General features: G+C 60.3%; 99 protein-coding genes and 5 pseudogenes (1 of these 104 cut by a window edge). 70 read left to right on the top strand and 34 right to left on the bottom strand.

Annotation, left to right across the window (positions count from 1 at the left end; translation table 11 throughout):
- The 4 genes from gcvA to G7025_RS12515 all read left to right on the top strand — a co-directional run.
- Window positions 1-773: the 3' portion of a transcriptional regulator GcvA gene (gene gcvA / locus G7025_RS12530; RefSeq protein WP_181079519.1), read on the top strand. It extends 178 nt beyond the left edge of the window; the window shows 773 of its 951 coding nt (coding positions 179-951); its start codon lies off the left edge, out of view; its stop codon occupies window positions 771-773.
- Between the two features lie 29 nt (window positions 774-802).
- On the top strand, window positions 803-1,630 hold the full coding sequence (locus tag G7025_RS12525; protein ID WP_181079518.1) for a DMT family transporter: 828 nt from the start codon (window positions 803-805) through the stop codon (window positions 1,628-1,630).
- Between the two features lie 29 nt (window positions 1,631-1,659).
- On the top strand, window positions 1,660-2,421 hold the full coding sequence (locus G7025_RS12520) for an SDR family oxidoreductase (RefSeq protein WP_181079517.1): 762 nt from the start codon (window positions 1,660-1,662) through the stop codon (window positions 2,419-2,421).
- A 154-nt stretch (window positions 2,422-2,575) separates the two neighbouring features.
- Entirely contained in the window at window positions 2,576-3,160 is a 585-nt protein-coding gene (locus tag G7025_RS12515) for a DedA family protein (RefSeq protein ID WP_181079516.1), read from the top strand.
- A gap of 160 nt (window positions 3,161-3,320) precedes the next feature.
- Here the strand turns inward: G7025_RS12515 and G7025_RS12510 are convergent, their stop codons facing one another.
- Entirely contained in the window at window positions 3,321-3,539 is a 219-nt protein-coding gene (locus tag G7025_RS12510; protein ID WP_181079515.1) for a hypothetical protein, read from the bottom strand.
- Between the two features lie 108 nt (window positions 3,540-3,647).
- On the opposite strand from G7025_RS12510, the gene G7025_RS12505 reads away from it, so the two are divergent.
- The 12 genes and pseudogenes from G7025_RS12505 (at window position 3,648) to G7025_RS12455 (ending at window position 14,054) form a co-directional block, all read left to right on the top strand.
- Window positions 3,648-4,592 (top strand): fatty acid desaturase, encoded by a 945-nt coding sequence (locus tag G7025_RS12505; protein ID WP_181079514.1) that lies wholly within the window; start codon window positions 3,648-3,650, stop codon window positions 4,590-4,592.
- A gap of 30 nt (window positions 4,593-4,622) precedes the next feature.
- The gene (locus G7025_RS12500) at window positions 4,623-5,657 is read left to right on the top strand and encodes an ABC transporter ATP-binding protein (RefSeq protein WP_181079513.1); all 1,035 of its coding nucleotides are present in this window, start codon (window positions 4,623-4,625) and stop codon (window positions 5,655-5,657) included.
- Entirely contained in the window at window positions 5,650-6,279 is a 630-nt protein-coding gene (locus G7025_RS12495) for an ABC transporter permease (protein WP_181079512.1), read from the top strand. Before G7025_RS12500 ends, G7025_RS12495 begins: the two co-directional genes overlap by 8 nt.
- Window positions 6,279-6,962, top strand: coding sequence for an ABC transporter permease (locus G7025_RS12490; RefSeq protein WP_181079511.1), 684 nt, complete (start codon window positions 6,279-6,281; stop codon window positions 6,960-6,962). The genes G7025_RS12495 and G7025_RS12490 overlap by 1 nt, the downstream gene beginning before the upstream one ends.
- A complete protein-coding gene (locus G7025_RS12485) occupies window positions 6,940-7,917 on the top strand; it encodes an ABC transporter substrate-binding protein (protein ID WP_258197672.1) in 978 nt (325 codons plus the stop codon). The genes G7025_RS12490 and G7025_RS12485 overlap by 23 nt, the downstream gene beginning before the upstream one ends.
- A gap of 36 nt (window positions 7,918-7,953) precedes the next feature.
- A complete protein-coding gene (locus G7025_RS12480) occupies window positions 7,954-9,282 on the top strand; it encodes an LLM class flavin-dependent oxidoreductase (RefSeq protein WP_181079510.1) in 1,329 nt (442 codons plus the stop codon).
- A gap of 34 nt (window positions 9,283-9,316) precedes the next feature.
- The gene (locus G7025_RS12475) at window positions 9,317-10,099 is read left to right on the top strand and encodes a phosphate/phosphite/phosphonate ABC transporter substrate-binding protein (protein ID WP_181079509.1); all 783 of its coding nucleotides are present in this window, start codon (window positions 9,317-9,319) and stop codon (window positions 10,097-10,099) included.
- Window positions 10,100-10,368: 269 nt separating this feature from the next.
- Window positions 10,369-10,878, top strand: a pseudogene (locus tag G7025_RS27065) (MCP four helix bundle domain-containing protein); the annotation flags it as partial.
- A 609-nt stretch (window positions 10,879-11,487) separates the two neighbouring features.
- Window positions 11,488-12,009: pseudogene (locus tag G7025_RS27060) on the top strand (methyl-accepting chemotaxis protein); the annotation flags it as partial.
- Between the two features lie 167 nt (window positions 12,010-12,176).
- Complete coding sequence (locus G7025_RS12465; protein ID WP_181079507.1) at window positions 12,177-12,404, top strand: PLD nuclease N-terminal domain-containing protein; 228 nt, start codon at window positions 12,177-12,179, stop codon at window positions 12,402-12,404.
- A 77-nt stretch (window positions 12,405-12,481) separates the two neighbouring features.
- Complete coding sequence (locus tag G7025_RS12460) at window positions 12,482-13,597, top strand: M28 family peptidase (RefSeq protein WP_181079506.1); 1,116 nt, start codon at window positions 12,482-12,484, stop codon at window positions 13,595-13,597.
- A gap of 214 nt (window positions 13,598-13,811) precedes the next feature.
- Entirely contained in the window at window positions 13,812-14,054 is a 243-nt protein-coding gene (locus tag G7025_RS12455) for a hypothetical protein (protein ID WP_181079505.1), read from the top strand.
- Window positions 14,055-14,185: 131 nt separating this feature from the next.
- Here the strand turns inward: G7025_RS12455 and G7025_RS12450 are convergent, their stop codons facing one another.
- The 4 genes from G7025_RS12450 to ligD all read right to left on the bottom strand — a co-directional run bounded on the left by G7025_RS12450 (window position 14,186) and on the right by ligD (window position 16,229).
- Window positions 14,186-14,815: a DUF1349 domain-containing protein gene (locus G7025_RS12450; RefSeq protein ID WP_181079504.1), complete on the bottom strand. Its 630-nt coding sequence runs from the start codon at window positions 14,813-14,815 to the stop codon at window positions 14,186-14,188.
- A gap of 100 nt (window positions 14,816-14,915) precedes the next feature.
- Window positions 14,916-15,617: a hypothetical protein gene (locus G7025_RS12445; RefSeq protein WP_181079503.1), complete on the bottom strand. Its 702-nt coding sequence runs from the start codon at window positions 15,615-15,617 to the stop codon at window positions 14,916-14,918.
- 38 nt (window positions 15,618-15,655) lie between these two features.
- Window positions 15,656-15,880 (bottom strand): DUF2188 domain-containing protein, encoded by a 225-nt coding sequence (locus tag G7025_RS12440; RefSeq protein ID WP_181079502.1) that lies wholly within the window; start codon window positions 15,878-15,880, stop codon window positions 15,656-15,658.
- Window positions 15,881-15,902: 22 nt separating this feature from the next.
- Window positions 15,903-16,229 carry a non-homologous end-joining DNA ligase LigD gene (ligD, locus tag G7025_RS27055; protein ID WP_375139332.1) on the bottom strand — a complete coding sequence of 109 codons (327 nt, stop codon included), beginning with the start codon at window positions 16,227-16,229 and terminating at the stop codon, window positions 15,903-15,905.
- Window positions 16,230-16,274: 45 nt separating this feature from the next.
- On the opposite strand from ligD, the gene G7025_RS12435 reads away from it, so the two are divergent.
- Window positions 16,275-16,829 carry a hypothetical protein gene (locus G7025_RS12435; protein ID WP_181079501.1) on the top strand — a complete coding sequence of 185 codons (555 nt, stop codon included), beginning with the start codon at window positions 16,275-16,277 and terminating at the stop codon, window positions 16,827-16,829.
- Window positions 16,830-17,548: 719 nt separating this feature from the next.
- On the opposite strand, the gene G7025_RS12430 is transcribed toward G7025_RS12435, so the two are convergent.
- A complete protein-coding gene (locus tag G7025_RS12430; RefSeq protein WP_181079500.1) occupies window positions 17,549-18,151 on the bottom strand; it encodes a cysteine hydrolase in 603 nt (200 codons plus the stop codon).
- 453 nt (window positions 18,152-18,604) lie between these two features.
- On the bottom strand, window positions 18,605-18,922 hold the full coding sequence (locus G7025_RS12425) for a hypothetical protein (protein WP_181079499.1): 318 nt from the start codon (window positions 18,920-18,922) through the stop codon (window positions 18,605-18,607).
- Window positions 18,923-19,169: 247 nt separating this feature from the next.
- On the opposite strand from G7025_RS12425, the gene G7025_RS12420 reads away from it, so the two are divergent.
- Genes G7025_RS12420 through G7025_RS12410 form a run of 3 tightly spaced genes read left to right on the top strand, consistent with a single transcriptional unit; the run spans window position 19,170 to window position 26,345 of the window.
- A complete protein-coding gene (locus G7025_RS12420) occupies window positions 19,170-24,311 on the top strand; it encodes an AAA domain-containing protein (RefSeq protein WP_181079498.1) in 5,142 nt (1,713 codons plus the stop codon).
- A complete protein-coding gene (locus G7025_RS12415; protein WP_181079497.1) occupies window positions 24,304-25,326 on the top strand; it encodes a hypothetical protein in 1,023 nt (340 codons plus the stop codon). Before G7025_RS12420 ends, G7025_RS12415 begins: the two co-directional genes overlap by 8 nt.
- Entirely contained in the window at window positions 25,323-26,345 is a 1,023-nt protein-coding gene (locus tag G7025_RS12410; protein WP_181079496.1) for a hypothetical protein, read from the top strand. Before G7025_RS12415 ends, G7025_RS12410 begins: the two co-directional genes overlap by 4 nt.
- A 392-nt stretch (window positions 26,346-26,737) precedes the next feature.
- Here the strand turns inward: G7025_RS12410 and G7025_RS12405 are convergent, their stop codons facing one another.
- The gene (locus G7025_RS12405) at window positions 26,738-27,652 is read right to left on the bottom strand and encodes a LysR substrate-binding domain-containing protein (RefSeq protein WP_253507548.1); all 915 of its coding nucleotides are present in this window, start codon (window positions 27,650-27,652) and stop codon (window positions 26,738-26,740) included.
- A 267-nt stretch (window positions 27,653-27,919) separates the two neighbouring features.
- Here G7025_RS12405 and G7025_RS12400 point away from each other — a divergent pair, with 267 nt between their 5' ends.
- The 4 genes from G7025_RS12400 to pgm all read left to right on the top strand — a co-directional run bounded on the left by G7025_RS12400 (window position 27,920) and on the right by pgm (window position 34,219).
- A complete protein-coding gene (locus G7025_RS12400) occupies window positions 27,920-28,942 on the top strand; it encodes a zinc-dependent alcohol dehydrogenase family protein (protein WP_181079495.1) in 1,023 nt (340 codons plus the stop codon).
- Between the two features lie 708 nt (window positions 28,943-29,650).
- Window positions 29,651-31,075 carry a hypothetical protein gene (locus G7025_RS12395; protein ID WP_181079494.1) on the top strand — a complete coding sequence of 475 codons (1,425 nt, stop codon included), beginning with the start codon at window positions 29,651-29,653 and terminating at the stop codon, window positions 31,073-31,075.
- On the top strand, window positions 31,072-32,478 hold the full coding sequence (locus tag G7025_RS12390) for an aminotransferase-like domain-containing protein (protein WP_181079493.1): 1,407 nt from the start codon (window positions 31,072-31,074) through the stop codon (window positions 32,476-32,478). Before G7025_RS12395 ends, G7025_RS12390 begins: the two co-directional genes overlap by 4 nt.
- A 97-nt stretch (window positions 32,479-32,575) precedes the next feature.
- Window positions 32,576-34,219, top strand: a complete 1,644-nt coding sequence (gene pgm / locus G7025_RS12385) for a phosphoglucomutase (alpha-D-glucose-1,6-bisphosphate-dependent) (RefSeq protein ID WP_181079492.1) — start codon at window positions 32,576-32,578, stop codon at window positions 34,217-34,219.
- Window positions 34,220-34,285: 66 nt separating this feature from the next.
- Here the strand turns inward: pgm and G7025_RS12380 are convergent, their stop codons facing one another.
- Window positions 34,286-34,981 (bottom strand): pirin family protein, encoded by a 696-nt coding sequence (locus tag G7025_RS12380; protein WP_181079491.1) that lies wholly within the window; start codon window positions 34,979-34,981, stop codon window positions 34,286-34,288.
- A 219-nt stretch (window positions 34,982-35,200) separates the two neighbouring features.
- Here G7025_RS12380 and G7025_RS12375 point away from each other — a divergent pair, with 219 nt between their 5' ends.
- Window positions 35,201-37,651 (top strand): UvrD-helicase domain-containing protein, encoded by a 2,451-nt coding sequence (locus G7025_RS12375; protein WP_181079490.1) that lies wholly within the window; start codon window positions 35,201-35,203, stop codon window positions 37,649-37,651.
- A 37-nt stretch (window positions 37,652-37,688) separates the two neighbouring features.
- Here G7025_RS12375 and G7025_RS12370 read toward each other — a convergent pair whose 3' ends face one another.
- Complete coding sequence (locus tag G7025_RS12370) at window positions 37,689-37,961, bottom strand: DUF1652 domain-containing protein (protein WP_181079489.1); 273 nt, start codon at window positions 37,959-37,961, stop codon at window positions 37,689-37,691.
- 256 nt (window positions 37,962-38,217) lie between these two features.
- Between G7025_RS12370 and G7025_RS12365 the strand changes: the two genes are divergently transcribed.
- The 12 genes from G7025_RS12365 to G7025_RS12310 all read left to right on the top strand — a co-directional run bounded on the left by G7025_RS12365 (window position 38,218) and on the right by G7025_RS12310 (window position 56,376).
- Window positions 38,218-39,027 carry a helix-turn-helix transcriptional regulator gene (locus G7025_RS12365; protein ID WP_181079488.1) on the top strand — a complete coding sequence of 270 codons (810 nt, stop codon included), beginning with the start codon at window positions 38,218-38,220 and terminating at the stop codon, window positions 39,025-39,027.
- Between the two features lie 51 nt (window positions 39,028-39,078).
- Window positions 39,079-40,485 carry an NAD(P)/FAD-dependent oxidoreductase gene (locus G7025_RS12360; RefSeq protein WP_181079487.1) on the top strand — a complete coding sequence of 469 codons (1,407 nt, stop codon included), beginning with the start codon at window positions 39,079-39,081 and terminating at the stop codon, window positions 40,483-40,485.
- Window positions 40,486-40,510: 25 nt separating this feature from the next.
- Entirely contained in the window at window positions 40,511-40,852 is a 342-nt protein-coding gene (locus G7025_RS12355) for a cupin domain-containing protein (protein ID WP_181079486.1), read from the top strand.
- 60 nt (window positions 40,853-40,912) lie between these two features.
- Complete coding sequence (locus G7025_RS12350; protein WP_181079485.1) at window positions 40,913-41,992, top strand: polyamine ABC transporter substrate-binding protein; 1,080 nt, start codon at window positions 40,913-40,915, stop codon at window positions 41,990-41,992.
- Between the two features lie 442 nt (window positions 41,993-42,434).
- Window positions 42,435-43,868, top strand: coding sequence for a serralysin family metalloprotease (locus G7025_RS12345; RefSeq protein WP_181079484.1), 1,434 nt, complete (start codon window positions 42,435-42,437; stop codon window positions 43,866-43,868).
- Window positions 43,869-43,916: 48 nt separating this feature from the next.
- On the top strand, window positions 43,917-44,285 hold the full coding sequence (locus G7025_RS12340; RefSeq protein WP_181079483.1) for a protease inhibitor Inh/omp19 family protein: 369 nt from the start codon (window positions 43,917-43,919) through the stop codon (window positions 44,283-44,285).
- Between the two features lie 104 nt (window positions 44,286-44,389).
- Window positions 44,390-46,141: a type I secretion system permease/ATPase gene (locus G7025_RS12335; RefSeq protein WP_181079482.1), complete on the top strand. Its 1,752-nt coding sequence runs from the start codon at window positions 44,390-44,392 to the stop codon at window positions 46,139-46,141.
- On the top strand, window positions 46,138-47,439 hold the full coding sequence (locus tag G7025_RS12330) for an HlyD family type I secretion periplasmic adaptor subunit (protein WP_181079481.1): 1,302 nt from the start codon (window positions 46,138-46,140) through the stop codon (window positions 47,437-47,439). Before G7025_RS12335 ends, G7025_RS12330 begins: the two co-directional genes overlap by 4 nt.
- Window positions 47,440-47,441: 2 nt before the next feature.
- Window positions 47,442-48,785, top strand: a complete 1,344-nt coding sequence (locus G7025_RS12325) for a TolC family outer membrane protein (protein ID WP_181079480.1) — start codon at window positions 47,442-47,444, stop codon at window positions 48,783-48,785.
- An 18-nt stretch (window positions 48,786-48,803) separates the two neighbouring features.
- Window positions 48,804-51,761, top strand: a complete 2,958-nt coding sequence (gene eprS / locus G7025_RS12320) for an autotransporter serine peptidase EprS (protein ID WP_181079479.1) — start codon at window positions 48,804-48,806, stop codon at window positions 51,759-51,761.
- 43 nt (window positions 51,762-51,804) lie between these two features.
- Window positions 51,805-54,849: an autotransporter domain-containing protein gene (locus G7025_RS12315; RefSeq protein WP_308811971.1), complete on the top strand. Its 3,045-nt coding sequence runs from the start codon at window positions 51,805-51,807 to the stop codon at window positions 54,847-54,849.
- 102 nt (window positions 54,850-54,951) lie between these two features.
- Window positions 54,952-56,376, top strand: coding sequence for a polyurethane esterase (locus tag G7025_RS12310; RefSeq protein ID WP_181079478.1), 1,425 nt, complete (start codon window positions 54,952-54,954; stop codon window positions 56,374-56,376).
- A gap of 89 nt (window positions 56,377-56,465) precedes the next feature.
- Here G7025_RS12310 and G7025_RS12305 read toward each other — a convergent pair whose 3' ends face one another.
- Window positions 56,466-56,690, bottom strand: coding sequence for a YgdI/YgdR family lipoprotein (locus G7025_RS12305; protein ID WP_181079477.1), 225 nt, complete (start codon window positions 56,688-56,690; stop codon window positions 56,466-56,468).
- Window positions 56,691-56,877: 187 nt separating this feature from the next.
- On the opposite strand from G7025_RS12305, the gene G7025_RS12300 reads away from it, so the two are divergent.
- On the top strand, window positions 56,878-58,527 hold the full coding sequence (locus G7025_RS12300; RefSeq protein WP_181079476.1) for a VRR-NUC domain-containing protein: 1,650 nt from the start codon (window positions 56,878-56,880) through the stop codon (window positions 58,525-58,527).
- Window positions 58,524-60,782 (top strand): ATP-dependent DNA helicase, encoded by a 2,259-nt coding sequence (locus tag G7025_RS12295; RefSeq protein ID WP_181079475.1) that lies wholly within the window; start codon window positions 58,524-58,526, stop codon window positions 60,780-60,782. The genes G7025_RS12300 and G7025_RS12295 overlap by 4 nt, the downstream gene beginning before the upstream one ends.
- A gap of 82 nt (window positions 60,783-60,864) precedes the next feature.
- Here the strand turns inward: G7025_RS12295 and G7025_RS12290 are convergent, their stop codons facing one another.
- Both G7025_RS12290 and G7025_RS12285 read right to left on the bottom strand, forming a co-directional pair.
- The gene (locus G7025_RS12290; RefSeq protein ID WP_181079474.1) at window positions 60,865-61,815 is read right to left on the bottom strand and encodes an alpha-E domain-containing protein; all 951 of its coding nucleotides are present in this window, start codon (window positions 61,813-61,815) and stop codon (window positions 60,865-60,867) included.
- A gap of 3 nt (window positions 61,816-61,818) precedes the next feature.
- The gene (locus G7025_RS12285) at window positions 61,819-63,228 is read right to left on the bottom strand and encodes a circularly permuted type 2 ATP-grasp protein (RefSeq protein WP_181079473.1); all 1,410 of its coding nucleotides are present in this window, start codon (window positions 63,226-63,228) and stop codon (window positions 61,819-61,821) included.
- Between the two features lie 394 nt (window positions 63,229-63,622).
- On the opposite strand from G7025_RS12285, the gene G7025_RS12280 reads away from it, so the two are divergent.
- The 3 genes from G7025_RS12280 to G7025_RS12270 all read left to right on the top strand — a co-directional run bounded on the left by G7025_RS12280 (window position 63,623) and on the right by G7025_RS12270 (window position 64,618).
- Window positions 63,623-64,168 (top strand): hypothetical protein, encoded by a 546-nt coding sequence (locus G7025_RS12280; RefSeq protein WP_181079472.1) that lies wholly within the window; start codon window positions 63,623-63,625, stop codon window positions 64,166-64,168.
- A gap of 82 nt (window positions 64,169-64,250) precedes the next feature.
- Window positions 64,251-64,463 carry a hypothetical protein gene (locus tag G7025_RS12275; RefSeq protein ID WP_181079471.1) on the top strand — a complete coding sequence of 71 codons (213 nt, stop codon included), beginning with the start codon at window positions 64,251-64,253 and terminating at the stop codon, window positions 64,461-64,463.
- Between the two features lie 11 nt (window positions 64,464-64,474).
- On the top strand, window positions 64,475-64,618 hold the full coding sequence (locus G7025_RS12270) for a hypothetical protein (RefSeq protein WP_181079470.1): 144 nt from the start codon (window positions 64,475-64,477) through the stop codon (window positions 64,616-64,618).
- Here G7025_RS12270 and G7025_RS12265 read toward each other — a convergent pair.
- On the bottom strand, window positions 64,615-65,961 hold the full coding sequence (locus G7025_RS12265; RefSeq protein WP_181079469.1) for a cation:proton antiporter: 1,347 nt from the start codon (window positions 65,959-65,961) through the stop codon (window positions 64,615-64,617). The two genes, G7025_RS12270 and G7025_RS12265, sit on opposite strands and share 4 nt — an antisense overlap.
- Window positions 65,962-66,046: 85 nt before the next feature.
- Window positions 66,047-66,898: an AraC family transcriptional regulator gene (locus G7025_RS12260; RefSeq protein ID WP_181079468.1), complete on the bottom strand. Its 852-nt coding sequence runs from the start codon at window positions 66,896-66,898 to the stop codon at window positions 66,047-66,049.
- 142 nt (window positions 66,899-67,040) lie between these two features.
- Here G7025_RS12260 and G7025_RS12255 point away from each other — a divergent pair, with 142 nt between their 5' ends.
- From G7025_RS12255 to xylB, 6 genes and pseudogenes are all read left to right on the top strand, one after another.
- On the top strand, window positions 67,041-67,841 hold the full coding sequence (locus tag G7025_RS12255) for an alpha/beta fold hydrolase (RefSeq protein WP_181079467.1): 801 nt from the start codon (window positions 67,041-67,043) through the stop codon (window positions 67,839-67,841).
- Window positions 67,842-68,081: 240 nt separating this feature from the next.
- Window positions 68,082-69,614: a sugar ABC transporter ATP-binding protein gene (locus tag G7025_RS12250; RefSeq protein ID WP_181079466.1), complete on the top strand. Its 1,533-nt coding sequence runs from the start codon at window positions 68,082-68,084 to the stop codon at window positions 69,612-69,614.
- Between the two features lie 13 nt (window positions 69,615-69,627).
- A complete protein-coding gene (locus tag G7025_RS12245; RefSeq protein ID WP_181079546.1) occupies window positions 69,628-70,596 on the top strand; it encodes an ABC transporter permease subunit in 969 nt (322 codons plus the stop codon).
- Between the two features lie 34 nt (window positions 70,597-70,630).
- Window positions 70,631-71,563: an ABC transporter substrate-binding protein gene (locus G7025_RS12240; protein ID WP_181079465.1), complete on the top strand. Its 933-nt coding sequence runs from the start codon at window positions 70,631-70,633 to the stop codon at window positions 71,561-71,563.
- Between the two features lie 18 nt (window positions 71,564-71,581).
- Window positions 71,582-72,577, top strand: a pseudogene (locus tag G7025_RS12235) (LacI family DNA-binding transcriptional regulator); the annotation flags it as partial.
- A 16-nt stretch (window positions 72,578-72,593) separates the two neighbouring features.
- Complete coding sequence (gene xylB / locus G7025_RS12230) at window positions 72,594-74,141, top strand: xylulokinase (protein ID WP_181079463.1); 1,548 nt, start codon at window positions 72,594-72,596, stop codon at window positions 74,139-74,141.
- Here the strand turns inward: xylB and G7025_RS12225 are convergent.
- Complete coding sequence (locus tag G7025_RS12225; RefSeq protein WP_181079462.1) at window positions 74,107-74,550, bottom strand: Lrp/AsnC family transcriptional regulator; 444 nt, start codon at window positions 74,548-74,550, stop codon at window positions 74,107-74,109. The genes xylB and G7025_RS12225 overlap by 35 nt on opposite strands.
- Before the next feature lie 109 nt (window positions 74,551-74,659).
- On the opposite strand from G7025_RS12225, the gene G7025_RS12220 reads away from it, so the two are divergent.
- Window positions 74,660-75,562, top strand: a complete 903-nt coding sequence (locus G7025_RS12220) for a DMT family transporter (protein ID WP_181079461.1) — start codon at window positions 74,660-74,662, stop codon at window positions 75,560-75,562.
- On the opposite strand, the gene G7025_RS12215 is transcribed toward G7025_RS12220, so the two are convergent.
- The 3 genes from G7025_RS12215 to fabF form a co-directional block, all read right to left on the bottom strand.
- Entirely contained in the window at window positions 75,540-77,519 is a 1,980-nt protein-coding gene (locus G7025_RS12215) for a peptidase U32 family protein (RefSeq protein WP_181079460.1), read from the bottom strand. The two genes, G7025_RS12220 and G7025_RS12215, sit on opposite strands and share 23 nt — an antisense overlap.
- A 70-nt stretch (window positions 77,520-77,589) precedes the next feature.
- The gene (locus G7025_RS12210; protein WP_034097850.1) at window positions 77,590-77,970 is read right to left on the bottom strand and encodes a RidA family protein; all 381 of its coding nucleotides are present in this window, start codon (window positions 77,968-77,970) and stop codon (window positions 77,590-77,592) included.
- Window positions 77,971-78,042: 72 nt separating this feature from the next.
- A complete protein-coding gene (gene fabF / locus G7025_RS12205) occupies window positions 78,043-79,311 on the bottom strand; it encodes a beta-ketoacyl-ACP synthase II (protein ID WP_181079459.1) in 1,269 nt (422 codons plus the stop codon).
- Between the two features lie 109 nt (window positions 79,312-79,420).
- Between fabF and G7025_RS12200 the strand changes: the two genes are divergently transcribed.
- Both G7025_RS12200 and G7025_RS12195 read left to right on the top strand, forming a co-directional pair.
- Window positions 79,421-79,933 (top strand): winged helix-turn-helix transcriptional regulator, encoded by a 513-nt coding sequence (locus G7025_RS12200; RefSeq protein WP_181079458.1) that lies wholly within the window; start codon window positions 79,421-79,423, stop codon window positions 79,931-79,933.
- A gap of 119 nt (window positions 79,934-80,052) precedes the next feature.
- A complete protein-coding gene (locus G7025_RS12195; protein WP_181079457.1) occupies window positions 80,053-81,408 on the top strand; it encodes a methyl-accepting chemotaxis protein in 1,356 nt (451 codons plus the stop codon).
- 62 nt (window positions 81,409-81,470) lie between these two features.
- Here the strand turns inward: G7025_RS12195 and G7025_RS12190 are convergent, their stop codons facing one another.
- Window positions 81,471-82,340, bottom strand: coding sequence for an isocitrate lyase/PEP mutase family protein (locus G7025_RS12190; RefSeq protein WP_181079456.1), 870 nt, complete (start codon window positions 82,338-82,340; stop codon window positions 81,471-81,473).
- A 154-nt stretch (window positions 82,341-82,494) separates the two neighbouring features.
- Window positions 82,495-83,400: a membrane dipeptidase gene (locus G7025_RS12185; RefSeq protein ID WP_375139331.1), complete on the bottom strand. Its 906-nt coding sequence runs from the start codon at window positions 83,398-83,400 to the stop codon at window positions 82,495-82,497.
- Window positions 83,401-83,666: 266 nt separating this feature from the next.
- On the opposite strand from G7025_RS12185, the gene G7025_RS12180 reads away from it, so the two are divergent.
- Entirely contained in the window at window positions 83,667-84,092 is a 426-nt protein-coding gene (locus tag G7025_RS12180) for a cupin domain-containing protein (RefSeq protein ID WP_181079454.1), read from the top strand.
- Window positions 84,093-84,110: 18 nt separating this feature from the next.
- Here G7025_RS12180 and G7025_RS12175 read toward each other — a convergent pair whose 3' ends face one another.
- From G7025_RS12175 to cyoA, 7 genes and pseudogenes are all read right to left on the bottom strand, one after another.
- Complete coding sequence (locus G7025_RS12175) at window positions 84,111-84,662, bottom strand: ATP-dependent Clp protease proteolytic subunit (RefSeq protein ID WP_181079453.1); 552 nt, start codon at window positions 84,660-84,662, stop codon at window positions 84,111-84,113.
- Between the two features lie 84 nt (window positions 84,663-84,746).
- Complete coding sequence (locus G7025_RS12170) at window positions 84,747-85,007, bottom strand: hypothetical protein (RefSeq protein WP_181079452.1); 261 nt, start codon at window positions 85,005-85,007, stop codon at window positions 84,747-84,749.
- A gap of 58 nt (window positions 85,008-85,065) precedes the next feature.
- Window positions 85,066-85,236, bottom strand: a pseudogene (locus G7025_RS12165) (general stress protein); the annotation flags it as partial.
- Between the two features lie 229 nt (window positions 85,237-85,465).
- The gene (gene cyoD, locus G7025_RS12160; protein WP_094065694.1) at window positions 85,466-85,804 is read right to left on the bottom strand and encodes a cytochrome o ubiquinol oxidase subunit IV; all 339 of its coding nucleotides are present in this window, start codon (window positions 85,802-85,804) and stop codon (window positions 85,466-85,468) included.
- A 1-nt stretch (window position 85,805) separates the two neighbouring features.
- On the bottom strand, window positions 85,806-86,420 hold the full coding sequence (cyoC, locus tag G7025_RS12155) for a cytochrome o ubiquinol oxidase subunit III (RefSeq protein WP_181079451.1): 615 nt from the start codon (window positions 86,418-86,420) through the stop codon (window positions 85,806-85,808).
- A gap of 2 nt (window positions 86,421-86,422) precedes the next feature.
- Window positions 86,423-88,396, bottom strand: a complete 1,974-nt coding sequence (gene cyoB, locus G7025_RS12150) for a cytochrome o ubiquinol oxidase subunit I (RefSeq protein ID WP_181079450.1) — start codon at window positions 88,394-88,396, stop codon at window positions 86,423-86,425.
- A 2-nt stretch (window positions 88,397-88,398) separates the two neighbouring features.
- Entirely contained in the window at window positions 88,399-89,328 is a 930-nt protein-coding gene (cyoA, locus tag G7025_RS12145; RefSeq protein WP_181079449.1) for a ubiquinol oxidase subunit II, read from the bottom strand.
- Between the two features lie 313 nt (window positions 89,329-89,641).
- On the opposite strand from cyoA, the gene G7025_RS12140 reads away from it, so the two are divergent.
- Complete coding sequence (locus G7025_RS12140) at window positions 89,642-89,956, top strand: hypothetical protein (RefSeq protein ID WP_094065698.1); 315 nt, start codon at window positions 89,642-89,644, stop codon at window positions 89,954-89,956.
- Between the two features lie 54 nt (window positions 89,957-90,010).
- On the opposite strand, the gene G7025_RS12135 is transcribed toward G7025_RS12140, so the two are convergent.
- Both G7025_RS12135 and G7025_RS12130 read right to left on the bottom strand, forming a co-directional pair.
- Window positions 90,011-91,180 (bottom strand): zinc-dependent alcohol dehydrogenase, encoded by a 1,170-nt coding sequence (locus G7025_RS12135; protein ID WP_181079448.1) that lies wholly within the window; start codon window positions 91,178-91,180, stop codon window positions 90,011-90,013.
- The gene (locus G7025_RS12130; protein ID WP_181079447.1) at window positions 91,180-92,013 is read right to left on the bottom strand and encodes an SRPBCC family protein; all 834 of its coding nucleotides are present in this window, start codon (window positions 92,011-92,013) and stop codon (window positions 91,180-91,182) included. The genes G7025_RS12135 and G7025_RS12130 overlap by 1 nt, the downstream gene beginning before the upstream one ends.
- A 363-nt stretch (window positions 92,014-92,376) precedes the next feature.
- Between G7025_RS12130 and G7025_RS12125 the strand changes: the two genes are divergently transcribed.
- The 3 genes from G7025_RS12125 (at window position 92,377) to G7025_RS12115 (ending at window position 95,682) form a co-directional block, all read left to right on the top strand.
- Window positions 92,377-94,560: a PAS domain-containing sensor histidine kinase gene (locus tag G7025_RS12125; protein ID WP_181079446.1), complete on the top strand. Its 2,184-nt coding sequence runs from the start codon at window positions 92,377-92,379 to the stop codon at window positions 94,558-94,560.
- Window positions 94,557-94,919, top strand: a complete 363-nt coding sequence (locus tag G7025_RS12120) for a response regulator (protein WP_181079445.1) — start codon at window positions 94,557-94,559, stop codon at window positions 94,917-94,919. Before G7025_RS12125 ends, G7025_RS12120 begins: the two co-directional genes overlap by 4 nt.
- Before the next feature lie 208 nt (window positions 94,920-95,127).
- A complete protein-coding gene (locus tag G7025_RS12115; RefSeq protein WP_084376724.1) occupies window positions 95,128-95,682 on the top strand; it encodes a hypothetical protein in 555 nt (184 codons plus the stop codon).
- A 91-nt stretch (window positions 95,683-95,773) separates the two neighbouring features.
- On the opposite strand, the gene G7025_RS27050 is transcribed toward G7025_RS12115, so the two are convergent.
- Complete coding sequence (locus G7025_RS27050; RefSeq protein WP_375139333.1) at window positions 95,774-96,499, bottom strand: methyl-accepting chemotaxis protein; 726 nt, start codon at window positions 96,497-96,499, stop codon at window positions 95,774-95,776.
- 132 nt (window positions 96,500-96,631) lie between these two features.
- Window positions 96,632-97,387: pseudogene (locus G7025_RS27045) on the bottom strand (MCP four helix bundle domain-containing protein); the annotation flags it as partial.
- Between the two features lie 158 nt (window positions 97,388-97,545).
- Here G7025_RS27045 and G7025_RS12105 point away from each other — a divergent pair.
- Both G7025_RS12105 and G7025_RS12100 read left to right on the top strand, forming a co-directional pair.
- On the top strand, window positions 97,546-98,754 hold the full coding sequence (locus G7025_RS12105) for a multidrug effflux MFS transporter (RefSeq protein ID WP_181079442.1): 1,209 nt from the start codon (window positions 97,546-97,548) through the stop codon (window positions 98,752-98,754).
- Window positions 98,755-98,854: 100 nt separating this feature from the next.
- On the top strand, window positions 98,855-99,712 hold the full coding sequence (locus G7025_RS12100) for an SDR family oxidoreductase (RefSeq protein ID WP_181079440.1): 858 nt from the start codon (window positions 98,855-98,857) through the stop codon (window positions 99,710-99,712).
- An 8-nt stretch (window positions 99,713-99,720) separates the two neighbouring features.
- On the opposite strand, the gene G7025_RS12095 is transcribed toward G7025_RS12100, so the two are convergent.
- Together G7025_RS12095 and G7025_RS12090 are read right to left on the bottom strand one after the other, a co-directional pair.
- Window positions 99,721-100,635, bottom strand: coding sequence for a site-specific integrase (locus tag G7025_RS12095; protein WP_181079439.1), 915 nt, complete (start codon window positions 100,633-100,635; stop codon window positions 99,721-99,723).
- A 108-nt stretch (window positions 100,636-100,743) separates the two neighbouring features.
- Complete coding sequence (locus G7025_RS12090; RefSeq protein ID WP_181079437.1) at window positions 100,744-101,556, bottom strand: M949_RS01915 family surface polysaccharide biosynthesis protein; 813 nt, start codon at window positions 101,554-101,556, stop codon at window positions 100,744-100,746.
- A 309-nt stretch (window positions 101,557-101,865) separates the two neighbouring features.
- Between G7025_RS12090 and arnC the strand changes: the two genes are divergently transcribed.
- The 12 genes from arnC to G7025_RS12030 all read left to right on the top strand — a co-directional run bounded on the left by arnC (window position 101,866) and on the right by G7025_RS12030 (window position 114,910).
- Entirely contained in the window at window positions 101,866-102,897 is a 1,032-nt protein-coding gene (gene arnC, locus G7025_RS12085) for an undecaprenyl-phosphate 4-deoxy-4-formamido-L-arabinose transferase (RefSeq protein WP_181079435.1), read from the top strand.
- Window positions 102,894-104,885, top strand: coding sequence for a bifunctional UDP-4-amino-4-deoxy-L-arabinose formyltransferase/UDP-glucuronic acid oxidase ArnA (arnA, locus tag G7025_RS12080; RefSeq protein WP_181079434.1), 1,992 nt, complete (start codon window positions 102,894-102,896; stop codon window positions 104,883-104,885). The genes arnC and arnA overlap by 4 nt, the downstream gene beginning before the upstream one ends.
- Window positions 104,885-105,769, top strand: a complete 885-nt coding sequence (gene arnD / locus G7025_RS12075) for a 4-deoxy-4-formamido-L-arabinose-phosphoundecaprenol deformylase (RefSeq protein ID WP_181079432.1) — start codon at window positions 104,885-104,887, stop codon at window positions 105,767-105,769. Before arnA ends, arnD begins: the two co-directional genes overlap by 1 nt.
- Window positions 105,766-107,421, top strand: a complete 1,656-nt coding sequence (gene arnT / locus G7025_RS12070; RefSeq protein WP_181079431.1) for a lipid IV(A) 4-amino-4-deoxy-L-arabinosyltransferase — start codon at window positions 105,766-105,768, stop codon at window positions 107,419-107,421. The genes arnD and arnT overlap by 4 nt, the downstream gene beginning before the upstream one ends.
- Window positions 107,418-107,765, top strand: a complete 348-nt coding sequence (gene arnE, locus G7025_RS12065; protein WP_181079429.1) for a 4-amino-4-deoxy-L-arabinose-phosphoundecaprenol flippase subunit ArnE — start codon at window positions 107,418-107,420, stop codon at window positions 107,763-107,765. The genes arnT and arnE overlap by 4 nt, the downstream gene beginning before the upstream one ends.
- Complete coding sequence (arnF, locus tag G7025_RS12060; RefSeq protein WP_181079428.1) at window positions 107,762-108,163, top strand: 4-amino-4-deoxy-L-arabinose-phosphoundecaprenol flippase subunit ArnF; 402 nt, start codon at window positions 107,762-107,764, stop codon at window positions 108,161-108,163. Before arnE ends, arnF begins: the two co-directional genes overlap by 4 nt.
- Window positions 108,160-109,539, top strand: coding sequence for a UDP-glucose dehydrogenase family protein (locus tag G7025_RS12055; RefSeq protein WP_181079426.1), 1,380 nt, complete (start codon window positions 108,160-108,162; stop codon window positions 109,537-109,539). The genes arnF and G7025_RS12055 overlap by 4 nt, the downstream gene beginning before the upstream one ends.
- Before the next feature lie 3 nt (window positions 109,540-109,542).
- On the top strand, window positions 109,543-111,165 hold the full coding sequence (locus G7025_RS12050) for an ArnT family glycosyltransferase (protein WP_181079424.1): 1,623 nt from the start codon (window positions 109,543-109,545) through the stop codon (window positions 111,163-111,165).
- 206 nt (window positions 111,166-111,371) lie between these two features.
- Window positions 111,372-111,605: a type VI secretion system contractile sheath small subunit gene (locus G7025_RS12045; RefSeq protein WP_370694729.1), complete on the top strand. Its 234-nt coding sequence runs from the start codon at window positions 111,372-111,374 to the stop codon at window positions 111,603-111,605.
- A 170-nt stretch (window positions 111,606-111,775) separates the two neighbouring features.
- The gene (locus tag G7025_RS12040; protein ID WP_181079422.1) at window positions 111,776-112,486 is read left to right on the top strand and encodes an HPP family protein; all 711 of its coding nucleotides are present in this window, start codon (window positions 111,776-111,778) and stop codon (window positions 112,484-112,486) included.
- 165 nt (window positions 112,487-112,651) lie between these two features.
- Window positions 112,652-113,755: an enoyl-CoA hydratase/isomerase family protein gene (locus G7025_RS12035; protein ID WP_181079421.1), complete on the top strand. Its 1,104-nt coding sequence runs from the start codon at window positions 112,652-112,654 to the stop codon at window positions 113,753-113,755.
- A gap of 3 nt (window positions 113,756-113,758) precedes the next feature.
- Window positions 113,759-114,910, top strand: a complete 1,152-nt coding sequence (locus G7025_RS12030) for an acyl-CoA dehydrogenase family protein (protein ID WP_181079419.1) — start codon at window positions 113,759-113,761, stop codon at window positions 114,908-114,910.
- The last annotated feature ends 162 nt before the right edge of the window (window positions 114,911-115,072 follow it).

Below are 115,072 nucleotides of genomic sequence, written 5' to 3'. Positions count from 1 at the left end.
TCACGGCCGCGGGGGCTACGCTGGCGCCTATCGTGCGCGAGTTTTTCATCAGCCTGGAGGCGACGTTGTGCGACCTGCGCGAGCAGAAGGGCCGGGTCCGACTCAGCGTGAGCACCACCTATTCGTTTGCCCTGAAGTGGCTGCTTCCCCGCCTGCCGAACCTCGCTCGCCAGCACCCCGAGCTGCTGGTGTCGTTGGACACCACGGACACCATCATTCACTTCTCCAACGCCCAGGCCGATGTCGCGATCAGACTGGGCAAGGGCAGTTACCCCGGCCTGCATTCGGAGTTCCTGTTCGGGGAGCAGGTATTTCCCGTGGCCAGTCCCGACTTGCTGAGGCGCATCGGAACACCGCAAAGCCCCGCCGAGTTGTTGCATTTCCCGCTGCTGGCGCGGGATGGTGCAGAGCTGGCGCCCAAATGGGAGGTGTGGTTCGAGGCCCTGGGGCTGGTGTATCTGCCGCTCAGGGAAAGCGTCAGGTTCGGCGATACCAACATGACGGTCGAGGCGGCATTGCTCGGCCAGGGTGTGGCCTTGGTGCGTAGCGGGCATGTCGAGAAGGAAATCAGCGATGGCCGTCTGGTGCGGCTGTTCGATGTGCATTTTCCATCGCCGCTGGCTTATTACTTTGTTTGCCCCAAGGGCGTCGAAACGCTGCCGCATATCGTCAGCTTTCGCCGCTGGTTGCTCAGTGAGGCGCTGAAAGTGCGAGAGGTAGAGGAGCCAATGATGAGTGTTCATTCATACCGCGATGAGGAGACTTCTCTGTAGTCCCGCCGCCGACGTACCTAGAATGGGGCATGCCTATTCATCTGGTCTGCCTCGTCCTTTTCGCCGCGCTCCTGCATGCCAGTTGGAACGCACTCCTGCGCAGCGGTGCCGATCGGCTGTGGTCGATGACGGTGATGTGCATGGCCATTGCCATCACCTGCACCGTCGCCGCGGCGTTCATGCTGCCGCCTGCGGTTGAAAGTTGGGGCTACGCGCTGCTGTCGGGGTTGCTGCATGTGGGCTACAACCTGTTTCTGGTGCGCAGTTATCGGGTCGGTGACCTGGGGCAGGTCTATCCGATTTCGCGTGGTTCGTCGCCGGTATTGATCACCCTGGGGGCCGCCTTCTTTGCCGGAGAAAGTATCGCGCCTGGCCAACTGCTCGGTATTGCGCTGGTGTCGGGTGGGATTATTTCGCTGGCCTTCAGAGGGCGCAGTCTCTCGGTGCCCAGCCTGCCCTATGCGCTGGGCACGGGCTGCTTTATTGCGGCCTACAGCGTTGTCGATGGCATCGGCGCCAGGCTCTCGGGCGCGCCGCTTGCCTATACGGTGTGGATGAGCGCTTTGTGGGGCGTACTGATGCCGCTGGTCTACATCGGTCTGCGCGACGCTCGCAGCTTATTCTGCGTGCGGCCCGGAACAGTCACCGCGTTGGTCGGCGGCCTGGTCTCTTTGCTTGCCTACGCAATGGTTATCTACGCCATGAACGAAGCGCCTTTGGGCGCGGTGTCCGCATTGCGCGAAACCAGCGTGCTGTTCGCGGCGCTGATCGGCTATGGGTTCCTCGGCGAGCCGCTCACCGCGCGCCGGATTCTGGCGTGCGTCGTGATCGCCAGCGGCGCCATCATCATCGGCTGACAAGGCCAACACTCACAGGGAGATACACCATGATCACTGATTCGCAGGCACCGCTGATTCTGATCACCGGCGGCAGTCGTGGAGTGGGCGCCGCCACCGCTCGGCTGGCGGCCAAAAGAGGGTATGACGTCGCGATCAGCTACGTCAGCAACGAGGCTGCGGCGCTGGCGGTGGTCGCGGATGTCGAAGCAGCGGGACGCAAAGCACTGGCCATACGCGCCGACAGTGCAGACCCGCAACAGGTTGCCGATCTGTTCACGGCCATTGATCGCCGGTTCGGGCGCATCGACGTACTGGTCAACAACGCCGGGGTACTGGCGCTTCAGTCACGCCTGGAAGACCTCGACTTCGCACGCATGCAGCGCATCTTCGCAGTCAATGCCATCGGGCCGATACTGTGTGCCCAGCAAGCGGTGAAACGCATGGCCTACCGTCATAACGGCCCGGGCGGTGTAGTGATCAACGTTTCCTCGGCGTCGGCCCGCCTTGGCAGTCCTAATGAATACGTGGACTACGCGGCGTCAAAGGGCGCCCTGGAAACGTTTACCATCGGGTTTGCAAAGGAGGTGGCCCGTGAAGGCATCCGTGTTAACTGCATTCGCCCCGGGCATATCTATACCGACATGCACGCCAGCGGCGGTGAGCCCGGGCGCGTGGACCGCGTCAAGGATTCGATCCCCATGGGGCGGGGCGGTCAGCCGGAAGAGGTGGCACAGGCCATTCTATGGCTGGCAGGCGCGGAGGCTTCATTCGTTACCGGCACCTTTCTCGATGTGACGGGCGGGAAATAAGTCGCCAGCCACGCGCTGGCGCACCTGGCCAGTAGTCGGTTGCCCAACACCTTTCAAAGGAACCGTCTCGCTGACGTCTGTGTCCATTTGCTGTAGCCACGGATCAGTACTGATGCCCCGAGCTACCTGGCCGTCATGGAGCAAATGAGCGCATATGTTTGAACACCTCGACCTCAACCACCTGCTGGCCACCTATGGTTACTGGGCGATTTTTATCGGTTGTCTGCTAGAAGGCGAAACGATCCTCATCCTGGGCGGCGTGGCCGCGCATCAGCAGGTGCTCAAGCTGCTGCCCGTGATCGGCTACGCCAGTCTGGCCGGCATGCTGGGGGATCAATTGCTGTTCTGGGCCGGACGCTATTTCGGCGACCGCTTACTGCCGCGCCTGCATAAAAAACAGGCCGCCATCGACAAGGTCACTGCCTTGATCCATCGGCACCCCACGGCGTCGATTTTTTCTGTGCGCTTTCTCTACGGCATGCGTTTGCTGGGGCCCATGGTCATTGGCGCGAGCAGGATTGCACCGCTCAAATTCGCCTGCATCAATGCGGTGGGCGCACTGGTTTGGGCCACGCTGTTTGCCGGCGCAGGCTATTGGGCAGGCGAGTTTTTGCAACGTGCCTTGGGCGATCTGAAACCTTATCGCCTGCCGATTGCACTGGGCGTGGTCGGCGTGGTGGTGGCTGTGGCTCTTATACGCCGTTACCGATCTAAGGGCAGACATTCCAGTCAGGGTTGACTCGCTGCCCTGGGACTGGCTGTTGCTTATTCTTTTTATGACTAAGCATAAAAAAATTTATTCCTTGTTCGTATTAGTGATCATGCTACCTTGCTTTCACCGGACCGCCGGATGAGTTCAATCCTATTCTTATGGTACGACTATGTCCGGCGCCCGAATCTTACAAAATAGCCTTGAGGCTTTGTCGCATGACGCAGCCCCAGCAGCGATTTTTCACGTCGGCATTATCCGCTTCAATCATATCTCTTGCTTTGCCGTTCCACTTGTAACCGGCAAACCTCTCCCTTGTCAGGCCAACAGCGAAGCGTGCAGTGCAATCGGCGAAGGCTTGGCATTTCTTCTCCACGCCATGTGAATTGTCGTTATCAGGCACTTGCATACCGATAGTCCAACCCATTCTCTTTAGATAACACCCGCTTTGGGGTGAGCCTTGAAGGCTTAATGGTTGGGCGCCTGTTCCGAACAAGATCTTTCACGACTAACCACTATGCCTAACTATCTGGATGAAGCTCATCGAGCTGAAATCGTTAAACTCAGCACGACTGTAACCAGTAAAACTGAATGGCCTACCTGGCTTTTGTTAGCTGGGTTCTATATAGCCTGGGCGGCGATTATTTTTTCTGGCGAAGTCCTTGGCGAGGGTTTCACCCTAGTCTTGCTGGTTCCATTGGTTGTGCTTTGGATGTCGATTCAACATGAGCTTATTCACGGTCATCCCACGCGCTGGCCTGCCATTAATAAGGCCTTGGGATTTCTACCGTTTGCCGTGTGGTACCCCTACGACATTTATAGGGACACACACTTGGCGCATCACAACGACGACGTTCTTACATTGCCAGGCCTGGATCCGGAAAGTCGTTATGTCACCGCTGCTGTTTGGTTGCGCTCGCCTCGGTATATCAGAATGTTGTTATGGGCAAACAAGACCCTGGGCGGTCGTTTGCTGATGGGCGCGCCGTTGGCGGTAGTAAGTTTGGTGGGCAGTCAGACAGCACAATTGTTTCACCCCGGGCGAATGGCTTGGCGCATGTGGGCCGCTCATATATTGAGTGTTGGCCTAATACTGGCCGTGGTCGAAGAGTACAGCGCGATCAGTGCCATCCAGTACCTATTCCTGGTGTCGCTGCCGGCCTTATCGATCGCGATGATCAGGTCCTTTTACGAACATCGTCCGTCAACGCTTGCGGAACACCGCACGGTGATCAACGAATCGACAGGGTTGTTGAGTTGGCTGTTCCTTAATCTCAATCTTCACTTGGTTCATCACGATCTCCCCGGTTTGCCCTGGTTTTACTTACCCCGGGTGTATAGAGCCAGGCGTGAACAATGGATTGCACGAAACAATGGTTATGTCATTCATGGGTACTTCCGGTTATTGCAGAAGTATCTGATCAGCCCCGTGGATTGTCCCCGCCATCCTGCCGAGCACTAACACTATGCAAGCTAATCTGGGCGTCGGAAAATGATACGTTTTGAAGCCGTCAATAAAACCCATAAAGGCAGCCCGCGTGCGGCCGTCAGCGATCTGACGCTTAACGTCCGTGAGGGTGAGATCTGTGTATTTGTCGGGCCCAGCGGGTGCGGCAAGACCACCATTTTGCGCATGATCAACAGGCTGGATATCCAGGACAGTGGCGGCATCTTTGTCAACGGCGTGGCGACCGATCAGCTCGACGTGGTGACGCTGCGCCGCGGCATTGGCTTCATGATGCAGAGCGCTGCCTTATTTCCCCACCAGACGGTTGCAGAAAATATTGGCGCAGTCCCGCGGCTGCTGGGCTGGAGCAAACAGAAAATCCGCCAGCGCGTGAGCGAGCTCATTTCCCTGGTTGGGCTGCAGCCGGAATTTCTTCAGCGCTACCCTAATCAGCTCTCGGGCGGGCAGCAAAGTCGCGTCGCCCTGGCGCGGGCATTGGCCTCGGATCCACCGGTTGTATTGATGGACGAACCCTTTGCCGCGCTTGATCCGGTGATACGCGAGCGACTGCAGGATGAACTGGTTGCGCTTCAGAGACGTTTGCATAAAACCATTATCCTGGTGACCCATGATATGGAGGAGGCAATCAAGATCGGTGATCGGATTGCTATCTTCGAGGGCGAAGGCAAACTTGTTCAGTTCGATACACCTCACAATGTTCTTGCCCATCCCGCCAGCGCGTTTGTGAGGGACTTTATCGGCAAAGATCCGCTGTTAAAAAGGCTTTCGCTGATGAAGGTTGCTGATCTTCCGGTGGATGAAGTCAGTTGTGAATTCAAACTTCTACTGGATGATAAGTCCAATCCGTTGAAGTGGGTCAGTGAGTCGGACGTGCCTGTTCCGCAACTGACGACGGTGTCGAGTAACGACTCGTTGCATCACGCGCTGGTTAAAATTCTAACGGTTCCTATCGGTGTGGTTGTGCGCGTGGACGAGGCGGGCGCTTACGACGGTTGCCTCTCGATTGCCAGCCTTCACAGCGCACTTAATAAGCCCGTTTTGGAAGTGCACCATGATTGACTGGTCCTGGATCGTTGAAAACTGGCAGCAGATCGGTCAATTGTTAGTTGATCATATTCAACTGGTGACCCTGGGCCTGTGTACAGGGATGCTGTTAGCAGGCGCAATGGTGCTCTTGACGTTATGGCAGCCAGGATTGGCGCGACCGATGATTTATGTCTGCGGCATACTCTTTACCATTCCGTCCCTGGCACTGTTTATTTTAATTATGCCTTTTACCGGCTTATCCAAAACCACGGCGGTCATTGGTTTAAGTCTGTATTCCTTGCTTATTGTGCTGCAGAACACCCTGGCGGGGCTGGCGAGCAACCCTGCGGATGTTTTGGAGGAAGCGCGGGCGCTCGGGTATACGCGCATGCAGCGATTCCTCGGGGTTGAACTTCCACTGGCCCTGCCTGCGTTATTGGCGGGCCTGCGAACAACCTCGGTTACGTTGGTGGGGCTGGTGACGGTAACCGCCTTGATTGGCCAGGGCGGATTAGGCCAGTTGTTTATCACCGGGCTGGCGCAAAGTTTCACTACGCCAGTGGCGGTCAGCCTGGTTCTGACGGTGATATTGGCGTTATGTTTTGATTTGCTTTTTTATTCAATCAATCAATGGCTGGTCCCCTGGGTGCGCTGATGAACATGATCGCAGGTGTTTGCCTTTGGTTTTCTCTTCCTGATAATTGGTTGGGTGATAACGGAATACTGACTCGGCTCACGGAACATATTTATTATGTGTCTCTGAGCCTGATTATTGCCTGTGCAATAGCGTTGCCGCTTGGCGTACTTCTGGCTAACTACCGCAAAGGCGCACAGGTGGCGATAGGCTTGTTCAATATCGGGCGAGCACTGCCTTCTCTGGGTGTCGTAATACTTGCGATTATGCTTATTGGCTATGAAACCAGCACGGTAATTATTGCGTTGGTAACCATGAGCATCCCGCCAATATTAACCAATACTTATGTTGGCATCGATCAGGTGGATTCATCTCTGAAACAAGCGGCCAGATCGATGGGCATGCGCAGATTGCAGATGTTTTTCCAGCTTGAGTTGCCGCTGGCTTTTCCGCTGATCTTCTCTGGATTCCGGTCCGCGCTGGTGCAACTCATCGCCACGGCCACTATCGCTGCTTATGCCGGCTTCGGCGGTCTGGGCAGGTTTCTGATAGATGGATTGGGCCGAAATGATACGCCGCAAATCATTGGTGGCGCCCTGTTGGTATCGGCACTGGCGATTGTCAGTGAGTGGCTTTGTTCAATGATGGAAACACTCATGGTTCGAAAGTGGCAGGCAGGCAATGCTGAACCAAGCGCTGCATGACCCTGAGCTTTTTAAAGTGCGTATTAACTTTGCAGAGGTGCAAACCTACATGAAAAACCAACAACGTTCGAAGGTGCGCTCAGCGCAGGTGGTTTCATTATTGCTCGGGTTAGGCTTGCTGGTTGGCAGCACGTTTGCCAGTGCTCAGTCCATCACCATTGGAGGAGCCAACTTTTCTGAGCAGACGATTCTCGCCAACATTTATGCGTCAGCTTTGAAAAATGAGGGGATAGACGTCAAGACCCGACTCAACCTGGGCAACCGCCAGATCATCGCCCAGGCCCTGGAAAATGGCGATATAGATGTCGTCCCCGAATACCTGGGGTCACTGTTGAGTTTCTATGACGACAAGAGCGCTCTGACCACCCAACAGGACATCCTCAGCGCGTTGCAACAGAAGTTGCCGACAGACCTCCAACTGCTGGAGCCCTCGTCCGCAGGCTCCATTACCGCCTGGGCCGTCACCCAAAAGACCGCAGAAAAGTACAACTTGCGCACCTTGTCCGACCTGGCGCCCATCTCGGGTGATTTCACCCTGGGCGGGCCTCCGGAAGTCGCCACCGCTGCGTTAGGCCTGCCGGGGTTGAAGGCGGTGTACGGCATCAACTTCAAGAGCATCAAGTCGCTGGATATGGGCGGGCCCTTGTCACGGCTGGCGTTGAACTCCGGCGCTATCGACGTGGCGACGGTGGTCTCCACGCAGGGCATCCTGGCGAAAGAACCTTGGGTGGTCCTCGAGGACGACAAGCACCAGCAACCCCCGCAAAACATCACGCCACTGGGGCGCAAGGCCTTGCTGACCCCGGAGGTCGCCAAGGCGCTCAACCAGGTGTCGGCAAAACTGACCGATGACGACCTTAAGCAACTCAATCGCCTGGTTGATATTGATCACAAGGACCCAGCAAAAGTCGCGGCGCAGTGGGTCGCCGAACATACGGTCAAGACGGCCCAGTGAAAATGAAAGCGACGCGGGTCAGGTCGCGGAGGCGTTATGTCGAATAACAGCATGATTTTGAATTTGTTCTTTTTTAACCCCCAGGGCGATCATCGTTTTTCCTGGCGCCACCCGCTGTCACCGACCAGGGAAATATTGACGCTGGGTTACTACGTAAAACTGGTACAGGCGGCCGAAGCGGCGAAGTTCGATGCGGTTTTCGTCGCGGATCACGTCGCGGTCTGGGACTCCGTGGCAAGTGGCTTGCGGCACTATGCCAACGCCCGCCTTGAACCGATTACGCTGTTGTCCGCACTGGCTGCGGTTACCGAGCACATCGGCCTGATGGGCACGGCTTCGACTTCCTATAACGAGCCTTTCAACCTCGCACGCTATTTTGCTTCGCTGGACTACCTCAGCGCAGGGCGCGCCAGCTGGAATATCGTGACGTCCTGGCTGGAAGAGGAGGCTTCGAATTTCGGATTGTCAGGCGTGACGAAACACGGCGATCGTTATCTGCGGGCCGAAGAATTCATTCAGGTCGTCAAGCAGCTTTGGGACTCCTGGGAGGAGGGCGCGCTTGAATTTGACAAGGGCACCGGCGACTTTGCCGACCCATTCAAAATTCACCCGATCCATCACAAAGGCGCACATTTCAGCGTGCGGGGGCCGCTTAACGTGCCGCGTCCACCGCAGGGCCACCCGGTCCTCGCCCAGGCGGGGTCTTCCGAAGCCGGCAAGAACCTGGCCGCCGCCCATGCGGACGTACATTTCTGCTTTATCAATTCGGTCGAAGAGGGACTGGCGTACAGGGCCGATTTGAATCGTCGACTCGCGTTGAAGGGCAGGCACGCCAGTGATCTGAAAATCATCACCGGCGTGCTTCCGGTGGTGCTCGAGGATGAGACTGAAGAGGCGCGGCGTCGGCAACTGGAGGACAGCCTGATTATCGATGCGGTGGCGATTGACCTGGTCTCCAGCTACACCCGTCTGGACTTGACAGGGCTGTCGCCGGACGGCCCATTGCCCGCGTTGCCGGATGAGGCTGAGTTTGATGGTATTCGAACCGAGCTGGCCCTGCTCAAACACTACGACGCTTCCTTGTCCATTCGCGAAATAGGGCGCCGGTTGGTCAAAAGCTCCAGTACCTGGCTGCTGATCGGAACAGCGGAGCATATTGCGGACAAGCTGTCGGCGTTATACGAGTCGAATGCCGTCGATGGCTACAACCTCATGTTTCCGTTTCTACCCACTGACTTTGAAACATTCACCCGTGGCGTGGTGCCTCTGCTGCAAGCCCGAGGGGTGTTTCGCCGGGAATATGAACCGGGGACACTAAGGGATCGCCTGGGGTTGAAGACGCCTGCCAACCGTTTCCTGCTGTGAACGGCGCTGATCGCACCTTCTGAATGGATCTGATATGACCAGCGATCTATCCATGTACCTGGCCCCCGCCAGGGTTTCACAGGCACAGGACGCCTGGCTTGAGCGCATCCTGGCGATTCTCGGCGAGCGCCGAGAGCAAAAACCCGTCGTTGATCTCGCGTCGCACTGGCTTTCCGCCGATCTGTTGTTATCTCAGACCTGCGGCTATCCATTTGTCACGTCACTGCGGGGAAAGGTCCGGCTGATAGGGTGCCCGAGCTATGAGCTTACCCATAGCTCGGCAGGCAGCCATTGCAGTTTGCTGCTCTGCAGGGCCGATTCGGACGTGACTGACCTGGCAGGTTTCCAGGGCAGCCATGGCCTGATCAACGCCCCGGATTCCAACTCTGGAATGAATTTATTGCGCCACACGCTGGCCGGGGTCAGCGCACGTGGTTTTTTTTCGACGCTCACCTTCACCGGATCCCACCGGGAGAGCATGCGACGGCTTAAAGAAGGCGCGGGCGATTTGGCTTCCATCGACAGCGTTACCTACGACTATCTTGCGAGAGATAACAGCGCCGAGATCGAAGGCCTCAGAATCCTGCTGCGCAGTGCGCGCAGCCCCTGCCTGCCTTACATAACCTCGATAGGGCAAACGGCGGCGGATGCCGCTTCAATCAGGAACGCAATGAACGAAGCCTTGAATCAGCTTCCTGAAGTTTCCCGCGACCTCGCGATCAAGGAGGTCCTGCCGGCCAGTGAAGCCGACTATGAGTGTCTGCTGGAATACGAACGCAGTGCGGCCAGCCGCGGCTTTTCGTTTTTAGCGTGCTGAGCGGCGGGCCGTTCGGGGATAGTTTCCTTAAACGAGTAGAACTGAACCGCCCCAACATTCTTCATGCATTAAAAACGGCGGGCTGAACGACCATAGCGAGCGTGTAAGGATGCGTGATAGCGATGCGCTATCAACGCGGTGTGTATTGCTAACTGGATGACTGTTCTGGGTCGACGTATCGTCAAGACATCACACGTGATGGGCTGGTAATAGCGTTCGCGTCTTCCAAATCAACAGAGACTTGTAAAGGTCATATTTCCGAGTTAGCCATGCAGAAAACGCTTTCGTTGGCCACGCGCATAGGGCTTAGTTTTGCAGCCATCCTGGCGCTGCTTGTATTGATAACTGCCATTGGCATTCACCGCGTTGCGTTCATTGACTCCACCTTGGGCGACGTTAGCGAAAATGCCGCCAAGGTGCAGCGCTACGCGATCAATTTCCGAGGCAGCGTGCATAACCGAGCCATTGCCATTCGGGATGCTGTGCTGGTCAAGACTGATACGGATTTGGCAACACATTTATCGGAGGTTACAGCCTTGGAAAAGGCCTACTCCGATTCTGCCGCCCCAATGGATCAGCTGTTCAAGAGCGCAAGCGTAACAAGTGAGGAAGTTCGACTACTGAAAGCGATCAAGGATATCGAGCAACAAACCCTTAGCTCCACCCAAGCGGTAATCTCCTTGCGTAAAGCGGGTGATATACCAGGCGCTCAGGCACTGCTGATGCGCCAAACCTCCCAGGACTACAGTGAGTGGTTGAAACGCGTGAATGCGCTGATCGACTACGAAGAAGCGTCGATCAAGGCGAAGCTTGGTGAAGTTCAGGCAACCGCCAGCCATTTCAGTACGCTGATGATTATCGCGACAGGTATTGCATTGCTGCTGAGCATCACATTGTCGGCTGTCATTATTCGCTTCGTTAAGTCCACGCTGGGTGCGGAGCCCACAGACGTTGCATTGGCCATCGAGCGGCTGGCGGCTGGTGATCTGAATCAAACGATTTCAACAGATTATCCCGGCAGTGTTATGGGCGTCCTTAAAGACACGCAGGGGCATCTCGCAGAAACTATTCGCCAAGTGCGAAGGGCAGCCCAGGAAGTCAACGAGTCGGCCACCCAGTTGTCCGGCGCATCATCGGCTAATAATGAGCAGACCCGCTTGCAAACTCGCGAAGCCGAGCAGGTAGCCGCATCCATGATGCAAATGGCGGCGACGGTTAATGAAGTATCTGGATATGCCGCGCAGGCAGCTGATGCCTCACGGTTGGCTGATACTGACGTAGGAAGCGGGAACATATTGGTTGCAAGCACCACGGTTGCTATCGAACAACTGGCATTAACCCTCGAGCAAACCACTGCTACCGTGAACCAAGTGTCCGAGCATAGTGAAAATATTGCGTCGGTGATCGACGTGATCAACGCCATCGCCTCGCAAACCAATTTGCTAGCTTTGAACGCTGCTATCGAGGCTGCCAGAGCTGGAGAGCACGGGCGTGGATTTGCGGTGGTCGCTGACGAAGTACGCTCTTTGGCCAACCGGACACAGCAATCGACCGAAGAAATTCGAGAGATGATCAGTACGCTGCAATTGGGTACCGAAACAGCCTCTCAAACGATGCGCGATAGTTGTGAGCTGGCGAGCCGAACGGTTACGCAAACCCGCAGTGCGCAGAATGCCTTGGCAAGGATCAGCGAGCAGGTTGCCGCAATCAGTCATATGAACACCCAGATCGCGAGCGCCTCGTTGCAGCAGAGTAGCGTCACTGATGAAGTCGCTGAAAATATCAATCGAATTCATGGCTCGACTGTTGCGTCGGCCACGGCGGCGCACCAAGTGTCGACCGCTAGTATTGAGTTATCAGATTTGGCGGAGCGTCTTACCGCTAAAGTGGCGTTCTTCTCTGCTGCTTAGAGGGATCTGTCCGGTCACCGATCTTTCCGAGTACGGCTGTGAGCACTGGGCGATGTTTTTTCACTCACCAATACTGACTCGCGTGAGCCGATATGTAGTGGCGAGATTACTTGAACACCCCTGGATGCGTGGTGCCTAAGCTTTATCGATCTGAGGAGGGCTTAACCATGGCGCAAGCTACCAGCTATTTCGCAATTGCCGTCGCGGTGATCATTTTGCTTGTTGATCTGTGGGCCATAGTAAGTGTGTTTCGCAGCGACAAGACTGTGGGAGTCAAAGCAGGTTGGGCTATCGGCCTCATCGTCTTCCCGGTGATTGGGTTGATCGTTTGGGGTGTCGCAGGGCCTCGTGGGATCAAAGAAGGGCCCTCATCGCCTGAACACAGTAAAGGGTAACCAGCACCCGTTGGAAGTCAGGTGGCGCTTCGGCGGCGCCGCTTGTCATTTACAAGTTCCTGCGTGAGAGCCCAGAAATGTCTGATATACAACGTGAAGCCCTATCTAGCGCTTCCAGCCAACAAGACACAATTTCCGAATTGCTGGCTAGATTGCTGATGGCGCGTGGGCCAGGGGGGCAAGAGGATGAAGTGCGCGCAATTTGCATGGAAGCTATTACCCCTCTCTGCGACGAAACATGGGTTGATGCTGCAGGCAACCTGATCGGACTCATCAAAGGTCGGCAGGACTGTGTCGAATCGCGGCGAGCTGTGAAGGTCATGGCGCACATGGATGAAATCGCGATGATAGTTAAAAGCGTCAACTCAGATGGCACTTTGAGAGTTACCGCATTGGGCGGCGCGAACCCGGTGAACTTTGGGATGTGCCCGGTAGATATTCTGGGTGATAACGAAATTATTCCAGGCGTTTTGTCGTTCGGTTCAATGCATGCGACGCAGAATGCTCCTCAAGGAGCAGATGTGTTGTCGGGGGACGTGCACTGGGACGATGTTCATGTAATTACGCGATCTTCACTGCAAATCTTGCGTGCACACGGCGTGCGTCCAGGTACACGGGTCGTGTTGAGTCGTCACTGGCGTCAACCGTTTCGAGTGGGTGATGCCATCGCGGCGCACTTTCTGGATGACCGTGCGCCAATGGCGGCTGTAATCGATTCCGCGCGCCAGTTGAGCCATCGTCGAAGTGACCTGACATGCGATGTATATTTTGTATTTACGACGTCAGAAGAAGAATCCAACGCAGGTGCCATGTTTGCATCCACGTCGCTCCCCGGCGATACCACTATCGCTGTAGAGGTCGGCCCAGTGATGGACGAGTACGGAACGAGGCTGTGCATCGATCCAATAATAAATACCGGCGACGAAAAGGGTTATTACACCCGCGAGGTCGTGACCTCTTTGGCCGCTGCAGCAGAGACCTGTGGTTACAGCCCTCAATACGCATTACTGGTCGATTTTGCTTCAGATGCGAGCGCTGTATTAAGTAACGGCTCATCAGCTAAAGCGGGCTGCCTTGCGATACCTACCGAAAACACTCATGGTTATGAACTGATTTTAGACGGTGCTATTCAAGCCTGTTCGGTAACCCTTTGCCAGTTCCTTGTTGCATTTCAGGCAGGCGGGAATGAATAACTACCACATTAAAAAATCTACATGCTTCGGGTTTTGGTCAAAGAAGGTGCACACCGTGCTTCCAAGTCGCTTTCACTAAGGCTGAAATCACCGCGATGGCCAGCAATTTTTAAGGGTAAATGGCTCGCCAAGCGTTTGAGTACGTTAAACGAGTGCCCACCCAAGTGGGCATGCCCTACCGACGCGAGATCGACTCAAGGTTCAGGAGTATCTAATGACTGCAAAAAGCCAGGCGCAGATTGCCGCTATCTTTGATCAACTTCTGGCACTACGAGAGAGTGTAGATCGCCTCCAACACACTGAAGACGAACGAGTCGGTTCACTTCGTGGTCATCAGACTGTGGATATCGACGGTGCCTTTTTACTGATCTTTAAGAAGTTGCACGACCACATTGGCAGTATGGAAGAGGCGCTGACTACGATTGCCGAGGCCACAGGCGATATCGATAAGTGCTAGGTTCATATGACTGCTATCCCGCCTTATCCGGCCAGAACTGATCCACATTCTTCGTGGGGCTCATCACAGGCCGCAGCCCAACCAGCGGCTGCATGCACACTGGTTAAGTCCGAGAACTCTTCTTCATCGGCCTAGCTCAAATCGTGCAGGTCTCGCCCGAGGGGCTCGCTCAAAGACCATTCGGAGAAGTTCACCTTCAACCCCTGTCGCTGCGGTGTGCAGCACATAGGGCCAACCCTATAACGTTCCGCCGTAGGAAATGGTGCAAGCCTGAGCAATGGCCAAATCGCGCCATCCGTTGAATACTGTAAACGCAGCGACCCCTTGGAAACGGTTAGACGAAGCCAAAAATCGTTCGGGTTGCCGAGGAAGCAGCTGGGCGCCCAGTCTGAAAGGCCAAGGGTTAACACGCTACTGATCATTGGCCTGCCGTCATTAATTTCTATGCCGGCCTTTAGCCAAGTCTCCTGATTGAGCCTGAGCATGATTCCTGCCTGATCGTACAAGTCGCGGAAGTCGGCTTTGATTCTGATCTGAGCAGTAAAGTCTCCTGAGGCTGCGAACCCCAAGAAGTGTCCGCTATCGCGTATGAATCCGTAATGGGTTTCACGCCAAAAATCAGTTTTTAAGTCGGTAATCACGTCCAAGGAACCGTCAGTAAATGTTTGGCAATTACTTGGCTTATTCAACCATTCAGCAGTTCTCCAAATCGATGCTTCAAAGTCCTGACCGACTTCAGCTATGAGGTTTTTATCCGTCATGTTACCTCCTAAGCCATCAGCTGAATCTGCATTGCATTCAGTTCTTCTGCTGATGATCTATCGCTATCGAGAAAAATCTAACCGGTAGAGGCCTATGGCTTCATGGGCGCATCAGCGGCTCAATACCGATCCATTTCCTGACAGGGTGATAGCATAGTTTGAGTTGCGGGATTTCCAACCTTTGGCCTTCAACAAGTAAAGAACCTAAGTTGATGCTCCATTTAGAGCTGGCATTGAATTCGCTTGTTTTAAAAATGACATAAGCTGATCCATGGTCGTTTTCATTCGTGATTTTGGGGATCCGGCGCTGAACTTCAGCACTGTTGATATCGTAGGGCGAGGGGCGAACATACTCTGCGCCCTGAAGCGGATAGTCGTAGGTTAACGAACCTAAGTGAATTTCCGGCCTGGCTTTTAGCTGTGCCCCATTATCAAATGTTATATATGCCTCTCGAGCATCGTAAATAATTGGAGTGGTTGATTCTGTAGTTCTAAATAATCCGCTTCTGTTTTTTTCGTAAGCCACTATCTGCACATAGAATTCAGGCTTCGGATATTTCTCACCTACGTATTTCACTGAATATAATTGCTGGAAGGGTTCATCTGACCACTGTGCGTCGTAATCGTACAGGTACGTGCGTAGGACGATAGTTTTTTCAGTGTGTCTGCCGGGTACCTGAAACTCAAATCTAGTTTCGCAAAGGTCTGCATAAGCGGGTCTTTCCCTGCTCCACGGAATGCAGCCTGCAATTAAACTGGACACTATCAACGGCGTAATCGTCAGGATTTTTTTTATTAGCATGCTTCGTCCTACTGGCGCTGCGCAACAAGATATTTTACTTAACCTTTTGTTTTTTTGGGGTCGGCACTTCGAGGATAAGTGCGTTCCTCCTGTATCGAGCCGTCTTCCTTATGGATTTTCAGCGATGCTGTTTTTCCTTCGAGAAACTCACTGGCCAGCTTTATGATTTCGGCCTTCGTGGTTGCCGTTTTCGACGCTCGTTCTGCACCTTCCTTCTTTAAGGCCCAACCGCTGTCTGTTGGGGTGATGTGGTAGTTATCCATGTCATTTCTCCTAGGGTGATTGCTATTTCAGACTGATGCGTTTCCAGATTTGACCCGTAACGGTTTGCTTTGTTTCAGGCATATGAGCCCACGGGGCGACGACCAGCTGTGCTAGACGTTCATAAACGTTTTCGATGTTCCACACGGCAGCGTCTTTGATTTTTTTAAGCTCATCTCGAAAGATTGGCACAGATACTGGCAACCCCTCGCGGGTACGTACCGAATAGTTGTGTTTTGGCGGACGCTTGCCATCAATCCCCCCTGCTGACCGCAAATACGAGCGACACGCCGCAGCGAGTGAGCAACATCCTGGGCAAGTGAGCAGGCAAGTAAGATACGCTGTTCGCACGACAAGCCGTCGGTACTCGATGGCCTGAAAACAAAGGCGTTATCAATGTCGAAGCATTTGCTGTTGGGCTGGACCCGTTCCTTGTGCATGCTTGCTGCCTTGAGCTGCGCGGCCACCATGGCAGTGGCTGCCCCGCCTGAAAAAACCGCTACGGCGGCACCGGACACGCAATCGGTATCCCTGGCAGGCGGCAAGCTGAAGTTCGTGCTGGAAGGCGTCGAGGCCCGTTCCTTGAACAGCGAGAACGGCGGCACGATGTACTTCGAACCGAAAAGCGAGCGGGCCATCATCGTTACCGAAGGCCCGGTGCCGATTGCGGGCACCACTTCGGACACTGCGTTTCTCCTCGCCGTGGATACCCTGAAAGAAAAGCAGCAGGCCGCGTCACCCAACTTTCGCATGACCAGCGAGGAGACCATTCAGGTGAACGCCTTGAAGATGTACCGCCTGGACGGCACCGACGATTTCAACGGCCTGAAATTACTGATGGCCTCGTTGATGACAATAAACGATCAAAAGATCACCGTCATCGAAGTGATGTCCAGCGTAAACGACCCGGCTGGCCATGCCGCTGCGTTGAAGAACATTCTGGGCAAGTAAACCGCAGGTTTCCTGATGATCACGGTATTGTGCTCCAGCATGACCATCGCTGATGGGTTTTTGCCGATGGCGGGCAAGATGTGGTTGTTAAGCGCTCCGCTGAACCCTGAGATTGACTGATTCACCCGTCCGGCAGATTTGAACGGCAATCAGCGCTCGGTTACGTAGTCGAAGGTGTGCTCTTCATTGAGCAACTTATTTAGAGGCATCCTTTTAAGGAACCGAATTTGCACCGGCTGTGCTGGCGACCGTGAATGGCGATTCCTGATAAATACCCGTGTGGCTTTGGCTAGCTTTCAGTGTACGCCCTGAAGTCAGTATTTAATGTTCTTGTGACAGCCCTCATCCTGCCTCGGCGTTGCGTTGCAGTATTTTTATGCTGCAATGCGTCGGCAGCAGCCTTCCATCTGCGTGCAATCGATTTGTTTCTTGTTTCGGATGTGTACCAGGGTCGTGCGGGGCTGCCACCGTTTGTGCTGACGCTGGACAACGCCGAAGGCTACTTCAACCCGTCCTCGGTTATTCGCAACTCCGCCAAGCATGGTGTGAAGGCTTTGTAGGTTACGACCACGGTTTCCGTGTGGTTGTCGTGCGTCCGGAGGATGAGCAATGGGCGCACAAAGTCCTGGAAGCCGTCGCCCGGGTGCAAGTGCAGCTTGCCTGGCAACAGCGACCGCGCCGGTACAAGGTGCCTGCGCCGGTCTATTCGGGTATCCCCCTTAACGGCTGAGGATTTCCAGGAATTGTGTGTGTTGCAGCACCTGGGAAAACATCGGCAGCGTGAATTGCTCGGCGGCCTGCTGCTGTTCGCTGGTGAAGGTTGCCGTGCAGTCGGATAAGGTGACCACGTTGTAGCCCTTTTCGTAGCCTGAACGCACCGTGCCTTCGACGCAGCAATTGGTCAGAAAACCTGCCACCACCAGGTTCAGGATGCCGTTGTTGCGCAGCACCAGGTCCAGCCCCGTCGTCGCAAAACCATCCAGCCCACGCTTGCCCTCCACCAGGATATCGCCGGCCTCGCGGCCCACAGCCTCGGTGATCTCGGCCCCCCAACTGCCGGTGCGAAAAGCACTTCCATCAGCCACACCCTTCAATATTCCATAGTCGCGCGTGGTCAGCTCCGGGTAACCCTCGGCGAACTGGATCGGCAAATGGATGATCTTCACGCCCAGCTTGCGCGCCTGCTGCACCGTGGTTGCAGTGTTGGCCAGTATGTCGCCAATACGCATGACGTCTTTGACCGCATCATGAAACACCCCGCCGGGTGTGGTGAAGTCGTTCTGGAACTCGATCAGGACAAGGGCGGTGCTGTGTGGGTTCATCGTGGACCTCCGATCAGTGGGTAGGTATCTACACAACTTTGAGAGTTACGCCAGACCTGCGGAAGCGGCGGTGCGACTTGCTCGCTAAGGCGGCCCATCATGCTACTAGGTTTTCTTGGGTGTACATCGCTCTCATGTGGGAGCTGGCTTGCCTGTGATAGCTGTATGTATGGCGCTGGAGCTTTTTGGTCGGAGTACATATCCGTTATTTAGGTGATGGCTGATATGGGTTCCGTCCTTACGGCGGCTCACTTTTGAGAAGCGCAAAAGTAAGCAAATGCTCTTGCCCCGCCACTCGGCACCTCGTCTAGCCTCCGTTCGGCCAGCGTAGTTAACGGGGCGCCTAAGATCAAAAGCCAAATCAAAAGCCAGGGCTTCGGGATTGGTCAGGTCCAATTGTTGTGTAGATACCTAAGCCGATCAATGGGCCGATCAATGGGTTAAAACACGTGGCTACCAGCCACCGGGAAACCATTGCCGGGCGAGCTGCACTGTTACGCGCAAGGTGTGCTGGCTTTGTTCGCACGCAAGCGCCTGTTCTTCAGGCGACGCCGGTTTGCTCCACTTTGGCTGGGTTGCCAAGCGCTGTGCATAGCTAGCTTTAAACGCAGGGCTGGCCTCGCCAGTCAGCCGCATCGCTCTAGCATAGTCCGCCTCGAGATCTTCGGGCAGCGAGCCACAGGCCAGTTTGGCTTGCTGATAGCGCACGGCGTACATGAAGCCATCGGTGGGGGCTTCGTCGTAGGTGTAGCGGGAGGGGGCTGCGGCCATGGCGGTACCGGTGAGGAATAGGGTGATGAGGAGGGGACGTCCGTGCATGGGCGGGGAAAGTCTCGGGTGGTTGACGGTGCGTTTGACCTAAACACGAGTTGTATAGCATTGAACAGGGCACTCGTTAACTATACGTGCCCGGCTTGAATTGCAGCGATCAAGGCAATGGGCCATATTGTTGGCCGCTACGAGCCATTCTTCGTATGCAGTTCGGATTTATAGGGTGTAAGAAATGTTTAGGCGTCTCATGGACTTGAGCAAGCGGTTGCGCAAGGATTTTGCTGCTGTAGCGGTTTCCAAGGAACAGCTTCTGCACTCGATGGAGGTGGACGCTCAGGCAGGACCCGTCGGGAGTTTGCCCGCGAATGTGCTGGACTACTGGCACAGAGCGCTGATTGCCGATGACTTGGGTGGCCTGCAAGCCACCGATGTCCGCATCCCGGTGACAAATTTCGCGGGGCTGGCCTGGCCCAACTTCAATCTCGGTTTCGGCAAGCGTAGGGCGCTGGCACTGGGCATTCTCACTGAGCGTGCCGCAGAGGCCCGCCGAAAACAGCAAGCGCAGGCACTTGAGGCCTCAGAGGACGACGCAGAGGGTGCCCAGGAGGCGGACGAGCCGGATGACGATCCGCGTATTCCCATGGCGCTGGTGTTTCATCAAACCACCTCATCAAGCGATGAGGTCCAGGTCACGTGGCCCGACCCGGATAAAGAACCTGCGCCGGGCGCGAAAAAAAAACACCTCAAGCCCGACCGGCTGAATATCGCGTTCTGGTTTCCTTTCGACCTGAACGACAAAAACCAAATATGCCTACCACGCGATCCCAACGATTGCCGACCGCGTGTGGTGCGCCAATGGCTTGAACCGCAGCCATTGATGGCGGCCAATGACCTGCCGCCGGCCATTGGCCACTTCGATTGCTATCGCGACGAGCTCAAGCTATTTTTCGCGACGTTGAGCCAAAGCGCCAATTTGAGCGGTTATGTCGACGCCTGTTTTGCCTTGTTCGCCCACATTCAAGCTGATGGGGTTGAGACGGGAATGGCGCCGATCACGGGGCAATGGGTCGCGGTGCCGCGACAGCCTGGCTATGCAACACGTGCGCTCGCCAACATCTATGAAGCGATCCCCAATGCGCCGTCCATCGGCGCACTGGAGCAGCTCATAGGCGCCGGACGACACCGTTCGGCTGTCCAGGCAGGCGGCATGGCAGCGCCGCAGGTGACGATCCGGCACGTGGCCATGGTTGATAAGGCCACACACCTCGACAAGCCAGACGTCAATCGCGGCGCAGACCCCTTGAACGAATCGCAGCGCCGCGCATTGCACGCCCTCGGCCGGTTGGATGAGCAGGTCGGGGTGGTTGCGGTCAGTGGGCCGCCGGGCACCGGAAAGACAGCCATGCTGCGTGCGATGATCGCCAACCAATGGGTGTTGGCGGCTTACGATAACCGCGAACATTGCCCCGTCACGTTTGTGTGCGGGGCGACCAACCAGAGTGTCGAGAATGTGATGGGCACGTTCAACGGCGCCGTAGGCAGGAAGCATGCCCTGGCACGTCGTTGGTTGGACCCTACGGGCAAGCCACTATTGGGTTTCACCGCCAGCGCACCGTCCAAGGCCAAGGGGAAAATCCATCGCAGCAAGTTCACCACGCTTGAGATCCGGCAAAAGCAGTTGCGCATCTTGGGCGTCGGGTCCTCCAGCCTCAAGCAATCGTACGAAGACAGTGTTGCGGCAGCACTTGCTTTGGCGCGGCACTTTGAAGATGCCTTCCGCGAGCTGCCAGAGCTGTTCAATGCGTTGTTTAGCGTTGAGCAGAAACATCAGGTCAGTGATGCCACGCGTTTTATCTATCTCATGCAGAAGAGTGCTTCGACAACGCCTACGGCGTCGACCCTCTGCGAGCACCTGAACACGCTGACCCAGGTATTGCGCAGTGGGTTGGCCTCGGCAATCGAGCGCCAGGCTGACATCGACGCGTTGATCGAGCCCGGTGAACTGGCTGCGCGTTTTCCCAGTGAGGCATGGGCTTCTTCCTGGGCCATCGACATCCTCGCGGATTGGCGTGTGGCGGCAACCCCCGAGGCGCGCCAGGCGCAGCAGCAGAAATTGCTGGACGTGGTTTGGCGGCCGATTATTTTCCATTTGGCCGCGCGTTACTGGGAGACGCGTTGGCTGGCCAGTGTGATCGCAACCCCCGAGCCTGGCAGCCGAAAGAACGCACTCAGGCGCGCAGCCATGCTGTTTCCGTGCATTGTCGCCACCTTGCACAGCGCCCCACGGTTACTGGGAGAGGGCCGTAGGCCGCTGTTCGCGTTTCTGGATTTGCTGATTATCGATGAGGCGGGGCAAGCTGCGCCGGAGCTGGGTGTGCCGGTGCTTAGCCTGGCTAAAAAAGCCGTGGTGGTCGGCGATATGAAGCAGCTCTCCCCCGTGTCTTCGGTAACACCCGAGGTCGATGCGCGCCAGGTGCAGGACCGTTGGGCCGATCCGTCGTCTTTGGGCGCCTTGCTCGTGCGTGGCGCGGACTCCGCCACGGGTTCAATCATGAAGCTTGCCGCAACCGGGGCATCGTTTGCCGAGGCCATGCCGGACGGACGGCTACGGGACGGGCTGCTCCTGCGGGAGCACTACCGTTGTGCAGAGTCGATCATCAATGTGTGTATCGATTTGCTGTACCACGATCACGACCGTGATGCCGAGGGCGGGTTGCTCAGCAAAGAGTTGGAACCCAAAGTGCCCAACCCGCTGGCAGGGCTGTACGCGGATGCCGAGTTGCCCTTGCTCGAGGGCGAAGCTGAAATGCAGTTGCGCAAACGCATGAAGGCAACGTTTCCGCTACCGCCGCTCGGGTTCTATCAGACCGGTGGCCCGAACGATGAGCCCTGCAAAGGCGACTCATGGTCCAACCTTGGAGAAGCCAAGGCCATCGTGGACTGGCTTAAAGAGCACGGACCGCGCCTGGCGAAGTGGGCCGCCAGGGTCGAAGGCCACCCGGAGCAGCCGATAGGATTGGAAAAACTTGTCGCGGTCGTCACGCCATTTCGAGGCCAGGTCGAAGCGATAAAGCGTCGGGTGCGCGAAGAACTCGACCCAGATGACGCTGACCTGAGTGAGCGTTTGACCATCGGCACGGTTCATACCCTTCAAGGGGCGGAGAAACCTGTGGTGTTGTTCAGTGCCGTGAATCGGGAAAGCCGCGCCAGCCGTCGAACCGATACCAATCATCGTGAGCGGGTGTTTATCGATCGTGACGATGGGCGCCTGCTCAACGTAGCGATCAGTCGTGCGCAGAAAAGCTTCATTATGTTTGGCCATTCCGATCTGTTTTTTTCCCAGCAAGCGATGGATCCGAACAATGATTTGCCTTCGGCTGTGGTAGGACGATGCTTGGCCGGTGTGCGTGAGCCAGAGCATGAGCGGTTCACCTGCGCCCCGCGGGTGCCAGCACGCAAGCTCGGTCCCGCCACGCTGATGGTTGTCGAATCCTTGCACAAGGCGAAAATCATTCAAGAACTGGTACCTGGCGGTACTCAGGTGTTCGGCTGTGGCGGTCATATTCGTGACCTCCCAGGCCCCGGTGCGATCAGTTGGCGTGATGGGCTCAAACCGCACTGGCAATTGAGCGAGCGCGAGGGCAGTGACCTGGCGGCGTCCCTACGCAATACCGGCAGCCGTTTACTGCAATGCACTGAGCTGGTGTTGGGGACGGACGATGATGCCCAAGGTGAAGCGATCGCCTGGCACATGATCCAGGTACTCAAGGAAGCACCGTGGTTCATGCATGTCCAGAGGGTGCGTCGGGTAAGGTTTCATGCATTGACCACCCCCGAAATGGCCCGATCATTTGAGGAGGGTCGGTGTGTACAGGTAGAGGGCGCTACCGCCGACGAGCGAGCTGGCAGCGCTTGCCGGGCCTTGAATATGGGCTTGGCATATGGAGCCATTGCCCAGCGGGTGCTGGACAACCTCATCGGCTCGGTCTACATGCGTCACGGTATTGTCGGGGGCGGACGGGTCAAGGGGCCCTTGCTCAGGGTACTGGCGGGCCATGGTGACTCCCCGGGGTTACCCGGTAAACGGTTGGGTGTCGCGATAAACCTGAAAGTGAACGATACCCTCGTGCCGGCTCGCTTGATGGTGCGGCGCGGAAGTGAAGCCTGGCGCGCGTGGGGCAGTGACCGCACAGAGAGCGTTCAAACCTTGATCGACCAACTGAGCGACGCGGTGGTCTCACCGACACCTTGCCTGCTCGAGCATGAGGACTTGCTGCTGGCACCTGCTCAAAGCCTGGGCACTAACCTGGTCCTGCAAGAAGCGTTCAGGCGATTTGGCTGGATGCCGTCGAGCACCATGAGCACGTTGCAAAAACTGTATGAGATGCGCGAGGGGCAGGACGAGCCCGAGTCAGCACCGAACGATAATGGTTGGGCTGCATTGGATGCGCAGGGGCGCCTGTTCCTGACCGAGTCCGGACGGCGCCAGGCAGATAAGGTGCTGAACAACCCTTGGCTGAACACAATCAGCGCCAATGCGTTGTTGATGGCCTTCGACGATGCGCTGACTCACCTGTCCCAATTGCCGGATGCAGGGGAGGCGGACTACCTTGCGTTTGTGCACACCTGGGCGGCGCAGTTTGATGATCAGTGCGGCGCGCAACCGGTTGCGGGCCCCCATGCACCAACGGTCGATGCGCAAGGCGCTGAGGTCGCGCTGTTTTCCCTGCAGCCCGCCGTCGAGCTGAATACGTGGGGCGCGCCTGCCGGTTCGCCTTCACCCACTGAGGCCGAGCTGCACGATGATGATCCCGCGCCTGGTGCGCAAGCCCACCCGGTTTCGGACGGCGGCCGCAGCGGTGCCCACGGAGCACTGGTGCCTCTGGACATCAGCCTGGAGGGCGACAGCCCCAAGATGGCCGCGCTTACCCCGAGGCAGCGGCAACTTTACGACCTGATGTCCAAACTGATGTTGGCCTCTTCCCTGCGAGATGGACAGTTTCAGACTGTACGCCGGATTTACCCCCTGACGTGGCCGGGTAAACCGGCTGTCCGGCAGGTTGAAATTGGTGTCGAGGTGATAACAGGCAAGCAGGGCAGCTACCCAGGTTGGTTTGCGCTGGACCCCGATGGCCTGCACCAGCACACGCGCAATTGGGCGTCGGCAGAGATGGAGGCAGTGCTCGATGAGCAAAGCCCTCGCTTGCAAGTGATAGTGCAAGACCACTGCATACGCACCCGCTCGCTGCTTGAGCCGACAGTCGATCATTTATTGGCGTGGATGCAAGCGCGTGGACACGGTAGGCCCTCGACGTTCGGCAAGCACATCGATGATCTGGTACGTGGCAATACGTCGAACACGCGCGCCGAGGGCACTGCCGATGAGTAGCAGTTTTGCCACCATGACCCTGATGCGAAACGCCTATGAGGCCGCATTGCGCGACCCCTCGGACGCAGTTGCCCAGGCAGCGTTTGTCGCTGCGCACCAAGCGCAACAGCACACGTTCGTTGACTCATTCGACGTCGCGGGCATTACCTACCCGCGTACTGATGGGCACACACTGAGTGAGCGTGAAGCGCGCGAGGTGATTTCCAGAATCCTGTCCAACCCGGCGTACAGCGTGTCGGACCTGCGGCCCAGCGTCATTGAAGCGGCCTACCCGCTACAGGCAGACGTGCTGCGTGCGGAAATCGAAGCCACGGTCGCGTTGGCCAATAAAATCAATGGGCTCGACTGGCGCACCGACGCGCTCGATGCCAGCACCAAGCAAGCGATGCGTGAACTGCTACGCATGCCCACCTTGGCGGGCGGCTACAAAATCATTTCCCGGGTCAAGTCCGCGGCCAACGCCCAGGTGTTGAATATCTACCGTGGCTACGATGCCGATCACTTGATCCCCGACAAGGCACTGCGAGGGTCACTGCACAGGGAGCAGTCTTTCAGCCTTGACCAGAGCTACGCGACGTTTATGCAGGATTCACAGAACAGAGGATCGCAGCATAAATTTGTGACGGACGCCCAGAACCACACGCGCAAACGGCTGCGCGGCGATCCGACACTGCCCGCGAAAAACCCAACGACTGGCGAGTACCTGGAGCATGTGCTTGAGTGGATGACCCATGTCTATACCACCGCGGATCTGGGTGTGGATGTGGCCCTCAGGGCCAGTGGCCTTGCCAACTCGGATGAATTCAAACGTTTCAACGTCAAAGGTTTTGCCTTGGCGCAGGCAGGGTTCATGACGTGGAATGAACGCGAAAGTGTCGGCCGCGCTGTCGCCATGGTGCTCCTGATTGAGGCGCGTGAGTTCTACACGGCGGCCGGCTGGCCCCTGAATAGGGAGTTGCCTTTGTTCTACGACGTACCTTCTACGGTGACCCAACAACCGGTGCCTGTGACATGAGCGACAACATAAACCCATCAACACCCGCCCATGGCGCCCGGCGCTACCAGCTTGCCGACCTGACAATGGCCGCCGGGGTGCCCTGGTTTGCCGTGCACGTGTCGGACGAAAGCGGTCATACATCGTCCTGGATTATCAGGGGGGAACTGGACGGTGAGCATTTACGCCTGCAACCACAGGTTTGGGTGCCAGATGCCATCCAGGCCATCGTCAGTGATAGCGACGGCCAAGTCTGGGCGATCACTAGCGAAGATGAGCTGATCACCAACACCGACCTTGGACAGGTGGCTGGATGGCGGCAGGTTACGCCCCATCCACAGCTCAACGCGCGCGATGAGTGGTACTCCCGCACACTGGGTTATGTGGCCACGTATGGCCAGAACGTCGAGCTTGCTGAATGCCTGTGTTGGGCGAGCGATGGCTTGTTGATCGGTACGTTCAGCCGCCGGTTGTATCGTTGGACATCGGGCGATGTTGCTCGCCTTGAACACGACGATCACGTTGTCGGAACGCTGGGCGGTGTCAACAACATTGTCCAGACGCAAGACGCAATATACGCGCTGGGGTATGCGGGCCTGATCCTGCATCGGCCGGTGGGCGGGGCCTGGCAGCGAATTGATGGACCATGGCCGACTGAGGCCGGCGCGTTCATCAATATGATTGCCGGCGTCGAAGGTCCGAAAGGGGAATTGTGGGCCATTGCGGCGGGCGGTTCGGTCGTCAGCGTTGCGGGTGACGTGACCCGCACCATTGCACAAGTACCCGGTGAGCCTCTGGGTATCACCCGGTTCCAGCGCCAGTGGTTCGTGTCGACCCTCGACGGTTGCTACGAACTACCGGGGGATGGCGACACGGTCCTGATCAAACGCGATATTTTGATGGGTAAATCGATTGATGCCGGCAATTGCCTGATTGCCGTCGACGCCGAGCCACAACACGCCGATCACGCGCAGGTCCACCTGTGGTTGCGCACCAGAAACCGCGATACTTGGCTGCGCCCAATCATTTGCCGGGCCTGATTGAGGCGTTAAGGCGCAAGCGCGCGGGGATAGGCAGTGTCCTGCCGCCGCTTTGTCACGCGGGTTTGTGAAGTGCGCAAGCTAACGGACACATCCATTGATGGTGCGCCACCATGATTGACGATCACACGACTATCCCCCACTTGTTTTCGTACGGAGGTTCAGCCATTAACTGAGGTCATCGACTAGCGCTCAACGGCGGTTGGGAACAGCGCAGGGGGAGACTGTTCGAGAATGGAACTGTTGGGCCTCAGGCTGGGGGCATCCTTTTCAAACCATCCAAAGCATGCCCACAGACGTGCCCTCAATGTTGCAATCTACCGGAAGTGAATGGAGCTCCATGGTTTGTGGAAAGGCGGAAATGTTCAGTCGAACAGACTGCCCAATAACGCCTAAAGACTCTCAGGGTCCCCGAAAAACATCTGTATCCGCGACCGCAACCACCGTTCACCCGGATCGTTATCCTGCGAACCGCGCCACGCCATGTGCAGTTCAAAACTGCGTACCGGCAACGGCGGGTCTTCCGCGCGCAGCCCACCGGCAGAGGTCAGCGCCTCGGCCGCGTAGTCCGGCACGGTGGCGAGGATGTCGGTGCCGGCGAGCAAGGTGCCCAGGCCGTTGAATTGCGGCACGGCGAGTACGACGTGACGCTTGCGACCGAGTTTTTCCAGCTCTTCATCGATAAAGCCGCTCAGGTCGCCGGCGAAGGATACGAGCGCGTGGGGGCGGGCGCAGAAGTCGTCGAGGCTCAGGGAGCCGGGCACACTGTCGGCGCGCAACAGTTTGGGCAGGCTGCGGCGCAGCACTTTGCGCTTGGCGTTGGCCGGCAGGTCAGCGGTGTAGCTCACGCCGATGGAGATTTCGCCGGAGGCCAGCAGGCCGGGCATCAGGATGTAGTTGACGCGGCGCACCACCAGTACGATCCCGGGAGCTTCGGCGCGCAGGCGTTTGAGCAGTTGCGGCAGCAGGGCGAATTCGACGTCGTCGGACAGGCCGATACGGAACACCGCAGTGCTGGTGGCCGGGTCGAACTCGGCGGCGCGGCTGACCGCGGTGGAAATCGAGTCCAGGGCCGGGGAGAGCAGGGCGAAGATTTCCACCGCGCGGGCGGACGGTTCCATGCTGCGCCCGGTGCGCACGAACAGTGGGTCGTCGAACAAACTGCGTAGGCGCGACAATGCCGCGCTGATGGCCGGCTGGCCGAGGAACAATTTCTCGGCGGCGCGGGTCACACTGCGCTCATGCATCAAGGTTTCGAATACGATCAAGAGGTTCAGGTCGACACGACGCAGGTCGTTACGGTTCATCTTGTGTCCTGGCAGAGTCAGCAAACTTGACGAGATCAGTCATAGGCAAGCCCTTGGGTTGCGTCTGGAAGCATGACCGGCATGAATCTTACGGGGAAAGGCTGGTACTCTGCACCGGCTAATTGAGTTTTCCTACGATACTTAAGGTCTATTCATCAGACGCGGAATCAATGACAGGCATGTCGACTATTAATGGTGACCAATGGCCTTGCCTGGAAAGCCCAGATAGAGTTCATGGCATTAGAGGTTAATTTGGCGAGGTTTGCGATGTCCCGCACGATTCGTTTTCACAAGTTTGGTCCGGCCGAGGTGCTCAAATGCGAAGAGCATGCGGCCGCGCTGCCCGCACCGGGCGAAGTGCAGGTGCGTGTCGAAGCGATCGGGATCAGTTGGTATGACATTTTGTGGCGCCAGAACCTGGCGTCTTCCCACGCACGCTTGCCCTCCGGCCTCGGTCACGAGATGGCGGGGGTGGTTGTCGCCGTCGGCGAAGGCGTGGATGACTTGGCGGTGGGCGACAAGGTTGCCAGTTTTCCGGCCGAGAGCCCCAACGATTATCCGGTGTATGGCGAAATGATCGTCCTGCCCCGTTCGGCCTTGACCCGCTATCCGGACGTCTTGAACCCGGTCCAGGCCAGCGTGCACTACACACCGCTGTTGATTGCCTACTTTGCCTACGTGGATCTGGCACGGGTCAAGCCTGGCCAATTCGCCTTGGTGACCGATGCCAGCCACTGTGCCGGACCGTCCTTCGTACAACTGGGCAAGGCGCTGGGTGTGCGGGTAATCGCCGCGACCAAGGACAGCGCGGAACGCGAGTACCTGCTGTCCCTTGGCGCGGAGAAGGTGATCGTCACCGAAGAGCAGGATTTGCTCATGCAGATCAACAAGTTCACCGACAATCGCGGCGTAGACGTAGTGTTCGATGGCCTGGGTGGTCCGCAGATGTCGTTGCTCGGCGATGTGCTGGCACCGCGCGGCAGCCTGGTTCTGTATGGCCTGCAGGGCGGTAATCAGACGCCGTTCCCGGCCTGTGCGGCGTTTCAGAAGAACATTCAGTTCTTTGTGCACTGCATCGGTAATTTCACCGGTAAGCCGGAACTCGGGATTACCCAGGACCACATTGCCCTGCAGCGTGCCCTGCGTGATATCAATCAGCTGACCGCCGACCGCGTGCTGGTACCGCTGAAAACCACGGTGTTCGCGTTCGATCAATTTGTGGAAGCGCACCGCTATATGGACGAATGCCCGTGCCGTGAACGTGTGGCGCTGCAGGTTGAAGCTGTTTAGCGCGTAGGAAGATTCGTAAACGGCTAGCACTGGCCAACGGCGCATGGGGCAAATGTGCCATTTGTGAGGGCTTAACCCGTGCCTCTCCTGAAGTGACCGCAATAGCGCTTCAGCCCCTGATTCCTGCCCTTGCCCCCCGACGCCGCGCTGATTTCCAGTGCGGCGTTGTCGTATCTGCGCGGTCGACTCGCTGTTTGTAGGCTATCTGCACTGGTTTTCGCCCAGCTTCTGTATCTATTAATCATTGTTCAAGCACTGATAATTGCGACTTCAAATGCATCTCAAGGATTGAGCAATGATTGAATTCATGAAGCGACAAACGAGGGTGGCAGAAACTAGGTGCGTGTTATTGGACGTGACTTTTGCATACGCGAGTTTTGATCAAAAGTCTCAGGCCGCTGCGGGATCAAGTTGCTTTGACTTGTTTGTCGGACGCTTCTTTAAATGTTCGGTTAAACATGCGTAGGACATTGTCAGAGTCTTCCTAAGACGAGCGCGGCCAGGTGGTTTTTCCACTGATTTCATAAGCTTGCAAGCGTGTGGAACAGCGTTAATTGCGCTGGGTGAGTCCTGTCATTTTGTCGCGCGGTGCTAGTGTCTATTCATCGGCGTACGGCGCGAAGTGCGAATTTCCTACACGCGCAGAGGGTCAAGCACACACTGTCGGCAGTTGCTTGAAACTGATATTTCAACTCAGGTAGTAGAACTATGAGCACTATTCACGAACAGGCTATGAATCATGTTTATCAGCAAGTTCTGCAACGATTGATCGGGCACTTTACGCGCTCGGGCAGGACGGCACTTCAGTTATTGGTCCAGCGCATTGTCGTGGCCGCCGGAGGCATGGAGCAGGTCGGTGACTACAAAGTGCTGGTGGCCCATGGAGGGGGTGAAGTCAGCAGTTACACCCTGGCACTGTTACGTGCCGCCCAGCTGACCATTGCCGGCCGCGCGCCGCGCACCTTTCAGTTGCGGGTCGCGACGTTGCGCCATGCTGGAATGACCGAGGGCCAGCTGGAAACCCTCAATCAGGGCTACAGCCGTCTGTTTCTCCACGACGACCCGCGTGTCGAATTGCTGATGGTGGAAAGCCAGGAAGTCCAGCCCTTCAATCACCTGCGCCCGGCGTCAGCCCTGGGCCGTGCGGTCAGCCAGCGCAACATGTTGATGGTGGGGCACTTGAGCTCCGGCGATTGCCGCGCAACCTTGTGCAATGACACCTATCTGGCCCTGGGTGATTTTTACCTGCGCGCTACCACGTGGGGCGGCGGCGTGCACGCGGTAGTCAGCGGCGACTCTCCGCGCAAGCAAAGCCAGTTTCTCGCCTGGCTGAAAAAAACCGCAGAAGGGGCAGGGGTGGCCATGCCCAAAGCCCGCGCGCGCTCGCTCAACGAGTTGTTCGCGCGCATGGACGAGTGGAGCGCCGGCTATTATCGCGACGTGTACGGCGATCACTATGTGGCGCACGAGAACCCCAACCCGCCGGGGCACAGGCACCTGGCCTATATCGGTATCGCCGACCTGCTCAAGGATGTCGACCTGGAGTCGACCACGCTGCTGACTGAATTCATGGCCTACACCCCCGATCCGTTGGGTTTTCATTTCAGTCATCCCAGCTATTCCAACCCGCTGCTGATGGCACATTTGCGCGGCCTGCAGGCCGAGTGCCTGCGCGACCTGCGCTATGAAGACGGCGTCGACGGGTTTATCCAGCAGGCCACCCAATACATGCAGCGTCTGCACATGCCCGAGCAATTGCTCGCCGAGGCCGGCTCCAGCGAAGGGCGCGTGCTGTCGAGCACCTTTGCCCAGCAATTCTTCGGGCTGGATGAAACCCAGCTGATCTGCCTGTTATTTTCGCCGTTTATCCATCACGGACAACGGTTGGAAGGGTATCTGCGCCAATGCCATCCAGGCATGCTGGTCGCACTGCCCGAGCTGCACAAGGCGCTGCAGGGCAAGCCCTGCGCCGAGATGCTGCAACAATGGGTCAGCGACACCAGTGGTTTACCGCTGCCCTTGCTGCAGCACCTGTACCGTAAGCGGCCGTTGACCGACGCCCACGGCCGACAGCGCAACGCGCGAGCCATGGCGCAAGGCGCGATACCGGCCTTTCAACTGTCCGGGCGATGACCCTGCGCAGCGAGCGCCAGGCCGACTTCGCGTACCAGGCGGTCTATCGCTACATGATCAACCTGATTAACGAAGTCAGCACCGACACGCGGGTCAAACTGCCGTCGCTGCGGCAGCTGGCGGCGCGCCTGAACGTATCGATCTCGACCATCCAGTACGCCTACTCGTTGCTGGAGAAGGAAGGACGCGTCTACTCCGTAGCCAAATCCGGCTATTACGCCTGGCCGATGTCGGCCAATCCCATGGCCTGGATGGGTGGCGACCTGCTCGACCGGCTGTACGCCGCCGCCCGGCGTCCGGACATGCTGGTGCTGAGCGGCGATGAGCCGGCTTTGCTGGGTGCTCTGGATGCCACCTTGCTGCGTCTGGAGCGCGAACTGGTGCGCCAGTACCCTGGTCATCTGCAGCCCTGGTCGCAGCCTTGCGGTGTCTGGGAACTGCGCGCGGCGCTGGCGGCACGCTACACCTCATCGCCCACCCATTGCTGGCACGCCGATGATGTCTACATCGGCGCCGATGTGCGCGGGGTGCTGGATATCCTGATCGAAGTGCTGGGCCTCAGAGGCACCGCCGTGGTGGTCGAATCGCCGTGTGACTGGCTGATCCTGCGCCTGCTGCAAGGCGCGGGGGTGCGTGTCATCGAGCTGCCCTGGACCGCGCAAGGGCGCCTTGACAGCGCGGCGCTTGAGCGACTGTTGCGCGAAGAGCCGGTGCACCTGGTAATGCTGTCGTCCACGGTCAGCCTGCCTTCGGGCGTGGCGATGCCGGTGGAAGATCGCCTGGATGTTGCGCAGCGACTGAACCAATACGGCTGCTGGCTGCTGGAGAACGACAGCCTGGGCGAGTTAAGTCTCGATGCAGCACCTGCTCCGTTGCGCGATCTGGTCAACCCGGAGCGGCTGATCGTATTTTCCTCGTTCGAGAAAACCCTCGGCTCGGAAGCCCCCTATGGCTATCTGTTGAGCCGGCGCATGGGTCGCGAATTGCAGCGCCAGTTCCTGCTGCGTTCGTTCCGCTTATCGTCGATCCGCCAGCGCGCCATTGCGCGGCTGTACCACAGCGGCCGTATCGACCAGCACCTGGTGGCCCTGCGCGAACACCTGCGCGCACAAGCCCTGCAGATGAGCCAACGCCTGACGCAGCACTTGGGCGGGCAGGTGACATATCAAATGCCCAGGGCCGGCGCCACGTTCTGGCTGGCGTCCACGCGAGCGGTGGACATGCGCAAAGTATTCCAGCAAATGCTGGTGCGACAGGTCGTCATTGCCCCCGGCGAACTGTTCAGCGTCAGCGGGTTGCATCACCAGCATCTGCGCTTAAGCCATACCTTCCCCGGTCAGCCCAACCTGGACATCGCGTTGATAGCCCTGAGCGAAGCCCTGCGCCAAGCGAAGACTGGTTGAAATTTCTATTGCTGCTGTAGGATCGATCCCGTCGCGCAGTAGTCCAACTCTCAGTAAACTGGCATTTTTTCCGAATTCTTCTATCCGAGGTTTATGCATGACAATCAGTCCTTTTGCGGGCAAACCGGCGCCGGCGCAGTTGCTGGTGGATATCCCGCGACTGGTCACGGCCTATTACACCGGCCAGCCTGATGCAGCAATCTCCACCCAGCGCGTCGCGTTCGGCACCTCCGGGCACCGTGGTAACTCGTTTGAACTGAGCTTCAACGAGTGGCACGTGCTTGCGATCAGTCAGGCCATCTGCCTGTACCGCGAAGCCCAGGGTATCAATGGCCCGCTGTTCGTTGGCCTGGATACCCACGCGCTGTCCACTCCCGCCGGCGCGAGTGCCCTGGAAGTCCTGGCCGCCAACGGCGTGCACGTCATGCTGGCCGAAGGCGATGAATACACGCCGACCCCGGCGATTTCCCACGCCATCATCTGCTACAACCGCGGTCGCACCAGCGGCCTGGCTGACGGCATCGTGATCACGCCGTCCCACAACCCGCCGCAGAGTGGCGGCTACAAATACAACCCGCCCAACGGTGGCCCGGCGGACACCCACGTCACCAAGTGGATCGAGGCCAAGGCCAACGAGCTGTTGGCCAACGGGCTCGCCGGCGTCAAGCGCATCAGCCACGCCCAGGCGCTCAAGGCTGACACCACCCATCGCCATGACTACCTCAACAGCTACGTGGCCGACCTGGTCAATGTGATCGATATGGATGCCATTCGCAGCGCCGATCTGCGTCTGGGCGTCGATCCGCTGGGCGGAGCAGGGGTGCGCTATTGGTCGGCGATCGCCGAGCATTACCGCTTGAATCTGGAGGTGGTGAACACCGAAGTCGACGCCACCTTCCGTTTCATGAGCGTCGACTGGGACGGCCAGATTCGCATGGACCCGTCCTCCAGCTACGCCATGCAAGGCTTGATCGGCCTCAAGGAACGCTTCGACGTGGCCTTCGCCTGCGACCCGGACCACGATCGCCACGGCATCGTCACTCCGTCCGGCGGCCTGTTGGCGCCGAATAACTACCTGGCAGTGTCCATCGATTACCTGTTCCAGAACCGTCCCGGCTGGCGCGCCGATGCGGCCGTAGGCAAGACCGTGGTCAGCAGTGGCCTGATCGACCGCGTGGCCGCGCGTATCGGTCGCCGCCTGTACGAAGTGCCGGTGGGCTTCAAATGGTTTGCCGACGGCCTGTTCGAAGGCTCCCTGGGCTTTGGCGGGGAAGAAAGCGCCGGGGCGTCGTTCCTGCGCAAGGACGGCACGGTCTGGAGCACCGACAAAGACGGCTTGATCCCGGCATTGCTCGCGGCGGAAATGACCTCGCGCAAAGGCCAGGACCCGAGCCAGATCTACCGTGGCCTGACCGACGCCTTGGGCGAACCGTTCGCGATTCGTGTCGATGCCAGGGCCACTCCAGCGCAGAAAGCGCTGCTGGGTAAGCTGTCGCCGGAACAGGTGACCTTCACCGAACTGGCCGGGGAGCGCATCCAGCAAATCCTCAGCCACGCGCCGGGCAACAACCAGGCGATCGGCGGTTTGAAGGTGATGACCGAAAACGGCTGGTTTGCCGCACGGCCATCGGGCACGGAGGATATCTACAAGATCTACGCCGAAAGCTTTGTGGGTGAAGACCATCTCAAGCAACTGGTCGAAGAAGCCCAGGTGCTGGTGGACGGCGCCATCGCCGAATAACAGTGCGCGTCCCTTGTGGAGGGGGCTTGCTGTGGCAAGCCCCTATGGTTACCGGAGGCTCGGTTCTCAAGCCAGATCGACCAGTACGATTTCGCTGTCCTCGACCGCCGTAACCCGCAGCACCTGTTCATCCTCGATCGCCACCCCGTCACGGGCGTGTGCACGCACACGATTGACCTCAATCACCCCGTTGGCCGGCACCAGGTAGGCACGGCGCCCGTGCTCCAGGCGGTACTCGGCGGTTTCTCCGGCTTTCAGGTTCGCCGCTACCAGGCGGGCGTCGGCACGAATGCGCAGGCTTTGGTTATCGCCCGCCTTACCGCTGGCCAAGGTCACGAAACCCTCACGCTCCCCTTTGGGAAACGGCTTGGCGCCCCAGGAAGGCGGCAGCCCGGCTTCATTCGGGATGATCCAGATCTGGAAAATCTTGGTCGGGGTAGCTTCCAGGTTGTATTCGCTGTGGGCGATCCCGGTGCCCGCGCTCATTACCTGCACATCGCCGGCCTCGGTGCGGCCTTTATTGCCCAGGTTGTCGGCATGGCTGATGGCACCCTCGCGCACGTAGGTGATGATTTCCATGTCGCGGTGCGCGTGCTGCGGGAATCCGGTACCGGGCGCGATGATGTCGTCGTTCCACACCCGCAGGTTGCCCCAATGCATGCGCTTGGGGTCGTGGTATTCGGCGAATGAGAAATGGTGATGAGCGTCGAGCCAGCCGTGGTGGGCGCCACCCAGGGCATTGAAAGGTCTGAGTTCAAGCATGATCGTCTCCTGTGGATACGGCCCATGATCCCAATATGGATAATCGATAAAAAGCGTAAAAAGTGCCTTATTCCTATCGGTTTAGTCGATTGAAATGCTGCGACGCAACGTTCATTTCATCGCCTAACTGCCTGACGGCACAGCAATTGGCTGGAACTGTGCGGCGATTCCGGCGACCATGGTGCACTGCTCAAAACCCAGCCCACCGCAGGAGTCCGCGTGTCGCAACAACAGCCTGATCTGCCCCCTGAACTGCTGCCCCTGGCCCAAATGCCCTGGCTGAAACGCCTGGCGGCGCGTCTGTTTGGCCATGGCCTGACCCGTCTGCGCGCCCAGCACCGGTTCTCGTGGTTGCATGGGCAAGCCGACGGGTTTCGCAGCGGGCATGAAGCGGGCGTCGAGTACGGTTACCGCGAAGGCAAGGCCGATGGACTCGAGGAAGGGCGCCAGGTCCTGTTGATTCGCGACTTTCGCACCGATGCTCACCGCGCTCCGGGCATTGACGACAACCTCTTCGATGACTGGCGCCTGCCGTTGACCGCTGACCTGAAAAAACGCATCAAGGCCGACGTGGCCCGCCTGCTGCCGGCGCATGCCCAGCCCAGCGCGGCGCAGTGGAAGATGATCTTCAGCGATACGCCTTCCACCTCAGTGATCGCCGGTGCCGGTGCGGGCAAATCCACGTCGCTGGTGCTGCGCATTCTGCTGCTCACCCATTACCTGGGCTTTGAACTCAGCTCCATCACCGTGGTGACGTTTACCCGTGAATCGCGCAAGGACTTCATCCACAAGCTCGTGGAAATCATGAGTCTGTGGGGCCAACCGCTTGATATCAAAGCGGCCCAGGCGGTGGTGCGCACCTTCCACTCGCGCATCCTGCCGATGGTCCGCAGCCTGCCGGGCTTCGAGCGCCTGCAAGCGTTCGAGAACCTGCATACGGGCTTGGACGACGAGGCCGACACTAACCCCTTCGACCTGCGCATCAACGAGGCCCAGCGTCGGCAACTCAACGCCTGCTATCACCGGCTGTATGGCGAGCATCCACGTTTTCGCGAGCTGATCGCCCCGTTGATGCGCCATGGGTTGCAGCTCAAGGAGCTGGAGCGCGATCACCCTGACGTGCAAAAGCGCGTGGCGGTGACGGAGCTGGCGGCCCAGCGCGACGAAGAGCTGTGTGACCTGATCGAGGATTTGTGGTTTCGCGCCGGCGCCTGGCCGATCAAGGGCGTCGAGCCCGATCGCCGCACGGTGCAGATCAACGGCGCGCACTTTCATTGCCACGGCTATATTCCCGAGCTGGATGCGTGGGTGGTATTGGGTTTTGATTCAAGCGAAAACCCGCGGCTCAGCCGGCCGAATGCGAAGCTGTCGGTGCGCGCCGAATGCGCGGTTAAGCGAACTCTGTTTCAAGCTTTCTGCCGTAAACCGCTGATTTGGCTTGATAATTACCAGGACTCAAAGCGCCTGCTCAGTAGCCTGGCCGGCGACGCCAGCGCCGGCCCTGGGTTTGAGTACAAGGTCAAAGGAGAGCTGGGATCGGCACCGCTGCTCGATTGTTTTGTCACGGCTGCCGGCTTCATCGAAAACCTGGGGCTGGACGTTCCCGACGCCGTGGGCCGCATGAGTTTCACCAAGGATGATCCGGATCGCCTGTTCTTCGAAGCCCTGAGCATTTTCTGGAAAGCCCTGGAAGACCATTTGCTCGACCAGAAGCCGCCGATCATGACCTATAACCGCATGTTCTCGCTGTTCGGCGAAAATACCCCGGAAAACCTCAAGCTGCTCAGCGACCCGTTGCTGCGGCCGATGTCGCACCTGATGATCGATGAGTTCCAGGATGTTTCGCCGCAGATCGTCTCGTGGCTCCGCGCCAGCCTGCGCGAGATCCGCAGCCGTGGCCCGGCCATGCATGTGGGGCGCGGCGCGCAGCATTCTTCGCTGCTGTGCGTGGGCGATGACTGGCAGTCGATTTATGGCTGGCGCGGCAGTTCACCGAAATACTTCATGGCCTTCGACAAAGAGTTCCCATCACCGGCAACCACGCGGGTGATGCTCGGGGAAAACTACCGCAGCCATCAACACATCATCGACGCCGCCGAACACATCGTGCGCGCCGCGCCGGCAATCGCCGGCAAAAAGGCCAAGGCCAGCGGTGCGCCAAAGGCATTGGTGCCAGTCAAGGTGATGGAGCGTGACGACGCCGCGCTGGGGCGGCAGTTGGTCGAGCATTACCAGAAAGGCGATTCGGTGTTAATGCTGTATCGAAAAGGTAGCGATAAGTTATTGATTCAAGAGCATATTCAATCTGCAGTTAATGCGGATTCGAGCTTGCCTCCCGCTACGCGCAGGCTCAAGCAACTGACCTATCACAGTGCCAAGGGCTTGCAAGCCGACGCGGTGTTCCTGCTGGGCGATTGCCAGCACGTCACCAGCTCGCCCTATAAGAACCAGGTGTACCGCATGGCCGGCCTGGGCCAGGACGGCGACAGCGAGCCCTATGACACCGCGCAGAAAGAGGAAGTATTGCGCCTGGCCTACGTAGGGATCACCCGCGCGGTCAGTCATTGCTACTGGTACGTGGAAAAGCCCGAGGGCCAGGCGGTAAATATGCCCAAGGCGTCGGAGCGGGTGGATGGCAGGAAGGCGTTTTTCGACGATCAACGTCACTGATGGCCGAGCGATCGGCCTTCAGCGATGTCGAGCAACATCACGCCCGCAACGATAAGGGCGGCACAAAGGATGCCAGTTCGATTTCCACCGCCTCGATCATGCGCTCCACATCGGCGGCGTTCATCACGGTGGCGCAGGGAATGCCGGCAATGGCAATCAGAGTCTCGCCACTGGCACGGTCGAACAGGCGGGCGACCATACTGCCGGGAGCATCCATGCTGCCTTCAAAACCCATCGGGTGAAAGTGCCAGCGCATCAATTGGCACGCGTTGGGGAATGTCACTTTGTTCATGTTGCCCACCTGGTTCATTGAGCGCTTCCTTTAGCTCGCGGCAGGGTGCCGGGACCGTCACTGGTCGAGGCGTGTAGAGCTTAAAAATAGCATTCGTTCGCAACCGCAACGTGACTTTTTTCCGCCCGTTCGGCGGTTGTTTTCGATTCGATTGACCTGGGTCATCTCCTGTCGGGGAGTTGGCATAGTGCCATTACGCGACCGAAGTGATTGCGCGCATTGAACAGCGTGGCGAATTTCGTCAATCTCCAGGCTTTATCCGCCAGAGCCGCCCATGCCCGACATTGCTCCCGACTCCGACAGCCAGCTCACGCACGCCACTGGCGAGCTGGTGCTGCGCCACCACCTATGTTGGCGCCATCGCGACCTGGACGGGGTTATGGCCTACTACCATCCGGACATTCAGTACCACGATTTCTTTCAGAACCGTGTGATCCGGCATGCCGAGCTGCGTGAGTATCTGCGCGCGAGCATGCCACGCGCGGCGGATGAGGCGATTGAACACACCGATCGCATTCGTGCTGACGGCGACACTGCGTTTATCCAATACCGTATTACTTTGCGCGGTGGTCATGGGTTGGTGTCGTTCCGCACCAGCGAGGCCATCACCGTGCGTGACGGGTTGATCTGGCGCGTCAATGAGTACGCCTCACTGGTGCACGAACAACCCGCGCAAACCCTGCGCCCCACGGTGAGCCGCCTGGGGCTTTCGCCTCAGCAATTGGGGCATATGGCCAACGATCTGCAGCAGTATTTCGAAAGCCGGCAACCGTACCTGGACCCGGAACTGGACCTGCAGCGCGTTGCCAAGGAGTGCGGCTACAGCCGCAATCAGATTTCCTACCTGCTCAACCAGGTGCTGGGGCAAAGCTTCTACCGCTACGTCAACCAGGCCCGGCTCCGGCACCTGCTGGCCGCACTGAATACCGCGGCAGCGCCGATCAAGGTCGACGAACTGGCATTCGCCGCCGGTTTCAATTCGTTGTCGGCGTTCTATAGTGCATTTCGCCAGCACACGGGGCAGTCGCCCAAGGCCTACGTCAAACAAATTTCTCTGCGTGCACGCGCGCAAGACAACCCCTGATACGGCGCTCTAGGATCCCGTCTATCGAAACGCGGTAGAGGGAAACCTGGCATGGCGGCATGGCGCAACATCAGCTTGTGGATGGATCAGTTGGACGACCCGCTGATCGCGCGGCCCTGCCTGGAGCACGACCTGGACGTGGATGTGGCCATCATTGGCGCCGGCTATACCGGGTTGTGGACCGCTTATTACCTTAAACGTCAGGCGCCGCAGCTGAACATCGCCCTTATCGAAGCGCAAACCGCCGGCTTCGGTGCTTCGGGCCGCAACGGCGGCTGGTTGATGGGCAACCTGTTGGGCGAAGACCGCCTGCTCGCCGGGCTGTCTGCCGAACAGCGCCGTGCTTCATTCGATTTACTGCATGGCATTCCGGACGAAGTGGCTCAGGTACTGGCCCGAGAGGGCATCGATTGCGACTATCGCAAGGGCGGCGCGCTGTATTGCGCCGCGCGCTACCCCGAGCAGGAAATCAGCCTGCGCCGCTATCTGAACAAACTCTACGCCCAGGGCCTTAGCGAAGCCGATTATCGTTGGCTGAGCCCGGAACGACTGGCCGAGCAACTGCGTATCGCCAAACCCTACGGCGCGATCTACGCCCCCCATGTGGCAACCATCCAACCCGCCAAACTGGTGCGCGGCCTGGCGCGCGTGGTTGAAGGCATGGGGGTAACGCTCTATGAAAACAGCCCAGTCACACACTGGCAGTCCGGCAGCGTGCGCACCGATAAAGCCTGCGTACGGGCGACGTGGGTGGTGCCGGCGGTGGAAGGCTACGCTACTACCTTGCCCCCGCTGGGGCGCTACCAACTGCCGGTGCAAAGTTTGATCGTCGCGACCGAACCACTGCCGGCCAGCACCTGGGAGCAGATCGGTCTCAGCGAGGGTCAGGCGTTCGGCGAAAGCAGCCGCCAAGTCACCTACGGCCAGCGCTCCGCCGACAACCGCCTGGTATTCGGTGCGCGGGGTGGTTACCAGTTCGCCGGTAGGCTGCGCCATGACTTCGATTTGACCGACAGCGAAGTGCAACTGCGTCGCTACTTGTTCGGCGAACTCTTCCCACAACTCAAGGACGTACGGATCACCCATTCCTGGGGCGGCAACCTGGGGATGTCGCGCCAGTTCCGACCGCACATGCTGTGCGATCGGCGCGCCGGCATCGCGGTGTCCGGCGGTTACGGCGGGGAGGGCGTCGGTGCGACCAACCTGGGCGGGCGCACCTTGGCCGACCTGATCCTGGATCGTGATACCCCGCTGATCCCCCAACCCTGGGTGATCCGCGAGGGGGGCTTGGACGCCCTCAAGGCCTGGGAGCCCGAGCCGTGCCGTTGGCTGGGTTACAACGCGATCATTCGTAGTTTTGTCCATGAAGACCAAGTATTGGCTAACCCCAATACCGCACCCTGGCGTCGCAAGCTCGCCACGGGGTTGGCGGGGTTCATGGAAGGTTTCATGCACTAAGTCGTTCACACATACGGGAGCTCCCATGAGCATCACTCAGTTCAAAGACGCGCTGAATGCGCACTTGCCGGACTCGTCCCCGGTCGCTGCGCCCCTGGGCGAGCCGATCGCGGTGGCGTCCACCTTGAGCGTCGAGCGTAACGACGGCGTCGAGACGGGCATCTGGCAATGCACCCCGGGCCGCTGGCGGCGCCAGATCATCGCACAGGAGTTTTGCCACTTCATCCAGGGGCGCTGCACCTTCACCCCCGACGACGGTGAAACCTTGCACATCCAAGCCGGCGATGCACTGATGTTGCCGGCCAACAGTACCGGTATCTGGGATATCCAGGAGACGGTGCGCAAGACCTACGTCTTGATGCTGTAACGCTTTGATCCTTGATCGCCTGCCATAACAACAGCCCTAAAACCGCCAGGAAATCGAACCATGAAAGCCATCGCCCTGTTGCCATTGCTGTGGGTGGCCTGCGCCAGCCACGCCGCCGAAACGGTGAAAATCTACAACTGGTCGGACTACATCGCACCGAACACCACCAAAGACTTCCAGAAAGAGACCGGCATCGGTTTTACCTACGACGTCTACGACAGCAACGAAACCCTGGACGGTAAGTTGATGACCGGTAAATCCGGCTATGACGTGGTGTTCCCGTCCAACCACTTCATGGCCCGGCAGATCCAGGGCGGGGCGCTGAAAAAACTCGACAAGAGCCAGTTGCCCAACTGGAAAAACCTCAACCCGGTGCTGCTCAAGGCCCTGGAAAACAACGATCCGGGCAATGCCCACGGGTTTCCCTACCTATGGGGCAGTACCGGTATCGGTTACAACATCGATAAGGTCAAGGCCGTGCTCGGAGAGGGCGCTCCCGTGGATTCCTGGGACCTGATCTTCAAGCCCGAAAATATGGCCAAGCTGCAGAAGTGCGGGGTGGCGATCCTCGACAACGGCCCGGAACTGCTGCCGGCGGCGTTGAATTACCTGGGCTTGCCGCACCACAGCAAAAAGCCCGAGGACTACAAACAGGCAGAGGCCCTGTTGATGAAAGTGCGACCGTATGTGGCTTACTTCCATTCCTCGAAGTACACCGCCGACCTGGCCAATGGCGATATCTGCGTGGCCGTCGGCTTCTCCGGCGACATCCTGCAGGCCGAAAGCCGCGCCAAGGAAGCCAGGAACGGCGTGAACATCGGCTACAACATCCCCAAGGAAGGCGCCGCGATCTGGTTCGACATGGTCGCCATGCCCGCCGACGCCCCCAACGAAAAAGCCGGCTACGCGTTCATGAACTACCTGTTGCGCCCTGACGTGATGGCCAGCATCACCAACTACGTTCACTACGCCAACGGCAACCAGGCGGCTGACAGTCTGGTCGAACCGGCGATCAAGGCCGACACCAAGGTTTACCCGAGCGCGGAAATGATGGGCAAGCTGTTTGCGCTTGAAGCGATGCCCCTGAACATCGACCGCGTGCGCACACGGGTCTGGAATACGGTTCGTACGGGTCGTTAAGGACGTGCTGTGGCGAGCGGGCTTGTTGTGGTGAGCAGGCCTGCTGGTTAAACCTGTTAGATCCCTGTCCCGGTAAAGGGGGACATATGAAATTATTTATCTAAGTAGTGGCTGTTTAATGTCGCCAATGACACCATGACAATATATTCCCTCGCCCTCTGAGTGCATGACGCTACTTGGGTGGAGTTAACACTATTTAATATTTAAATAACGCTGTACTGCTTTTTGTCCGACAAAATCCAATGCGGCCAGCAAACACGGCCTTCGACTTGCGCCGATTGTTTGACAGGCACTTATTCACCCGGCAAATAGATGTAGACGGAAGATTTCAAGTTGTGTCAGTTTTCTTACGCCTTCAAAAGAGGCGAGTGATAGGACGATCTCGCCAGCGGGGTTCCTATCGATCAAAGACTGATGCACTTGCAAACAAGGAAGTACGTTTATGTCAAAAGTAAAAGACAAGGCTATCGTGTCAGCGGCGCAAGCCAGCACCGCTTACTCGCAAATCGATAGCTTCAGCCATCTGTATGACCGTGGCGGCAACCTCACGGTCAACGGCAAACCGTCCTACTCCGTTGACCAGGCAGCCAACCAGCTGCTGCGCGACGGTGCCGCGTACCGCGACTTCGATGGTAACGGCAAGATCGATCTGACCTACACCTTCCTCACCTCGGCCTCCTCCAGCACCATGAACAAACATGGCATCTCGGGGTTCAGCCAGTTCAACACCCAGCAGAAAGCACAGGCCGTACTGGCCATGCAATCGTGGGCAGACGTGGCCAACGTCAATTTCACCGAGAAAGCCAGCGGTGGTGACGCCCACATGACCTTCGGCAATTACAGCGGTGGCCAGGACGGCGCGGCGGCCTTCGCCTACCTGCCCGGCACCGGCGCAGGCTACGACGGCACCTCGTGGTACTTGACCAACAGCAGCTACACGCCGAACAAAACCCCGGACCTGAACAACTACGGCCGGCAGACCCTGACCCACGAAATCGGCCACACCCTGGGCCTGGCCCACCCTGGCGACTACAACGCCGGGAACGGCAACCCGAGCTACAACGACGCGTCCTACGGACAGGACACGCGCGGCTACAGCGTCATGAGTTACTGGAGCGAAAGCAACACCAACCAGAACTTCAGCAAAGGCGGGGTAGAAGCCTATGCCTCCGGCCCGCTGATCGACGACATTGCCGCGATCCAGAAGCTCTATGGCGCCAACTACAGCACCCGTGCCGGCGATACCACCTACGGCTTCAACTCCAACACCGGGCGTGATTTCCTCAGCGCCAGTTCCAACGCCGACAAACTGGTGTTCTCGGTATGGGACGGTGGCGGTAACGACACCCTGGACTTCTCCGGTTTTACCCAAAACCAGAAGATCAACCTCAATGAGACCTCGTTCTCCGACGTTGGCGGCCTGGTGGGCAACGTGTCCATCGCCAAGGGCGTGACTGTCGAGAATGCGTTCGGTGGCTCGGGCAACGACCTGATCATCGGCAACAACGCGGCCAACCTCATCAAAGGTGGGGCCGGCAACGACCTGATCTACGGTGGTGGCGGCGCGGACCAGCTGTGGGGCGGCGCAGGCAGCGACACCTTTGTGTTCGGCGCCAGTTCCGATTCCAGGCCTGGCGCTGCGGACAAGATCTTTGACTTCGCCTCCGGCTCGGACAAGATCGACCTCAGCGGCATCACCAAAGGCGCGGGCCTGACCTTTGTCAATGCGTTCACCGGGCATGCCGGCGACGCGGTGCTGAGCTACGCGGCGGGCACCAACCTGGGTACCCTGGCGGTCGACTTCTCCGGGCACGGCGTGGCGGATTTCCTCGTCACCACCGTCGGCCAGGCAGCGGCCAGCGACATCGTGGCGTGATGCACGGGCGCGGCGTTTCGGCGCCGCGCCTCCGGAGGAAGCGTAACGATGCAGCGTTTTGTTACTTTGATCGCCTGCGCTGTGCAGGTGATGTTCGTGTCGGCAGGAGCCCACGCAATGGCGAGCAGTCTTGTTTTACCCACGCATGCCCAGTTGGCCGGCCATTGGCAATTGCGCCAGCAGGACCGGATATGCGCCTTGGACCTGTTGGAACAGGCCGGCGCCCTTGGCGGCGATGTGGCCTGTGTGACGCAGTGGCTGGGGGACAAGCCCCTGAGTTGGTCGCCGACACCGGACGGCATCTGGCTGATGAATGCCGAAGGCACCGGAATTACCCATTTGAACCGCCAGGCAAAAGACCGTTACGAAGGTAAAACGCCAAACGGCTCAGTGGTGATATTGCAACGTATACCTTAGTTGCAGTTATAACGCTATAACCGGAACTTATTAGTTGGCCGTACGCCTGCGCAGGGAGCGGGTCAACTCGTGCATGCAGTTTGATTCAAGGAAGATCAGAAGATATGGCAAAGCCCCATGCCGTCGCGCCGTTATTCAAAGCGCTGGGTGAATATAAGAGCATCCTGATCAGCATCGGCTGTTTTACTGCGTTGATTAACCTGCTGATGCTGGTGCCGTCGATTTATATGCTGCAAGTGTATGACCGCGTGCTGTCCTCCCAGAATGAAACCACTCTGGTGATGTTGACGCTGATGGTCGTCGGCTTCTTCGCGTTTATCGGCACCCTGGAAGTGATCCGCAGTTTTATCGTGATCCGTATCGGCAGCCAATTAGAGCGACGGTTCAACTTGCGCGTATATAAAGCAGCGTTCGAACGCAACCTGCAACGCGGCCAGGGACATGCCGGGCAATCCCTGGCGGATTTGACCCATATCCGCCAATTCATCACCGGACCCGCGCTGTTCGCGTTTTTCGATGCGCCATGGTTTCCCATTTACCTGTTCGTGATTTTCCTGTTCAACGTGTGGCTGGGGGTGCTGGCCAGCGCCGGTGCGCTGCTGTTGATCGGCCTGGCCTGCCTGAACGAATACCTGACCAAAAAACCCTTGGGCGAGGCCAGCGGCTTCTCTCAGCAATCGACCCAACTGGCTACCAGCCATTTGCACAACGCCGAAACCATCCAGGCCATGGGCATGCTGGGCGCGCTGCGGCACCGTTGGTTCGCCGTGCACGCGCAATTCCTGGGCCTGCAGAACAGTGCCAGCGATACCGGTTCGGTGATCACTTCCCTGAGCAAATCCCTGCGCCTGTGCCTGCAATCGCTGGTGCTGGGCCTGGGCGCGCTGTTGGTGATTCGAGGCGACATGACCGCCGGCATGATGATCGCCGGTTCCATTCTGATGGGCCGGGTGCTCAGCCCCATCGACCAGTTGATTGCGGTATGGAAGCAATGGAGTTCGGCCAAGCTGGCGTATCAGCGCCTGGACGAGTTGCTGCGCGAATTTCCGCCTGAGGTCGAGCAGATGGCCTTGCCGGCGCCCAAGGGGCAGGTGAGTTTCGAGCAGGTCAGCGCCGGCCCGCCGGGCAAACGCAATCCGATCCTGCATCACGTCAGTTTCACCCTCGGTGCCGGGGAGGTGCTGGGCGTGCTCGGTGCGTCGGGTTCCGGCAAATCGACCCTGGCCCGCGTGCTGGTGGGCGTGTGGCCGACCCTGGCCGGTACGGTGCGCCTGGACGGTGCGGATATCCATCGCTGGGACCGTGACGACCTTGGCCCGTATATCGGCTACTTGCCCCAGGATATCGAATTGTTCAGCGGCAGCATCGCCGACAACATCGCGCGCTTTCGCGAGGCCGACCCCGAGCAGGTGGTGCGTGCCGCACAACAGGCCGGTGTGCACGAGCTGATCCTGCGCTTGCCCCAGGGCTACGACACCGTGCTGGGCGACAACGGCGGCGGCTTGTCCGGCGGGCAAAAACAGCGCGTGGCCCTGGCGCGTGCCTTGTACGGCGGACCCCGGCTGATCGTGCTGGACGAACCCAATTCCAACCTCGACACCGTCGGCGAAGCGGCGCTGGCCAGCGCCATCATGCAAATGAAGGCACAGGGCAGCAGCGTGGTGCTGGTCACCCATCGCTCATCGGCGTTGGCCCAGGCCGACAAGTTGCTGGTGCTCAACGAAGGGCGCCTGCAGGCGTTCGGCCCGAGCCAGGACGTGCTGCGCGCGTTGTCCGGGCAACAGGAAGCGCCGAAGGAAAAACCCGGCGTCAGTTTCAGTCGTCAATACCAGGCCGGAAGGAATCCAGGCGCATGAGCGGCATCACTCTAGAACAACGCGACGCACGTTTCTTTGTGCGCATGGGCTGGTTGCTGACGGTTGTCGGCGCCGGTGGTTTTTTCCTGTGGGCCAGCCTGGCGCCATTGGACCAGGGCATTCCGGTGCAGGGAACGGTGGTGGTATCCGGTAAACGCAAGGCCGTGCAAACCCTCAGCCCCGGTGTGGTCAGCCGGATCCTGGTGCGCGAGGGCGAGACCGTCAAACAAGGCCAGCCGCTGTTTCGCCTTGACCAGACCCAGAGCCAGGCTGACGTGCAGTCGTTGCAGGCCCAGTACCGAATGGCCTGGGCCAGTGTGGCGCGCTGGCAGAGCGAGCGCGATAACCTGCCAGGCATAACATTCCCGCCCGAGCTGAGCGCCAACCCCGACCCGGCCCTGGCGCTGGTGCTGGAAGGTCAGCGTCAACTGTTCAGCAGCCGCCGCGAAGCGTTTGCCCGCGAGCAGGCCGGCATTCGCGCCAATATCGACGGAGCCGTGGCGCAACTGGGCGGCATGCGCCGCGCGCGCAGCGACCTGACCGCCCAGGCACAGTCCCTGCGCGATCAATTGAGCAACCTGCAACCCCTGGCCGATAACGGCTACATCCCGCGTAACCGCTTGATGGAGTACCAACGACAGTTGTCCCAGGTACAACAGGACCTGGCGCAGAACAGCGGCGAAAGCGGCCGGGTGGAGCAGGGCATTGTTGAGTCGCGCCTCAAGCTGCAACAGCACCGCGAGGAATATCAGAAGGAAGTGCGCAGCCAGCTGGCCGACGCGCAATTGCGCAGCCTCACCCTGGAGCAGCAACTGACGTCCGCCGGTTTTGACCTGCAACACAGTGAAATCATCGCGCCGGCCGATGGCATCGCGGTGAATCTTGGCGTACACACCGAAGGCGCCGTGGTGCGTGCCGGCGAAACGCTGCTGGAAATCGTGCCCCAGGGCACGCGCCTGGAGGTGGAAGGGCACTTGCCCGTGCACCTGGTGGACAAAGTCGGCGCGCACTTGCCGGTGGACATCCTGTTCACCGCCTTCAACCAGAGCCGCACCCCGCGGGTGCCGGGGGAGGTCAGCCTGATCTCGGCCGACCAGATGCTCGATGAAAAAACCGGCGCCCCCTATTACGTGCTGCGCACCAGCGTAAGCGATGCGGCCCTGGAAAAACTCAACGGCCTGGTGATCAAGCCCGGCATGCCCGCCGAGATGTTCGTGCGCACCGGCGAGCGCTCGCTGCTCAACTACCTGTTCAAGCCATTGCTCGATCGTGCGGGCTCGGCGTTGACCGAGGAATGAGCATGAGAACGGTGTTGATCGCTCTGCTCTTGACCTGCGCCAACGCCCAGGCGGCCATGGGTCCATTCGATGTCTACGAGCAGGCTCTGCGCAACGACCCGGTCTTCCTGGGTGCAATCAAGGAGCGTGACGCCGGCCTGGAGAACCGCACCATCGGCCGCGCCGGGCTGCTGCCGCGCCTGTCTTACAACTACAACAAGGGGCGCAACAACTCCCAGGCCACGTTGCCCGACGGGCGCGGCGGCAATTATCACGATGACCGCAACTACAACAGCTACGGCTCGACCTTCAGCCTGCAACAGCCGCTGTTCGACTACGAGGCCTACGCCAACTACCGCAAGGGCGTGGCCCAAGCGCTGTTCGCCGATGAAAATTTCCGCGACAAAAGCCAGGCTTTGCTGGTGCGAGTGCTGACCTACTACACCCAGGCGCTGTTCGCTCAGGACCAGATCGACATCGCGCGAGCCAAGAAGAAGGCCTTCGAACAGCAGTTCCAGCAGAACCAGCACCTGTTCCAGCAAGGCGAAGGCACCCGTACCGACATCCTGGAAGCCGAATCGCGCTATGAGCTGGCCACAGCCGAGGAGATCCAGGCACTGGACGAGCAGGACGCCTCACTGCGCGAGCTGGGCGCGCTGATCGGTGTACAGAGCGTCAACATTCACGATCTGGCGCCGCTGAACCAAGGGTTCGCGGCCTTCACCCTGACGCCGGCCAATTACGACACCTGGCATGAACTGGCGATCAGCAATAACCCGTTGCTGGCGTCCCAGCGCCAGGCGCTGGAAGTGGCGCGTTACGAGGTGGAACGCAACCGCGCCGGGCACCTGCCCAAGATCACGGCCTATGCCAGTTCGCGCCAGCAGGAGTCCGACAGCGGCAACACCTACAACCAACGCTACGACACCAACACCATCGGTGTGGAGGTCAGCGTGCCGTTGTATGCCGGTGGCGCCGTTTCGGCGTCGACGCGCCAGGCCAGTCGCGCAATGGAACAGGCTGAATACGAGCTGGAAGGCAAGACCCGCGAAACCCTGATCGAACTGCGTCGTCAGTTCAGCGCGTGCCTGTCGGGCGTGAGCAAGCTGCGCGCCTACCAGAAGGCCTTGGCGTCGGCCGAGGCCCTGGTGGTGTCGACCAAGCAAAGCATCCTCGGTGGCGAACGGGTCAACCTCGACGCGCTGAACGCCGAGCAGCAGCTCTACAGCACGCGCCGCGACCTGGCCCAGGCGCGCTACGACTACCTGATGGCCTGGACCAAATTGCACTACTACGCGGGCAACTTGCGTGACACCGACCTGGCCAAAGTCGACGAGGCCTTCGGCCCTGTGAACCCACGCCCATAACAATAAGGACACAGTTTGATGAGCACCGATTCCTTGCGTTTCAAACCCTTCACCGCCGGTTCGCTGCTACTGCTGTCCATGACGGCCCAGGCGCAGTACCTGGAGGCCGGCCAGCCCGGCAACCCGGCCAGTTGGCGCTCGGCCGAGTACCTGAGCGACTGGGGCCTGGACCGCATGCGCGCCAACGAAGCCTACGCCGCCGGCATCGATGGCACTGGGGTGCGGATCGGCGCGCTGGACTCGGGCTTCGATGCCAGCCACCCGGAAGCCGACAAAGCGCGATTCCATCCGGTCACCGCCACGGGCAATTACGTCGATGGCAGCCCGTTCAGCACCACCGGCGCGCTGAATCCCAACAACGACTCCCACGGCACCCATGTCACCGGCACCTTGGGCGCGGCGCGCGATGGCGTGGGCATGCACGGCGTGGCGTACAACGCCCAGGTCTATGTGGGCAACACCAACGCCAATGACAGCTTCCTGTTCGGCCCGACGCCCGACCCCAAGTACTTCAAGGCGGTGTACAGCGCCCTGGTGGATTCCGGCGTGCGCGCGATCAATAACAGCTGGGGCAGCCAACCCAAGGATGTCAGCTACCAGACCCTCGGCGACCTGCACGCCGCCTACGCCCAGCACTACAACCGCAGCACTTGGCTGGATGCAGCCGCGGACGTGGCCAAGGCCGGCGTGATCAATGTGTTCAGCGCCGGCAACAGCGGTTACGCGAACGCCAGCGTGCGCTCGGCGCTGCCGTATTTTCAGCCGGAGCTGGAAGGGCACTGGTTGGCCGTCTCGGGGCTGGATAAAGCCAATAACCAGAAATACAACAAGTGCGGAATCGCCAAGTACTGGTGTATTTCCACGCCGGGCGCGCTGATCAACAGCACCATTCCCGACGGTGGCTACGGGGTCAAATCCGGCACATCGATGTCGGCGCCCCATGCCACCGGCGCCCTGGCGCTGGTGATGCAACGCTACCCCTATATGACCAATGAACAGGCGTTGCAGGTGCTGTTGACCACCGCCACCCAGCTCGACGGCTCGATCACCCAGGCGCCCAACACCACGGTCGGCTGGGGCGTGCCGGATCTCGGCCGGGCGATGCACGGACCGGGGCAATTGCTCGGGGTGATGGACGTCAACCTGGCGGCCGGGCAGGCCGATGTGTGGAGTAACGGCATCAGCGACCAGGCGCTGATCCAGCGCCAGGCCGAAGACCGCGCCGAACACGCCGCCTGGCAGCAGACACTGATCGATAAAGGCTGGCAGAACGGCGTGAGTGCCGGCGCCAGCCAGCAGGACCAGACCGACTACGCGGTCGGCAACGCCCGTGATCAGGCCGCCGCGACGCGTATCTATCAGGGCAGCCTGATCAAATCCGGCGCCGGCAGCCTGGTGCTCAGCGGCGACAGCACCTATCGCGGCGCGACCACCGTCAACGGTGGCCTGCTGGCGGTAAACGGCGCACTGGCCTCGGCCGTCAGCGTGAACGACAGCGGCACCCTCGGCGGCTCGGGGCGTATTGGCGCGCTGACGGTCAATCGCGGTGGCCGTGTAGCGCCGGGTAATTCCGTAGGCACCCTGCAGGTGGCCGGCGACGTCACGCTGGGTGCCGGCTCCACCTATGCCGTGGAGCTGACGCCCGGCGGCAGCGACCGCATCGTGGCCGGCGGCAAGGCACGGCTCGACGGCGGCACGGTGACGCTGGCGCTGGAGAACAGCCCGACGCTGCTCAGCGGTGCGCAGGCGCAGAGCTTGATCGGTCGCCAGTACACCATCCTGCAGGCCGCCGGCGGTGTCGAAGGCCAGTTCGGCCAGGTGCTGCCCAATTATCTGTTTTTGGGCGGCAGCCTCGATTACGCCACCGGCGGTGTGCAACTGGCGGTGGTGCGTAACGACGCCACGTTTGCCAGCGTCGGCGCAACGCGCAACCAGCGCAGTGCGGCCAGCGCCGCCGAGCAATTGGGCGCGGGTAACGCGGTGTACGAAAGCCTTGTGCGTGCCGAGTCCCTGACGGCTGCGCAACAGGGGCTGCAGCAGCTGTCGGGCGAGGTCTACCCGGCAATCGGCGCGATGCTGATCAACGACACGCTGCAGTTGCGCGATGCCGTGGGCGAACGCCTGCGCCATGTACCGACCAACGGCGAGCGCAACTTGTGGTTCAAGGCGCTGGGCGCCTGGGGCAAAAGCGACGCGCGCAGCGAAACGGCGGGCGCGACTACCTCCCTTGGCGGGTTGCTGGCCGGTGTGGACGGCGCGCTGGACGAGCAGACCCGTGTCGGCCTGGTCGCCGGCTACAGCGACAGTTCCCTGAGCCTGGGCAGCGGCACGCATTCATCGGCCGCCATCGACAGCTACCACTTCGGCGCCTATATCGGGCGAGAGTGGGGCAACTGGCGAGTAACGGGCGGCGGCGCCTACAGCTGGCATCGCGGCGATGTGAAGCGTGACCTGCAATACGGCGACGTCAGCGGCAGGCAGAAGGCCAAGCTGCAAGCGCGCACGGCCCAGCTGTTCACCGAAGCGGCGTATCGCATTGAGTTGCAACCGCTGGCGCTGGAACCGTTCGCCAATCTGGCCTATGTGCACCTGGACAGCGATGGCGTGCACGAAAAAGGCGATGCCGCCGCCCTGCAACGCGGCAGCGACCGACGTGACGCCGTGCTCGGCACCCTGGGCGCGCGCGTGTCGAAAACCGTCGCGCTCAATGACCATCAGCAGCTGGAACTCTCCGGTTCGCTGGGCTGGCAACACAGCCTTACCGCCGTCGAATCCGAAGAGCACCTGGCGTTTGATGCGGGCGGACCTTCGTTCGCCGTGCGCAGTTCGCCGCTGTTACGCGATGCCGCGCTGGTGGGCGTGCAGGCCAGCCTCGCGCTGAGTGCATCGACGCGGGTCAACCTGGATTACCACGGCCAGTTGGCCGGGCGTGAGAACACCCAGGGCGTGGGCCTGAGTTTGAACTGGCAGTTCTGAAGCGATTTACACACGTGAAATAAAAAAACTAAGGAAGGTCACCGTGAACATACGCAAATCAGGGGTCATCACCGCCGTACTGGCCAGCCTGGGAACGGCCCAGGCCGCGCCCTACGTGGAAACCGGCAAGCTGGGCGACGCCGCCAGTTGGCGCAGCAACGAGTTCAAGGCCGACTGGGGCTTGGGCGCGGTACATGCCGACACCGCCTATGCCGCCGGCTACACGGGCAAAGGCGTCAAACTGGGGATCTTCGACCAGCCGGTGTACGCCCAGCACCCGGAGTTCGCCAGCCCCGGCAAAGTCGTGACGATTGTCACCGAGGGCATTCGCCAATACACCGACCCTTATATCCCGGTCAAAGCCGGCGATGCGTTTCGCTATGACGGCACCCCATCCCTGGGCTCCAACGGCAAACTGGGCAACCACGGCACCCACGTCGGCGGAATTGCCGCCGGCAACCGTGACGGCGGGCCGATGCACGGCGTGGCGTTCAATGCGCAGATCATCAGTGCCGAAAACGGCGACCCGGGGCCGGAGGACGGGATCATCCTGGGCAACGACGGCGCGGTCTACAAGGCCGGCTGGGACGCCCTGGTGGCCAGCGGCGCACGCATTATCAACAACAGTTGGGGCATCGGCATCGGCGACCAATACGCCAAGGGCGGTCGCGATCCGGCGTTCCCCAACTTCACCGTCAACGAAGCGCGGGCGCAGTTCGACACCATCCGGCCGATCCTCGGCACCCTGGGCGGCGGTGCCTATGACGGTGCGATCAATGCCGCGCGCAGCGGGGTGCTGACCATCTTCGCTGCTGGCAACGATTACAACCGCAACAATCCGGACGCGATCTCGGGGCTGGCGTACTTTGTGCCGGACATCGCGCCCAACTGGCTGTCCGTGGCCGCGCTGCAGCAGAACCCGGATACCAGCAGCGCCAACCCGTATGTGATCAGCACGTTTTCGTCGCGCTGCGGTTATGCGGCGAGTTTCTGCGTGTCGGCACCGGGTACCAAAATCTACAGTTCGGTGATCAATGGCACCAGCCTGGAGAACCTCACCACCGACTACGCCAATTTCAACGGCACCTCCATGGCCGCGCCCCACGTGGCCGGCAGCGCGGCGGTGTTGATGGAACGCTTCCCGTACATGAGCGGCGACCAGATCTCCACGCTGTTGAAAACCACCGCCACTGATCTGGGCGCGCCGGGCATCGACTCGCTGTATGGCTGGGGCATGATCAACCTGGGCAAGGCGGTGAACGGGCCGGGGATGTTCGTTACCGCCGAGGATATTCCTGCCGAATTCCGTATCGACGGGGCGTATGGCAACGGTCAATTTGTTGCGGACCTGCCGGGGATCGGCGCGGTGGTGGACCCCGGCAAACCGACCCAGCGCGTATGCACCGACGTGCACTGCGGGCTGGATGTGTGGAGCAACGACATTGCCGGGCATGGTGGCCTGACCAAGCAGGGTATCGGTGCCCTGGTGCTGACCGGCACCAACACGTACAGCGGCCCGACTCTGGTGAATCAGGGACTGCTGGCGATCAACGGTTCGGTGACATCGGCTGTGACCGTTGGCCAGAGCGGCGTGCTCGGCGGCTCCGGTCGTGTCGGTTCGCTGCTGGCGACTCGCGGCGGCACGGTGGCGCCTGGCAATTCCATCGGTACGCTGAATGTGGCCGGTGACGTGACCTTCGAGCCCGGCTCGACCTATGCGGTGGAACTGTCACCTACCAGCAGCGACCGCATCGTGGCCGGCGGTACCGCCACCCTCAACGGCGGCACTGTGACCCTGGCCCTGGAAAACAGCCCGACCTTGCTCAGCGCGGCGCAGGCGCAAAGCCTGATCGGTCGCCAATACAACATCCTGCAGGCCGCCGGCGGTATCAATGGCAGTTTTGCTGCGGTACTGCCCGACTACCTGTTTATCGGCGGCACCCTGGACTATGCGGCCTCGGGCGTGCAACTGGACGTGGTGCGCAACGCCAACAGCTTCGCCAGTGCCGCCGCCACCGATAACCAGCGCGCCGTGGCTTCCGCCGCCGAGCGACTGGGAGCGGGCAATGCGGTGTATGAAAGCCTGCTGACCGCGCCGAATGCCGCTTCGGCGCAGGACGCGTTCCAACAGTTGTCCGGTGAAATCTACCCGGCGTTGCAGACGGCATTGCTCAATGACAGCCGCTACCTGCGCGAAGCCGTGGGCGAGCGCCTGCAGAACGGTGAGATGGGCACCGCCAGCCAGACTGTCGACAGCCGGGGCAATGTGTGGGTCAAGGCATTGGGGGCGTGGGGCAAGACCGACAGCCGCAGCGACACCGCGGGCTACACCACCTCCATCGGCGGCATGCTCGCCGGCGTCGACGGCGCGCTGGATGATGACACTCGCGTGGGTTTGGTCGCCGGCTACAGCGACACCTCGCTCAATATGGGCAGCGGCACCCACTCGCGGGCCGCGGTCGACAGCTACCACTTCGGTGCTTACGCCGGGCATGAAATCGGTGCCTGGCGCCTGAGCGGCGGGGCCACCTACAGCTGGCATCGCGCCGATGTGAAGCGCGACCTGCAATACGGTGAAGTGGCTGGCAAGCAGAAAGCTAAAGTCGATGCGCGCAGCACCCAGGTGTTCGGTGAAGCGGCTTACCGCGTCAACCTGCAACCCCTGGCGCTGGAGCCCTTCGCCAACCTGGCCTATGTGCACCTGGACACCGATGGTGTCACCGAAAAAGGCGACGCCGCCGCGCTGAAAACCCGCGACGACCGTCGTGACGTGGTGCTCAGCACCCTGGGCATGCGTGCCCTGAAAACCTTCAACGTCAATGACCACCAGACACTTGAGGTATCCGGCACCTTGGGCTGGCAGCACAACCTGAGCAGCGTGGATGCCGAACAGCACCTGGCCTTTGCCTCGGGCGGCCCGTCGTTCGCCGTGGAAAGTGCGCCAATGGCCCGTGATGCGGCGTTGGTGGGCGCTCGCGTGAGCCTGGCGTTGAGCAAGGAGGCGCGGGTGAATTTTGACTACAACGGTCTGCTGGCGAGCAAGGACAAAGTGCATGGCGTGGGCTTGAGCCTCGACTGGGCGTTCTGAGCCGAGAGCGGGTTTGCTGTGGCAAGCCCGCTCACTACCGGGACAAGCGTTTAGAGGGTGATGGACGTTCTCGATAAATTTAACAACAAGAGAGGCAATATCATGGGTGTGTTTGATTATAAGAACCTTGGAGCCGAGGGCTCCAAAGCGTTGTTTGCCGATGCCATGGCGATCACGTTGTACACCTACCACAACCTGGATAACGGCTTTGCCGTCGGCTACCAGCACAACGGCCTGGGCGTCGGCTTGCCGGCAACGCTGGTCGGCGCAGTGCTCGGCAGTACCGATTCCCAGGGCGTGATTCCAGGCATTCCCTGGAACCCGGATTCAGAGAAGGCCGCGCTCGAAGCGGTACAGAAAGCCGGCTGGACGCCCATCAGCGCCAGCACCCTTGGGTATGCCGGCAAAGTCGACGCGCGGGGAACGTTCTTCGGCGAAAAGGCCGGTTACACCACGGCGCAGGTCGAGGTCCTGGGTAAGTACGATGGCGCGGGGCAGTTGCAGGAAATCGGCATCGGCTTTCGCGGCACGTCCGGCCCAAGGGAGAAGCTGGTCACCGACTCTATCGGCGACTTGGTCCACGACCTGCTCGCGGCGCTGGGCCCCAGGGACTACGCAAAGAACTACGCGGGAGAGGCATTCGGTGGCCTGCTCAAGAACGTCGCCGAGTACGCGGCGGCCCACGGCCTGAGCGGCAAGGACGTGGTGGTCAGCGGCCATAGCCTCGGTGGCCTGGCAGTCAACAGCATGGCCGATTTGAGCGATGCGAAGTGGTCCGGGTTCTACAAGGATGCCAACTACCTGGCCTACGCCTCACCCACCCAGAGCGCCGGCGATAAAGTGCTCAATGTCGGCTACGAAAACGACCCGGTGTTCCGCGCCCTGGACGGCTCGTCCGCCACCCTGTCGACACTCGGCGTGCACGATAAGCCCCACGAGTCGACCACCGATAACATCGTCAGCTTCAACGACCACTACGCCTCGACCTTATGGAATGTGCTGCCGTTTTCAATCGCCAATCTGCCGACCTGGGTCTCCCACTTACCCACCGGCTACGGCGATGGCATGGGGCGCATTCTTGAGTCCGGGTTCTATGCGCAGATGAATCGGGACTCGACGATTATCGTCGCCAACCTGTCCGACCCGGCACGGGCGACCACATGGGTGCAGGACCTGAACCGCAACGCCGAACCGCATAAGGGCGATACCTTCATCATCGGCAGCCATGGCGATGACCTGATCCAGGGTGGCAAAGGCGCGGACTTTATCGAAGGCGGCAAGGGCAATGACACGATCCGCGACAGCAGCGGGCATAACACCTTTTTGTTCAGCGGGCAGTTTGGCCAGGATCGGATTATCGGTTATCAGGCCACGGACAAGCTGGTGTTCCAGAACGTGGCGAGCAGTGGGGATTACCGTGATCACGCCAAGGTGGTAGGTGCCGATACGGTGATCAGCTTTGGTGGGGACTCGGTGACGTTGGTGGGGGTTAGCGGGATGTTGGGGGAGGGGGTTGTGATCGGGTAAAGGGGCAGGGAGGGGGATGTTGTCGGTTGGCCGCTATCGCAGGCTAGCCGAACCGTCGCACCGCCCCTCCCGCAGGTTTTGGCGGTGGTTCAGTCTTCTTTGCGGACGGTGGCGACTTCATCAGCCTTGACGCGGATGCGCTTGCCGGCGATGTCGGTGAATTCGTAGAACCCGTCGGCGGTCTTGGTTTTCGGCGAATCCTTGGTCAAATACTGCGTGCCGTTTTGCAGCGTCACAACGGTTTGTGTGGAGCAGCCGGCCAATACCAGAAAAGTGAGTGCAACCAGCGGTAGACCCAAATTCTTCATGTTCATAACCCTTACCTTTCACCTTGAAAAACCCCGCGTCACAGGCAGCGGGGCATAAATGTTACGCCATTGGCTTTCCCATCTGATCACTTTTATACAAAAAGTTGCGTGCGCCATTTATCTATTACTGATTGCAACACGGCTTTGACGGCGTCACTCTGTATGCATAACCAGTATTTGATCCTTGCGCGCCATGCCCAGCCCTCTCGACGACCCCCTTTATTACCTGCATAACTTCCGTCAGGTCCTGCATTGGCTGGGGCAGCGCTATGCCGACCTGCTCGATGCGGACGAACAGCATTTCATTCAGCAATTCGACAGGTTGCCCCAGGCGTCCCAGGCTTTGCTGGTGCGCATGGTCATGCGCAAAGGCGTGCACTTTCGCGCGGGCAAGCTCAACTACGTAGAGATTGGCTGCCCGCACGCGGCCGCCAGGCCGTTGTTGGCGTTGGGGTGGGTTGACGCGCACAGTCTATTGGCCTTCGAAGCGCTGTTCGCTTTGCTGCAAAAGAGTGAGTTGCTGGCGACGTTCAAACCCTGGATCGAGCAACCCAAAGGCAAAAAAGCCGACTGGCTGGAGGGGTTGGCCGCTCGGTTTACCCAGCCGCGCAGCTTCGCGCACTGGTGCCCTGAGCTCGGCGATGCGCTGTACAGCCTCACCGTGATGGAGCTATGTGACCGCCTGCGCTTGATGTTTTTTGGCAACCTGCACCAGGACTGGTCCGAATTCGTGCTGGCGGATCTGGGCATCTACACCTATGAAAAAGTTGAGTTCTGCGCCGAATCCCGTGGCCTGCGCAGCCGTGACGACGTGCATGGCTTTCTGTTCCTGCACCAGTGCCAGCAAGCGTTTGAAAGCGGCGAGGCACTGGATGCGATATTGGCCCGTGTCGCCAGCCTGGGCACCGACAACCCATGGCTGGAAAAACGTCGGGCCAAGCTGTTGTTTCAGATAGGCCAATATTGCGAGCGCAGCGCCGAATTGGAGCTGGCGCAGCAGATCTATCGCGCGTGTACCTACCCCGGCGCGCGCGCGCGTTTGATCCGCGTGCTGGAGCGTCAGGAGGATTACGCCCAGGCGTTGGCCCTGGCCAGCGTCGCGCAACAGGCGCCCGAAAGCGCTGCCGAGCAGCAACACCTGCTGCGCGTAGTGCCGCGCCTGCGACGCAAACTCGGTGAGCCGGCGCTGCCCAAACCCAGGGCTCGCCCCGTTACACGCCTGGATCTGGACCTGGCAGTGCCCGACGCGCTGATGTCGGTGGAATACTGCGTGCAGGCCCATCTCAGCGCGCCGGACGCGCCGGTGCATTACGTGGAAAACGGCCTGATCAACTCGCTGTTCGGCCTGCTGTGCTGGGAAGTCATTTTCGCGCCGTTACCGGGGGCGTTTTTCCATCCGTTCCAGCGCGGGCCGGTGGACCTGCACAGCGAAGATTTCCACCAACGCCGCGCGCCGCTGTTCGCCGCGTGTTTCGAGCAGCTGCAGGATGAGCGCTACAAGACCACCATCCGCCAGCGTTACCGCGATAAATGGGGTATCCAGTCACCGTTCGTGTTCTGGAACCTGCTCAACGAAGAGCTGTTGGAACAGGCCCTCGAATGCCTGCCTGCCACCCACCTGTGCCGCTGGTTCGAACGGCTGTTGCTGGACATCCGAGCCAATCGCACGGGCATGCCCGACCTGATCCAGTTCTGGCCCGCGCAAAAGACCTACCGCATGATCGAGGTCAAGGGGCCCGGCGATCGCCTCCAAGACAACCAACTGCGCTGGCTGGAATTCTGTGCTCAATACCAGATGCCCGTCACGGTCTGCTACGTGCGCTGGGCGGAGCAAACCGCTTGAGTTACAGCGTGGCGGTACGCGCCCTGTGTGAGTTCACCGCCAAGGTCGGCGACCTGGACCTGCGTTTTACGCCATCGCCCAGCGCTCAGGAAGGCATCGCCGGCCACCGCACCGTTGCGTCGCGCCGTAGTCCGCACTACCAGAACGAAGTGGCCCTGGAAGGCGAGTACCAGCAACTCAAGGTGCGGGGCAGGGCGGACGGCTACGACCCGGACCGCAATCGCCTGGAAGAAGTCAAAACCTACCGAGGCGACCTTGAGGCCCAACCGGCCAACCACCGCCAGCTGCACTGGGCTCAGGTCAAAGTGTATGGCTGGCTGATGTGCCAGAAGCTGGGCCTGACGCAGATTGATCTGGCGCTGGTCTACTTCGATATCGTCGGCGAGGGCGAGACGCTGCTCAGTCAGCGCTTCGAGGCCGAAGCGCTGCACCTGTTCTTCAACGCGCAATGTGCACGCTTCCTCCATTGGGCACAGCAGGAAATGCAGCACCGCGAAGCGCGTAACCGCACCGCGCAGACCCTGGCGTTCCCCCACGCCGACTTTCGCCCGGGCCAGCGCGCATTGGCCGAATCGGTCTACAAGGCGGTCAGTACCGGCCGTTGCCTGATGGCCCAGGCACCGACGGGCATCGGCAAGACCATCGGCACGATTTTTCCGCTGCTCAAGGCTCTGGCTCCGCGGCAACTGGACAAGGTGTTCTTTCTGACCGCCAAGACCCCTGGCCGCAAACTGGCCCTGGATGCGACCCAGGTGCTGTTTACCCATAGCCCCGACCTGCAATTACGCGTGCTGGAACTGGTGGCGCGGGACAAGGCCTGTGAACACCTGGATAAAGCCTGCCACGGCGAGTCCTGCCCCTTGGCCAGAGGGTTTTACGACCGCTTGCCCGCCGCTCGTCTGGCTGCGTCCCGCCTACGCCTGCTCGACCAGCGCGGTGTGCGCGAGGTGGCCCTGGCTCACGACGTCTGCCCGTATTACCTGAGCCAGGAAATGGCGCGTTGGGCTGACGTGGTGGTAGCGGACTACAACTATTATTTTGACGTCGGCGCCATGTTGTTCGGGCTGGCCCAGCTCAACCAATGGCGCGCTGCGGTGCTGGTGGATGAAGCCCATAACCTGGTGGAGCGTGCGCGTGGAATGTACAGCGCCAGCCTTGATCAGTACCGCCTCAAGACTTTGCGCGACTGCGCACCCGAGGCCCTGAAAAAACCCTTGCAGCGCCTGAACCGCGAGTGGAACGCGCTGCATAAGGCGCAAGTGGCGCCGTATCAGGCGTATGACGCCAGGCCCGACAAGCTGTTGAACGCCCTGAGCCTGTGTGCCAGCGCCATGGGCGATCATTTCAATGAGCATCCCGAGGCCCTGGCGGGCGACCTGCAAGCCTTTTACTTTGACGTGCTGCAATTTGCCAAAGTGGCCGAGCTGTTCAACGAGCACTTTATTTTTGACATCACTAAGCGGTCCTTGGGCGGCAAACGCAGCAGCTCGACCCTGTGCCTGCGCAATGTAGTACCGGCCGAGTTCATCCGCCCACGGTTGACCGCTGCCCGCAGCAGCGTGCTGTTTTCCGCGACCTTGAGCCCACGTCATTACTACGCCGACTTGTTGGGCTTGCCTGCGGATACGGCGTGGATCGACGTGGCATCACCGTTCAAGGCCGAGCAACTGCAGGTTCGCATTGTCGATGAAATCTCGACCCGATTTGCGCACCGCGAGGCTTCACTTGAACCCATCGTCGAGTTGATCGCCCGGCAGTTCGCGCGCGCACCCGGCAATTACCTGGCGTTTTTTTCCAGCTTCGATTATCTGCAGCAAGTGGCGCAGTGTCTGCTCGAGCGGCACCCGCACATCACGCTGTGGCAGCAGTCACGCGGCATGTCCGAGGCCGAGCGCCAGGGCTTTCTCGACCAGTTCACCGAACACAGCCAAGGGGTTGGCTTCGCCGTGCTCGGCGGCGCCTTTGGCGAGGGCATTGACTTGCCTGGCGCGCGGTTGATCGGCGCGTTTATCGCCACCCTGGGCTTGCCGCAATTGAACCCGATCAACGAAGAGATGAAGCGGCGCATGAGTGCGATTTTCGGCGCGGGTTACGACTACACCTACTTGTATCCAGGCCTGCAGAAGGTCGTGCAGGCGGCCGGCAGGGTTATCCGCAGCCAGCAGGACGAAGGTGTGGTGATGTTGATCGACGACCGTTTCGGCGAGGCGCGTGTGCGGCCATTGCTGCCGAGCTGGTGGGCGATATCGTCATAAGAACACCTCCAACGACAGCGCCGCGTTCAAGCGCCTGATGCACTGATCACCTCGCCATTATCGCGAGCGAACCCCTGCGTGATCACACCACTTCAAGGTACGAACGGTGGATTGCCCGCGCCAATTCGCGCACGGTGTCGATGAAATCCGTCAACCTGCTGTGCAGGCCGTCCTCAAGAATTTCGTCGATCCCGGTGTAGCGCAACCGCGCCTCAAACTCCGCCGCCAGCCGTTGCGCCGTGCGCCCGTAGCTGCCTGGCAGGTCCGCCAGGATCTGGCTCAGTTCCTCGATGCAGGCGTGCAACGAACGCGGTACGTCGCTGCGTAACAACAGCAACTCCGAGACCGAGCGGGCATTCAGCGCATTGGGGTACAGCTGCGTGTAGGCCTCAAAAGACGACAACGCACGGAGCAGGGCGCTCCACTGGTAGTACCCGCGCGCCGACAGATCGCTGACCTCTTCGGACTCTTCGCCAAACATCTCATAGCGCGCATCCAGCAGGCGCAACGTGTTGTCTGCGCGCTCGACAAAGGTGCCCAGGCGAATGAAACGATAGGCGTCGTTGCGCATGATGGTGCCTGAGGTTGCGCCGCGAAACAGGTGCGAACGCTGCTTGACCCAGTCACAGAAATGGCTGATGCCGTGTCGGGCCAGGCCGCCGGCGGCGATGCTGCGCATTTCCAACCAGGTGGCGTTGAGGTTTTCCCACATGTCGGCAGTGATACGCCCGCGTACCGCATGGGCATTGCCGCGCGCGGCCCGCAGGCAGTTGTAGATACTGGCCGGGTTTTCCTCGTCGAGCGCGAAGAAGTGCAGCATGCGCTCGGCATCCAGTTGACTGTGGCGTTCCAGATAGCTGTCCAGCGTGCCGCTGCTGAGCAACGACATGGCCAGTTCGTCCAGGCCGTCGCTGCGCCCGGCCTGGGGCATCAATGACAGCGAATAACTGACTTCGAGCATGCGCGCCAGGTTCTCGGCGCGCTCCAGGTAGCGCGACATCCAGTACAGGTCTGCGGCGGTTCTACTTAACATGATTCAGCCCTCCACCACCCAGGTGTCCTTGGTTCCGCCGCCTTGCGACGAGTTGACGATCAACGAGCCTTCCTTGAGGGCGACGCGGGTAAGCCCGCCCGGCACCAGGCGAGTCTCCTTGCCCGACAGCACGAACGGCCGCAGGTCGATATGCCTGGGGGCGATGCCATTTTCGACAAAGGTCGGGCAAGTCGACAGGCTCAGGGTCGGTTGGGCGATGTACGCATGCGGGCGAGCCTTGATGCGCTGGCGGAAATCGTCGATCTCAGCAGCGGTGGACGCCGGGCCGACCAGCATGCCGTAGCCGCCGGAGCCCTGGGTCTCCTTGACCACCAGTTGCTCAAGGTTGGCCAGCACGTGGGACAGCTCCGCCGGTTTGCGGCACTGAAAGGTCGGCACGTTCTGCAGCACCGGTTCTTCTTCCAGGTAAAAACGGATCATGTCGGGCACATACGGGTAGATAGACTTGTCATCGGCAACGCCGGTGCCGATAGCATTGGCGAGCACCACATTACCGGCGCAATAGGCCGCAACCAGGCCAGGTACGCCGAGCATTGATTCGGGGTTGAACGCCTGCGGGTCGAGGAACGCATCGTCGATGCGCCGGTAGATCACGTCGACAGCCTTGGGCCCGTCGGTGGTGCGCATGAACACCTTGAGGTCATGCACGAACAAGTCGGCGCCTTCCACCAGCTCAACCCCCATTTCCCGCGCGAGAAAGGCATGTTCGAAAAACGCGCTGTTGAAGCGGCCAGGGGTGAGCACCACCACGTTGGGGTTGTCCAGGCGACTGGAACTCTTGAGGGTCTTGAGCAAAAGGTTGGGGTAATGATCCACCGGGGCGATACGCTGCCTGGCGAACACTTCCGGGAACAACCGCATCATCATCTTGCGGTCTTCGAGCATGTAGCTCACGCCGCTGGGCGTGCGCAGGTTGTCTTCCAGCACGTAATAAGTGCCGTCGCCATCACGAACCAGGTCGACACCGGAGATGTGCGAGTAGATATCGCGGTGCAGGTCCAGGCCGACCATCGCCTTCTGGTAACCCTCGTTGCCCAGTACCTGATCCGCCGGAATAATACCGGCCTTGATGATGCGCTGATCGTGGTAGATATCGGCGAGAAACAGGTTCAGCGCGTTGACGCGCTGGATACACCCGCGTTCGATCATGCTCCACTCAACCGCGGGAATGCTGCGGGGGATGATGTCGAAGGGGATCAGGCGCTCGGTGTCCTGCTCATCGCCGTACAGAGTGAACGTGATCCCGGCGCGGTGAAACAGCAGATCGGCTTCGCGACGACGCTGGGCCAGCAGTTCCGGCGGCGTATTGGCCAGCCAGCGGGAGAAATCCTGATAGTGCGCACGGCACACACCGTTTGCATCATTCATTTCATCAAAGAAAGATCGAGCCATTCCAGTACCTTGTCAGTGCCCGTGGCTAAGCAAGCGGCACTGCCGTTTTAAAAAACGCATGTTTTTATGAGCCCGTGGCGTACAGCGGCAGCGGGCCTGGACCTTACTTTCCGAGGATGTAGGCTCTGGGTGGGGTAGTTACCAATGCTCCTGTTTGCAAACAGATGAATCCATAAAGCAATGCCTGTGCCGAAACCCCTCTGTCCGCCTGCCGCTCGCCCCGTAGTGAGCGAGCTTGATAGCGTCGAAGCCCCCCATCCACCCACCCACACCCCAACTCGGTGCAAGCCGACTCACCCGGAAAAAACGCGCACCACTCCAGTGCACAACAAACTTGAACTCCCTACCCACCCCTTTCGTCTAACTAGGCCTATACACCCCGTGGACCACCCCCGTGCCCAGAATTATCTCCCCCGATACCCCGGAAACGGCGTTGACCGACCACAGCGAACACAACGCCAAGATCTTCGGCTCGCCCAAGGACCGCCTGGACTTCTACCGTCGCGAGATCCAGTACGAAACGTCCATCCTGGCCAACCGTACCGACGCCTACCTCACCGCCCAATCGTTCCTGGTCATCGCCTTCGTGTCCGGCATGGGCAATCTCAACCCCGAGTGGGGCAAGCTGTTCACCCTGATCGTGCCGCTGTTCCTGGCACTGCTGGGCATCCTCAGCTCGCTCAATGCCTGGCCAGGCATTCGCGCCGCGTACGACATCATCGATCACTGGCACTTCAAGCAGAGCCAATTGCTGCACAGCGAGCCGGTAATGGGCCTTGCCTATGACGAGTCGCCGCTGTTTTCCGAGCGCGAGTCTTCCCATAAGGGCTATCGCAAATCCCTGTTGTTTTCCGTGCGGACACCGTGGATTTTCATGGTGTTCTGGATTCTGCTGGGGGCCTATGCGTTCTACATCCAAGTGGATAACCCTGGCTCGTAAGCAATTTGAACTTCAACGCCGCTCACGGAACCTTAGCTTTACGCAGCACGTGATTTTCCTGATAACTGCGAAGAGGTGAGCCATGAGTGACAGCAACGATCCCCAAGTCAGCGGCCGTAACGATCCCGCCATCGACGGTGGCGAACCCGCCCCGGCCACGGGTGCCGACGCGCCCAAAGACACCGATGCTCCCACCGATCCGAAGGCCAGGGACAACGACTTCAGCCCCGACTTCAAGCCGGAACCTGAGCACAAGCCCGACACCGACGCCGATATCGATACTCAGGGCGGCTAAAGGAGACAGTCATGTCAAAAGAACTGGAAGAAGAACTCAACGATCCAGGCAATGAAGATCCCGGCTCACTGATGGACGATGCCGAGGTGCCTTTGAACGATCTGGACGATGCCGCCGACGTCGGCAACACCGAACTGACGGACCCTGCGCCTTAAGCCCGCGCAGGGTTTTTTCGTTCATACCAGGCCAGCATGGGCTGGGTACTCAGCCCATGAACCACGATGCTCAACGCAATGACCGAGACTGTCAGGTTTACCGCCACCGCGCTGCTCGTACCCACCAACCCATGGTTGAGCGCATAGAACAGGTAGTAAATACTGCCGATCCCGCGGATCCCGAACCAGCCCATCAGGCCTCGCTGGCGCACATCGATCAGCCGGCCCCACGGCATCGCCAGTACGCTCAGTGGCCGCACCACACAGAACAGCAGCGCCGCCACCGGCAGTGCGCGCCAATCCCAGTGACTGATCAGCACGATCCCGAGCAAGGTCACCAGAAAGACTTCCATCGAACGTTCCACCAGGCTTCCGAAGGACAGCATGTCGCCCATCATCACGCCTGCGGCGATCTGCGTTTCCTCAAGCTCCGTGACGTCGCCCTGCAGGGCCCGCTCAGGCTCCACTTCCAGATGGCCCACCACCGGCAGAGCCAGGTGTTCCGAGGGCGTCGATGAATTGCCCGTGGACCTGAATTCAGCCTGGCGCAGGCCCAGCCCCGCCGCGAATACCGACAGGAAACCGTAGCCACCGACGGCCTCGGCCGCCACGTACGCCAAGGCAATCAACGCCAGCGTCAGGTAGTCGTTGGGTGAAAGTGTGCTGTCTGAATGGGTGATACGCAGCCACAGGGTCACGCGGCCGATGCCCCGGCCCATCCAATAGCCGATCAGCAACCCGCTCGGCACGGCCCACAGCAAATTCTTCATCAGCCAGCCGCCGAGCCAGTCGCCTTCAAACCCGCCGTGCTGCATGAACAGCAGCGCGAAGATCACAAACGGAAACGCCGTGCCATCGTTCAAACCCGCCTCGCCGGACAGGCCAAAGCGCAGCGCGTCATAGTCCTGTGCATCGTTCACCTGGACCAGCCCCGCCAATACCGGATCGGTCGGCGCAAGAATGGCGCCCACCAGCAGCGACACGCCCCAGGACAGATCGAACAGATAATGCAGCCCCAGGCACACGCCGAGGATAGTCAGCAGCATCACCGGACCCGCCATGCCAAAGGCGACGCGCCAGGTGCGATGTTTGAGCGGCAGGCGCAGCTTCAGGCCGCTGACGAACAGAGAGAACAGCACCGCGACTTCGGTCAGGTGCTCCATCCAGCGCGCAGAGCCTTTGATATCCAGGTCCAGCAGGTCGATGCCCAATGGGCCGATGGCGATCCCCAGCAACAGGCATACCGCCGAAGTCGTGACCGGCATCCAGCGCAGGTAGGAAGAGGTGAGGGCAAGGGTCAGTAACACTGCGCCCAATACGGCCATCCATAAAATAAACGTCATCAGTGTGTACCGGGCCGTGGTCTATCCAGGTTGGAGGACCCTGGCTCGGTACTGGTTCAAACTGGTTGGCCCAGGCCCCGATACGTTATCCGGGCGTTACGGCGGGCTGCTCCGGACCCTGCAGGTGCTGCTGTTGCCATTCGCGCGGGCTGGTGCCGATCTTGCGCCGGAACGCACGGGCCAACGCCGAGGGGCTTTCATAGCCGACTTCATCGGCGATCAGCGCAATGGGGCGCCCCTCGCGCAGGCGCTTCTGGGCCAGGCTCACACGCCAGCTCAGCACATAATCGGCAGGCGTCTGGCCCACCACTTTATGAAAATGCGCGGCGAAACTGGCGCGTGACATATTCGATTGCACCGCCATTTCCTGCACGGTCCATGCACGTTCCGGGTGGTTGTGCAGCAGCGTCATCGCCCGTGCCAGGCGCAGGTCGGCCAGCCCCGACATCATTCCGGTGGTCATGCTGTGATAGGCCATCATGTGGCGCAGGAACTGGATCACCATCAGCTCGAACAGGCGGTTCATCACGGCCTCGCGTCCGCAGTGTTCGGCGAAGGCTTCGCTGAACAGCCAGTCGAGTGTGCCGGCAATCATCGGGATGTCCTTGAGGGGCATGCTGATCGAATCGGTCAGCGCAACCGACAACGGGTTGTCCAGCCCACCATCGAAACGCAGCGAAGCGGCCACCACCTCGGCGCGGTCCGCTTTGGTTGCCACCAGCCGATGGGGCAGGGCCCGTGGTATCAGGATCAGGCTTGGCTCGTCCACGCGCTGTACACCAGCGGGCATTTCCAGGCAGGCCCGGCCTTCCTTGAGCAGGTAAACCCGTCCGCGTTGGTGTGCCTGCGTGCCTTCCAAGGCATCAAGCAGTGGCCCGCTATGAAAGGTATCGGCGCCGATGCCGAAGTGAACGAGCAAGGTGGATAAACGATCCATGGGTCACCTGACGAAGTGGAAGAATGCCTTTAGACGATCTGCACGATATCGTCGACTATTAGCCTCCGTTTGTAAAATGCCTTCGGGCATCATGGCCTCACGTTCAACGCCTTGAGCGCCATCCCTAAAGGAGCAAATAGCCATGAAACTCTTCACGTTCTCCCGCGTTGCCGCCGCCCTGTTCTCTGGCGCACTGACATTGGGTGTAGCCACTGCAGGCGTCGCCGCCCCGCAGAAAGCCACCGTGGTTCTGGTGCACGGCGCTTTCGCCGACGCCTCCAGCTGGAATGGCGTGATCGCCGGGCTCAAGGCCGAAGGCTATCCGGTCATCGCCGTGGCCAACCCACTGCGCAGTGTGAAGACCGATTCGGACTATGTCGCCGATATCGTTGAACATACTCAAGGGCCGGTCATCCTGGTGGGGCACTCCTATGGCGGTTCGGTAATCTCCAATGCCGTGCACGGCAGCAACAAGGTCAAGGCCCTGGTATACGTCGCCGCCTTCGCCCCGGAGAAGGGCGAGACAGCCTTTGAACTGTCCGGTCGTTACCCAGGCGGCACCCTCGGCCCGACCCTGGACAAGCCGGTGGTATCCAAGGACGGCGTGACCGACCTGTATATTCAGCAAGACAAATTCAACAGCCAGTTCGCCGCCGATGTGTCGCCACGCGAAGCTCAGCTGATGGCGGCCGGGCAACGTCCGATCACCGAGGCTGCGCTGAAAGAACCGTCGGGTGACCCGGCCTGGAAGACCGTGCCGTCCTATTTCATCTACGGCTCGGCGGACAAAAACATTCCCGAGGCTGCGCTCACTTTCATGGCCAACCGCGCGGGCTCGAAGGAAACCGTCGAGATCAAGGGCGCCTCCCACGTGGTGATGGTCTCCAACCCGGCGCGAGTGGTGGCGATCATCAACGATGCGGCGAAGGCGAACGCTCAGTAACCGCGCAAGGTGAGCAATCTGCAAGTGGCCAGCGAGCGAGCTGCCTGGCCACGCGCACCGCGCTCGGCGTTGAATAAATTCGAGATCTAAGTGATTGTTGCGGTGAAGAAACGTTTCACCCAGCGATAAATGGACGACGCAAGCGCTTGCGTAAGCAAATGTATCTGATTAGAGTCGGTGGCAATCGGCTCCGATTCAAAAGGGCTGAACGACAAAAATAATAAAACCAGGAGCTCAGCCATGAGCCTTGAACCCTTGCTTGAGATGCAGGGCATCAGCAAGACCTTCAATGGTCTGCGCGTGCTCAAGAATGTCGGCCTGAAGGTTTACCCCGGCGAAATCCACGCGTTGATGGGGGAAAACGGCGCCGGCAAATCCACCCTGATGAAAATCCTCTCCGGCGCTTACCAGGCCGACCCCGGCGGAGAAATCCGCATTGGCGGCCAGCCCGTCGCGACCTTTACACCCGCTACCGCCAAAGCCCTCGGCATCGCCGTGATCTACCAGGAACTGAGCCTGTGCCCGAACCTGAGCGTGGCCGAGAATATTTACCTGGGCCGCGAACTGCGGCGTGGCTGGACCATCGATCGCAAAGGCATGCAGGACGGCTGCGTCGAGGTGCTGCAACGCTTGGGCGCCGAGTTCACTCCGGCCACACGGGTCAGCAGCCTGTCGATCGCCGAGCGCCAACTGGTGGAAATCGCCCGCGCCTTGCATGCCCACGCCAAGATCCTGGTGATGGACGAACCCACCACGCCGCTGTCGTCCCGCGAGACTGATCGCCTGTTCGCGCTGATCAAACACTTGCGCGGCCAGGGCCTGGCGATTATCTACATCAGCCACCGCATGGCCGAGATCTACGAGCTGTCGGACCGCGTATCGGTGCTGCGCGACGGCCAGTACATCGGCGAATTGACTCGCGAGGGGCTGTCGGCCGAGGTGCTGGTGAAAATGATGGTGGGGCGCGACCTGTCGGGCTTCTACAAAAAGGACCACGCCGCGTACGACCCCGGCGCCGTGGTCATGCGCGTGCGCGACATGGCCGACGGCAAACGCGTGCGAAGGTGCAGTTTCGACCTGCACGCCGGTGAAGTGCTGGGCATCGCCGGGCTGGTGGGGGCAGGGCGCACTGAGCTGGCGCGGCTGATCTTCGCCGCCGACCCGCGCACCAGTGGCACCCTGGAAGTGGTGGGCAAGACCGTCACAGCATTGCGCACCCCGGCCGATGCGATTCGCGCCGGCGTGGTGTACCTCACCGAAGACCGCAAGGCCCAGGGCCTGTTCCTGGACATGAGCGTGGCCGACAACATCAACGTCTGCGCGTGTGTACCGGATGCCCGTGCCGGGGGCGTTCTTGACCGGGCGCACGCCGCGCAACGCTCGAATGACGCGATCAAGTCGCTGTCGATCCGCGTGGCGTCGGGCAAGGTCAATGTCGGCGCGTTGTCCGGAGGCAATCAGCAGAAGGTATTGCTGGCGCGCCTGCTGGAGGTCAAGCCTCATGTGCTGATCCTCGACGAACCCACGCGCGGCGTGGATATCGGTTCGAAGTCCGAGATCTACCGCATCATCAATCAGTTGGCGCTGGCCGGAGTGGGCATTGTGGTGATTTCCAGCGAGCTGCCGGAAATCATCGGCACCTGCGACCGCGTGCTGATCATGCGCGAAGGCCAATTGGTGGCCGAAGTCGGCGGGGCTTCCGGCCACGCTATTTCCCAGGAACGTATTATCGACCTCGCCACCGGTGGCGATCAGGTGGCTGCCCATGGCTGACTCAAACAACACAATGACACTCCCCACGCCGGGCAGGGCCGAACGGGCCCGCGAGCTGATGCGCACGGTCGGCATGTTGCCCGTGCTGGTCCTGCTGCTGGTGGGCTTCGCCCTGGCCAGTGAAAACTTCCTGACGATGCAGAACCTGTCGATCATCACGCAGCAGGCCTCGGTAAACGTGGTGCTGGCGGCGGGCATGACCTTTGTGATTCTCACCGCCGGCATCGACCTGTCGGTGGGCGCGATCCTGGCGGCGTCGGCGGTGGTGGCGCTGCAGGCATCGATGTCGCCGCAGTTCGGTATGTTCGGGATCGCCGCCGGTATCGGCTTCGGCCTGTTGCTCGGTCTGGTCAACGGCGGCCTGATCGCCTTCATGCGCCTGCCGCCGTTTATCGTCACCCTCGGTGCGCTCACTGCCATGCGCGGCCTGGCGCGGCTATTGGCGGATGACAAGACCGTGTTCAATCCTGACCTGCCGTTTGCGTTTATCGGCAACGACTCGATCCTCGGCGTGCCGTGGCTGGTGGTGATTGCGGTGGCCGTGGTGGTCCTGTCGTGGTTCATTCTGCGGCGCACGGTGATGGGCGTGCAGATCTATTCGGTGGGCGGTAACCCGGAAGCGGCGCGGCTGTCGGGGATTAAGGTGTGGAAGGTGTTGCTGTTCGTCTATGCCATGTCCGGCGCGCTGGCCGGGCTGGGCGCGGTGATGAGCGCTTCACGCCTGTTTGCCGCCAATGGCCTGCAACTCGGGCAGTCCTACGAGCTGGACGCGATTGCCGCGGTGATCCTCGGCGGCACCAGCTTTACCGGCGGCGTCGGCACCATCGGTGGCACGCTGATCGGCGCGCTGATCATCGCCGTGCTCACCAACGGCCTGGTGCTGCTGGGGGTGTCGGATATCTGGCAATACATCATCAAAGGCATCGTGATCATTGGCGCGGTGGCGCTGGACCGTTATCGCCAGTCCGGCGCACGGACCTGAATGACCTTCTACAACAATCACAAGAGAGAAGCGCATGAACTTTAAACGTATCGTTCCCGTCATCGCCCTGGCTGCCCTGATGTCCCAGGCCGTACAGGCCCGTGAACTCAAAGCGGTGGGCATCAGCATGGGCTCGCTGGGCAATCCGTATTTCGTGACCCTGGCCGACGGTGCCACCGCGAGGGCCAAGGCGTTGAATCCCAACGTCAAGGTCACCTCGGTGTCCGCCGACTACGACTTGAGCAAACAGTTTTCCCAGATCGACAACTTCATTTCGTCCAAGGTCGACCTCATCCTGCTCAACGCCGTCGACCCATCGGCCATGGCCTCGGCCATCAAGAAAGCGCGTGACGCCGGTATCGTCGTAGTCGCCGTGGATGTGGACGCCAAAGGCGTGAACGCCACCGTGCAGACCGACAACGTCGAAGCCGGCAAGCTGGCCTGCCAATACCTGGTGGACAAGCTCTCGGGCAAAGGCAATGTGATTATCCAGAACGGCCCGCAGGTCACCGCCGTGACCGACCGCGTCAAGGGCTGCAAGACTGCGCTGGCGGCTGCGCCGGACATCAAGGTGCTGTCCGACGATCAGGACGGCAAAGGTTCGCGCGAAGGCGGCCTGAATGTGATGCAGGGTTACCTCACCCGCTTCCCGAAAATCGACGGCCTGTTTGCGATCAACGATCCGCAAGCCATCGGCAGCGACCTGGCGGCCAGGCAGCTCAAGCGCAGCGGCATCATCATCACCTCCGTCGACGGCGCGCCGGATATCGAGAACGCGTTGAAGACCGACACCCAGATCCAGGCCTCCGCCAGCCAGGACCCGTGGGCCATGGCCCAGACCGCCGTGGACGTAGGTAACGCCATTCTCAATGACAACGCCCCGGCCGACGCGGTGACGTTGCTCACGCCGAAACTGATCACCCGTGACAACGTCGGCACCTACAGCGGCTGGTCGAGCAAACACTGAGTTCGCCGGAGGAAGCGTGCCATGGTCACCATGGACGATGTGGCAAGCCGCGCCGGGGTGTCGACTTCAACCGTGTCCCATGTGGTGAACGGCACCCGTAAAGTCAGCGAGGCGACGGTGCTGGCGGTGCAGCGCGCGATCCAGGATCTGGGTTATATCCCCAACACCCTGGCGCGCTCGCTGGCCCGCTCCAGCACCAGCACCATTGGCGTGGCGATTTCGGCGCTGTCCAATCACTACTTCAGCGAAACCGTGCACGCGATTGAAGCCGAGTGCGCCAAGCACGGCTACATGATGCTGTTTGTCGACACCCACGATGACCCGGAACAAGAGTTGCGGGTCGTGACCGCGCTGCATCATCGGCGGGTCGACGGTATTGTGCTGGCGCCGTCGAATGGGTCCCTGGCCCTGGAATACCTGCGTGCCAACGAGATTCCGGCGGTGCTGGTGGATCGGATGATGAGCGCGCAGTTCGACCAGGTCGGGGTGGAAAACGCGCGGTCCACGCAAACCCTGATCGAACACCTGATAAGCCACGGTCACCGCCGTATCGGCTTTATCGCCGGGCGCGCGGGGTTCAGTACCACGGATGAGCGGGTGGCCGGGTACACGGCCGCGTTGCAGGCGGCGGGGTTGGCATTTGATCCGCAGCTGTTGGTCAACGGCGGTTCCAGTACGGAACCTGCTCGTCAGGCCACGGTGCAACTGTTGGGCCTGGCGTCGCCACCGACGGCGATCATGGCCGGTAATAACTTGATGACCCTGGGCGCCATGCACGCTCTGCGTGATGCGCAACTGGAGGTCCCGGCGCAGATGGCGTTGGTGGGGTTTGATGATTTTGACTGGGCGGACTTTTTCGTGCCGCGATTAACCCTGATCGCCCAGCCCGTGCAGGCATTGGGCGCCCAGGCGGTCAACCTGCTGCTGCAACGCATGGCGTCGCCCGCCGCGCCCACTCAGTGCGCGCGTCTGGCACCGACCCTGCGACTGCGCAATTCCTGTGGCTGTCACTGATTGGAATCACATACGTATGAACAGTCCGGTTTCCCTCGGCATCGATCTGGGCACTTCTGAACTCAAGGCCATCCTGATGGACCTCGACGGCAACTTACTGGCCCATGCCGGTGTGCGTTTGAGCGTGTCGCGCCGGCAGAGCGGCTGGTCCGAGCAGGCCCCGCAGGATTGGTGGCAGGCCTGCGTGCAGGCGCTGACCCAACTGCGCGGCCATCCGGCGTATGCCCAGGTGACCTGTATCGGCCTGTCCGGGCAGATGCATGGCGCGGTACTCTTGGGTGCGGACGACCAGGTGCTGTATCCGGCAATCCTGTGGGATGACTCCCGTGCCGTGGCCGAGGCAGAACGCTTGGGCGCCGAGTTTGCCGATGTCACCGGCAGCCTGCCGATGGCCGGGCTTACCGCACCGAAGTTAGTGTGGCTGCAAGAGCACGAGCCCGAGGTGTTCAAGGCCATTGATTGTGTGTTGTCGCCCAAGGACTACCTGCGCTTGCGCCTGACCGGCGAACGCATCAGCGAGATGTCCGATGCCGCCGGCACACTGTGGCTGGATGTCGCCCGGCGCGAGTGGTTCACGCCAATGCTGCGCGCTACAGGCCTGGCGCCGTGGCAGATGCCCCGCCTGGTAGAGGGCGGGGCGGCGAGTGCACGGTTGACTGCGATGGACCTGGGGCTGTCGCCCGACGTGGTGATTGCCGGCGGTGGCGGCGATAACCCGGTGGCGGCGGTGGGCATCGGTGCCATTCACGCCGGTGACGGGTTCATTACCCTGGGCACCAGCGCGGCCATCGTCTCGATCACCGATCACGCCGCCGGCAACCCGGCCAGTGCGGTGCATAGCTTCTGCCATGCGCTGCCGGATCGCTGGTACACCATGGGCGCCATGCTCGCCGGCGCCAGTTGCCTGCGTTGGGTTACGCGGCTGCTGGGCATGCCCGACGAGCAGGCCTTGCTGGATCAGGTGCAGGCACACTTGCCGATGGGCCAGGTGGTGCCGCTGTGCACGCCGTTATTCCTGCCGTACCTGGCCGGTGAACGCACGCCCCACAACGACCCCCTGTTACGCGGCGGCTTTATGGGCCTGGGCCATGACTGCACGCCGGCGATGCTTGGTTATGCGGTGATGGAAGGCGTCGGCTTCGGCCTGCTGGATGCGCTGCATGCCGTGCAATCGGCCGGCGCCCAGGTCGGCGCCTGCGCGTTGGTAGGCGGCGGCGCGCGCAGCGAGTATTGGGCGCAGTTGCTGGCCAATATCCTGCAACGGGAGATCTACACGTTGCACGGCAGCGAACTGAGCGCCTGCATCGGCGCAGCGAAACTGGGGTTTATGGCGGTGGGCGAGGGCGCGGACTTGCTGGCGGCAGGCATGCCGATCAAGGCGCGTTACTTGCCGGATGCGACGCAGCGCGCTGTGCTGCAGGCGCGCTATCGGCAGTTTCAAGGGCTCCTGGGCGCTGCAATGTGGAAGGGGCTTACCCCCGGTAGCCGTACAGAGATGTCTACTGCCAACGCCTTGGTTTCTGGTGATCTTACTGATCCGCCAACGGCGGGAGTCGGCGTTTGACCGGCGTTTTCTTGACGATGGCGGTGTTGGTTTCGGCATACGCGTTGAGACGGTCGAGAAGCGTGTCCAGATGGTCCATGGTGCGCACGTGCAGGCGCGCGATAAAGCAGTCTTCGCCGGTAACCTTGTCGCACTCGGTGAATTCGGGGATCGCCTGGATCTGACGTTCCACCTCCTGCAATTTGCCCGGCAGCGGGCGGATGCGCACGATGGCCTGCAGCAAATAGCCGAAGTGCCTGGGGTCGATGGCGACGGTGTAGTGAGTGAGCACGCCGCGCTCTTCAAGGCGGCGCAGGCGTTCGCCCACGCTCGGGGACGACAGCCCGGTAAGGCCCGCCAGGGCTTTGAGAGACAGGCGCGAGTCGTCCATCAAAGCGGTGATCAGTTGCTGGTCGATGCTGTCGATCATGCGGTTTGCCTAATAAATAAAGGTGAACGAGGGGTTTGGCCTTTTTCAGGCGCTGGAGCGGTGAATAGTCAGATTGCCATAATTGAGCCTCACTTGAGGAGTTTCAATCATGGATACATCGGTTCGTCGCGGGTCGTGGGAGATGGTTGCCGCCATGCTGATCTCGGGCACCATCGGCTGGTTTGTGCTGGTGTCGGGCGTGTCGGTGATCGAAGTGGTGTTCTGGCGCTGCGTGATCGGTGCTTGGGTGCTGCTCTTGGTATGCGCGCTGCTGGGTTACCTGCGCTCAGACCTGCTGAGCGGGCCGACACTGGGGCTGGCCATCGTCAGCGGTGTGGCGATTGTCGGTAACTGGTTGCTGCTGTTCGAGTCCTATTCCCGTGCATCGATTGCTATCAGTACGGCGGTGTACAACGTGCAGCCGTTCTTGCTGGTGATGTTGGCGGCCGTGTTGCTGGGCGAACGGATCACCGTGCGGAAACTGGCGTGGCTGAGCGTGGCATTCACCGGCATGCTGGCGATTGTCAGCGCCCATGGCGAGCAACCTGGCGGCGGCGATTACCTGGCCGGCATTGCACTGGCACTTGGTGCGGCGTTTTTGTATGCGGTCGCGGCGTTGATCATCAAGCGTTTGAAGGCCGTGCCGGCGCATTTAATGGCATTGATTCAGGTGAGCACGGGAGCCGTACTGCTCGCGCCGCTGGTGCCGTGGGACAGCCTGCCGGTGTCGAGCACCGCGTGGTCGGCGCTGGTCACCCTTGGCGTGGTGCACACCGGATTGATGTACGTGCTGCTGTACGGAGCGATCCAGAAACTGCCGACGGCAATCACCGGCGCACTGTCCTTCATATACCCGATTGCGGCGATTTTCGTCGATTGGATCGCCTTCGGGCATCGCCTGGGCTGGCTGCAATGGCTGGGGGTGGTGGCTATTCTGCTGGCGGCAGCGGGGTTGCAGCGGGGCTGGTGGTGGCCCCGCTCCCACAGGGCTAGTGCGTGCCCTGATAGATGAGGTTTTCCGGGTTGAAATGCTCGACGACACTGCCCGGTTGCGGCAGGCCCAGAATATGCCCTTTGATCTTGCCCACCACATGCATCTCGCAGGGCTTGCAGTCGAACTTCAGGGTCAGTACTTCGTCGCCGTGGATCAACTGCATCGGCGCCACCTTGGTCTTCACGCCCGTGACACCCTTGGCCTGTTTCGGGCACAGGTTGAACGAGAAACGCAGGCAGTGCTTGGTGATCATCACCGGCACTTCGCCGGTTTCTTCGTGGGCTTCAAAGGCCGCATCGATCAACTTCACCCCGTGACGATGGTAAAAGTCGCGGGCTTTCTGGTTGTAGACGTTGGCCAGGAACGACAGGTGCGCTTCCGGATAGACCGGCGGCGGCGTGGTTTCAGCCTTGCGCCCGCCACGCGGATGAGCCGCGACACGGGCAGCGGTCAGCGCTTCGATCACTTCGCGGCGCAGGGCCTTGAGCTGTGAGTTGGGGATGAAGAATGCCTGCGGCGCATCCAGCTCGATGGCGGTAGCGTGATATTCGGTGGTGCCCAATTGGCCGAGCAGATCGCGCAAGGTATCCAGCGCCTGTTCCGGCTTGTTGGCCACGCCGAACGGGCCGGGCAGGGTAACGCTGGCACTGATGCCTTCTTCGCTGATTGCGGTGACTACCAACTGCTCTTCACGCAGGCGCGCGACCCACGACAGGCCGATACGGCGCTCGGCCGAGGTCTTGAGCAAAGCCTGTTGCCAGTTATGGTCGAGGTTGCGGTTCAGCGGATGGTTCGGGCGCAGCTGGTGCAGGCCGGCCGGCATTTCATTCGGCTCGACGCGATAGCGGTAGCGCTTCTGGCCGTCTTCCTCGAATTCGCCCTTGGGCTCGGCGATGTTGGCGCGAAACCCCACGACCTCTCGCTTGACCAGCACGTTCAGACCATCGCCGTTGGACAGCGGCTCATGGGTGACCACTTGCAGGTCGCGCTTACCGGCCTTTTCCACCACACCCACCGGCAGGCCGGTGAAGGTCGGGGTGTCGAAGGCGCCGATATCGATCTTGCGGTCGCTGACGAAATAGTCGGTGCTGCCACGGTGGAAGGTTTTTTCCGGGTCCGGCACGAAGAAATGCGCGGTGCGACCGCTGGAGGCGCGAGCCAGGTCCGGGCGGTCTTCGAGAATCTCGTCCAGGCGCTGGCGGTAATAGGCGGTGATGTTCTTCACATAGCCCATGTCTTTGTAGCGGCCCTCGATCTTGAACGAACGCACACCGGCTTCGACCAGCGCGCGCAGGTTGGCGCTCTGGTTGTTGTCTTTCATCGACAGCAGGTGCTTTTCAAAGGCAACCACCCGGCCCTGGTCGTCTTTCAAGGTATACGGCAGACGGCAGGCCTGGGAGCAATCACCACGGTTGGCGCTGCGGCCGTTCTGCGCATGGGAAATATTGCACTGCCCGGAAAATGCCACGCACAACGCGCCATGGATAAAGAACTCGACGGCGGCCTCGGTCTCGTCGGCGATGGTGCGGATTTCCTGCAGGTTCAGTTCGCGCGCCAATACCAACTGGGAGAATCCGGCCTGGTCGAGGAACTTGGCGCGGGCCAGCGTGCGGATATCGGTCTGGGTGCTGGCGTGCAGCTCGATGGGCGGGATATCCAGCTCCATCACGCCCAGGTCCTGCACGATCAACGCATCGACGCCGGCATCGTAGAGCTGGTGGATCAGCTTGCGCGCCGGTTCCAGCTCGTTGTCATGCAGGATTGTGTTGATGGTGGTGAACACGCGGGCGTGGTAACGACGGGCGAACTCGACCAGTTGAGCGATATCGCTGACGTCGTTGCACGCGTTATGGCGGGCGCCGAAGCTTGGGCCGCCAATATAAATGGCGTCGGCGCCGTGCAGGATAGCCTCGCGCGCAATGGCGACATCGCGGGCAGGGCTGAGCAATTCCAGGTGGTGCTTGGGCAAGGACATAGTTTTTTTAGTCAGGCTTGTCACGGTTGAGGCGCGCATTGTAGCCGTGAAATGCCTGCCCGGCATCACTTCACGCCTTGGCTGCCATTGCGGTGACTTCCACGCGCATGCCTTCCACCGCCAGCGCGGCCACGCCAACCGCCGCGCGCACGGGCCATGGCTTGGCGAAGAAGCGTTTGTACACTTCGTTGAAGGCTGCGCGATCGGCCATGTCCGTCAGATAAATGGTCAGGTGCATCACGCGATCCATGGAACTGCCGGCCTTTTCCAGAGCGACTTTCAGCGCTTGCAGGGTGCACTCGCTTTGCAGGGTGATATCCCCCAGTTCCAGGCTGCCGTCGGCGCGGGTCGGGATCTGGGTCGATACCAGGATGCCGTTGAAGCCGACAACGTCGGAAGAAATGGACTCGGCGTCCGGGTCGGGGGTGTAGGACAGATCGTGGTTGGCCATGGGCGCCTCTCGTTGGCAAAAAACACAAAGGCGCCATGGTCCTCGAAATCCACCCCTGGGGCAAACCCAGGCTTAGTGCCAGCGGCGGAACAGCACGCTGGCATTCACGCCGCCAAAGCCGAAGCCATTGGACAACGCGTACTCGATCGGCATGGGCCGGGCCTCGCCGCGCAGCAAGTGCATGCCCTCGGCCAGTTCGTCCGGGGTGTCCAGGTTAAGGGTGACCGGAGCGATCTGGTCGCGCAGGGCGAGCACTGTGAAAATCGCTTCGATGCCTCCGGCAGCGCCGAGCAAGTGACCGGTGGCGGATTTGGTCGAGCTGATGGCCAGATTGCTATCGGCGCCGAACACACGTCTGATCGCGGCCAGTTCGCCTTTGTCGCCCACCGGCGTCGAGGTGGCGTGGGCGTTCAGGTACTGCACCTGGGAGGCATCGACGCCGGCCTGGCGCAGTGCCTGGGTCATGGCACGGCGCGCGCCGTCGCCGTCTTCCGGGCCGGCGGTCATGTGATAGGCGTCGGCACTGGTGCCATAACCGACCAATTCGGCAATCGGTTGCGCACCTCGCGCCAGAGCGTGCTGCAGCTCTTCGATCACCAGGATGCCCGCGCCTTCGCCCATCACGAAGCCATCGCGGGCCTGATCGAAGGGCCGCGAGGCGAGCGCTGGGTTGTGGTTGAAAGCGCTGGACAAGGCCCGCGCCGCCGCGAACCCGGCCAGGCTGACGCGATGGATGGCGGCTTCGGCCCCACCACACACGGCCACGTCGACTTCACCGGCGCGGATCATCCGCGCGGCGTCGCCAATCGCTTGCACGCCCGCCGCGCAGGCAGTCACCGGCGCCCCCAGTGGGCCTTTCAAGCCATAGTTGATCGAGACGTGCCCGGCGGCCATGTTGCTCAGGAATGACGGAATGGTGAACGGTGACAATCGCCGCGGCCCCTTGCTGTCGGTGGTGCGTACCGCGTCGGCGATCGCCGGAAAACCGCCGACGCCCGAGGCGATGATGGTGGCGGTGCGTTCCTGTTGTTCGGCGTTGGCGGGGGCCCAGCCGGCCTGCTGCAACGCTTCATCGGCGGCGGCGAGGGCGAACAGGATGAAACGGTCCATTTTGCGCTGTTCCTTGGCCGCCAGCAGGCGATCAGGGTCGAAACCAGCCTGCGGATCCTGCGCCAGGGTTTGTACCTGGCCGCCGATACTGATCGCCAGGTCGCCGATCAATGCCTGTGGTAGATGGCGGATGCCGGATTGTCCGGCCAGCAGGCGCCGCCAGGTCGGCTCGACGCCACAGGCCAGCGGCGTCAGCGCGCCCATGCCGGTCACAACGATACGTTTATTCATGCTTAATCGACTCCAGGTGTGTTGGGGAATGCAGACCCTGTGGACGTTACTATCATCATGAAAGTAACATGGCATCCTGCAACTTTGCACCGCTCCTACAGGAAAACCCATGCAACGCACGTCTCTTACCAGCGATGAATGCCCGATAGCCCGCAGCCTCGACCAGGTCGGGGAGTGGTGGAGCATCTTGATCATGCGCGACGCCTTGCACGGTCTGCGGCGCTTCGACGAATTTTCGCGCAGCCTGGGCATCGCGCCGAACATGTTGACCCGTCGTCTCAATGCACTGGTGGAGGCGGGCATGCTTGAGCGCAGGCCTTACAGCGAACGCCCGCCGCGTTATGAATACGTACCCACGGCCAAGGGCGAGGACTTTCGCGTGGTGCTGCTGTCCTTGGTGGCTTGGGGCAACCGGCATTACGCCAAGGAGGGCGCCAGCGTGGAGATTGTGGAGCGCGACACGGCGCGGCCATTGGTGCCGATGATGGTCGATGCCGTCGACGGCCGGGTGGTGCCCTGGGACGCCTGCACCTTGCAGGCCGGCCCGGCGGCCAGCCCCGGTATGCGCCAGCGCATGGGCGCGATGGTGCATCCCGACACGTCGGGTGCCGAGGGTAGTTAAGTCCGACTTTTCGCGTTTTTTTGACGCCAGAAAATAAAAATTAAAGCCGCGTAAAGTCGCGAATTACGCCGCCGATAGCTACTTTACAAGCAGGTTCTCCGCACGGCAGAGGGTTCGTCATGTTCAATAACGCATTAAAAACAGAACTGGCGGCCAGGAAGGCCGAAGTCACCGCATACAAAGGGCTGAACGCAGCGTTGGAGCGCTCCATGGCGGTGGTCGAATTCGACCTGAACGGCAAGGTGCTGCGGGCCAACGATAACTTCCTGAAAACCATGGGCTACAGCGCCGATCAGTTGGCCAGCAAATCCCATCGCGACTTCTGTTTACCTTCACTGACCAGCAGCCCGGCCTACAGCGAGTTCTGGGCGGACCTGCGCGCCGGCAAGTTTGTCTCCGGCACCTTCAAACGGGTGAATGCCAGCGGCAAGACTGTCTGGCTGGAGGCCAGCTACAACCCGGTGCTGGACGAGCGTGGCCAGCCGGTCAAAGTGGTCAAGTACGCCTTGGACGTCACCAGCAAAGTCGAGCAGGAGGCTGCGACCCGCAGCAAACTGTCGGCACTGGACCGCGCCATGGCGGTGATCGAATTCGATCTGGGCGGCCACGTACTCGATGCCAACCCCAATTTCCTGAATGTCATGGGCTACTCGCTGGCCGAACTCAAGGGCAAGCATCACCGCATGTTCTGCGAACCGAGCCTGGTCAACAGTAGCGAGTACGCCGACTTCTGGCGTCGCTTGAACAACGGCGAATTCTTCACCGGGCAATTCAAGCGCATCGGCAAACATGGTCGTCCGGTGTGGTTGGAAGCCAGCTACAACCCGGTGTATGACGTTGATGGCACGCTGCTCAAAATCGTCAAATTTGCGAGTGACATCACCGAACGGGTGGAGAAATTCGAAGAGGACTCCCGTGGTGCCTCGCGGGCCTACCATATCTCATCGGAAACCGAACGTTTCGCCGAGCACGGCACCCAGGTTATCCACGACACCGCCACGGAAATGCGCCGGATTGCTGAAAACATCGGGGCGTCCGCGCGGCTGGTGGGGCAACTGGGCGATCGGTCGGAGCAGATTACCGCCATCGTCAACACCATCCGCGGCATAGCCGACCAGACCAACCTGCTGGCACTCAACGCTGCCATCGAAGCGGCCCGCGCCGGTGACCAGGGCCGCGGCTTTGCGGTCGTGGCCGACGAGGTTCGCCAATTGGCCGGCCGCACCAGCCGTTCCACGGCGGAAATCGCCGAGATGATTGGCATGATCCTGTCGGAAACCCGTGACGCGGTGAGCAGCATGAATGCCACTCAGGAAGGCGCGCAGCGTGGCGTCAACCTGGCGGATCAGGCAGGCTCGGTGATCCTGCAGATACGCACCAGCACCAGCGATGCGGTGCAGGCGGTGAGTATGTTTGCGTCGAAGCTGGATGAGTCCGAGGTCATTCCGAAAACAGCGGTGGGCTGGGTCGGATAACCCGCGACAGGTTGATGTTGTAGGAGTAGGGGGCGGCGGCTGCCCCCCGATCCACGCGATGATTACTCTTTTACGTCCATGAATTCTTTGGCCCAGGCCACGTAGCTTTCAGGCAGCGTGTAGGTGTGGGTCAACTCGGTGGCGCTCAGGTTGGAGGTGCTGTGGGTCAGCTGGCGTTGGGCGCGCAGGCTGTCGTACGTGGCTTTGATCGCCGCGAAGTAAGCCCCATGACCAGCCACTATCACGCGTACGCCGAGGTCCGCCAGACGCTGCGCGTCGTTGAGCTTAGGGTTGCCGTACGTCACCAGCATCAATGGTATGGTGAGATTTTCCGCGATCTTTTCCAGGTGCTCGAAATCGCTGACGCCGACCATGCAGATGCCATCGGCACCGGCCTTCTGGTAGGCGCGGGTGCGTTCGATCACCGCATCGGTTGGCAATACGCCGGCATTGGTGCGAGCAATGATCGACAGTTCCGGGTCAACCCGCGCTTCCAGCGCCGCGCGGACTTTACCGATGCCTTCTTCAATCGAAATCAAGTCCGTGGACTTGCGCCCGAATTGCGCCGGCAGCAACGTGTCTTCGATGGTCAGCGCAGCGACGCCGGCGCGTTCCAGCTCTTCGACGGTACGCATCACATTGAGCGCGTTGCCGTAGCCGTGGTCGGCATCGGCGATAAAAGGCAACTGCGCGACGCGGCCGATGCGGGTGGCCTGCTCAACGAACTCACTCAGCGTAATCAAGGCAAAATCGGGAGCCGCCAACACCTGCAATGAGGCCACCGACCCCCCCAGAATGCCGACCTCAAAGCCCAGGTCGGCGGCGATCCTTGCCGACATTGGATCAAACACGGAGGCGGTTTCAACGCACGCGGGCGTCGCCAGCAATTCACGGAAATGACGGCGCAGGGCTGAGTGAGACTTTTTTGGCATGATCTTTCCTGGTTGGGGCCATTGTCGACATACGATCAATGCCTATTGGTAGATGTGTGAGATTACCATGTAGGAAAACGGAGGATTATGACGTTTGAGAATGGGGTATGCGCGCCGCACATAAGTGCAGTGGCACGAGCGGAGTGGCGTTGCGTCACGGCAGCCACGTGGCCTCGGCGACGCGCACGAAGTTCTCGCCGAATATGGCGTTGATTTCCGCATTCTTGTAGCCAAGGCGCTCAAGCTCACGCGCGATATCCGGCAGCGCTTCGGGCTGTAATTGATCCTGACCGCTGATCCCGCCGTAAAAAGCATCTGGCCACCACGTCTCCTCGCTGACGCCCACTGGCAGGTCAACGGCACCTCGGACGAGCTCGGTATCCAGGCCCAGGCCGATATGCGCAGTCCCCACCAACGCCGCCAGGTAGTCGATCTGGCGCACGAAAGAGCGCGCCGAGGCCCGTGGATCACCCAGGAACAGCCCCAGCCCCGTCAGGCCGATGACGCCACCCGAGCCGGCGCAGGCGCGGATTTGTTCGTCGTCAATGGTGCGAGGATGGTCGAAGAGTGCCTTGACGTTGGTGTGGGAGAAGACCACGGGGCGATTCGAACACTCGATGATCTCCAGGCTGGAACGCTTGCCGGCATGTGAGCAGTCCATCACCACGCCGGCTTTATGTATCGCCGCCACCACCTCGCGTCCCACCCTGGACAACCCGATATCCGCGCCATGGCAGCCTCCGGCGCAGGCATTGTCGCGGTTGTAAGCCAGCAGAATCTGCCGGACCCCCAGCGCGGCGAACAACTCGACCATCGCAGGGTCCTGGAGCAGCATGCTGGAACCTTCGAGGTCGAACGAAATGGCCAATTTGCCTTGGTCGCGGGCGCTGCGGATGTCGGCAAGCGTGTGTGCGAGCACCAATACGTCGCCATGCCGCGACACCCAGCTCCTGAACCCGGCAATTACCCGCATCACGGTGTCCAGTGGCGTCATGTCCATGCCCACGTTTACCGAGACATGGTGAAACCCCGCTTGCCGATAGCGCAGCAACGCCGACATGTCCTGGTTTGCCAGAAGCGGAAGACACGCATGCGCCTCCCATCTGATCGCCGATGGGGCAGGGGATTCTGATGCGCTTGCAGGAAGATTCATGCGGTCACCCCAGTGTCGGTTAGCAGGCAGTGTACAACCGCCTTTGTATGAACATGTATCCAGCCCACCGATGGATACAAAAGCGCTGACAAACACCCGCTGCGTGACACATTCCCGATACCCGCCGCGCCCACAGTAATGACCACCCCATCATTGCTCAAGAGGGCAACACCATGCGCCACCCACTGTTGATGACCGCCGCTGCATTGATCGTTTCGCTGAGCGGCTTGGCTCATGCCGCCGATGCACACTCTACAACCCCGGCGCAGAGCTGGCAGCAAGGGCTGAGCCGCACAGACCTGGTACACCAGGACCTGGGGGCCGACCAGCGTGAGGTGATCCAGGCGCGCGTCGATTTCGAACCGGGTGTGACCTCACCCAGGCATGCGCATCCCGGTGTGGAAATCGCCTATGTGATCAGCGGCACATTCGAATACCGTCTCGAAGGTCAGCAGCCGGTCACGCTTATGGCGGGCGATTCGCTGTTCATTCCTGCCGGTGTGGCACATATCGCCAGGAACGTCGGTCGGGAACGCGGCTCGGAGCTGGCAACCTATGTCGTCAAGAAGGGCGAGCCGCTGTTGATTCTCAAGAAGTGATTCGGTCCGGCCTGGCTGTCAGGAGTAAATGCAACAGGTGACGTAGTCGGGCTTTATCCGAGGCAACTCAATGGTCTCGATAAGGCCCGTGGCTATTGCCTCCTGAGGATTGAGAATGCGAGGCGCGGCAATCAGGTATTTTTCCGTTTCCATCTGCTCCTTGGCATTGGCGGTTCGCTCGGCAACGATTTTCGCGTACAGCTGCAGGTCATAGTCCAGACTCATCGCATATTCCGACATGCGCGAATGATCGACCGCACCTTGCAGGTGCCAGTGGAAAGGGTGAAAGAGAAACTTGCTATGGACGCAGGCAGTACGGCGTTGCCCGGCCAGGAAGACGATATTGCCCATGGATTCGACAGTACCCATGTTATGGGTATGCACTGCTATAGGCAGAGATATCAGGAAGTTATACATGGTGAAGCCGTAACTGCATTCTCCACCCATGGTGGCGATATTTACCAAGAGACAGCTCGCATCTTTCTGCACGGCTACAGAGGCTTTTTCAATCAGTTGGCCGCAGGTGGAGGCGTTGATCGGGCCGGTGAAGTTAATAACATGCGTAGTCATACCTTGCCACCTTTTTAATTGCTAGTGATAAGACTCGGCAATATAAACAATCAGCGCTCAGTTGGCGCGCAACAACAGTAACGCTCAAGAACTGCGTTCACACACCGGCAGCATTCTTGATTCTCTTATGTTCGTTTCAGCCTGTGCTGGAGTTTGCAGACGCTCATAACTACCGCGCACCGATTCTTCACGTTTGGCGGGATCGGTTTGTTGTCGTTCAACGTTCGGCTGGGCCGCAGTGGGCACCGCCGGATGCAAGTGCGGGTTGATGAATGTTTCCGGTTGCGCCTCGGCAGGTTTGAGGCACTGCAGCTCGTCTTGCCGCGAATCGGTAGCCGCGTTCATGACGGTTCCTCGGTGGGGAGAATGAAAGGGGGCAGCCAGGCTGCCCCCCAGCGCTGTGTCACGAAGACTGGCGGCCACCGCCGTGGCTGCTCTGACCGCCTTTGCGGCCGGCTTCGGACGCTTTCTCACGATCATTGGCGAAGTTACCGCCCGAGTTCTGGCCGCCTTTTTTGCCGGCTTCGGCAGCCTTCTCGCGATCGTTGGCGAAGTTGCCTGGGTTTTTATTACCTGTAGTCATGATAGCTCTCCTGTATCAAATAACTTTCGGTTTGATTGCCCATTGCTGTAACGGACATATATTCCGATAACCTCGAAGCGCCAAATGCTCTAAAAATTTCAAAGTGTCCCGATGAGTGGTTAATGGCTCGATAAAACTTGTACAAATATCCAATTGTTAAGCCGCTTCGTATAACTTTGTTGGCCGGATGATGGCCATTTAATAGATGTTATCCACTGCTTCAGTGCGCCAGCATGTTGTGGTGAATGCTGTTCATGATCCATAGCGACAGCCCCACCAGCAGAACAATGATGATCACCGAAAAGATCAGCGCAATAAGGTTCCAGCGCTGTTCCTGAGCTGTATCCAGGTGCAGGAAATACTTGAGATGGGCAAAGACCTGTACCACGCCCAGCGCGACTACCGCCCATGCGGTTACGTGGCGGGGCAGTGACGGGTACATCACCAGAGCGAAGGGAATGACGGTCAGGACCACCGAGACGATGAACCCGATCATGTACGACCGGCTACTGCCATGGCTGGTGCCGGCGCTGCTGTGAATCTGACTTTGTTTGTACATGTCACACCACTCCCAGCAGATAAACGACGGTAAATACGCAGATCCACACCACATCGAGGAAGTGCCAGAACAGGCTCAGGCAACTCAGGCGTGTGGTGTTGGTGCTGGTCAGCCCGCGCTGCCAGACCTGGGCCATCAGTACGGCCATCCAGACCAGACCGGTCAGGACGTGCGCACCGTGAGTGCCGACCAGCGTAAAGAACGCCGTCAGGAACCCGCTGCGATTCGGCCCATAGCCTTGTGCGATCAGGTGATGGAACTCGTTGATCTCCATACCGATGAACCCGCAGCCCAGCACGAAGGTCACCGCCAACCATCGCAGCACGTGCGCGGGGTCGTTGCGGTTCATGGCCAGCATGGCGTAGCCATAGGTGATGCTGCTTACCAGCAGCAAGGCCGTTTCAGCGAGCACATAGGGCAGTTCAAAAATATCCACCGTGGAAGGGCCGCCCGCGACGCTGTCGCGCAGCACCGCGTAGCCCGCGAACAGCGTCGCAAACAGGATGCAGTCGGTCATCAGGTAGATCCAGAAGCCGAAGACACTCAGCGAGCCGGCGTCCTCGTGCCCTTGCTCATGGTTATGAGCAATGTCTTTTTCGATCACGATGTTGGACATGATCAAGCCTCCGCCAAGTCTTTGAGACGCGCTTTCTCGATACGCGCCACTTCTTCGGCCGGCACGAAATAATCGATGTCATCGTCATAGCTGCGCACAATCACCGCGACGATCGACGCAACCAGCCCGACGATCGCCATCCACCAGATATGCCACACCAGGGCGAAGCTGCAGATCAGGGCGAATACGCTGATCACCAGGCCCGACGAGGTGTTGCGCGGCATGTGGATGCTGCGGTAGTCGGTGTGTTTGAGCGTGCTCACGGCGCGTTCTTTCATGCCCCAGTACGCATCCAGGTCGTCGACCTTGGGCTGTTCGGCAAAGTTATAGAACGGAGGAGGGGAGGCAGTGGCCCATTCCAGCGTGCGGGCGTCCCAGGGGTCGCCGGAGAGGTCGCGGTAGGCGTGGCGGTTGCGAATGCTCACATACAGTTGCAGCGCCTGCGCCGCCACGCCGCAGAGGATGATGCCCACGCCGACCAATTCCAGCATCAGCCAGGGGCGCCATTCGGGGTTGTTGAAGTGGTTGAGCCGGCGCGTCATGCCCATGAAACCCAGCACATAGGACGGCATGAACGCGAAGTAGAAACCGGTCAGCCAGCACCAGAAGGCGATGCGTCCGAGCCTGTCGTTGAGCCTGAAGCCAAAGGCCTTGGGGAACCAGTACGTCAGGCCGGCCATGTAGCCGAACACCGCGCCGCCGATGATCACGTTATGGAAGTGCGCGATCAGGAACAGGCTGTTATGCAGCAGGAAGTCGGCACCGGGCACCGCCAGCAATACACCGGTCATCCCGCCGATGCTGAACGTGACGATGAACCCGAGCGTCCACAGCATCGGCGTTTCGAAGCGCACGCGCCCGCGATACATAGTGAACAGCCAGGTGAAAATCTTTACCCCGGTCGGCACGGCGATGATCATCGTCATGATGCCGAAGAACGCATTGACGTTCGCTCCCGCGCCCATCGTGAAGAAATGGTGCAGCCAGACGATGAATGACAGGATCGTGATCGCAATCGTCGCCCACACCAGCGAGGCATAGCCGAACAGCCGCTTGCTGCTGAAGGTGGCGGCGATTTCCGAGAAAATCCCGAACGCAGGCAGGATGAGGATGTACACCTCCGGGTGGCCCCACGCCCAGATCAGGTTCACGTACATCATCGGGTTGCCGCCGGCCTCGTTGGTGAAAAAGTGCATGTCGAGGTAGCGGTCCAGGGAGAGCATAAAAAGGGTCGCGGTCAGGATCGGGAAGGCGGCCAGGATCAGGATCGAGGTGCACAGCGCGGTCCAGGTGAATACCGGCATCTTGAACAGGCTCATGCCTTCGGTGCGCATCTTGAGGATGGTCACGAAGAAGTTCAGCCCGGTCAGCAGCGTGCCGATCCCCGATATCTGCAGTGACCATATGTAGTAATCGACGCCGACCCCGGGGCTGTAGGCGAGCCCGGACAAGGGCGGGTAGGCGACCCAGCCGGTGCGGGCGAATTCGCCCACGCCCAGCGAAATGTTGACCAACGCCGCGCCAACCACGAACAGCCAGAAGCTCAGCGCATTGAGAAACGGGTACGCCACATCGCGCGCGCCGATCTGCAGCGGCACGACGATGTTCATCAGGCCGACCACGAACGGCATCGCCATGAAGAAAATCATGATCACGCCGTGCGCGGTGAAGATCTGGTCATAGTGGTCCGGCGGCAGGTAGCCGGGGCCGCCGCTCGCGGCCATGGCCTGCTGGGTGCGCATCATGATGGCATCGGAGAAACCGCGCAGCAGCATCACCAGGGCCACGATGATGTACATGCAGCCGATCTTCTTGTGATCCACCGAGGTGAACCATTCGCGCCACAGGTAGCCCCACTTGCGCTTCCAGGTGATCGAGCCGACCAGTGCCAGGCCGATCAGGCCGACGACGGCCAGGGTGTACATGACGATGGGTTCGGTGGTGGGAATGGCGTCCCATGACAGTTTTCCAAACATTATTAACGCTCCTCAGCCGCCAAACCGGGTTGTTGATCGGTACGCACGCCAGTGCCGTCCCGTTGCGCCTGACTGCGCGGGGTCCTGTTGGCTTTGTTCATGCCTTCATATTTGTCGACGATGTCCAGGAACATGCGCTCCTGTACCTGCGAGTAATAACTGACCGGATGCCGGGTCGAGGGCTTGGCCAATGCCGCGTAGCTGGCCTGGTCCAGCCGTTGCGGGGCTTTCCTCACCTTCGCCACCCACTGCTCGAAATCGGACGGGTTGAGCGACAGCGTCGAGAAGTGCATGTCGGAGAACCCTTCGCCGTTATAGTTGGCGGCGATACCACGGAACTCCCCGACCTCGTTGGCAATCAGGTGCAATTTAGTCTGCATCCCCGCCATGGCGTAGATCTGGCCGCCCAGCGCGGGGATAAAGAACGAGGTCATGGCCGCGTCGGAGGTGACCGTGAAGCTCACGGGGGTATTCACCGGCATCGCCAGTTCATTGACCGACGCGATACCGAGGTCGGGGTAGATGAACAGCCATTTCCAATCGGTGGCCACCACTTGCACGTTCATGTGCGGCACATCCGAATCGAGCGGGCGATACGGGTCGAGTGTGTGAGTGGTGACCCAGGTGACCCAGCCCAGCAGACAGATAATGACGAACGGCACGCCCCAGACTACCGCCTCGATCTTGTGAGAACTGGCCCAACGCGGCGAGTAACGCGCCTTCTTGTTGGTGGCGCGATAGCGATAGGCGAACACGAAGGTCATAAAGATGACCGGCACCACGACCAGCAGCATGAGGCCGGTGGCCAGGATGATGAGGTCCCGCTCATCCCGCGCAACGGCGCCCTTGGGGTTGAAGATGATCAGGTTGCAGCCCGCAAGTAAAAAACTGGTCGCGAGATACACCAGGCAATACCCAATAGTTCGCTTCATACATGCTCCTTTACTGACGCCGATCCTTGTGTGATGCGAGCACTACGGCGTGCCAAGTTGAAAACCACGCGAGCAAAATGCCGTCGCCGCCAGCGGTCGGCGACGCAAGAGAGGCCATTAGCGTCGGCCTCGATTTTTTTGAATAAGGGCTCCAACGTTGGTTTAACAAAATGTTACGCAAGCTGACGAACGGTTGAACGAGCGAAACGGCGGGGCGCCTGGGCCGGACTATGCTCAAGTGGCCCTCAATAAATACCGGGCCCTCCAGCCGATATTCGGGTCTTCGGGTGGGCATTCAGTGCGGGAGAACGACATGTTTATTCGTGGCGAGACTTATAAAACCTGGGCGGCCCAGGACCGGGCCGAGACGTGCTTCACTCAGGAAGTAGAAAACGGCTGTCACATCGACGTTCGCGCGCGGGAAGCGCAGACGGGGGATATCGAGGTGTTTATCAGTGTCTACACGGCCACCGGCGAAGCGGTGCAGGAGCGGATAAAACGGCTGCCCGGCAGCGAATGGGCGATTGACGATGCACTCAAGCGCGGTATCGACCAGGCCGAACGCATTGCCGGCGGCGAGTCAGGTCGGTTGCCGTGTGCCGATGCCCACGTTCATGCCGACGAGTAGGGCTGCGCATAACCGGGCGCAGGCGGCGGTCGCCTGCGCCCCGGCCGTTACGCGTCAAGGCTTGAACACTGCACGCAGGCACTGATCGGTCTTTTCCTTGAACCATTGGTAGCCTTGCGCGCCGTCTTCCAGGCTCATGGGGTGCGTAAGCAGATAGGACGGATCCAGCTCGCCTTTCTGGATGTGTTCGAACAGGGTTGGCGCGTAGCGCTGGCCCGGCTGCTGGCCCGATTTCAACGTCAGCGCCTTGTTGACGATGGCGCCCATCGGGAATTTGTCGAGCAAGCCGCCGTAGACACCCACCACCGACACCGTGCCGCCTTTGCGGCAGGCGCGAATCGCTTGTCTGAGCACCGTGCCTCGCTCGGTGTGCAGCCTGAGCATCTGCTTGGCCTTGTCGTATGCGTAGTCGATCTCGGTACCGTGCGCCTCCATGCCAACGCAATCGATGCAACGATCCGGACCGCGCCCGCCGGTGAGTTCCAGCAGTGCTTCATGCACGTTGGTCTTTTCGTAATTGATCGTGACGGCCTTGCCGTGCTCCTGGGCCAAACGCAGGCGATCCGGGAAACGGTCGATGGCGATCACCCGTTCAGCGCCCAACAGATAGGCGCTGCAGATGGCCATCTGGCCGACGCCGCCACAGCCCCAGACGGCGACGGTATCGCCTGGCTGGATGCCGGCATTGTCGGCGGCGAAATAGCCGGTCGGCGCAGCGTCGGAAACGAACACGGCCTGTTCGTCGCTGACGCCCTCGGGCACCTTGAACAGGTTGACGTCGGCGAACGGCACCCGGATGTAAGTGGCATGGCTGCCGGGATAACCGCCGAAGGCATGGCTGTAACCGATGATGCCGCAGCACGGCTGGCCGTACATCAGGTCGGTAGCCGAGGGGTTGGGGTTGGAGTTGTCGCAGCAGGAGAAATCGCTGCGCTGGCACGGCTCGCAGTTGCCGCAGCCGATGATGGAGATGGTGATGACCTTGTCACCCTTGCGCAGGCCAGTGACGCCCGGGCCCACCTCGACGATTTCGCCCATGAATTCATGACCGATGATATCGCCCGGTTTCATCGCCGGAACGTAGCCGCCGAGCAGGTGCAGGTCGGAGCCGCACACGGACGACAGGGTGACGCGAATGATCGCATCGCGCGGGTTGAGGATCGACGGATCGGGGACGTTGTCGACCTGCAGTTTGTTCGGGCCTTGCCAGGTCAGTGCGCGCATCAGTGAATCCCTCCTTCGATTGCCACGCCGGTTTTCACCGTCGCGTGATCGGTGGCCACCTGCTCGGTGCTGCCGTGCACATAAAAGAAATCATCGTCGTCCTGGGGGCGCAGCCGGTTAGTACTGACCTCGCCGGTTTCCAGCTGCTGCTTTAGCGCCTGCAGGGCATTGAGCAATGCCTTGTCGCTGAACATGCTGAATGCGCGCGCCAGGCCATAGCCCACGCGCCCCATGGTCGGCTTGCAAACGACGATAGCCTTGACTTGAGTGCCTCGGCCCGCGGGCGCAGGTGTCAGCGAAACTGTGACGTCGTGCTCCCAAAGGGCGGTTCCGGAAGTCTTCCAGTGCAGCTTATCGGTCTGGGCGGTTTCGGTCTGGATCAGCGTCCAGTGCAGGCGTCGACCGCCAGGCGCGCGGATCGTCCAGCGCGTGGTACCGGGGGCTATCAACTCGACGCTGTCGATCCAACGCAGCAGCGGTCCGAGATTTTCGGGGCCGCTGATAAACGTGCGAATGTCATCCAGCGGTCGATTGATGGTAATGCTGCGCGTAATCGCCGCGCTGATCGGCCAGTGATGTTCGGCGCTCCATTGCTGCTCCAGGGGAGTTGGCGTCAACGCCTGCTTGAGCGCGCAATGACCGACGGCGCCGCGATAGACGCCATAGGCACCCGCCGCGGCCTCCAGAACGCCGGGCAAGCCTCCCGTGCGCCAGCCATGAAACAGTAGCGCGGCGCCGGTCGTGAACGAGAGCGCGCGTTCGACCGTGTTCATCGCACCGCGTTGGTCGATGTCCCGGTGTGTGTGAGTCGCTATGAGCGGATCGTCTGCCATGATGCGGTCCTCCATCGGTGTGTTTTCGATAGAAAAATGCAGGCCGTTCGAGGTTCAACTGTATTGAGTTGCGGCTGGATGAAAGGTACCGGGCGGGGCAGAGGCGCAGGGAAGCGCGCAATCATGCGCACTATTAGTATTTACCGCCATGCTGACCCGTAATCCTCAAGCTTGAAAGGATGCGTGCGATACAGGCCGCGCCACTAAGCTTTACTTAACTAACGCAACCCATAGCGATCCAGTGTCTGTTAGCCTCAGGAAAATGAAATTAATCCAAGGCATGCCGTTCCAGGACATACACTCCGTGGAGCGCCAATGGTGGTGACACCCGACGCGTCAATACAGGTGCATTGAGGATCAAGCATGTTGAAGGTCGACGAGTCCCCCGCAGACACTTGCGAACCCAGCGAGTACGACAGCCTCCTCGCGATGGGGACGCGTTCGCTCGATGCCATTCCGGGGGCTATTTACCTCTGTGACCGCGATGGTTGGCTCGTCAGGTTCAACAGCGAGGCGGCCACTCTGTGGGGGAGAACGCCTGTTCTGGGTGAACAGGGAGACCGCTTCTGCGGCTCGTATCGGCTTTACACCACCAGCGGCATGCCATTGGCGGTTGACGAGTGCCCGATGGCTTCAACGCTCAGCGCGGGCTTGTGTACGCGCAATCAGGAAGTCTTGATTGAGCGCCCGGACGGTTCGCGATTCGTAGCACTCATGAGCATTCGCACGCTGCGAGACGGGCATGGCCATATCCAGGGCGCAATCAATTGCTTTCAGGACGTGTCGGCGCACCACGCATTAGCCGAAGAACTGCGGCGCAAAAGCGCCGACCTTGAAGACTTTTTCGAAAACAGTGCCGTTGGCCTTCATATTGTCAGCGGCGAGGGCGTTATCCTGCGCGCCAACAAAGCGGAGTTGGCGCTGCTGGGCTACTCAGCGGAGGAATACATCGGTCGCCACATCACCGAATTCCATGTGGATGAGCCCGTCATCGGCGACATCCTCAACAAGCTTGGCAGTGGCGATTGCCTGAACAGTTACCCGGCGCGTCTGAGGGCCAAGGACGGCAGCATCAAACATGTCGCGATTACCTCCAACGGGCGATTTGAGGAGGGGAAATTCTTCAATACCCGTTGCTTCACCATTGACGTTACCCGTGTGTATCACGCCGAAACCGAGCGTCAGGAGAGTGATGACCGGTTGGCGGCGACTTACGAGGCGGCCACCATCGGCATTGCCGAAGCGGGAGAGGGCGGCCGCCTGCTGCGGGTCAACGACGCGTTGTGCAACATGCTCGGTCGAACTCGCGAGCAACTGCTGGCGATGACTTTTCTGGACTATACCCACCCTGACAGTGTGGAGCAGGACGCGGCTTTATATGCACGCCAGGTGGCGGGGGAACTGGACCACTACGTGTTGCGCAAGCGGGCCGTTAAGCTCGATGGCCAGCCGCTTTATCTGGATGTCTACAGCTCGTCGGTAAGAGCACCGGATGGCAGGTTCCGCTATGGCGTGCGGGTTGTCCAGGACGTCACGCTCACCCGCGAGATGGAGAATCGGATACGTGACAGCGAGCGGCACATGCGCAATCTGCTGGAGGCGTTGCCGGCGGCTGTCTATACCACCGACGCCGAAGGGCGCATTACCTTCTATAACCGCGCGGCCGTCGAGTTGTCGGGGCGCACGCCGCAACTGGGCGACCTTTGGTGCGTCACCTGGAAATTATTCAATACCGACGGCACCTATCTGCCTCACGACCAATGCCCGATGGCCGTGGCACTCAAGGAAAACCGGCCCATACGCGGCGTGGAGGCCATTGCGGAGCGGCCGGATGGCAGCCGCGTGCCGTTTGCGCCTTATCCAACCCCTCTGCACGATGCGGACGGAAACCTGATCGGCGCTATCAATATGCTGGTGGATATCAGCGAACGGAAACAGGCGCAAGAGCGCCAGAAAACCCTGATTGATGAGCTCAATCACCGGGTCAAGAACACCCTGGCCACGGTCCAGTCCCTGGCGGCCCAGACTGCACGCAATGCGCAGGATGCCAGGGAAGGGTACACGCGGTTCGAAGCCCGGCTGCTGGCATTGTCGCGGGCCCACGACCTGCTGACGAAGCAGCATTGGGGCCTGACTCCGCTCAGCGCGCTGGCCCATGACGTACTAATGCCAGTATTGGGCCAGGAGCCCGAGCGCATCCTGATCGCCGGCGATGCCATCCACGTTGATACCCGTGTCGCCCTGAACTTAACCATGACCCTCAACGAACTGGCGATCAACGCGCTTAAATACGGCGCAATGTCCACCGAGACGGGAACACTGTCAGTGCGCTGGAGCATTCAAGCGCAACCGAGTGGCGCGCTGCTGACCGTGGACTGGCGCGAACAGAACGGCCCCTCAGTCGCCACGCCGGAACGCGAAGGCCTGGGCTCTCGTCTGATGAAGCGCTGCATCGAGCGCGATTTAGGTGGTTCTTTTGAACTCGACTTCGCCCCTGAGGGCGTGCGCTGCCGCTTTTCCTTTAGGGTTGCCGAGGCTAAACCATGACCGTGTTTTCCGGAATCAGCGTGCTGCTGGTCGAAGACGAGAGTGCCATTGCCATGTTGATCGAAGAGATGCTCGAAGACTTGGGCTGCACGGTGGTTGCCTCCGTGGCCCAGCTCGCGAAAGCGCTGCAGATTGCAAAGGTACTGGAGGTCGACCTGGCGATTCTCGATGTGAACCTGGCTGGAGAACGGGTTTTTCCGGTGGCCCAGGTCCTGCGTGAGCGACACATTCCGTTCCTGTTCAGTACCGGATACGGCGCCAGCGGCGTGCCGGGGGAGTTTGCCGATTGCCCAGTGTTGCATAAGCCGTTTGCGCAGAACGACTTGGAGTTGCAAATGGCGGTGGCGTTGAAGCGTTAGGGGGCAGGTTTGTTTGATGAGCCTCTGTAGCGTGATACATGATTTAACATAATATACATTATGCGAACCTTTCTATGCGGCCTGGGGGGCTCTAGTGGTCAGATTCGAAGCCTGACGGCGCCTCCTGCTTTCAGCTTGGCGATGCTGATCACTGCGTGCTTGAATGCCGCCCGACAAACGTTGCCTCACCAATTGATGGAGAAATTGCATGTGGCTTTGCACAGAATGGAAAATCGACTGGGACGCTGTAGCTGCTGTCGCAACGGCTGCTGCTGCAATCATCGCACTTATTATCTGGAGCTTTGACAAGGCTCAAAGAAAACGTGAACGGGCCGCAAGCGCGAAGCTCCTAGCTCAGATCATGACAACACCGGTTGGAGCTACCCAGATAGAAATCGCAAAATTCAGATGCTATGTGGTGCCTTCTGATAGCGACCAAACATACTTACTGGACGTGCTAAATGATGAAAACGCCCGAAAAGATTTGGCTGCTCAAGCGTCGAAAATCACCATCGATCTACCATCTCAATTCTTAGATAAAGCTGACATCTTCAGCGAGACAGTCAACAACAGGCTTGCGAATGCATTCTCACAAGTGAACCGTCTAAAAAAGATGTCGAGCCTCCTAGCTGATCTACCAGACTCGGCGTTAGAAGAAGAAATTTCCCAGCACCTTATGGCGGTTCTCAACCAAATCAAAGAGGCGGAACAAGCCACTGCAGAAGCTTTCCAGGCTCTCTTAAAGGCTGGAAAATCCTCTTAAAGTTGAGGTCTGCTCTACCCCACCCTAATAGCTAAATAATATAACTATGCTAAATAGTCATTTAGTTGAGTTATATCAATAGGTTACGATCCTATAGCTGAAACCGGTCCACCGACTGCGACAGTTTGCCCGCCAGGTTCGACAGCTCGTCCGTCGTCGACGCGGTCTGGCCGATCACTCGACTGTTGTTCTCCGACATGCCGGCAATCATCTCCACCTGGTGAGAGATTTCATTGCTGGCCAGGCTCTGCTCACTGATGGTGCGCGAAATGTCGTGCACCAATTCCGTCGTGTTGAGAGTCGCCTGCAGGATCTCGCGAATGGCGCGCTCCACATCGGCGGTGACGGCCATGCCTTTATCCACTTGAGCGACGCCCTCCTCCATGCTGGTAACCGCTTCCCGCGTGCTTTGCTGGATGCGCCCGACCATGCTGGCGATTTCCTGGGTCGACGCACTGGTACGCCCCGCCAGGCTGCGCACTTCATCGGCCACCACTGCAAAACCGCGCCCTTGCTCCCCGGCCCGCGCCGCTTCGATCGCAGCGTTGAGCGCCAGCAGGTTGGTCTGATCGGCGATGCCTTTGATCACCTGGATGATGCTGTAGATCGCCTCGGAGTCTTTGTCGAGGGTGCGGATCACCTGGGCCGATTGCTGGGCGGAACGGGCGATCCCGTCCATGTCACTGACGACTTGATGTATGACTCGCCCACCGTCCTTGGCCAGGGCCTCGGCCTGGTTGGCCATGTCCAGTGCGTGCCCGGCGTGGCGGGTGATTTCTTCGATACTGGCGGTCATTTCGCTGGCGGCGGCGGCCATGGTGCTGGCGGCTAGACTTTGCTGCTGGCTGCTGTTGGCGACTTCATGGCAACCGTGACTCAGTTGCTCGGTGACGCCCGTGATGCCATGGGCATTGCTGCGCACCACATCGATCATGCCGCGCAGGTCACGCTGCATGGTCGCCAGGCTGCGGATCAGTGAACTGGCTTCGTCATTGCGCCGCGGCTCGGCGATGGTTTCGCTCAAGTTGCCCCGCGCGATGCCGGCGGCAATCCGGCTGGCGGACTGCAATGGGCCCATGATGCTGAGTATGACCCAACGACCTTGCGCCAGAAGCAGCAGCAAGCTGGCAGCAAGTACTGCGCCAAGGGTGAAGTTGGCGTTGCTGATCGCCTGCTGGGTGCCTATACCCGTCTGTTGCGTATGACTTTCGATGAGTTCGCTCAGGGACGCCATCTGATCTTCCAACTGGCTGAACACTTTATTGAACGACTCCAATTCACCACGTGCAGCTTCGGGATCACTCAGAGCCAGTGCGACGATACTCTCGGCGGCACTAATATAGGTGTCCAGGCTGGGCTTGATATTTTGCAGTTTGGTTTTCAGTGCCTCATCCAAGGGTAACTGGAGGTTATCCGCCAGCACCTTGCGAAAATTCTCAGCGTGCTCTTTCAACGAACTGCTGACGTCGTCCTTGCTGCTGGTGCTCTTGCCCAGTCCCACCAGCATGGCGGACAACACATCGGCGCGCAGTGCGTCGTGCATCATGTCCGCTTCCATGTGGTTACGCAGCACCGTCATGCTGACTTCATTGTCGCGTACAGCGTCGCTCATCCGTGCGTTCCCCAGATAACTGACCAGGCTCATGAGCATGGCGGTCAACAATCCGGTCCCAATCAACAGCATCAAGCGTAGTTTGATCGTCATGCGGGTATCCCTGTGCCTGGAACGCCGGTTGAAATGCCAACCGCCTGAGCGTCGTTAGTACCGTTATCGGCATCTCGTTCCTGTTATTGAAGCCTAAGTTTGCGTATCTGCGCGGATACCTTAAGCTGGCCGGCCTTTGCTCGGCCCGGAATCGCCCCATGTCTCGTCGTATTGCCCATCTCGCCCTGCTGCTTGGATTGATTACCGCCATCGGCCCATTCGCCATCGACAGCTACCTTCCCGCCCTGCCCACCCTCGGCGCCAGCCTGCGGGCGTCACCGGCGGCGGTGCAGATGAGCCTGACGGTGTTCTTTATCGTGATCGGCGTGTGCCAGTTGTTTTACGGGCCGATCAGCGATGTGTTCGGGCGCAAACCGCCGATTTACGCCGGCCTGGTGATTTTTGCCGTGGGCAGCGTCGGTTGCGCGCTGGCGCCGACGATCGAAGTGCTGATCGCGTTTCGCGCAGTACAGGCGTTCGGTGCCTGTGCCGGCATGGTGGTGCCGCGTGCCATCGTGCGTGACTTGTACACCGGCCACGAAGCGGCGCGGCTGATGTCGCTGCTGATGCTGGTGATGAGTGTTTCACCGATCCTTGCGCCGTTGGCCGGCAGCCTGGTGATTGCGCTGTGGAGCTGGCGTGAAGTGTTCGCCGTGCTCGCGGTGGTGGCCGTGCTGTGCCTGGTGATGACCGCTGTGCAACTGCCTGAAACTCACCCGGCCGAGCGGCGCCTGGGCAAGACCCTGGCCGGTGCGTTCAGCAGCTACGGCGCCTTACTGCGCGATCCGGTGTTCATGGGGTTGTCGGTGGTATGCGGCTTCGGGCTGGCCACATTCTTTGTGTTTATCGGCAGCGCACCGTTCGTGTACATAGAACACTTCGGCCTGACGCCGGCCCAATTCAGCCTGGCATTCGCCCTCAACGCCGCGTCGTTCTTCGCCATGAGCCAACTGACTGCGCGCCTCAGCGCACGCTTTGGCCTGGCCCCGTTGATTCGCGGCTCGGTCATCGGCGTGGCGGTGGTGATGAGCCTGCTGGCAATTACCACACTGTGGTCCGGCAGCCTGGCGTTGATGATGTCGCTGCTGTTTATCGGCTTCGGTTTTCTCGGCCTGCTGCTGCCGGCGGCCGGCGTGCTGTCCATGGAAGACCACGGCGCCGTGGCGGGCTCGGCCTCGGCGTTGCTCGGCGCGATTCAGATGATCACGGGCGCAGTGTGCATGAGCCTGGTAGGCGTGTTCGCCGATCACACCCCGGCGCCGATGCTGATCGGCATTGCGCTGTGTGCGGTTGCGGCGCTGATCACCGTATTGTGGACCTTGCGCCGCTTGCCGCCGCACTTGGCGAGCGCCCCACCCTCCTCCTGAGCGGTACCATTCGTCGGGCTTGGCCGGCATCCATTACAACTATCGCCGGCCATGAAACTACTAATCCCATAGCACCTTTAGAAACCTATGGAGATTGGAAATGACTGACTATCCACGCCCACCTTTCGCTCCCCAGGCGCAAAACGTGCCCGGCACTCAGAAGAAAATGGACCCGTACCCGGACTGCGGTGAACAGAGCTACAAGGGCTCCGGCCGCCTGGCCAACAAGATCGCCCTGATTACCGGTGCCGACAGCGGCATCGGCCGTGCGGTCGCTATCGCATTTGCGCGAGAAGGCGCCGACGTCGCCATCGCATACCTGGATGAGCATGACGACGCCAAGGAAACCGCGCGTTGGGTCGAAGAATCCGGCCGCCAGTGCCTGCTGCTGCCCGGTGATATCGCGCAAAGAGCCACGTGCCAGGCGCTGGTGGACAAAACCGTCGAACAGTTCGGCCGTATCGACGTGCTGGTCAACAACGCAGCGTTCCAAATGAGCCATGAAACCCTCGAGGAAATCGAGGACGAGGAATGGGTCAAGACCTTCGATATCAACATCACCGCGATGTTTCGCATCTGCAAGGCCGCGCTGCCGCATATGAAGGCCGGCAGTTCGATTATCAACACCACGTCGGTCAACTCCGACATGCCCAAGCCGACGTTGCTGCCCTACGCCGCCACCAAAGGGGCAATTGCCAACTTCACCGGCGGCCTGGCGCAGATGCTCGGCAGCAAGGGGATTCGCGTCAACAGTGTCGCCCCTGGCCCGATCTGGACCCCGTTGATCGTGGCGACCATGACCGATGAGGACGTGCAGAACTTCGGCAGCGAAACCCCGCTGGGCCGCCCCGGGCAGCCGGTGGAAGTGGCACCGATCTACGTGCTGCTGGCCTCGGACGAAGCCAGCTACATTTCCGGCTCGCGCTATGCCGTCACAGGCGGCAAACCGATTCTGTGACTGCTGCGCTACAGATCGAAGCGATCCACCGCCCGCCGCCGCTCATTGTCGTCGCGCACGTCATAGCTGGCGGTGGTCTGGATATTGGTGTGGTGCGCCAGTTTCTGTGCGATTGACAGGTCATGCTCCTCAATCACTCGCGTGATGAATGAACGACGAAAGTCGTGGGGCATGATCTTCACCCCCACCTGCTCCCCGCGCTGACGGGCAATGTAGTAAATCGCATGCTTGGTGATACGTTCCCGAGTGATATGGCTGCCTCGACGAATACGGTTGAACAGGAAGTCGTCGTCCTGCTCGCCCGGTTTTAGTTGCTGGCGGCGAAAGTCCAGCCATGCCTGCAATTTGGCAAAGGCCCAGTCCGGGGCGTATTTGACCAGTTCTCTGTTGCCCTTGCCGATCACCCGCAAACTGCGCTCGGTAAAGTCGATCTGCGCAAGGTCGAGGTTGACCGATTCCGACTTGCGCATGCCTGAACCGTAGAGAATCCCGATCACCGCGGCATCACGCAGGCCCTGCGGGCGCGGGTCGGCGGCGCAGACTTCCATCAGTTCGCGGATCAATGTGCGCCGCAGGTTGCGGCCCTGGCCCAGGCGCGTACCGGCGGCGGCCTTGACAGTGCGCATCTTCAACAGGTGTTCCTGTGTGATCAGGCTCATGCGCCAGGCTTCATTCATCACTCCGCGCACCGCGTTCACGTACAGCGACGATGTGTTCGGGGCGTAGCCGTCCTCGCGCAACGCTGCCACCAGGGCGATGACGTGCTCGGGCTGCAGCAGGTGCCAGTCGATGTCTTCCAGGTTGATGTCCTCGAAGCCCAAGCGGTCGGCGGCATCCTGCAGCACATAGCGCATGGTCAGTTGGCTCGAAGGTGCCAGGCGGGTGAGGTAGAGGGTCAGAGGGTTGCGCAGCGACTCAGTCAAAACTAATCAGCCTTTGGATTAAATAACGCGAGCAAACCATTGTTTGTTCGAGCTATTCAGTGAATTGGCGAGGGCTGAGTCTAGCGCAGGACTCGCCCTCGCACAAAATCACGGGACGGTTTCTTCATCCTCGGTCGGCTCCGGCGCCTGTGTCTGGGCCTGGCTCCACTCGCTGTCCTGTTTTTGCATCAGCGCGAACCAGTGTTTGCGCATGTAGGGCAAGTAGGCGTCCGGCGCCTTGGCGAAATCGTCCTCATCGCGGTAACAGCCCGGCAATGGCAGCTCGGTGCCCTGCTCCTTGTACTGGCTGACCAACGCCTGCTGCGCGGCCACGCTGCAGTCCTTGGGCAAGGGCATGCCACGCAATGCGCCGGCCTCTTCGTCCCACCAGGCCGCGCCGTAACGGTCGACGCCGCGCAGGCGGAATTTCTGCGACTTGCCCACGCGCATGATCAACTTGAATTCATTGGGGCTGACATCGCTGGTGCAGGTGAGCGAGTAACCGACGATGGTCTGGGTGAGGCCGTCACCGTTCAAGTCGGTAACCCGGGTGGCAGTCCGATCAAAGCGCAGGGCCGCGTCGAACTGGCAGCGCTGCACATCGTCGTAGAGCATCCATATGCGTTTGGGGCGCTTGCCGTCGATCAGGTACTGGGCCGCGTAGACAAAAGCCGTCTGGGTGCCATCGTCATCTCGCTCATTGACCTGTTCGGCCAGCACCAGGAGGTTTTTTCCCTGCTGGTCATCCCAGGTATAGGCAGCGATCTGCTTGCCGCGCACTTCGACGCCATCCGGCACCTGGTCGATGCTGGTGAGCGCCACGCCGTCATCGGCCCGCACTGTGGCGATACAGGCCACGCTCAATAACAACCCCATCAACACTGGCCGCAATTGGCCGCGTAAAAGCTGCACACTATTCATCCGAGTACCCTGGCAAGAGATGGCTTACTTTACCGGCACTTGAGCGTTGATGCAGAGAAGATTGTTTATCCAGCGGGGCTAGCTGAACCCTGGCTGTCTACCTGTCAAATAAACGAGTTTTTCATCCGGCTTTCATATTCGTTCCACATTTTTCCGCTTAACCTTAAACGCAGTACTTCATGGCAATCCGTGGTTTGCCAGTTAACCTGTTGATTGTGCTTAAGCTTTAGCGGTGCGCTAAAGCGCGCCCGTCGTGCTTCGTTGCTGTTTTCACGCTCCAAGCCGCTCTAACCCCGAGGTCATGAATCTTTGAAACCCTACCCTATTCAGTGCGTGTCGATCGTTATCCCGGTCTACAACGAACAAGACAGCCTGCCTGAGCTGCTGCGCCGCACCACGGCAGCCTGCAAGCAACTGGCCTACGCATACGAAATCATCCTGGTCGATGACGGTAGCCGCGACAACTCCGCGCAATTGCTCGAAGACGCCGCCGCAGAGGATGGCAGCAACGTGGTCGCGGTGATCCTCAACCGTAACTACGGCCAACATGCGGCAATCATGGCCGGGTTCGAGCAATGCCGGGGCGATGTGGTGATCACCCTTGACGCCGACCTGCAGAACCCGCCCGAAGAAATCCCGCGCCTGGTGGAACAAGCGGCCCTGGGCTACGACGTGGTTGCCACCGTGCGCAATAATCGCCAGGACTCGGCCTTTCGCCGCTGGCCTTCGCGCCTGATCAATCTGGCCGTGCAACGCTCCACCGGCGTGGCCATGACCGACTACGGCTGCATGCTGCGCGCCTATCGCCGCACCATCGTCGATGCCATGCTGGCCTGCCGCGAGCGCAGCACGTTCATCCCGATCCTGGCCAACGGCTTTGCCCGCCACACCACCGAGATCCTGGTGCACCACGCCGAGCGCGAGCACGGCGAATCCAAATACAGCGCCATGCGCCTGATCAGCCTGATGTTCGACCTGCTGACCTGCATGACCACCACCCCGCTGCGCCTGCTGTCCATCGTCGGTTTCAGCCTGGCGGCCCTGGGCATGCTGTTCGCCTTTGCCCTGATCGTCATGCGCCTGGCCTTCGGCGCCGATTGGGCCGGTGACGGTCTGTTCGTGCTGTTTGCCGTGCTGTTCGTGTTCACCGGTGGCCAGTTCATCGGCATGGGCCTGCTGGGTGAATACCTGGGCCGTATGTACAGCGATGTGCGCGCCCGCCCGCGTTTCTTTATTGAAAAAGTGCTGCGCAACCAACCGGCGGCACCGGCACCCGTGGTCGTCGTCGACGGCCTGGCGTCTTCCCACACTTCCACTTCTTCCGATCAGGTCCAGTCATGAGTTCAAAAGCCGTTGTATTCGCGTACCACGATATTGGTTGTGCAGGCATCGAAGCGCTGCTCGCTGCCGGTTACGACATCGCTGCCGTGTTCACCCATGCCGATGACCCCAAGGAAAACAACTTCTACGGCTCCGTGGCCCAGTTGTGCGCGCGTAACGGCATCCCCGTGCACGCTCCGGAAGACGCCAACCACCCGCTGTGGGTCGAGCGCATCGCCAAACTCAATCCGGACTACATTTTCTCGTTCTACTACCGCAATCTGCTGAGCGAAGCGCTGCTGGGCACCGCGAGCAAAGGCGCGTTCAACCTGCACGGTTCGCTGCTGCCCAAGTATCGTGGCCGCGCGCCTGCCAACTGGGTGCTGGTCAACGGCGAAACCGAAACCGGCGTGACCCTGCACCGCATGGTCAAACGTGCCGACGCCGGCGCGATCCTGGCTCAGCACAAAGTTGTGATCGAGCGCAGCGACACCGGCCTGACCCTGCACGCCAAGCTGCGTGACGCCGCCACCCACCTGCTGCGCGATGCCCTGCCGCAACTGGCCGCGGGCAAGCTGACTGAAACGGCCCAGGATGAAAGCCAGGCCACCTGCTTTGGTCGCCGCACGGCCGCCGACGGCAAGCTGGAGTGGAACAAACCGGCTGAAGAACTGTTCAACCTCGTGCGTGCGGTCACTCAGCCATACCCGGGCGCCTTCTGCGCCGTGGGCGAGCACAAGCTGATCGTCTGGCAGGCCGACGTGGTCAAGGGCAACGAAGGCCTGGCGCCCGGCCGCGTGATCAGCGTCAACCCGCTGCGCATCGCCTGCGGTGAAGATTCCCTGGTGATCAAGTTCGGCCAGCGCAACGACAACGGCCTGTACCTGGCCGGGCCCTCCCTGGCCAACGAACTGGGCCTGGTGGACGGCTCCGTGCTGCGTGGCGCCGAGTCCGGCCGCAAGCCACGCCGTACCCGCGTGCTGATCCTCGGTGTGAACGGCTTTATCGGTAACCACCTCTCCGAGCGCCTACTGCGCGACGACCGTTATGAAGTCTATGGCCTGGACATCGGTTCCGACGCCATCGAGCGTCTGCGCAGCCACCCCAACTTCCATTATGTGGAAGGCGATATCAGCATCCATACCGAGTGGATCGAGTACCACATCAAGAAGTGCGACGTGGTCCTGCCGCTGGTGGCCATTGCCACGCCAATCGAATACACCCGCAACCCGCTGCGCGTGTTCGAACTGGACTTCGAGGAAAACCTCAAGCTGGTGCGCTACTGCGTCAAGTACAACAAGCGCGTGATCTTCCCGTCGACCTCCGAAGTCTATGGCATGTGCCAGGACCAGTATTTCGACGAAGACACCTCCAACCTGGTGGTCGGCCCGGTCAACAAGCAACGCTGGATCTACTCGGTTTCCAAGCAACTGCTGGACCGCGTGATCTGGGCCTACGGTGCCAAGGGCCTGAATTTCACCCTGTTCCGTCCGTTCAACTGGATGGGCCCGCGCCTCGACCGCCTGGATTCGGCGCGTATCGGCAGCTCCCGAGCAATTACCCAACTGATCCTGAACCTGGTGGAAGGCACGCCGATCCGCCTGTTCGACGGCGGCGAGCAGAAACGCTGCTTCACCGACATCGCCGACGGTATCGAAGCCCTGGCGCGCATCATCGATAACGACAATGAAGCGTGCAACGGCCAGATCATCAACATCGGCAACCCGGAAAACGAAGCCAGCATTCGCCAACTGGGCGAAGAGCTGCTGCGCCAGTTCGAAGCGCACCCACTGCGCGGCAACTTCCCGCCGTTCGCCGGGTTCCGCGATGTGGAGAGCAAGGCGTTCTACGGCACCGGTTACCAGGATGTGGCGCACCGCAAGCCAAGCATCGAAAACGCCAAGCGCCTGCTGAACTGGGCACCGACCGTGGAAATGAGCGAAACCATCGGCAACACGCTGGATTTCTTCCTGCGTGAAGCGATGCTCGAACAGGCGGACAAGCGCTGATGCAGGCAGGTCTTCGCATCGACGTCGATACCTACCGTGGCACCCGCGAAGGTGTGCCACGGTTGCTCGAATCCCTGGATGAAGCCGGGGTGAAAGCGACGTTCTTCTTCAGTGTGGGGCCGGACAACATGGGGCGCCACCTGTGGCGCCTGATCCGCCCGCAATTTCTGTGGAAGATGCTGCGCTCCAATGCCGCCGGCCTGTATGGCTGGGACATCCTGCTGGCGGGCACTGCCTGGCCGGGCAAGCCGATCGGCCGCGACCTGGGGCACTTGATGCGCCAGGCCAAGGCCGCCGGGCATGAAGTCGGCCTGCACGCCTGGGATCACCATGGCTGGCAGGCCAACACCGGGCGCTGGAGCGAGGCGCAGTTGATCGAGCAGATTCGACGTGGCGTGGACACCCTGAGCGACATCCTCGGCGCGCGCATCGACTGCTCAGCGGCGGCCGGCTGGCGTGCCGATGAACGCGTCGTGCAAGCCAAACAAGGTTTCAACTTTCGCTACAACAGCGATTGCCGGGGCACCAGCCTGTTTCGGCCGACATTGGCTGACGGCAGCGCGGGTACGCCCCAAATTCCGGTGGACCTGCCGACGTTCGACGAAGTGGTCGGGCCGGTGGTCGCCGCCAAGGATTTCAATAACTTCATTCTTGACCGCTTCACGGCGTCGAAGCTCAACGTCTATACCATCCATGCAGAAGTAGAAGGGATTCTGATGGCTCAAGATTTTCGCCGGTTGCTCGCCCAGGCAGGGCAGCGCGGCATCGATTTCACACCGCTGGGCGACTTGTTGCCCACGGACCTCGCCACCCTGCCCCAGCAACACCTGGTGCGCGGTGCGTTGAGTGGTCGCGAGGGTTGGCTGGGAGTGCAGCAGGCATGACGCGCCGGTGGGCATTGCCCTTGCTCCTGCTGGCGTTTGGCGTGTTTTACCTGTTACCGCTGGCCACCCACGGCCTGTGGATTCCGGATGAAACCCGCTATGCGCAGATCAGCCAGGAAATGCTGCTGACCGGCAAGTGGGCCGCGCCGCACTTTATGGGTATCCGCTATTTCGAGAAACCTGCCGCCGGTTACTGGATGATTGCGCTCGGTCAGGCCATGTTCGGGCAGAACCTGTTCGGCGTGCGTTTTGCGTCGGCCTTGAGCACCGGCTTGAGTATCCTGCTGGTTTACCTGATGGCCCGCCGGTTGTGGAACGACCCGCAGAAAAGCCTGGTCAGCACTGTGCTGTACATGAGTTTCGTCAGCGTGGCGATGCTCGGTGGCTACGCCAATCTGGACCCGCAGTTCACCTTCTGGGTCAACCTGACGGGCGTAGCCCTGTGGTTCTGCTTCGCCAGCCGCACGCCGCGTGCCAGGCTGTGGTCCTGGGCCTTGCTGGGCGTGGCCTGTGGCATGGGTTTCATGACCAAGGGCTTCCTGGCCTGGTTACTGCCGGTATTGATCGCCCTGCCCTACGCCGTCTGGCAGAAACGCTCGATGGAATTGTTCAAGTTCGGCCCAGTGGCCGTGGCTGCGGCGATGCTGGTCAGCCTGCCATGGGCCTTGACCGTGCACCTGCAAGAGCCGGATTACTGGCACTTTTTCTTTTGGCATGAGCATATCCAACGCTTTGCCGGCGAAGACGCGCAGCACGCCGAGCCGTTCTGGTATTACCTGCCCTTGCTGGTGGCGTTCACGCTGCCCTGGGTTGCCCTGCTGCCGTCCAGCCTCAAACAGGCGTGGCAGGACCGGCGCCTGCCCGACACCGCGTACTTGCTGCTGTGGCTATTGATGCCCCTGGCATTCTTCAGCCTGGCCAAAGGCAAACTGCCTGCGTACATCATGCCGTGCCTGCTGCCCCTGGCTTTGCTGATGGGCTCTACCTTGAGCGACAAACTCGCTCAAGGCCGTGACCGCGTGGTACGCATCAACGGGTGGCTGAACCTGGTGATCGGCGTGCTTGCCCTATTGGCGCTCGGTTGGTTCCAACTGAAGAAGTCAGTGTACGTACAGGGTGATGAAACCCTTAGTCTGGTGCTGGTATTCACCTGCCTCGCCGGCTGGGTCCTGGTCAACCTGCTGCAAGCGGTACGCCCGGCGACGCTGTGGGCCGCACCGCTGATCGGCAGCGGCCTGCTGGTTGCGCTGGTGCCCGCCGCATTGCCCCATTCGGTGGTTTATAACAAGACCCCGGACCAGTTCATCATCGATCATGCCGAAGAACTCAAGCCTTCCATTGCGCTGTTGAGCAACGACCTGGGCGCCTCCGCGGCGTTGTCATGGCGACTGAAACGGCCCGACATCACGCTGTACAACACCTCTGGCGAGGTGAAATACGGCCTGGCTTATGCGGACACCGCTCACCGTCTGGTCGACCGCAATCAGATCCAGGCCTGGATGGCCCAAACCCGTCGCAGCGGCCCCGTGGGCGTGGTGATGCGCGTCAATAGCCAGGGTGAGAAGGAAGAACTCGCCCTGCTGCCCGCAGACGGCCAGCGGTATGCGCAGGGCAATATCGTGATCCTGATCTTCCCGCAGGTCGCGCAATGATCACCCTGCTTCTGTTACTCAGCGCCTGCCTGCTCACCTGCATGGGCCAGGTCTCGCAGAAATTCGCCGTTGAGGGCTGGCGCGAGCAGCCGGACGATTGGGCATTGAAGCTACGTTCGCCGTGGCTGTGGTCGGCCCTGCTGTGCCTGGGCTTCGGACTGTTGGTATGGCTGCTCGTATTGCAGCGCCTTGAGGTGGGCATCGCTTACCCGATGCTCAGCCTGAATTTTGTCTTGGTCACCCTGGTGGCGCGCTTTGTGTTCAAAGAGCCCATCGACGCGCGGCATTGGCTGGGCGTCGCGCTGGTGATCGCCGGTGTAGTGCTGCTGGGGCGTCAGGTATGAGCCGCGCGCGCGGGTTTGCCCTGGCCTTGGGCAGCGTCGGCCTGGTCAGCGCGGCGCAGTTGGGCATGCGTTGGAGCATGACGCGTTTACCGTTGCCCCATGAATGGCTCAATGCGCAGATCGATCTTGCAGCCCTCGGGGTGGTGTTTCTGGCGATCTGTGCCTACGCCCTGTCGATGCTTTGCTGGTTGGTGGCCCTCAAGCACCTGCCGCTGGGTCGGGCCTATTCGCTGCTGAGCATCAGCTACGCGCTGGTGTACCTGCTGGCGGCCGGCCTGCCGGTGTTCAACGAACATTTTTCGCTTTCGAAAACTCTCGGGGTGGCATTTGTCATCCTGGGTGTGCTGGTTATCAACTCTCGTCGTGCTCGCTCTACAAGTCCCAGGAATGCCCCATGAAAATCAGCGTATTTGGTAGTGGTTACGTCGGCCTGGTGCAGGCCACCGTATTGGCCGAAGTCGGTCACGATGTCATCTGCATGGATGTCGATCAAAACAAGGTCAAGCTGCTGCAGCAGGGCCATGTGAGTATCTTCGAGCCGGGGCTGGCCGCCATGGTCAAGGAGAACCTCGAAAGCGGGCGATTGCACTTTACCTATGACGAGAAACTCGCCGTCGAGCACGGTGAGGTGCTGTTCATCGCGGTGGGCACGCCGTCGGATGAAGACGGTTCGGCGGATCTGAAATACGTGCTGTCGGTCGGCGATGCCGTGGCTCGCCATCGGATCGAGCCGGTCATTCTGGTGGAAAAGTCCACCGTGCCCGTGGGCACCGGCGACACCCTGCGCGCTCATATCGACAAAGCCTTGCACCTGGCCGGCCGCAGCCTGGCGTTCGATATCGTCTCCAACCCCGAATTCCTCAAGGAAGGCTCGGCGGTTGCCGACTGCCGCCGGCCGGACCGCATCATCATCGGCTGCGAGCGCGAAGAAGTGCGCGAAGTCATGCGCGATCTGTACGCACCGTTCAACCGCAACCATGACCGCATTATCTTCATGGACCTGCGCAGCGCCGAGCTGACCAAATACGCCGCCAACTGCATGCTGGCCACCAAGATCAGCTTTATCAACCAGATCGCCGAGCTGGCCGAACACTTGGGCGCCGACATTGAAGCCGTGCGCCTGGGCATCGGCGCCGATTCGCGCATCGGCTACCACTTTATCTACCCCGGTTGCGGCTATGGAGGCTCGTGCTTCCCCAAAGACATGCGCGCGCTGATCCACAGTGCCAAGCAGGCCAACTGCTCCAGCGACCTGCTGGAAGCCGTCGAAGCGATCAACCAGCGTCAGAAGAGCAAGCTGTTCGAGCGCATCAACGCGTTCTTCAAAGGCAACCTGCGCGGCAAGACCTTCGCCCTGTGGGGCCTGGCCTTCAAACCCAACACCGATGACATGCGCGACGCCCCCAGCCGCGTGTTGATGGAAGCCCTGTGGGACGCCGGGGCCGACGTGCGCGCCTTCGACCCCGAGGCCATGCAGGAAACCCAGCGCATCTATGCCGATGAGACCCGCCTGATGCTGATGGGCACGCCCGAGTCCACCCTGGTGGGCGCCGATGCGCTGATCGTGTGCACCGAGTGGCAGCAATTCAAGGCGCCGGACTTCGACCTGATCCACCAGCGCCTGAAAACGCCGGTGATTTTCGACGGCCGCAACCTCTACGACGGTGAGCGCCTGGCGCGCAAAGGCTTCCAATACTTCCCGATGGGCCGTGGCGACTCCTGCCAATTGCCGATTCCCCAGCAACAGTGGGTGCCGCAGGTCGTGGAAGCCTGAGACGTGAACAAAACCCGATCGCCCCTGCTCAATGCCACGGTTCGCCGCCAATCCCTGGTGTTGGGGCTGTTGGGCCTGCTGTTGTTCATTGCCGGTAACTGGAACCAGACGATCATCGGTTTCGATTCGCGCTTTGTGGTGTTTGCCCAGGAAATGCTGCGGCATGGGCCGAGCTTTTTTCCCACCACCTATGGCCAGCCCTACGCCGATTACCTGGCGACGTCGACGCTGCTCACGTGGCTGCTGTCGTTGCCGCTGGGACACGTCAGCAGCTTTACCGCCTGGCTGCCCACGGCGATGGCCTCGGCGCTGATTGTGACCCTGATCTATCGCTTGACCGCCCCGTACTCCCAACGTTGGGGTTTGCTGAGCGTTGCGCTGTTGCTGCTCAGCAGCACCTTTATCAGCGAAACCCGCGCGGTGTCCCTGGACCAGATGCTCGCCGCAGTCACATTGGCAGTGTTCTACCTCGGTTACGCCCATGATCACTTCGACGCGGGCAAGCGCCTGCACTGGGTGTACCTGCTTTTGATCGTGGGGTTTGCAGTGCGCGGGCCGATCGGCCTGGTGGTGCCCACAGGCGTACTCTGCAGTTACTACCTGATCAATCGCCAATGGCGTCAGCTGTTCAGCTTTGGCTTTCTGGCGCTGGCGTTGCTGGTGGCCTGCGTGGGCCTGTTGCTGTTGCTGGCCAAGCTCAGCGGCGGCGAGACCTTCATGCAGGACGTGATCCGCATGCAGTTTCTGGGGCGCATGGATGGCAGCGAAGGGTCCAGCGGTGCGTTGTATTACTTCTCCAGCTCGCTGGGCAATTACGCCCTGGCCTACCCGATGGCATTGCTGGTACTGCTGGCGGTAGCCCTGGGCGGCAGGCAGACGCCGCAGCCGGGCTTGAAACTGGTGGGTTATTGCGCTGCCGCCGCCCTGCTGGTGCTGCTGGGCTTGTCGATTCCCCAGGCGAAAAAGGCGCGCTACGTGCTGCCTATGTTGCCCATGGCGGCGATTATCGCGGCGTACCCTTTTTACGTGACCCAAGGGCGGGCGTTTGCCTGGTTGCGGGGCTTCATGCTGGGTCTCTGGACGCTGTTGCCCGTGCTGCTGATCGCCGGGCTGGTGTTCATGCGTGCGCGCTACCCCGAGCCATTGAGCCATCTGATGCCGATAATCAGCTTACTGGCGGCATTGCAGGTGCTGGCGGTGCTGGGCTTGCTCAAGGCGCGCCTGCGCGCGACGGGTCCGGCACTGACCGCCGTGCTGGCGGTGTGGGCCACGTATATCCTGGTGGTCGAGCCGTTGGAGCGCAGCCTCTACGACACGCGCACCTTTACCCTCCAGGTGCACGAGCAGGTGATGCAAGCGCGTGCGCCGGTGGTATTGCACGGCCTGGGCAAAGACGCCAAAGCGATCAAGTACATGGTTAACCTCGATTGCGACCAAGTGCCATTGTTTACCCAGCAAGCCTCCGACCTGGCGCCGCTGCAGGGGCCGGCCTGGCTGGTGATGAGCCAGGCGGACTTCGAAGGGTTGCAGGACCCGCGTTTTCGCGGTCTTACCCCGACGCTCACCGGGGAGTTCGACCGCAACCCTTATGTGCTGCTGCACCTGAGTAAACCGTCGGCATTGTGAACCTTTACACAAAGGCCGCGAGTGCAGAAACGTCCTACGCAGCTATGCGTAATGACTGCTGTCTTTTCCCTTTCCCGCGCCTGAAACGCGACTGTAAACTCCGTGACCAATGGCGGTAATCATTTACCGCCACAGGCCATGGATAACAACAAGGACGCTATGGGCCGCAACCACTGCCGTGGTTTACTTCATGAGAGGAAAATGCCGTGCCATACGATATTTGCAATGAACTGCATGTCGGCCCCCTGCCCGTGCCGCCCCTGGATCGACTGATGGAACTGCGCGACGCCCTCGTCGCCCTCAAAGGCCCTCTGGCCAGTGAACCCGCCCTGCAGGAGTGTCTGCGCAAACGGCTCTTCAACGAAGAAACCGACAGCCGCGTACTGGGTGAACGCAATACGCCGCTGGCCAGTGTCATCTGTTCGATTCCGTTCGGCTGACACCGCTTCAATCCAATTTTTTTGTATTTAACCCTCATTAATATGCATTGGCGCTGAACGAAGCCCCACGGCACACTGCTCGCGTTCCTGCCCAGCGGCAGGAGCGTCCAAAGACTTTTCCGGGTGACCAGACGAGTCTTTTTTTTGCCCGCCGTTTATGGATCTCATCAATGCTTGCTCGCTGGTTCCCCGCTGCTATCAACACCCGCCCTTCGGAATGGAGCCGCGCCGCCATCGGCATGGCGCTGGGCACCCTGTTCAGTGTCTGGCTGTGCGCCCAAGTCTTTGGCATGGATGTCGCGTTGCACCTGCTCGGCCCGTTGGGGGCGTCAGCGGTGCTGCTGTTCGCCGTGTCGTCCGGTGCGTTGGCGCAACCCTGGTCGATCATCGGCAGTTACCTGTGCGCCGGCGTGGTCGCTTTATTAGTAGCCAGGGTACTGGGCCGCACCCTCGGCGGCGCCTGCCTGGCGGCCGGCATGAGCGTGGTGCTGATGTGCTGGTTGCGCTGCCTGCACCCGCCGGCGGGTGGCCTGGCCATGACGCTGGTGCTGGCGGATCCGGCCTCTGCGGCACTTGGCTGGCAGGAGCTCGGTGCGGTACTGATGGGCGCCGGTGCCTTGCTCTGCTGCGCGCTGGCCTACAATAACGCCACGCGCACGCGTTACCCCAAGGGTGCGGTGGAGGCACCCGCAGCGATCCTGCCCGACCCGAATGCCACACGCGATGCCGCCGTCACCGCTGCCGACCTGAAGCTGGCACTGGCTGAAATGGAGCAATTCTATGACGTGGCTCCCACCGAGCTGGAGCAGTTGATTCACGCTGCGGAAGCTCACGCACGGCGCCGCAGCGTCGGCCAGGTACTGGCCAGCCGTGTGCCCTGACGGGCATAACGTCGGGCGGGCTGTCCCGCCCTCCCGGCGTGTGCATAAATGCAGGAACGACCTGCAGGATTCACGGTTGTACTGGGCAAATTTGCGCTGGTAGGATCGCGGGATGGTCCGTCTGCGGACCTCTTGATAAAGAACAATAAAAGCAGGGAGTTAGAGATGACTGCTCAGGTTTCATCCGAAGCAAGCCGGGCTGATGCGCCTCAGGACGAGGTGCTCGCCGAGGTTCGTAACCATATCGGGCACCTTACCCTCAACCGTCCCGCCGGTCTCAATGCCATTACCCTCGACATGGTCCGCCACATGACCCGGCAATTGCAGGCCTGGGCGGACGATCCCGAGGTCCATGCCGTGGTCCTGCGCGGCGCTGGCGACAAAGCCTTCTGTGCCGGCGGCGATATTCGCTCCCTCTACGACAGTTTCAAAAGCGGCGACACCCTGCACCAGGATTTTTTCGTCGAAGAATATGCGCTCGACCTGGCCATCCACCATTACCGCAAACCGGTGTTGGCCTTAATGGATGGCTTTGTGTTGGGCGGCGGCATGGGGCTGGTGCAAGGCGCAGACCTGCGCGTAGTCACCGAGCGCAGCCGCCTGGCAATGCCGGAGGTGGCGATCGGTTACTTCCCGGATGTGGGCGGCAGCTACTTTCTGCCGCGTATTCCCGGGGAGCTGGGCATTTACCTCGGCGTGACCGGGGTGCAGATCCGCGCGGCGGATGCACTCTACTGCGGCTTGGCAAATTGGTACCTGGACAGCGCCAGGCTTGCCGAGCTCGACCAGAAACTCGACCGCCTGCAATGGCATGACGCGCCGCTCAAAGACCTGCAAGGCGTGTTAGCCAAGCTTGCCGTGCAACGGCTGCCGGACGCGCCGCTGGCGGCGCTGCGTCCGGCCATTGACCATTTCTTCGCCCTGCCCGATATCCCAAGCATCGTCGAGCAATTGCAGGCCGTCACCGTGGCCGACAGCCACGAGTGGGCGTTGAACACCGTGCACCTGATGCAGACCCGATCCCCCCTGGCCATGGCCGTAACCCTGCAGATGCTGCGCCGTGGCCGCCGTCTGCGGTTGGAACAATGCTTCGCGCTGGAGTTGCACCTGGACCGTCAGTGGTTCGAGCGTGGCGACCTGATCGAGGGCGTGCGTGCCCTGATCATCGATAAGGACAAGTCCCCGCGCTGGCATCCGCCGACGCTCCAGGCGTTGGATGCCGCGCATGTCGACAGCTTCTTCCACGACTTCGAGCAGGTTGCGAAATAACTCATGCAAGACATTGAATACACAGAAGAACAAGTGATGATTCGCGACATGGCGCGCGACTTTGCCCGCGGTGAAATCGCCCCCCACGCCCAGGCCTGGGAGAAAGCCGGCTGGATCGACGATGACCTCGTGGCGAAAATGGGCGAATTGGGCCTGCTCGGCATGGTCGTGCCCGAAGAATGGGGCGGCACCTACGTCGATTACGTGGCCTATGCCCTGGCCGTGGAAGAGATATCGGCAGGGGATGGCGCCACTGGCGCACTGATGAGTATCCACAATTCAGTGGGTTGCGGGCCGATCCTCAACTACGGCAGCGAGCAGCAGAAACAAACCTGGCTCGCCCAACTGGCCAGCGGCCAGGCGATTGGCTGCTTTTGCCTGACCGAACCCCAGGCCGGCTCGGAAGCGCACAACCTGCGTACCCGTGCCGAGCTGCGCGACGGCCAATGGGTGATCAATGGCGCCAAGCAATTCGTCAGCAACGGCAAGCGGGCCAAATTGGCCATCGTGTTTGCGGTGACCGACCCGGCGCTGGGCAAAAAAGGCATTTCCGCGTTCCTGGTGCCCACCGACACGCCGGGCTTCGTGGTGGACCGCACCGAGCACAAAATGGGCATACGCGCCTCCGATACCTGCGCCGTCACCCTCAACCACTGCAGCGTGCCCGAAGCCAACCTGCTCGGCGAGCGCGGCAAAGGCCTGGCCATTGCGTTGTCCAACCTCGAAGGCGGCCGTATCGGCATCGCCGCCCAGGCCCTGGGCATCGCCCGTGCGGCATTCGAAGCGGCGCTGACTTACGCCCGTGAGCGCGTGCAGTTCGACAAGGCAATTATCGAGCACCAGAGCGTGGCCAATCTGCTGGCGGACATGCAGACCCGCCTCAACGCCGCGCGCCTGTTGATCCTGCACGCCGCGCGCCTGCGCAGCGCCGGCAAGCCCTGCCTGTCGGAAGCGTCCCAGGCCAAGCTATTCGCCTCGGAAATGGCCGAAAAGGTCTGTTCCCAGGCCATGCAGATCCATGGCGGGTACGGTTACCTGGAGGATTACCCGGTGGAGCGCTACTACCGGGATGCGCGAATCACGCAGATTTATGAAGGGACCAGTGAGATTCAACGGATGGTCATCGCCCGCGAACTGAAAAACTACCCGTTCTAAATACGCCATGTGGGAGGGGGCAAGCCCCAATGCCAGTCAGTTAAGGAGGAACACTGTAACTGTGGTAATGGAATGGACGCCCCCTTCCTAACGGCATCTATGTGCCAAAGTTAAAGTGTTATCCACACTTAGCGGAAGGGAGCGTCCTCATGCAGATTACGA

The sequence above is a fragment of the Pseudomonas lurida genome (genome assembly GCF_013522705.1).
GTDB lineage: Bacteria > Pseudomonadota > Gammaproteobacteria > Pseudomonadales > Pseudomonadaceae > Aquipseudomonas > Aquipseudomonas quebecensis.
This window is presented reverse-complemented; position numbering and strand designations above follow the sequence as displayed.

Excerpts from the sequence above, each read along its gene's own strand:
- G7025_RS12525 (WP_181079518.1), top strand. The coding sequence starts at position 803 with ATGCCTATTCATCTGGTCTGCCTCGTCCTTTTCGCCGCGCTCCTGCAT.
- G7025_RS12520 (WP_181079517.1), top strand. The coding sequence starts at position 1,660 with ATGATCACTGATTCGCAGGCACCGCTGATTCTGATCACCGGCGGCAGT.
- G7025_RS12515 (WP_181079516.1), top strand. The coding sequence starts at position 2,576 with ATGTTTGAACACCTCGACCTCAACCACCTGCTGGCCACCTATGGTTAC.
- G7025_RS12510 (WP_181079515.1), bottom strand. The coding sequence starts at position 3,539 with ATGCAAGTGCCTGATAACGACAATTCACATGGCGTGGAGAAGAAATGC.
- G7025_RS12505 (WP_181079514.1), top strand. The coding sequence starts at position 3,648 with ATGCCTAACTATCTGGATGAAGCTCATCGAGCTGAAATCGTTAAACTC.
- G7025_RS12500 (WP_181079513.1), top strand. The coding sequence starts at position 4,623 with ATGATACGTTTTGAAGCCGTCAATAAAACCCATAAAGGCAGCCCGCGT.
- G7025_RS12495 (WP_181079512.1), top strand. The coding sequence starts at position 5,650 with ATGATTGACTGGTCCTGGATCGTTGAAAACTGGCAGCAGATCGGTCAA.
- G7025_RS12490 (WP_181079511.1), top strand. The coding sequence starts at position 6,279 with ATGAACATGATCGCAGGTGTTTGCCTTTGGTTTTCTCTTCCTGATAAT.
- G7025_RS12485 (WP_258197672.1), top strand. The coding sequence starts at position 6,940 with ATGCTGAACCAAGCGCTGCATGACCCTGAGCTTTTTAAAGTGCGTATT.
- G7025_RS12480 (WP_181079510.1), top strand. The coding sequence starts at position 7,954 with ATGTCGAATAACAGCATGATTTTGAATTTGTTCTTTTTTAACCCCCAG.
- G7025_RS12475 (WP_181079509.1), top strand. The coding sequence starts at position 9,317 with ATGACCAGCGATCTATCCATGTACCTGGCCCCCGCCAGGGTTTCACAG.
- G7025_RS12465 (WP_181079507.1), top strand. The coding sequence starts at position 12,177 with ATGGCGCAAGCTACCAGCTATTTCGCAATTGCCGTCGCGGTGATCATT.
- G7025_RS12460 (WP_181079506.1), top strand. The coding sequence starts at position 12,482 with ATGTCTGATATACAACGTGAAGCCCTATCTAGCGCTTCCAGCCAACAA.
- G7025_RS12455 (WP_181079505.1), top strand. The coding sequence starts at position 13,812 with ATGACTGCAAAAAGCCAGGCGCAGATTGCCGCTATCTTTGATCAACTT.
- G7025_RS12450 (WP_181079504.1), bottom strand. The coding sequence starts at position 14,815 with ATGACGGATAAAAACCTCATAGCTGAAGTCGGTCAGGACTTTGAAGCA.
- G7025_RS12445 (WP_181079503.1), bottom strand. The coding sequence starts at position 15,617 with ATGCTAATAAAAAAAATCCTGACGATTACGCCGTTGATAGTGTCCAGT.
- G7025_RS12440 (WP_181079502.1), bottom strand. The coding sequence starts at position 15,880 with ATGGATAACTACCACATCACCCCAACAGACAGCGGTTGGGCCTTAAAG.
- G7025_RS12435 (WP_181079501.1), top strand. The coding sequence starts at position 16,275 with ATGTCGAAGCATTTGCTGTTGGGCTGGACCCGTTCCTTGTGCATGCTT.
- G7025_RS12430 (WP_181079500.1), bottom strand. The coding sequence starts at position 18,151 with ATGAACCCACACAGCACCGCCCTTGTCCTGATCGAGTTCCAGAACGAC.
- G7025_RS12425 (WP_181079499.1), bottom strand. The coding sequence starts at position 18,922 with ATGGCCGCAGCCCCCTCCCGCTACACCTACGACGAAGCCCCCACCGAT.
- G7025_RS12420 (WP_181079498.1), top strand. The coding sequence starts at position 19,170 with ATGGACTTGAGCAAGCGGTTGCGCAAGGATTTTGCTGCTGTAGCGGTT.
- G7025_RS12415 (WP_181079497.1), top strand. The coding sequence starts at position 24,304 with ATGAGTAGCAGTTTTGCCACCATGACCCTGATGCGAAACGCCTATGAG.
- G7025_RS12410 (WP_181079496.1), top strand. The coding sequence starts at position 25,323 with ATGAGCGACAACATAAACCCATCAACACCCGCCCATGGCGCCCGGCGC.
- G7025_RS12405 (WP_253507548.1), bottom strand. The coding sequence starts at position 27,652 with ATGAACCGTAACGACCTGCGTCGTGTCGACCTGAACCTCTTGATCGTA.
- G7025_RS12400 (WP_181079495.1), top strand. The coding sequence starts at position 27,920 with ATGTCCCGCACGATTCGTTTTCACAAGTTTGGTCCGGCCGAGGTGCTC.
- G7025_RS12395 (WP_181079494.1), top strand. The coding sequence starts at position 29,651 with ATGAGCACTATTCACGAACAGGCTATGAATCATGTTTATCAGCAAGTT.
- G7025_RS12390 (WP_181079493.1), top strand. The coding sequence starts at position 31,072 with ATGACCCTGCGCAGCGAGCGCCAGGCCGACTTCGCGTACCAGGCGGTC.
- pgm (WP_181079492.1), top strand. The coding sequence starts at position 32,576 with ATGACAATCAGTCCTTTTGCGGGCAAACCGGCGCCGGCGCAGTTGCTG.
- G7025_RS12380 (WP_181079491.1), bottom strand. The coding sequence starts at position 34,981 with ATGCTTGAACTCAGACCTTTCAATGCCCTGGGTGGCGCCCACCACGGC.
- G7025_RS12370 (WP_181079489.1), bottom strand. The coding sequence starts at position 37,961 with ATGAACCAGGTGGGCAACATGAACAAAGTGACATTCCCCAACGCGTGC.
- G7025_RS12365 (WP_181079488.1), top strand. The coding sequence starts at position 38,218 with ATGCCCGACATTGCTCCCGACTCCGACAGCCAGCTCACGCACGCCACT.
- G7025_RS12360 (WP_181079487.1), top strand. The coding sequence starts at position 39,079 with ATGGCGGCATGGCGCAACATCAGCTTGTGGATGGATCAGTTGGACGAC.
- G7025_RS12355 (WP_181079486.1), top strand. The coding sequence starts at position 40,511 with ATGAGCATCACTCAGTTCAAAGACGCGCTGAATGCGCACTTGCCGGAC.
- G7025_RS12350 (WP_181079485.1), top strand. The coding sequence starts at position 40,913 with ATGAAAGCCATCGCCCTGTTGCCATTGCTGTGGGTGGCCTGCGCCAGC.
- G7025_RS12345 (WP_181079484.1), top strand. The coding sequence starts at position 42,435 with ATGTCAAAAGTAAAAGACAAGGCTATCGTGTCAGCGGCGCAAGCCAGC.
- G7025_RS12340 (WP_181079483.1), top strand. The coding sequence starts at position 43,917 with ATGCAGCGTTTTGTTACTTTGATCGCCTGCGCTGTGCAGGTGATGTTC.
- G7025_RS12335 (WP_181079482.1), top strand. The coding sequence starts at position 44,390 with ATGGCAAAGCCCCATGCCGTCGCGCCGTTATTCAAAGCGCTGGGTGAA.
- G7025_RS12330 (WP_181079481.1), top strand. The coding sequence starts at position 46,138 with ATGAGCGGCATCACTCTAGAACAACGCGACGCACGTTTCTTTGTGCGC.
- G7025_RS12325 (WP_181079480.1), top strand. The coding sequence starts at position 47,442 with ATGAGAACGGTGTTGATCGCTCTGCTCTTGACCTGCGCCAACGCCCAG.
- eprS (WP_181079479.1), top strand. The coding sequence starts at position 48,804 with ATGAGCACCGATTCCTTGCGTTTCAAACCCTTCACCGCCGGTTCGCTG.
- G7025_RS12310 (WP_181079478.1), top strand. The coding sequence starts at position 54,952 with ATGGGTGTGTTTGATTATAAGAACCTTGGAGCCGAGGGCTCCAAAGCG.
- G7025_RS12305 (WP_181079477.1), bottom strand. The coding sequence starts at position 56,690 with ATGAACATGAAGAATTTGGGTCTACCGCTGGTTGCACTCACTTTTCTG.
- G7025_RS12300 (WP_181079476.1), top strand. The coding sequence starts at position 56,878 with ATGCCCAGCCCTCTCGACGACCCCCTTTATTACCTGCATAACTTCCGT.
- G7025_RS12290 (WP_181079474.1), bottom strand. The coding sequence starts at position 61,815 with ATGTTAAGTAGAACCGCCGCAGACCTGTACTGGATGTCGCGCTACCTG.
- G7025_RS12285 (WP_181079473.1), bottom strand. The coding sequence starts at position 63,228 with ATGGCTCGATCTTTCTTTGATGAAATGAATGATGCAAACGGTGTGTGC.
- G7025_RS12275 (WP_181079471.1), top strand. The coding sequence starts at position 64,251 with ATGAGTGACAGCAACGATCCCCAAGTCAGCGGCCGTAACGATCCCGCC.
- G7025_RS12270 (WP_181079470.1), top strand. The coding sequence starts at position 64,475 with ATGTCAAAAGAACTGGAAGAAGAACTCAACGATCCAGGCAATGAAGAT.
- G7025_RS12265 (WP_181079469.1), bottom strand. The coding sequence starts at position 65,961 with ATGACGTTTATTTTATGGATGGCCGTATTGGGCGCAGTGTTACTGACC.
- G7025_RS12260 (WP_181079468.1), bottom strand. The coding sequence starts at position 66,898 with ATGGATCGTTTATCCACCTTGCTCGTTCACTTCGGCATCGGCGCCGAT.
- G7025_RS12255 (WP_181079467.1), top strand. The coding sequence starts at position 67,041 with ATGAAACTCTTCACGTTCTCCCGCGTTGCCGCCGCCCTGTTCTCTGGC.
- G7025_RS12250 (WP_181079466.1), top strand. The coding sequence starts at position 68,082 with ATGAGCCTTGAACCCTTGCTTGAGATGCAGGGCATCAGCAAGACCTTC.
- G7025_RS12245 (WP_181079546.1), top strand. The coding sequence starts at position 69,628 with ATGACACTCCCCACGCCGGGCAGGGCCGAACGGGCCCGCGAGCTGATG.
- G7025_RS12240 (WP_181079465.1), top strand. The coding sequence starts at position 70,631 with ATGAACTTTAAACGTATCGTTCCCGTCATCGCCCTGGCTGCCCTGATG.
- xylB (WP_181079463.1), top strand. The coding sequence starts at position 72,594 with ATGAACAGTCCGGTTTCCCTCGGCATCGATCTGGGCACTTCTGAACTC.
- G7025_RS12225 (WP_181079462.1), bottom strand. The coding sequence starts at position 74,550 with ATGATCGACAGCATCGACCAGCAACTGATCACCGCTTTGATGGACGAC.
- G7025_RS12220 (WP_181079461.1), top strand. The coding sequence starts at position 74,660 with ATGGATACATCGGTTCGTCGCGGGTCGTGGGAGATGGTTGCCGCCATG.
- G7025_RS12215 (WP_181079460.1), bottom strand. The coding sequence starts at position 77,519 with ATGTCCTTGCCCAAGCACCACCTGGAATTGCTCAGCCCTGCCCGCGAT.
- G7025_RS12210 (WP_034097850.1), bottom strand. The coding sequence starts at position 77,970 with ATGGCCAACCACGATCTGTCCTACACCCCCGACCCGGACGCCGAGTCC.
- fabF (WP_181079459.1), bottom strand. The coding sequence starts at position 79,311 with ATGAATAAACGTATCGTTGTGACCGGCATGGGCGCGCTGACGCCGCTG.
- G7025_RS12200 (WP_181079458.1), top strand. The coding sequence starts at position 79,421 with ATGCAACGCACGTCTCTTACCAGCGATGAATGCCCGATAGCCCGCAGC.
- G7025_RS12195 (WP_181079457.1), top strand. The coding sequence starts at position 80,053 with ATGTTCAATAACGCATTAAAAACAGAACTGGCGGCCAGGAAGGCCGAA.
- G7025_RS12190 (WP_181079456.1), bottom strand. The coding sequence starts at position 82,340 with ATGCCAAAAAAGTCTCACTCAGCCCTGCGCCGTCATTTCCGTGAATTG.
- G7025_RS12185 (WP_375139331.1), bottom strand. The coding sequence starts at position 83,400 with ATGTCGGCGTTGCTGCGCTATCGGCAAGCGGGGTTTCACCATGTCTCG.
- G7025_RS12180 (WP_181079454.1), top strand. The coding sequence starts at position 83,667 with ATGCGCCACCCACTGTTGATGACCGCCGCTGCATTGATCGTTTCGCTG.
- G7025_RS12175 (WP_181079453.1), bottom strand. The coding sequence starts at position 84,662 with ATGACTACGCATGTTATTAACTTCACCGGCCCGATCAACGCCTCCACC.
- G7025_RS12170 (WP_181079452.1), bottom strand. The coding sequence starts at position 85,007 with ATGAACGCGGCTACCGATTCGCGGCAAGACGAGCTGCAGTGCCTCAAA.
- cyoD (WP_094065694.1), bottom strand. The coding sequence starts at position 85,804 with ATGTACAAACAAAGTCAGATTCACAGCAGCGCCGGCACCAGCCATGGC.
- cyoC (WP_181079451.1), bottom strand. The coding sequence starts at position 86,420 with ATGTCCAACATCGTGATCGAAAAAGACATTGCTCATAACCATGAGCAA.
- cyoB (WP_181079450.1), bottom strand. The coding sequence starts at position 88,396 with ATGTTTGGAAAACTGTCATGGGACGCCATTCCCACCACCGAACCCATC.
- cyoA (WP_181079449.1), bottom strand. The coding sequence starts at position 89,328 with ATGAAGCGAACTATTGGGTATTGCCTGGTGTATCTCGCGACCAGTTTT.
- G7025_RS12140 (WP_094065698.1), top strand. The coding sequence starts at position 89,642 with ATGTTTATTCGTGGCGAGACTTATAAAACCTGGGCGGCCCAGGACCGG.
- G7025_RS12135 (WP_181079448.1), bottom strand. The coding sequence starts at position 91,180 with ATGCGCGCACTGACCTGGCAAGGCCCGAACAAACTGCAGGTCGACAAC.
- G7025_RS12130 (WP_181079447.1), bottom strand. The coding sequence starts at position 92,013 with ATGGCAGACGATCCGCTCATAGCGACTCACACACACCGGGACATCGAC.
- G7025_RS12125 (WP_181079446.1), top strand. The coding sequence starts at position 92,377 with ATGTTGAAGGTCGACGAGTCCCCCGCAGACACTTGCGAACCCAGCGAG.
- G7025_RS12120 (WP_181079445.1), top strand. The coding sequence starts at position 94,557 with ATGACCGTGTTTTCCGGAATCAGCGTGCTGCTGGTCGAAGACGAGAGT.
- G7025_RS12115 (WP_084376724.1), top strand. The coding sequence starts at position 95,128 with ATGTGGCTTTGCACAGAATGGAAAATCGACTGGGACGCTGTAGCTGCT.
- G7025_RS27050 (WP_375139333.1), bottom strand. The coding sequence starts at position 96,499 with ATGGCCGCCGCCGCCAGCGAAATGACCGCCAGTATCGAAGAAATCACC.
- G7025_RS12105 (WP_181079442.1), top strand. The coding sequence starts at position 97,546 with ATGTCTCGTCGTATTGCCCATCTCGCCCTGCTGCTTGGATTGATTACC.
- G7025_RS12100 (WP_181079440.1), top strand. The coding sequence starts at position 98,855 with ATGACTGACTATCCACGCCCACCTTTCGCTCCCCAGGCGCAAAACGTG.
- G7025_RS12090 (WP_181079437.1), bottom strand. The coding sequence starts at position 101,556 with ATGAATAGTGTGCAGCTTTTACGCGGCCAATTGCGGCCAGTGTTGATG.
- arnA (WP_181079434.1), top strand. The coding sequence starts at position 102,894 with ATGAGTTCAAAAGCCGTTGTATTCGCGTACCACGATATTGGTTGTGCA.
- arnD (WP_181079432.1), top strand. The coding sequence starts at position 104,885 with ATGCAGGCAGGTCTTCGCATCGACGTCGATACCTACCGTGGCACCCGC.
- arnT (WP_181079431.1), top strand. The coding sequence starts at position 105,766 with ATGACGCGCCGGTGGGCATTGCCCTTGCTCCTGCTGGCGTTTGGCGTG.
- arnE (WP_181079429.1), top strand. The coding sequence starts at position 107,418 with ATGATCACCCTGCTTCTGTTACTCAGCGCCTGCCTGCTCACCTGCATG.
- arnF (WP_181079428.1), top strand. The coding sequence starts at position 107,762 with ATGAGCCGCGCGCGCGGGTTTGCCCTGGCCTTGGGCAGCGTCGGCCTG.
- G7025_RS12055 (WP_181079426.1), top strand. The coding sequence starts at position 108,160 with ATGAAAATCAGCGTATTTGGTAGTGGTTACGTCGGCCTGGTGCAGGCC.
- G7025_RS12040 (WP_181079422.1), top strand. The coding sequence starts at position 111,776 with ATGCTTGCTCGCTGGTTCCCCGCTGCTATCAACACCCGCCCTTCGGAA.
- G7025_RS12035 (WP_181079421.1), top strand. The coding sequence starts at position 112,652 with ATGACTGCTCAGGTTTCATCCGAAGCAAGCCGGGCTGATGCGCCTCAG.
- G7025_RS12030 (WP_181079419.1), top strand. The coding sequence starts at position 113,759 with ATGCAAGACATTGAATACACAGAAGAACAAGTGATGATTCGCGACATG.